We start from the raw sequence: 112993 nt of genomic DNA, 5'->3' as shown, positions 1-112993 counted from the left end.
GGTGAAGTTTTGGGCGACTACTTCGCCAGCGACTGAGAGCTTAGAGTATGGAGAACTGGTACCGATGCCAACGTTGCCGCTCGATATTACTCGCAGAGCTGTAGTAGTAGCTCCAGCACTTGGTACTGCCACCACATCAAAGAGTCCGAGGTTGGAAAGAGAAGATGTGGCGGAGACGGTGAGGATAAGGCCAGGAGAAGTGGTGCCAATACCGACAAGACCTTGGTTGGTGATGCGCATTTTTTCAGCAAGGGTGCCAGTGTTTCTTGTGAGGAATGCGAGCGCTCCAGAATCAGCAGCATTGGTATGGACGAGGTTCACTCCAGAGATCTGGGACATAGTAGTTTCAGCTCCGGTTGAGGTGATGTGTCTGAAGGCCAAAGTGGAAAAGTTGTTGACAGTGGTATTGGGGTTGGTAATGGAAAGAGTTGGGTCGGCAAAGGTTGTGAGTAAAGTCCCAGTATTGGATCCGTAAACCTCGACGAGAGATGAGGGGGTGCTCGTGCCAACTCCAAAAAGACCGGCGTTAGTCAATCGCATTTTCTCTGAAAGAGTTCCGGCGTTTCGGGTGAGGAAGGCAAGAGCTCCGGAGTCGATCGCGTTGGTGTGCACCAAGTTAACACCAGAGATTTGGGCCATGGTTTGTTGGGCACCGGTGGAGGTGATGTGGCGGAACAAGAGAGACTCAAAGTTATTGACGGTAGTGGCGGAGTTAGTGATGGAGAGAGATGGTTCGGTGAGAGTAGCGAGTGTGGTTCCGGTATTGGAAGCGTAGAGTTCAGTCAGGGTACCTGGGGTGGAAGTACCGATACCAAGTCTGCTGTTTGTTGAGTCAAAGAAAATGTTGGCGGTACCTCCGAAGACTCCCCCGTTGTTGTATTGCATGGTTCCGGTCACTCCCGCTGGACTTTGCCCCGCTCCTCCGCAGACTCCTCCAGTTCCGGAGACCACTCCACTGGCGTTGATTTGCAAACATTGAGCGCCGCCGTTTACAAAGCCGGTGACGGTGAGGTTTGGAGTTGAGATTGTTCCGGTGGCGGTCAAGTTGGCGAGGTTTAGGTCTCCACTAAAAAGAGCGGAGCCTTGGAGGGAGAGGCGTTGGGTTGGAGAGGTTGTGCCGATGCCAACATTTCCATTCGTCGCCAAAAACAAATGACTCGAATTGACACCGATACTACCCGTCATACCCAAAGTTGCTTGCGGACTCGTCGTCCCAATCCCGACTTTGCCGTTGGAGTTAACAACAAAAGCTGTGGAGGTTGCGGTGAGGGTTGAAGTGGAAATGCGGAAGAGGTCGACAGTGGCGTTCGAGAAGCCGGCAAGATACAGGCCGAGAGCGGTGGTGGAAGGTTGGTTGAGTGAAAGACGGGCGGCGGGAGTGGTGGTGCCGATGCCAAGGTTGCCGGTTTGAGTAAGGCGCATTTTCTCACTACCGGCGTTAAACCAAACTTGGGAACCGACGGTCGTTACGAATTCCATCTGATTGGCAGAAACGCCAATTCCATATTGAACTGCACCGTCCCAATACGCGCGAAGCTTGAGGTTGGAACCTGGGGTCGAGCTGTAAGTACCGCCGAGATCGATGGTATCTGGAGTGTCGGTGCCTGCATTAGTTATGGAACCAAGAGATAAGCCGAACCGCGGCGCCGCCGTCCCAATCCCAACTTTTCCATTTTGTAACACCGTAAGCCCCGTATCCCCCGCCACATTCATTCCTCCTGCAAACGTAGATGTCGCCGTACTTGAGGTCGCCGTAAAATAAGGGGCAATCGAAGCTCCGTACGTTGTGACACTTGAGGGTGCAATGAGATTGCCCAAGATCGTAACATCACCTGAAAAAGATCCGGTGGTAGCGGAAATTGAAGTTCCGACAATGGAACCTCCTGAGATCGTAGGATTACTAAATGAACCTCCTGAAACTGTAGGTGTAGTGAGAATCACATTTTCCAATTTATCAATCCTCGTTGCAAAAGGTAACGGAGGATTTTGAATAATTTGCGTAATGTTAACCGGTGCGGCTCCGATGCTCGAAGACGAGTTCGGAGTTCCAACAATGGAAAAGAATTTAGAAGAAAGTTTGTTTTCGAGTTGGTTGAGCGCTGCTGCAAGTTGTCCTTGGGTAACACCACCTGTGTTTGAAACTGTAGTTTCGTGAATTACTGGTTGAGTGATGTAGTTGTTTACAATCGTGGGAGTGGCTCCGATGCTCGCAGACGAGTTCGGAGTTCCAACTGGAGCAGTTGGAAGAGAAGGTGTAACAACGGTAGTAGTTTTAGTAGTTCCACAAGCACCAAACAAACTTCCGAGAGAGCAGAAGAACGAGTTAACCCCAGTGTAAACTTGTTGCGCTACGGTAGAGAGAACTGAGGGAGTAGTATCAGCTAATACAGCGTTAGCCGAAGGTGTATTCACCGAAGGTCCCGAGGCATTCGAGGGAGAAGGAAAGAAAAGGATTGAAAAGATTAACAGGGGTAGAATCGTACGTAAAAATCTCCTTTTTTCTGTATAGAAAAAGTCCATATTATTCAGTATTGTAGCACTTTTTTGAAGAGAAGAGAGGTGGGGATAACTTCCAGAATCACAGAACATGGATCATGCCCGCCCGAACGTAACGTTTCGGTACGGGCGGGGAACACAAGGAACGGGGAAACCCGAATAAATAATGGCCGCGACAGAGTCGCGGCCATTAGTTTTGTTTTTTCTACCCTCTACCTACTAACTTACCCGCCCAACTGAACGGTCTCAGTCGTTCAGGCGGGCTAACCTACTTCCTTACGCAGTTTCTTGCAACCGACGCAACGCCACACCAATCGCCACGGCAAATTCTGGCCCAGCGCCCTTGAGTACCGGATCAAGAAACGGCGGCGATTGCAGTCGCGAAAACGGATCAGCCATCACCACTGGAATTTGGAAATTGTCTCTAGCCATTTCAAAAAAACCTTTCAAGTTGGAACCTCCTCCCGTCAACACCACGCTATTTAACGTTTTGTTGTAGCGTTTTTCATACGTCACCAATACTCTGCTGGCTTCAGAAAGCACGAAGTTGAGGCTCGCAGAAATAACTTGTGTGATATCCACACCACCACCTTGATAACCCAAACCGGAAGTTCGTTTAATATTTTCTGCTTCCGGAACTGAGATGTTGAGCGCCCGCGACATGGCAAGCGTAATGTCTTGCGAACCGCGATTGATCGTGTGAGAAACTCTGACAATGCCGCGGTCGATAATGTAGAGCTTGGTTGATCCAGCGCCAAAATCAAAAATCATCGCCGTAGCATTTTCCTCACGCAATACTGATCTCATGGAACTGAAAATTTCAATCTCGAAAAAAGAAGAGTCCAACATGCTTTTTGAAACAATGTCCTGATATTTATTGATGGCCTCATTGTGAATAGCCACAACCAAAACATTTATTTTTTCCGTCGTGGGCTTCAATGCCGATGCGCCGAGTGGAGCGTCAGTCGGCTCTGAGGTAAACACCTTGCTTTCTTCTTTGGGAATCACCCACCAGTCGAGCGTAATTTCACTAACCGGCACCGGAATATATTTTCGAGCTTCGAGCGGAACCATTTGCGCGAGCTGGGCTGTTGGAATAGAAGGCATTTCAATAAGCGAAACCAAACTTGAAGAAAGAGGAATAGAAACGCCGCATCGTTTAGTGGTTGTGTTTGCTTCACGAAGCACATCCCCCATCGCTTCGATAATTTTATCCGTCGGCAAATGGGTAGCGCGACCAACTTCAAAACCAGCGTAGGGTCCAAGCGCCAATTCACCGTAGGTTTCAAGCACCGCTTGCCCAGCTTTCTTTCTCACTTGAACCACCTTGATCGAGGATGCGCCAATATCAATACCTAAAACGGAATCGCCGGACTTTTTAAACAAATTGAGAATAGTTTTTAAAGGATTGTCCATAGAAAATGAAAAAGAAGAGTTTGATCAACCGAAACATATCAGATTGCATACTCAGCCGTATATATTAGTATAACATGACATGAAAAAACTTTTCATCTATATTCTCGAGCTTCTCTTGCCGCAGTCAAAAATCTTAAAAGAGATCGACGCGCTCACTCCGGAGAATTTAAAAAAGCTAACGCTTAAAAATTCCGGAAATTTACCGAAAGATACCACTGCCATCTTTGACTACAAAAATCTTTTGATAAAACAAATGATTTGGGAACTAAAATATCGAGGAAATAAAAAAGTGGCGCACCTTTTCGCGGAATGTCTCTATGATGAACTGGCGGAGGAGTTGAGCGAGCGAGAAATATTTGAAGCCTTTGGTAAACCAATTTTAATTCCCATTCCCCTCTCAAAAACTCGCCGAGCTGAGCGCGGTTTTAATCAGTGCGAACTAGTCACTGATTTGGTGTACAGCAAAGATGGTGGAAATTTTTTTCAATATGAAAAAAATCTTTTAGTAAAAAATAAAGATACGGTCAGTCAAACCAAAAAGAATCGCTCAGAACGGCTGGAAAATCTTTCAGGTTGTTTCGAGGTGTCCGATCCTGAAAAAATTTCAGGAAAAAATATTATTCTTTTTGACGACGTCACTACAACCGGCGCAACGTTTGACGAAGCCGCCCGCGCGCTCCGGCGCGCGGGCGCTCGAAAAATTTTATCAATCGCCTTGGCGCACTAAAACTTTTCAGATTATTTTTGAAGCTCGAAAAAAGCGAGAGTAAATGGAAATCCCGGGATAATCCTCACGTGCACTTTTCCAAGAAAATGCTCAGGAGAAACCTCGACAATCTCATCTAAAATTGGTCGCAACCAAAGCGGATTTGCCGAAATGTTGTAATCAATTTTCAAAACTTCAAGACTTTTATCGTGCACGCCCTTGCCTTCACTTGTCACAAAAGGATACCGTTCTTTTTGACCACCATTGCCATCGTCAAAAAGATTGATCCCACTGCTTTCTGCCGCTGAAAATTTTTTTCCTTTCCACGAAACGCTGTAGCCCGGAACCGTGCCCTTGAAAAAACCTTCGGGCGCCACACTCGGAAATTTTCCCGCTGAAAATTTTGCTTGATTGTCCGAATGCTCGAGAAATAACGTCCGCGCCACTCCCAATAAAAGCATAGCGAGAATCAATCCGAGAAAACATTTACATAAAAATAAAAACATGGCGATTAAAATTGAACTTCTTTTTTAACAATAAATTTATTAACAGTCGCATTGGAATTAACCCCTTGATTAGAGGCTTCGTCTTTCATAAATTGTTCAAGTATCTTTTGATTGATCGCGTTATTTGATTTCAGACTACCCATAAGTTCCTTTTTTGATACAAGGTATCCTAACTGAACTTGGGCAACTCCTCCAGCAGATTTTGGAGAAACATAGCCATATTCTCGAGACTCATCAGCAAGAAATTCAATCGTAACAATGTTGGAGCCAACGTGGAGAGCTTGTGTAATCACCTTCATCGGAGCAGTGCCAATTTTCTCATCACCATACTGAAGATTCACCTGATAGGTTCCTGCCTGCGTTACAGAAATAGGAACAAGTATTTGCAATTTTTTGAACAAAGAGACTGTAATTAATTGGCCGTTGATACCTTGTTTTTCGGAAAATGGTTCTTGCGTTTCAAAACTAACATCGCCAATCGTTGCATAATTTTCATAGTGCGGTTCTGTCGAAGTAATTGCTCCGGCTTCCGTACTTGCCTCTTTAGTTGCGGAAAGAGTTGCCACGTAAATTGAAACTAATCTTGTGACAGAGAAAAAAGCCCCTCCTGCTAGACATAGAAGCGATAGCCAAAAAATTAACGCTGCCCGTTTTTTATTTTTCTCTACGTTTTCAGTATCAGACTCAATTCTCGTACCAATTTTTGATCCGATGTATGAAAAAATAATTACGCAGGTCAAAAAAATAATGAGAGGGCCGCCTATCATCGGTATAAGCGGAGCATTGCCTCCAAATAACATGAGTCCAAAAACAGCGAAAAAAAAATCGGCACTGTTACAACCAAAGAAACTAAACCTAAAGCCGCACCGATAAAAAGGCCTGAGAATTTATACATTTTTTCTATTCCCATAACAAATATGTTGGATTATTTATTAATGCCCTTCCGATTGCCAATTTTTAATAGATTCCTGCGGCGCCACCAGCATAATGACATTTAGCGTTAAATTATCCCTCACCCAAAACAAACAACCAACCTCCATGATAATAATAAGCAGAATGCTCACCCAAACTTTCACGCTTCGTGAAATCAAAAATCCTATGCCCGCCATAATAATATCGGAAACCGAATTGAGCACGCTGTCCCCGACATAGCCAAGCGAAATTGTAACTGCTCGATAGCGATCAACAATGATCGGAGAATTTTCCAAAAGCTCCCAGCCGGCTTCCATTAAAAGCGCAAGAACAAATCGATATCTCGCCGGAACCCGCCGCGCCACCAGCCACAAAAAAGCGTAAAACAACATGCCGTGAATAATGTGCGAGAACGAGTATGCATCCGCCACTCGTTGAGAACTTTCCGAACCCCAAACATTTCCATCCCACCAACCAAATTTTCCGTCTGGTCCCCAAGGCGAGCGCCCAGTCCACAACTCAATTCCCGCGGTCACCGCCAAAATTAAGAGCGAAAAAAGAAAAACGTACTGATATTTTCTGAGAAAATGCATAGCAAAAGTATACCATAGTCGCACCTCGCTGATTTAGTAATATTTTAGTTGTTGTATACTGACAACTTTTATATTACACTAAAATCATGCCTCTCCCCTCTTCAGAAAAAATTGAACGTGTCGCCCAAGAACTTCTGCGCGGAGAAAATCTTTCCATTATCAATCTATTCGCCGGCCTTCTCGAAGAAGCGCACGGCGCCCGAGTTTCCGATATCCACATTGATCCAAACGTTGAAAGTGTTCGAATCCGTTTTCGAATTGACGGCGTCTTACAGCACGCGCACGACTTTCCCAAAAAAATTCACTCCGAAATTATTTCGCGAATTAAAGTTTTGGCACGTCTGCGAACCGATGAACATCAGGCAACTCAAGACGGGCGTTTCAGACACATTTTTTCAGATACCAACGAAATCGTGGACATCCGTGTTTCGATTGTGCCGACCTACCACGGCGAAAATGCGGTGTTGCGTCTGCTCTCCGACCGCGCTGAAAATTTCAGTTTGGAAAACCTCGGCTTCAGTAAAAATGACATCGAGAAAATTTCGACCGCCATGAAAAAAACCAGCGGCATGATTCTCTCAACTGGTCCAACAGGTTCGGGTAAAACCACGACACTTTACACCTTGGTCAAAATGCTGAGCACACCGGAAGTTTCGGTCATTACTATTGAAGACCCAATTGAATACGCTGTTTCAGACATCGAACAAATTCAAGTCAATGCTCAAACAAAACTTTCCTTCGCCAACGGCCTACGATCCATCCTCCGCCAAGATCCAAATATTATTATGGTTGGTGAAATCAGAGATGCCGAAACCGCAACCGTCGCCGTCAACGCCGCCCTGACGGGGCATCTCGTGCTCTCAACTCTCCACACAAACGATGCCGCCACCACCCTTCCACGCCTTTTAGATATGGGCATCGAAGAATACTTAATTGCCTCAACGGTAACTTTAGCAATTGGACAAAGGCTCGTCCGGAAAATCTGCCAGCACTGCGCAAAAGAAGTTACATTGCCAACCGTGCTAGAGAAAAATCTTGCGGGCACAACGCTTGAAAAAATTTTGAGAGATAGCAAAAAAATACGCCGAGGCGCCGGCTGTATGTCCTGTGGCAACAGCGGTTACCGCGGCAGAATTTCCATCAACGAAGTACTTGTGGCAGATGACGCAATTAAAGAGGCCATCATCCGTCGAGCACCAGCAAGCAAAATTAAAAAAATTGCAACAGCAGAAGGCATGACCACCATGATGGAAGACGGCTGTAAAAAAGTGGCGGAGGGCATCACCACGCTCGAAGAAATTTTACGCGTCGTTCATGAATAAAATATGAAATTTATCAAAAAAATCTGGCTTTCTTACTTTCGGCCTCGTCTCTCAGTCAAGGAGCAAACTTTTTTGATCAAACGATTGTCATTCTTAATAAGCGCGGGTGTGCCACTGCACGAAAGTCTGTCGATGCTCCTTGAACAAACACGATCAAAGAAACAAAAAATAATTTTGAAAGCCATTTTAGACGACATTGGAAATGGACTCTTTCTCTCAACCTCACTTTCCATTCAAGAAAACGCCTTCGGGGAATTTGCCATCAATATTATACGCATCGGCGAATCCACGGGACTCTTGAGCGAAAACCTAAGTTACCTGGCGGACGAGCTTCGCAAAAAACAAATCTTGAAACGAAAAATTATCGGGGCTTTTATCTACCCCGCAATTGTCACCCTCGCCACGTTTGGTATTACGATTTTCTTAATCCTCTATTTGTTTCCCAAAATCATGCCGGTGTTTGCGAGCTTACACATCAAACTTCCCCTCTCGACGCGAATCGTGATTTTTATAAACAAAATGGTTACTCATGACGGATTTTTAATTTTAGGAATCCTCTTCGTATTATCAATTGTATTTTTTATCGCTCTCAAGAAAATTCCACGACTTCATTTTTATTTTGATCTCTGCATTCTAAAAATCCCAATCATTGGCAAAGTGATCGAGCACTATAATTTGGCCAGCGCCACCAGAACTCTCGGAATTCTTTTAAAGAGTGGCATTACGATTTCCGAAGCCCTGCCTATTTTAGTAAACACCACGAAAAATCTTGTTTACCGGAAAGAATTTCTAACCTTGGCGCTCGTCGTTGATCGCGGAGAAAAAATGTCTGAGCATCTGAAAACCAAACGAAACATTTTTCCTGATGTTGTCTCGCAAATTATTTCAGTCGGAGAACGCAGTGGTAATTTATCAAATTCTTTAACCTATGTTTCCGAATTATACGACGGAGAAATTGATGATTTCACTAAAAATATATCGAGCATTATCGAACCGGTGCTTATGATTTGCATGGGACTTGTGGTGGGTTTTATTGCGATATCAATCATTACACCGATATACAGTATCACCCAGAACTTACACCCTTAGAGCTCATATGTTTGGCGAATTTCTTTTTACGATGAAATACAAACGAGGAATCACTCTCATAGAAATTATTATCGTCACTGCGCTTCTTGGTGTCGTAGCTTCACTCGGTTTATTTGTCAGTACGCGGGATTACCAAAATTCTTCTTTCCGTAACCAACGAGACATGCTGGTCTTGGCCCTTCAGCACTCTCGAGCACAATCCATGCACAACGTCTGTCTTGGCAATTGTACCGACGGCGCGGCTCACGGCGTCCATTTGGAAATAAGTTCCGGAAAACTTTTGAAATTAATTATGTTTCAAGGAAAAATCTACAACACGACTGACTCACTCAACGTTCCAATTGACGTTGGTAAAAATATTTCTCAAGCAATCGACGCCACCGGACCGGTCGATATTTATTTTGAACAACTCTCAGCAGATGCAAATCCGGCAAGCATTATTCTCTCAGATGAAACTAGCGCATCATCAACAATAACCATCGGCAGTGAAGGACAAATTTCATGGACCAACTAACCCCCAACCAAAGAGGTTTTAGCACTTTGGAAATCATGATCGCGCTGGCGATCATGAGCACCGTAATTTCTTCAGTCATTATGGTTTCTTTCGGTAATCAAAATTTTTTAATCGGCGCACAAACAAACTCCGAGGCTTTAGGAGAGGCGCAAAAAATTTTGGAAGAAGCGGCGGCCACTGCTCGAAAAGATTTTCGAATGGTTAATCCATCTTCCGCCACCACAACCCCAGACGGCTATTACAAAATTTGGACGGACATCAACTCGCCCACCACAAACAATTTTCTGACAAAGGAGGTAACCGCGCATGTCAGCTGGACTGATGACAGCAAAATTTCAAGACATGTCGAAATGTCGACCCTCGTCAGTAATTTTGAAAATGTTTCAAGTGGTGATACCTGCAATTCGTTTCTCTCAGGCAATTGGAAAAATCCCACGGTCACCAATTTTTCTCTCGGAAATTTAATTGGCGATATTTCAAATGCCTACCCAATCACTGATCTCGATGCGAGCAACGGAAAATTGCACGTAACGGTAAATCAATCGAGCCAAAATCTCGGACCAAAAAATGCCGGAACAGGAAACGACGATTCAAGTGTCGGGAGCCTACCGTGGAACAACCCAGAAAAAATTGTGGCAAGCGATAATGCTTCCGCAACCGCATCTATAAATGGCGCGATTTCCACTCACTATCTTTTAGCTCAAAATTTCGGCTTCACCATTCCACCCGGTGCCACCATTCTCGGCATCAAGGTGGAAATCGAACGCAGTCGAGGCAGCGCAGGAGCGGGTAGCGTTTTAGATAAAGAAATCAAAATTGTAAAATCAGATGGCACAATCGGCACCACAAACAAAGCCACCTTAAATCCGTGGCCGAGCGCCGACACCTACGCCGTCTACGGCAACAGTGGAGATTTGTGGGGAGAAACCTGGAGCCCATCGGAAATAAATAATTCGAACTTCGGCGTTGCTCTTTCGGCCATCGGATCCTCTGCTTCAACGCGCACAGCTTCAGTCGACCATGTCAGAATCACGGTCACCTACATAAAACAATTGTATATTTTTAATCTGGCAGATCCGAAAAATCCAACTTTTTATTCTGGTCTCGGTAGCAACTCTACAATCACAAGTGGTTTTAATACTCTCGCCACAGATGGACACTTCGCCTACGTCGCAACCGACTCTGGTCCCGCCAGCGGCCAACTGCAAATTATTGATGTCAGTGTCGATCCGGCAGAAGTTTTGAGCACCTACACAATTCCAACGGTTACCGGAAACGGCGGGCAGGCTTTGGGTAACAGTATTTTTTATAAAAACGGTTACGTCTATCTCGGATTAACAAAGACAAATAGTGGGCCGGAATTTAATATTATCGACGTGCGCGATCCAGGAAATCCAACGCTTGTCGGCGGCTACTCAATCGGAAGCGCGATCAACAAAATGTATGTTCGTGGAAACACGGCGTATCTGACCACCAGCGACCAAGCCAAAGAAATTGTGGTGTTAGATGTTAGCAATCCGAGCTCGCCAAATTTAAAATTTTTCTACAACGCCCTGCCCGAACAAAGCGGTTTCGGTTTTGGCAGAAGTCTCTACGTCGTCGGTGACCGCTGGTTTTTGGGCCGAACCTACATTAGCACCGCGCCGGAATTTATATCTTTGGATGCATCATCAACAATTCCGAAAATTTTACAAACGAAAGATGTCGGGCCAAATAGTAGTAACCCGTTTAGCCTCAACGGATTACTTGTGCGAGATTCGCTGGCCTTTTTGTTACTCGGAAGCGCAACCAAAGGTGGACAATTGCAAATCCTGAACGCCACTTCAACTGCCAGTTTCGCTCCCGCGATACCTTGGCCAAACAACACAACTGGCGTCGGAGGCGTGGCTCTTGATTGCGAAGGGAATTATTTGTACGTTGGTTCAGTCGATGCTAGCAACACAGGATATATTACAACGGTAACTAGTTCTTAAAAATTAAAATGACTCGAAAAAACTCTGGCTTCACATTAATAGAAACCCTTATCTACCTCGCGTTGTACGGAATAATTATCGGCGGCACGCTGGTTTCAGTTTTTAATATTTTTGAATCTCACAACCGAAACCAAGCAAAAGCCATGCTCGAGGAAGAAGGCGCGTATCTTATTGGGAAAATAGACTGGGCGCTTTCCGGAGCAAACTCAGTAGACACGCCCACGACCAACAAACTGGCAATCGAACGCGCGGAACTTCCAACCAACCAAAACCCTCTAACTTTTGAAATAACTTCGGGGAATTTAACGCTGACGCGCGGAACAAATTCCGGAGAAATTTTAAATAATAGCAATGTGAAACTACAAAATCTGACATTTACACATGTCACCCCTTCTGAAGAAAGCGTCCTTCCGGAAAGTCTAACCGCCACATTTATGCTCATCGCCAAAACTTCAGAAGGTTTTGAAATTTCCCGAATTTTTTCGTCCACAAAATATTTAAGAAAATGATTCTAACTTCCCCGCAGAAAAACAAAGGCTTCATAGCACTCATGTCGACCATTATTATTTCAACTATTTTGATGGCGATTGTATTCACCACAAACATGTCGAGTTTCTACGCTCGCTTCGACGCGCTTGACGGAGAATTTAAACGTAAGGCTTTTGCCTTAGCAGAATCCTGCGCCAACGAAACATTGCTGAGATTGGCTAAAAACTATTCTTATGATCCGACAACTGATCCGGATTTTGTGACTGGAAAAGGCTTGCCCATTAGTATCGAAGATGGTGAATGTTTGATTGTTTCAGTGCTCCCGCCCGCCCCGCGGGCGGGAGCACTGAGCGAAATTACCATCATCACCCAAGGAATCTACAGAAATACTTTTAGTAACTTGAAAGTTGAAATCACCACCTACAATCCGGGAATAGCAAGCATGATTGTTCCTACGCCTCCGAACATCGACGTGAAGTTGTGGACTGAAATCTCCGGTATTGAATGAGAGATTTACTACTTTTGTTGTCAACAGGTAACAACTTGAATTAAATAGTGGTGGGTGTAGAGTATTCTTATTATTAGTAAAAATATTGTGTATGAAAAAACTTTTTTCAAAATTCAATATAAAAAGTGCGCCCACAAAAAATTCGGGTTTCACGCTTATTGAAATTTTGGTAGTCATCGGCATCATCGCAGTCCTAGCCACCATCGTCATGATCGCGATTAATCCCGCGAGGCAATTTGCTCAAGCGAGAAACACGCAAAGAACAAGCCACGTCGAAACGCTTCTTAATGCAATCGGACAACACATTGCGGACAACAAAGGAGTTTTTCTTGGCGGCACTCCCGCCTGCCCCGCTCTTACCGCCTCGACAACAAGAGAGCATATCGATTCTGGATCAACAGGAACTGGAATTGATCTTTCATGTTTGACGCCGACGTACATTCCCGCATTACCAACCGATCCTGATACAACATATTCTGTTGCGCCGTACACAGGTTATGACATCAGTGTCGATGCCAACGGAAGAATTACGGTGTACGCAAGTAAGGGGGTCGAGCCGGCGATTGCTGGAAGTGCGGAGATTTCGATTACAAGATAAGTTTACACTTTAGAAAAATCACCAGCCTAACCGACTGGTGATTTTTAGTTGCTGATAGTCAGGCCGCCTCCTTTTCTTTACAAGTTTTTATAAAAATTACCATAATTGAATTGGTAACGATCATTGATATTGAATGAAGCATGGTCGCTACGTTGTAAGAACCCAAAGTTGCCAATATTAAAAAATGTCTTAACACATTACTTCCATACAACAGTGGAGTTTCACTTTTTGGAAAGCAGTAGGTTTTACGAAGGGTTGGAATAAAAGCAATAAGATCTATCGAAACAACCGTTATGACAGAAATAGTAGGATCTTTAGTGATAAACCACGGGATTAAACCCAAAAGAGCGAAAACTAGGAAATAGTTGTCTACCTTTGGAGGATTTTTAAATCCATACTTTAAAGATAGTAAAAATATAATTATTGTAAAAATTTCTGAAACTCCTGTGGCAATTACCGCTATTCCACCGCCTTTTGCAAGCTGTCCAAAAAAGACAACACAGGAAACTATCGTCCAGACAAACCAAGTATAGGGATGAGGTTTCACCCTGCCCTTAACAACATCTAGTACGTAAGGAATATTTCCTAGTAATGCTAGCAGACAAGCAATTACGACTAAAGATATTTTTATCACTAATGAAGTATAACAGAATTAAAATCAGTTAGCGGGGAGTGAGATTCGCCCGCGGGTAAATTTTCGTTGCGGAGAGAGCGAGTTCGACCCTTACAGGGTCAGTACCCCGATTGGTTTTTCTGGTACGCTTCGCTTCCAGAAAAAGCTCAATCGGGCTTCGAATCTCGCGCGAAAGCATTCCCATGCTTTCTTCTCTCCGCATAAGAAAATCACGCCCCAAAAGGGCGGATTTTCAAATGCGGAGAGAGCGAGATTCGAACTCGCGGACCTAATTAAAGGTCGACGGTTTAGTAAACCGTTGATTTAAACCACTCATCCATCTCTCCATTCAAATAGCCTGTCAGGGCTATTGAAAAATCACCGAACCGCTATCAAACTTGAGGTCAAGAATCAGTTGTCCTCGCGACGTAAAGTGATAACTACTCGTATTCTCAAGAAGTTTTAAAAATTCCGCTTCCTGTGATCCTTCACAATACATCTTCGTGGCAAAAATATTACTAAAGGTGATCGTACCATCTTTCGCAACATACTGCCCTCCTGCGCTGTTACAATCAGTCTTCGCTGTAAATTTACCGTCGCCTCCAAAGGTTAGAACAAAAACATCTGCGCGATTTGGTTTGATCTCTCGGGCGTCGTTATACAACACGGAAACCCAACTCCAAGGCTTCATAGTAAGTGTCATGTGTGCAGGGTCAGCTTCACCTTCAAAATTCTGTTCGACTATGCCAAATCTCAAGCTTTCAAGATCAAGTTTAAGCCAGATACTTTTAGCAACCGAAGGTGATGCAGTCATCGGCTCGTTCGGCTGTCGAACTGCAAAATTTACCACCAATATTCCGTCACTACGAATTTCTGTTGACTGTGGAGCAACCCTATCTCCAAGCAAAACTCCGTCCGTGCCATTGTAAGTATTGTTTGGAGTTTGAATCGCTCCGACAACATAAAAGAAAGTGCCGCTTCCACCTGTTTCTTGAGTAAGAATAAACGCAAGATCAGGAATGCCATCCTTGTTCAAATCCCCTTTCGCCTGATTGCCAAAATACTTGGTGACTATTTTTGAAGACGAACCTTCTTGTGCCACTTCAGATACGCCGTCAACAAGTGTGACAGACTTGTTCTCTATTAGAAACGTGGCGTCTTTGTAGTCTGTGGGACCCTGCTTCTCTTGATAGATATAATTATTCAAGTAAAAAAACCCAGCAACAAGAATGATAGCCACTACCACGACAATTGAAATAATTTTACGCATCTGTTTTAGTTAAAAATTTAATTTTGTTAAAGTGTGAAATAAGTATACTACAGCAATTGGGCAGAAAGTTAAAGGGGAAATAATCTAAACGTTGAAATAGAAAACCGGAGCACAGGCCGCAACCACCGCGACAACCTGAATTACTAAAACTACAAAAGTCTCTTTCAGTTTTTTCGGTAACCAATTAATGGCAAAAATAGTTATCATCACGACCTCTAAAACTAACCACAATTGAAAAAGGTGTGCGCCAGTTCCCTCATCCGCTTGCCGAACTAGAGGTCCAGAAAGCATCGGCACAATAAAAAATGACGCCAACATCGTCAACGAAAAAGCTATAGGCATCCAAGCGCTGGGTTTTTTAATTAGAGAATTCATGTACTCTTGTAACATAATGAACAGCTCGAATGTTTCAAGCTATGTAAAAATAACGATAAATATATATTGACAAACAATAAGTGATAAATTAAGATGTGATTTAGCGAAATCATGTCGGCGCAACGTCCATTGAGCGCCGGCTCTTATAATTTAATATAAATCTTTCATGAAAAAAAGTTCAACAATATTGCTTCAGGTGGTTATTGTGCTCATCGGCCTCGGCGCTCTTGCCTTTATGCTTTGGGAACCTCACATCGAGGGCAGAAATGTAAACGCTACCCTCTTTCAAATATATTTCAACGACCCATTCTTAGCGTGTGCGTATACAGCGTCCATCGCGTTTTTTGTAGCACTCTACCAAGCGTTCAAGTTGCTCGGATATATTGGAAAAAATAAAATCTTCTCAATAAATTCCGTGAGGGCTTTACAAATTATAAGATACTGCGCAATAACCCTCGTTGCTTTTGCGCTTGGAGCAGAGGCCTATCTATTTGTATTTCAGCGCGGTAAGGATGACATTGCGGGTGGTGTTTTCATGGGTCTTTTAATAATTGCTATCTCTGGCCTAGGCGCCAGTGTGGCCGCAATGTTTGAACGAATTTTGCAAAAAGCAGTGGACATAAAATCCGAAAACGACTTAACTGTTTAAAACCATGGCGATCATTATCAACATAGACGTTTATTTGGCCAAGCGAAAAATGAGCGTCACCGAACTCGCCGAGAAAGTTGGCATCACGATGGCCAACATTTCCGTTTTGAAAAATGGAAAAGCCAAAGCGATTCGGCTATCGACACTAGAGGCTGTTTGCAAAGCGCTTGATTGTCAACCGGGGGATATTTTGGAGTATAAAAGATAGGAGTTGATTGTCCGAAAAAGGATACAGAAATCAGAGCTTCTACAAAGTCCATCCAGACTGGTTCGAGGTGCCCAAGCCGAAGTCGGATAAGGGGCAAAACATCGTGGATTATCCAATAATTTAATCTCTGTGCTATAAATTATTCTTGATTTTATCGCTAATACTATTTGTCTTTCCAATAATTTTATTTCTCATCTCCTCAGTGATCTGAGCAATTTCTTTGTCTGCTTTCTCTGCGTTAGCAACAATTTCATCTAGTTTGTCTAGAGTTGAATTTCTAAAATCAGTTCCACTCATAATTAACTGCAAATTTATCTCGTAATTCTTGATTACGTTTATATTATCTGTTGCCATAGCACTCAACTTGTTTAACATTTCATTCCACTTCTCACATTCATCTCTAAAATATGTATCCGCATAAGCAGCAACTATCTGAAATCCATCGTCAATATCTCTCTTTGACAAGGTATCGTTAGAATCCATGAATACCTGTCTTTTCTTTATGGCATCCTGATGGCTTTTTAGAGTTTTGACGATAATGTCACTTTTTTGCTTAATTGCGATCAGTTTGCTTATTATTGCTAAGCCATTATTTCTTACCGATTCCCAAACATTTATGTTGTAGGTTAGCTTCCTATCTTTTGTATTCTGCCAAATACTGACCATCAAGGTAATGACTGTTAAGAATCCGAGTACAAAGTTCGCTTCAATTTTTTGCTCAAAAATATAATCCCTGAGTGTCGGACATACCAAATATAGAATAAAAAGTAAAACAACAATTATTATCAATATCTCTATTATTTTCCCCTTTAAGATATTTTTTAGATCCTTCATGACTTAAAAAGTAGCTGAATTATTTTGAGCTTTTATCCACTAGTTTTGCCAGAAGACTGACAAAGGCAATAAATTCCAACGCCATCTCTGGGTCATCCTTGATAATCTTATGAGCGCGCGGATTGCGCAATCCAGCTACAGCTCCAGCAAACATCATCATAAATCCCCTTTGCTCATCTATATCAGAAACATCAACGAGTTTGTTAAATTTCAGAAGTGGATTTTTTGGACTAAAAACCGTCTCCATCAGCGTACTACCATCTTTGTCTTCAATGCCGCTACGCATTCGTACCAAAGCGTTGAGCGCTTTGGTTGCATCCTCCACAGCATTTGCATAGTGACCATCTCTGTATAGATTACCGACCGCACGCTCAATTTCGGGATGTAGTTCAAGTCCTTCATATGCTTTTAGAGTTTTTCCCGCAGAATTAAGTCCCGCATCTCCAAGTTCTTCAAGAAATCCTTTTTTGATTACTTCCAAATGAGCTTTAGCGGTAGCAATACCGCGACGTAACCCTTCGTGAATTTCATGAATTGGGGTTCGATGCATCATGTTCATTGAAGCAATATCCAAACGTGTAACTTGCCAATGGTAACGATCGTATTCCACTGTTCCCGCCCCAAAAACGGAAACCAGTAGTGCATCTAATGATTTCTCGAGTGCATTAATTCTTGCATCGCTTCGGTCAGTAATGGAATTGACATCGAAATTTTCAAGATCGGCTATCCTCCTGTCAATTTTAGGAATAGCTGCCTCCATTTGTTGATATGACAGATTTGCTTCTATTGGTTCGGGTTGTTTTCTCTTTACCATAAATTTATTTTGTGAATTCGCATTTACCCGAAGATACTATTGCTCCAGTTCCGAGTGTTGCAATATCAATAAATTCTCCTTTGTTGTCCCAAATATCTCCGGTGGCGACCTTGAACATCATTGCTTGACCTTGCGATGGAGTAAATTGGGTAAATTCTCCAGAAGTGGTTACTTCAACTGGGTATGGATCGCATCCTTTGGCATCGCACCTAAAATAGGTTGCACTCTCTGTTCCATAATCTACGAAATAATAAGTTGCTGGAGCGGAAGCTGTACAACTCCCCCCACCACAATCAAACCGACTTGTCGGGAAACAAGAAAGTTCCGCGATATCTACCATAGCAGAATGCTGTAGAGATTCTGTGTAAGCCGCTCTTAGTTCCTGGCTTGGCAAAATTGAATTTGTTCCAGAATTTTCTAGTTGGGAAGCTTGATTTTTTTGAGAGGTAAAATAAACCGTCGCTCCGAGTGCGATTATCAACACGATAATTATGATATTTTTCTTGTCCATATTTATTCAACAGTTAGACGACATACATTGAAACCATCTTTGCTTTTGCAACTAACTCCACATTCATAATCACCTCGTTCTAGATTTGGGTCACCCTTTGCGGCAGCTGAATCTTCAACCCAATCACGGCAAGCTTGGACCGAACCCACATCTATCTGACTTTCCCATTCGGATAAGTTGTTTGCATCTGGATAGTAGAAGGCATCGACCTTCTCCCAAGGTGCATTACTTTCTGACCAGAAAACGCCAGCCAGAAACGAAGGGGCGGCAGAAAATATCCAGAGTATAAGTACTATTCCTACGATCCATTTAATAGCTTTTTTCATATGCACCATCAATAATCCACACAGCTACCCATAGCAATTGTTCCTACTGGGATACCCAAAAGTGACATTGATTTTTCATAAGTTCCAATTCCTACATTTTTGTATATTGTATGCACGGTCAAATAAGGATCACCATCACCCTCGACAAACATCAACTTTTCATTTGTATCTACAACTTTCATAATAGGAACCTCAGAGATTGTTTGAGTAGAATCGATAAATTGTACTTTTGGTGTCTCCGAATCAATCCCGCTAAAAGTCATTATGATCGGGTTTGTTTCGGGTTTAGGTAACTCGTGTGTTATTTCACCGCTCTGGTAACTTGCGTGTAAGACTCGAGGGTAGGTACAAGTGATATTGCCCGATGCAGAGAGCGCTGTATCGTAGTGGGGTTGATTAACCGAAGTTGCAGGAGAATTAGGCGAGAACACGAGCCAGGCCAAGACCAGGACGAGAACAATGAGTATTATGAGTGCGATATTTTTCTTCATAAATTTGTTTTTATTAAATTGGCCACAAAACCCTTATTCTACTTCGGTTCAAACTTGGTAATCTGGCGGAGAGGGAGGGAGTTTCTCCCGCGACTCAAAATTTTCCGTCGAAAATTTTGGTCTGGGCACCAGCTCGCGAAATTTTTTAGTAAAAATTTCGCTCCGCTGTTCGAATCGAGATTCGGTCACAAGTTACTAAGTCTTTTGTTGTCCGCCGCGGCGGACCAACAAAAGCCTAAGTACTCGCGACCCCGACTCATCCGCCGAAGGCGGATTCCGTCTTTCGAATCCCTCCCTCTCCACGCAATGATGAGCCGCGCGAAAGTCATTTAGACTTTCTTGCGGTTCATTGCGGAGAGGGAGGGATTCGAACCCTCGGAGCCTTTTAAGGGGCTCACAGCTTTAGCAAAGCTGCACATTAGACCGCTCTGACACCTCTCCAATATTATGTATTTAATTATTTTATGCCTCGTTTCAAAACTTCCGTTGCAGCTTTAAAAGCTGCACATTAGGTCACAAGTATTCGCCTACTGGCGAATCTCGCGACCCCGCCTCGTCCCGTCGGACTCCGGCCTTGAATTGCTCCAAGCCTTCGCAATTCAACACTCTGACACCTCTCCGTGAAAAGCTATCAGCTACTAGCTTACAGCTTGAAGCTTCAGATTACCACAACGTTTTGACTTTTTCTAATAGAAAAAGTTCTGGTATAATCAAAGTATTAACCAGTCATACTATTTAAATTATGGAACCAGAACAACAACCAACACAATCAACCGGCGGGTCAAAATATATTATCGGTCTTGTTATCGCGGCAGTCATCGTGGTTGGCGTTAGTCTCGCCAGTGTTAAAAAAAGTAATCAAGTGACTCCGACCGAGCAAACGCCTGTGGTAGCAACTTCGACCACAACTTCCACCGAAACTCCAAAAACATTTACGCTTGCAGAAGTGGCAACGCATAATAATGACAGCAGTTGCTATAGCGCCATTCGCGGCTCAGTCTACGATCTCACTTCGTGGATTTACAAACACCCAGGAGGTTCTGCCAGAATACTTTCAATTTGTGGCAAAGACGGCACAAGCGCTTTCACCACTCAACACGCAGGAGAACCTCGACCAGAAGCAATGTTAGCGTCATTTAAAATTGGAGAGTTAGCGAAATAGAGAAGAAGTAGGTTAGATAGTAAGTACGTTAGAAATTAATTATGGAAAAAATATCAACACAAGAAGGACGAGAAAAAATAGCATGGCTGGTTTTGAGAATCGGCGTGGCATTTTGTTTTTTGTACGCTGGCATTGGAGGATTTGTTAATCCGCAAGCGTGGATCGGCTGGTTTCCAAAATTTATGAAGGATATTATTCCAGGACTTCTCCTTCTCAAAATGTGGGGCGTCTACGAAATTATCACCGCGCTTTGGATTCTTTCCGGAAAATATATTTTCATTCCAAGTCTTTTTGCCACATTCTCTCTCGCAGGATTATTGGTGTTCAATCTCGGCTCTATGGATGTACTTTTCCGAGACGTCACTATTTTATTCGCTACCGCGACATTAGCCATTCAAAGTTTTCCTCCGAAGCTCTTGGAATATGTAACAAAAAATCCGGCGAATTAAATTCGGCCGGACGTAAATCGTTTTTTTCTCGCAGGTTTGAGTTTCCTAACACGAAGAGCCTTGCGACTCGACAAAATGTTCCGGCTCACCGGTCCCGGAGCTCGCGAATCATTTTTCAGTGCCAGAATATCGGCGACCAATTCCCTCTGCCAATCGGCAGGTGACCCGTGTGGTTTTGCCATAACTTTTTTCCTCCAAAAATCTAACTACTTTGGAGAATATATCAGCACTCCCATTGTATGTCTATAACCGCTTAAAAACTCAAGTACCTCACATACACTGATTGTACACGGCCGTGTACAATCAGTGTATGTGAGAATATTCGGATTCGGAAAAATGAACAAGAAAAAAGACAGTGAAATTTCACTGTCTCGAAATTACATTTGCTTTTGACGGCACGCTGGGAGCTTACCCCGCTCTACCAAAATGAGCTCGACGTGTAAAATTTTCTTGCCACCCTTTTTCTTTTCCTGGGCTAGTGCGAGATAGACCTCAGGATTAGTGACATCGATACCGTATTGAAAATACCGACCGAACACAGCGGCAATCCGGACAAATCCCGCATCAACAGGCTTAGGTTTCTGTGGAAACACTGGCCGACGCTTTCTAATGCCGACCGCGCGAACTATATCAGCGTCATATCTTGGTAGTTTGTCGATGTTCACTTTCGGCGCGCCGTTTGAAATCGCCGTGTGTCCTCCGTTGAGTTTCGCCTTATTCATTACTTAAAAATCAAACTTAACTCCAGCCATCCTACACAAAAACGCCACATAATCAAGAATTTTGCTATATTTCTGTCTCCCCTGCTCTGATAGAATAAAGCCATGTTGCAAACCGAAAGTATTGAAACTCAATTTCGACTGAGTAAATTTCAGAAAGAAGCGCTCAGGAAACTTGGCATTAAAACAGTGCTCGATCTGCTGTACCATTTCCCCACTCGCTATGGCGACACTTCGGAAATGAAAAATATTGCCAACCTCGTGGCTGGCGAGCAAGCGGTCGTTTTTGGAAAAATCTCAGGGCTGAAAACCGGCAAAGGTTTCAAAACTAAAATCAGTATGGCCGACGGCTGGGTTACAGACGACACAGGGAGGATTAAGGCAGTTTGGTTTAACCAACCATACCTCGCAAAAATGACCACGGAAGGATCGCTCGTACGCATCGAGGGTAAAATTTCGCAACGCAAGAAAACCCAAGAGCTCTATTTTAGCAATCCTAAAATTGAAACTGTCGACAAACTCCCAATTGGCGTCGGTGAAAATCTTTTCGGCGCAGAAGGAGAAAAACATGCGCTTTACCCGGTCTATCCTGAATCTCGTGGCGTCACGTCCAACTGGATTTTCCACGCGGTCGGGAAAATTTTCAAGTCTGGAATTTTAGAAAATTTTCCCGACCCGATTCCTACTGACATTCTCGAGAGATACAACTTACCGGGAATTAAAACTGCTCTAGTCTGGATTCACTCCCCTCTTAAAATTGCTGACGCGCAATCTGCCCGAAAACGTTTCGCCTTCGAAGAGGTATTTTTAATTCAACTGGGGAAACAGCGCGCTAAAAAGGCCTGGCAGAAAAATAAAAGTTTCGTGATTGAAAAATCGGCTGCAGAAATCGAATCCTTCACCTCTCGTTTTCCTTTCAAACAAACCGAGGCGCAACAAAAAGCCAACCAAGCCATTTTTGATGATTTTAAAAAAGGCCATGCCATGAGCCGCCTCCTTGAGGGTGATGTGGGTTCTGGAAAAACCGCAGTGGCAGCCACAACAGTGTATGCGGTAACAACCAGCAGACCAAAGGGGCAAAATTTTGGCGCATTGCAAACCGCGTACATGTGCCCGACCGAAATTCTCGCCACACAACATTTTGAATCATTTATAAAATATTTTTCTCATCTACCAATCCAAATTGCGCTTATCACCGGCTCGGGCTGTCGAAAATTTCCCTCGAAGGTCAATCCTGACGGCTGGACGGATATTTCCCGCACTCAACTTTTGAAATGGCTCGCGAACGGCGAAATTCCCATTCTTATCGGCACCCATGCGCTTATTCAAAAAGCCGTAAAATTTAAAAATCTGGCGTACGTTATTATTGACGAACAACACCGCTTCGGAACCGCTCAAAGACAAAAACTGGTTAGGAAAGATAACATCGCCCCTCATTTACTTTCCATGACAGCCACGCCAATCCCAAGAACCCTCGCGCTTACCATGTACGGGGATCTTGATTTAACCCTGCTCGACCAAATGCCAGTCGGAAGGAAACCGATCATTACTGAAATTGTTTTGCCGACCGCGCGAGAAGCAACGTACGAAAAAATTCGCCAAGAACTCCGCGCGGGCCGACAGGCCTACGTCATTTGCCCACGAATTAATTTACCTGATCCAAACAAAGAAAGTGCGATGATTGCCAAGTCGGTGATGGAAGAAGCAGAACGGTTGCAAGAAAAAATTTTCCCTGAATATGAAATCGATATTCTCCACAGCAAAATGACTCCTGACGCCAAAGATCGCGCCATGGAAAAATTTAAATCGGGCGAGACAAAAATTTTGGTAGCGACGTCCGTCGTGGAAGTTGGCGTAAACGTTCCTAACGCCACGGTTATTGTGATTGAAGGCGCTGAGCGCTTTGGTCTCGCACAGCTTCACCAACTCCGCGGGCGAGTCATCAGGAGCAACGACCAAGCCTATTGTTACGTTTTCGCGGAAGCTAAAACTTCTAAAACCGTTGACCGACTGAAAGCTGTCCAAACTGCCAAAAATGGATTTGAATTGGCAGAATATGATTTAAAATTTCGCGGAGCTGGAGAACTTTCTGGTGCCAAGCAGTGGGGCGTTTCTGATATCGCCATGGAAGCGTTACAAAATTTGAAAATGGTTGAAGCCGCGCGGCTGGAGGCTGCGCGGCTCATCGCTGATGACGAAACCCTCTCCCGCTACCCACTCTTGGCTGAAGCGGTTTCAAAGCGAGGTGAGGGAGTACATTTTGAATAATTGTGCGCGTGCTTGGACTCGGCCGCGACTCTAAACTCGCCGTCGCTCGTTTAGGTCTGGCCACCACCTCGTCTGTTTTTTCTGCTGAAAAAACATGACTCCGGTGTTCGAGCCCCTCCCGAAAGCTCCACAGGAGCTTCCTCGCGCGCACAAAATGACGCTCCGCTACGCGCGGAGGGACTCGAACCCCCGACCAGTCGAGTATAAGTCGACCGCTCTACCAACTGAGCTACGCGCGTATTTAAAACAATACTACCCCAAAAACAACCAAAAGAAAAACCCGCGCCAAAATTTGGAACGGGTTGTAGACTACATATAAAGAACTCACGAGCCATTCGCCCGAAGATGCCGGTCGAGCATGATGAGTGCCGCCAAAGCCTTAGGCTGAAGAACTTTCCCAGCCTTCGGATCGTGAACCAATTGGCGCGCATGCCGCAGTGGCAGAGCAAAAATGGCATCGACATCCTGCTCGGGATGATGATTCGATTCGACGACTTTTAGAAAGTCGCGCAAGGTACCAAAGAACTCGATGAGGGCAAGAATTTCAGGACTACCGGCGCGCGCGATTTCTCGCAAAAGTGCCAAGACAGTCACAGCGCAATCACTCCCGAGCAAACCCACCTCCTCATGCATCTCCCGATGAATTTCATCGACGACAAATCGAGCGAAGCCTAACCCTTCGATGTGTTCTCGGTCAAAAATGAAACCACCGGAAGTTGCGAGATTGATGCCCGTGTTAACTGACACACGCTGTCGGGCCCTGCGCCCAAACACCACGTAACCGTCAGAAGTGGTGATAATTGCGGCCATCCCAATCAAGTAACTCGCAACCGCATCGCCAAAACCGGGCAACCCGCCACAGTGTTTGTGAACCGCCTGCCTCACGGTGACAGTGCCGTAGCGTTTCTGTAGATCGAGAGCCAGGGACTCGAGTTCCTTGCGCCCCCTCTTACCGGCGATGAGTTCTGCCGCGTCTTTTTGTCGCTCCGACAATTCGAACCGCAAACCCTGCGAGTTCATAGTCGCGAACACTTCCTCGTAGGGCCCCGATCCCAGAATAAATGTGGGCTGACCGTCGACGAGATGTAAACCCCGCACGCAGGCGCAATGGTCCGACTTCGGAAAACGGAGGAGTTGCGCCAATTCTGCGAAACGTCGCACGTCTTGCATTGGTCGAACTAACCGCAGAGGTTCGTCGGAAATCGTAACCCGCGTGTGAGCAAACTCCCGCTGACCAGCGATCCCAACAAAATCTCCGTAGCGCTGATTTCCAACTTGCGGAAATACAAACGGCACAGAAACGTACCCGGGTCCGACAGCCTGACCAAATCCTGCAATTTCCTGCGGATACATTTGCAAGGGTTCCTGCGGATCGCCGAGAACAGCGGGAATGGGTGGATGTGAATCCCTAAACGCATGATTTAACGCATGCACTCGAAAAGAGTAGATTTCCCTACCGATTCGAAAATTTTTCTGAATAGTTTTCAAATTACCTTTCTTCCTCGTGGATCACCCAAGAGGTGGTTGATTTTTCTCGAGGCATACTATCACCTCGAGTCTGCATAGTGCAACAAAAACGTATGGAAAAAAATTACAAAAGAAAAACCGCTCTCGGGTGAGAACGGCTTGAGAAATCAGAATGCGAAAGATGCGGGGCGACCAAGAGTGTCGAAAAGAAATTCAGCGTCGCAATCCTCGGCTTCAACGAGCTCGCGCAAATTGCAACTCACGCGATTGATAATACCGAGATCGGTTCGGGAAACCCCAAGTTCGTCGGCGGCCGCAGTGGGAGCGTAGCGCAATTTAGAAGACCGAGGTTCGGCCTTAAAGTCACTTTCCAAATCTGTGCGCGGACGTCTTGTCCATTCCTGCCAAACGGCGGAGGTGGGATCCCAATGGTTTAGGCTACCGAGCTCAGGTCGAGGGCTACGGAAAACCACAAGTCCGTTGGTCCAAACCTCTGCTTTCCAGCCAAGGTCTACTAAATCGCCGCATGCGGCGAAAAATTGCTTTAGATTCATAAAAAACAAGGGGCAAATCTACCTTAGTTAACGCTCTACCTGTGTTGGATGTTACAACGCAAAAAGACTAAAGTCAACACAGAAAGGTCAACTTGTCTATAGCGCGATATTCAGCTGAAATTTGAGCACTTACCCAACAATAGTCTTCGCCTGAGGTACAATAACTTTTTTCTTTTTTAGAATAATTCCGAACGCCAAAATGATCGTTTCGTATTCGGCTTGTTCGATATTTTCCACTTCAATCAGTCGCTTAGAAATAGCATCGAGCGCTTTGCGATTGGTGTTCAAAATTTCTTCTGCCTTCACGCGAGCTTCAGTCATAATTCTTGAAACTTCAGCGTCAACTTCTGACCCAACTCGCTCTGAAAATTCTCGATCATCCATTCCCCTGCCAAACAATACTCGTCCGCCCGCGCCTTCGAGCGCCACTGGTCCCATCTTGTCCGACATTCCATACTTGGTAACCATATCTCGCGCCAGCGCAGTGGAAACTTGCAAATCATTCGATGGTCCCGTGGTCAAATCACCGAAAACCATTTTTTCCGCCACGTATCCACCGAGAGAAACCGCGATGTCATCGAGAAATTCTTTTCGTGACTGAAGTTTTCGATCCTCGAGTGGCAATTTCAATGTGTAACCCGCGGCCCGGCCTCGTGAAATAATTGAAATTTTGTGAACCGGATCAGCAAATGGCAAAACCGATGCCACGAGCGCGTGCCCCGCCTCGTGGTAGGCCGTAATTTCTTTTTCTTGTTCAGAAAGAATGTGACTCTTGCGTTCAGGACCCAACATTACTTTTTCAATCGAACGAATCAAATCAAACTGCGCTACTTTGGTACGATTTTCTCGCGCTGCCAAAATTGCGCCTTCGTTCATCAAAGAATACAAATCCGCGCCGGAAAATCCTGGGGTTCGCTCGGCTACCACCGACAAATTAACATCCTCTGCAAAAGGTTTTTTGGCCGAATGAATTTTCAAAATTTCTTCTCGATCAGAACGGTCGGGCAAATCAATGGTCACACGCCTATCAAATCTTCCTGGTCGTAAAAGCGCAGGATCTAGCACGTCAGGCCTGTTGGTTGCTGCCATGACAATTACTTTTTCATTTTGTTCAAATCCGTCCATCTCCACCAAAATCTGGTTGAGAGTTTGCTCTCGTTCGTCATTCCCTCCTCCAACACCTGTTCCACGCACCCGTCCCACTGCATCAATTTCATCTACGAAAATAATGGAAGGCGCGGCAGTTTTTGCCAATTTAAACAAATCACGAACTCGAGACGCCCCAACACCTACAAACATTTCCACAAATTCTGATCCAGAAATCGAGAAGAAGGCCACGCCGGCTTCACCTGCCACCGCTCTCGCAAGCAAGGTTTTTCCAGTTCCTGGCGCACCCATGAGAAGTACACCCTTCGGAATAACCGCTCCAATGTCGAGAAATTTTTTCGGGCTCTTCAGGAAATCTACAATTTCTTTCAACTCCTCTTTAGCTTCTTTAGCTCCCGCGACATCTTTAAAGGTTACTCGTTGTTTTTTATCTGAAGGAAATGTGATTCGAGCTTTCGATTGTCCGAAGGTAAAGGCTTGCATGCCAGAGCCTTTGACTTGGCGAGACAGATACCACACAAAAACCAAGATAAAAATAATTGGGAAAACAAACGGAGCGAGATTGAGTATCCAGTACCCGATTCCTGATTCCGATTTTACCTCAATCTGTAAGGTGTTTAATTTCGCGAGCGGTACACCATAGTTAACCAATGTGTCAGTAAGCGCTGTCCCCTCCTCTTTTTTTGATTCCTTAATTTCTGCATTTTTCAAATATTCAATTTCAAGCGCATCCCCTCGCACCGTAATTTTTGAAACTAATCCAGACGAGACATCACTGGCCATCTGCGAAATAGAAATTACGGGGGTCTTTGAAGCACCTTCAGTCAGAAAAGAATAGACGGTCATCAGTATCAGAAAAATAAAAAGGGTTGTAATCGCGTTATTCCAAAAACCTTTGGGCTTTGGCACGCCATTGTTCTTGGGATCTTTTTTGGAATTAAATTTAGGTAATTTCATATTTTTTAAAATTGAGATGTAAAGGCATTATACCTTCATTTAGATTTCTTTAAAAGAATCAGAGTACCACGAGAAATAATTTTGTAAAGAATCCGAATTTTGATATGATGACCGTACCATGTCATTGGTTTTGAATAAAAAAGTAGGCTTTGACTACGAAATATTGGAAAAATTTACCGCAGGCATCGAACTGCTTGGTTTTGAGGTGAAAGCTATTAGAAACAAACAGGGCTCACTTGAGGGTTCCTATGTTTCGATTCGTGGCGCCGAAGCCTTCCTCATCAACGCCAATATCCCTGCTTTTCAGCCGAACAACGCGCCGAAGGATTACGACCCCTTGCGAAATAGGAAGCTCCTGCTTACTAAAAAAGAAATTGCCGAGCTCGCTGGAAATGAAAAAAAGAAAGGATTGACAATCGTGCCTATTTCGATGTATAATACTGGCAGGAAAATCAAGCTAGATATTGCCATCGCGAGTGGTAAGAAAAAATTTGATAAACGCCAAGATCTCAAGAAACGCGAGGCAAAACGTGAGATTGAAAGAACTTTGAAATATCAATAATCGGCCGGCCTTTCGCCTAGAGAAATTTTCTCTAAAATTTTTCTAGGGGGATGACCGGCCTAGACATGTGACCAGCATCTTTATGCGCATTGTGGAACTCCAGTAATTCCTTAAACTGCTGGAAAAGTTAAGTGCAAAAAACTTACTTTCAAAAGCAAAACAACTTTCTCCGTATTTTGCGGGTAGAGACTTTGCTTTCGCTTACGCATTAGCCTAAGCGACGATTATTGTGCCAACGTCCGATAGGCACACATAAGCGTTCATACCTCGGAATCGAGTGTGTTCCCTTCTCGTAACACGCTTTAACCAAAGAGAATCGACACTGAAACATTTTGTTAATTTTAAAATTTCAGAGTTTAAAATCCGCAAGGATAAAAATTGACTAAACAATGTAGATCCAAAAAGAGCAATCATGTGCACGGGAGTTCAATTCTCCCCATCTCCACCATTAAACCACCGCCTGAGAAGGCGGTGGTTTTGTTTTGGTAATTCCAAAACTACCTTGAAAAGGTATTAGGTAGAGATGGGGAGAATTGAACCAAGAAAGGGTCGGGAAAACATTTGTTTTCCCGTGGCGGAGAGCAGTGAGTCTTCGAGCGTTGAGAACGGAGGAGTCCCCCGAAGATCTAGCTTCCACCCATATCATGCCTTGACAAAAATACTTATATATTCTATCGTATTGCCAGTTCGACAACAGTTCTCGCACGTGAAAAAATTAAAAGATTACTCCAAGCTCGTAAAGGGTCGAGTCTACAACATGGTGTATGTAGGAGAAAACAAGGCCTTCGGGAGGATAGACGGTAAAGAAACGTTCAGGGTCTTGGAAACGAGGCCGGAACTTAAAACGGTCACTTTGTTTGATATGTTTGGTGACCCTCATACTCCTGATCTGAGCGCTGGACCGGTTACCTACGGGAGCCCGGCAGTGTCATTCAAAGATTTCGAGCTCTTTGAACCAACCAACGAAACAGAGTGGTATAAAAAGTCGGCCAAATTCACATCCCTTGGCGCCGCGTTCGAACAAGGCCTCATTACCCAAGACGACATAGAGGACATGGGAAAACCCCGTAATCGCTGTCCTTTTATGCCATCATTCGGCCACGACAATAAAATGCTTGGGGTTGAGTGTGGTTTTTCTGTCGAGGACAAAACAAAATATCCTCTTCTACAAACCGTTTTCGTGGTTTGGCCGAACTGGGAAACGCTCTATGCGGACTTCAAGAAATTCGGCGTTGTAGTCGGAAAATAATCCCGCGAGTTACCTCGATTAGAAGACCTCGAATCTTCCAGTCGAGGTTTTTTATTTAAACCTACCCTCCAATCCTCACCCCCGAAACCTCGATCTCTCCTTTGAAACGACCACTGATCCTGTTCTCAAAACAAAATCAACGCTATTATGTAACCATGAACACAGGCTTATTGATTCTTTCTGTTCTTGAAGGCCTTACGGAATTTCTTCCGGTTTCTTCAACGGCGCACCTCATTATTGTTTCAAAAATTCTCCAAATAGATACCGCGGAGCCTTACATTAAATTTTTTCTACTTTTCATTCAGCTCGGCGCGTTACTGGCTGGCATTATCTTGTTTTCCAGAAAAGTTTTAACGGATAAAAAATTGCTGACGAATCTCTGTATTAGTTTTATTCCAAGCGCGGTAATCGGTTTTATTTTCTACAAATTATTTAAACTGCTACTTGAGGGCAACATGATATTGCTTGGAGCAATGCTTGCGCTGTGCGGTGCCATCTTTATCTATCTAGAAAAAGGATACATGAAAAATCACTGCGGCCCCGAAGGTTTTGGCACAACGGAAATTTCCAAAAAGGACGCGCTGATTATTGGTCTCGCTCAAGCAATCGCCATCATTCCCGGGGTTTCCCGTTCGGGTGCCACGATCGTAGCCGGCATTCTACGAGGTATACGAAAAGCCACCATTATCGAATATACCTTTCTCCTAGCTCTTCCGACCCTCGGCGCGGCAGTGGCGTACGACACTTTCAAATCTCGCGACCTGCTCATGCATTTGAATTCTTTTGGTAATTTAATTTCTGGTTTTTTACTTTCTTTCGTTACTGCCCTTGCCACACTGTACATACTTAAAAAGTATTTGCCAAAAATTTCCCTCACGGGTTTTGGATACTATCGCCTCGCCCTAGCTCTTATTGTGTTTTTGTTTGTACTCTAGTTTTTAATTAAATCAGCGGTATGTGAAATAAAAGGGAAACCTCGATTGTATTAACTATTACGAGAGCGAGATTAAGAGTTGGCCATCTAATCTTCCCTCTCACGTTACTAGCCAATCAAAAAATACTATGCAAATACAATGCCAATAAAAAGTACAATACAAAAATCTCTCTTCGCACTTGCCTCCCTCGTAGCACTCGGCGGCGGAGCGGGTCTGGTAGCTGTTGCTAACGCCCAAAGCACATCTAGCACCCCTCCTCCGCAAGCCCTACATTTCGGATCAAAGTTTGAAGGTTCTCTTCTCACAAAAGGTCCAGGCGTTTCGGGCACCGTCCTATCAGTTAGTGGCAATATCATTGCTGTCACAGGCAAAAATTCCACAACCACATACTCGGTGAATGCCGCCAACGCAAAGTTCTTTAAAATGACAGACGGAAAGAAACCGACAACTGCCACAATCGCTGACATCAAAGTTGGCGACACTGTAGGCGTTCGCGGTACCGTCACAGGCACTTCGGTTGTTGCAACTGAAGTGATCGATGGTCTCTTCAAGCCAAACCTTGGACATCACGGTGATCAAGGCGAAGGTAAGAGAGGTTTAGGCGGCACGGTTTCTGCAGTGAGCGGTAATACGCTCACCGTGAAGAGACCCGACGGTACTATCTACACGGTAAATGCCGGTGGCGCCAAAATTTTCAAAGTGGTCGAATTATCAGTCGCTGATATCAAGGTTGGTGATACAGTGGGAATCCAAGGTAGCGTTTCTGGCACCCAAGTGACAGCAACAAATATCTTAGACGGCGTATTGCCGAAATTCCCAAAGCCCCCAAAACCAACTTCTAACTAATTCAATTAAACTAACTATGGCAACAAACCCCCTCCTCAGGGGGTTTGTTGCAGTGAGAGCAAACCTTCCCCCAAAAGTGTACTATTAATGGAATCTTCATAATCGCCGCCCCTCGTCGTTACTTCACGATTTTCCTCCTGCAATGTATATGAATACATTTTAGTCGCAAAATCGTTCGCGCCTCGAGCTGCATCCGATTCCGAAGGTTCCAAATATTGAAGATGAGCGAAAACCTACACACAGACGAAGAAATAGCCCTACTTGTCAAAGCCGGCGACAAGGAAATTTTTGGCGTACTCGTCGAGCGCTTTGAACCAAAACTTTTGCGATACGGCAATAAATTTCTGGCACGGACTGAAGACGTCGAAGACATCGTGCAAGATGTTTTTATTAAGGTGTACCAAAATATTAAAAGTTTCAACCCGTCGCAAAAATTTTCTTCGTGGATTTATCGAATCGCTCACAATTGTTTCGTAAATGCTCTGAAGAAAAATTCTCTCAACCCGCTCACCTTGTTTGATTTTGATATTCTCGTTTCTCACACCGCCTACGACGACCCCGCGGGAGATGAACGTGAACAAAAAGAGATGCGAACAATGATAGACCGCGGACTCAACCAACTTTCTCCAAAATATCGCGAAATTCTGATACTCTATTATTTAGAAGAAATGCCTTATAAAGAAATCGCCGACATCTTGCAAGTTCCCGCGGGCACGGTCGGCATCCGGATCAAACGAGCGAAGGTCGAATTGAAAAAACTTTTAGAACCAATACACCATGAACAATAACCCCGAACAAAAAATATATACCATCAAGGAAACCATTCTCAATAAAATCAGAACTGAAGAATTGACTATGCGTCCGAAGGGATATTTTGTGGCGAAAGTGGCGGTTCTCGTGGGTATCTCAGTGGCCATACTATTAGTATCAGTACTCATTTTTAATTTTATATTTTTCACACTGCGCATTAACGGCCACGATTCCCTTCTCTTATTCGGTTGGCGCGGACTTTTCTTGTTTGTGGAAATTTTCCCCTGGTCACTGTTGTTTCTCGACGTTATTTTAATTTTGTTTTTGGAATGGATGGTACGGAAATTTCGTTTTGGATACCGAACTCCAGTGGTCTACCTCTTAATTGGCATTTTTTCAGCCACGATTGCGCTCGGACTTTTAATTGATCGTGGCACTGCGCTCAACGACGACTTTTTAGATCAGGCTGAAGCCCATCACCTCCCTTCGCCCTTCGGCGGATATTTTCAGGGAGCGCGAAATCATCTACCGGATGAGACCGGTATTTGTCGATGCGTCGTGACTGACATTTTAGGAAATAAATTAAGTGTCTATGATATTAATACGGGAACCTCAACTCGCCTCATCATCATTGTTCCGCCTGACGATCCGATGGCTACGACCTCCCTCTCTATCGGCGACATCATTTTCATCGCCGGCGACAGACACGGCAATACCATTGAAGCCTTCGGCATTAGTAAATTTCCACCTAGGGTGACAATACCAAACTACTAAGAAAACAGCCCCCGGCCGTAAGGCCGGGGGCTGTTTTCTACCTTAATTTTGGTTAAAAATACCTGTGTATAACAACTCTAGCCTCTGTTTTGACAGAGGTGTACTATTTATAATTAGAATTGTAATAGAAAGCCCGTAACTACGTCTCATCATGGGATCAGACAACAGGAAACAGCAATTTATAAAAGTATACGAAGAGTATTCGGACGCCCTATACCGATACTGCTTCTTTAAGATAAATGACCGGGAAATGGCCAAGGATCTTTTGCAGGAGGCATTTTTGAAAACCTGGACCCACATTGCCAAAGGTGAACAGATCCTGAACATGAAAGCTTTTATATACAAAGTTTTGGGCAATTTGGTCACCGACTACTATCGAAAAAAACGCGCCGTTTCGCTCGACGCGATGATTGAAACAGGATTTGATAAAGGGTTCAGCACAACCGAACAGCTGGAAAATCAGATTGATGGAGCCAAAGCCCTAGAAACATTGAAACAAATCCCCGAACTATATCGCGAAGTTATTTTCATGAAATATGTTCAAGAATTATCCTTGAAAGAAATAGCCGAGATCACCGAAGAATCTGAAAATGCGGTGGCTGTTAAAATTCACCGAGGTTTAAAAAAAGTAAAAACTATATTTGATCACACATCATGAACGAGGAATTTAAAAAAATAGTAACCAGAGCCCAAGAAGTTTCGATGTCAGGTCGGGAAAAAGAAATTATGTTTGGAAAAATTGTGGAGTTTGTGGAAAACCACCCTGCTGCCGCTCCGACAGAATCTCGTGCGAACGAAATTTCAAAATTCTGGAACCGATATGGAGTATTAAAGGTTTTTGACTCTTTTCAACGCTCCATTAAGCTAAAATTTTTTTTGCTCCTTTTGCATTTGGAAATTTTCCCAAGTAAGGACTAATTGATGCAGTTTCTTGAACCGGTAGTAGATTTTGGCGATACCCAAGGCGCGAGACAGCATCCGTGGCCAAAATTCACTACCGGGTTGACAAAAAAACTAATGCATGATAGGCTATTAGGACAAAAGAGTGTTGTAGCAATAACAAGTCGAACTATACTTATTTTTGTATTTTACTCGAAGAACCTCATAAAATAATATGACAGGAACAATCAAGAAGTTAACTGACAAAGGTTTCGGATTTATCTCAGGCGAAGGCTTGAGTAAGGACCTTTTCTTCCACAGCAATGCTTTGGTAGGAGTACAGTTCAACGAACTTCACGAAGGCGACACCGTTTCTTTCGAGACTGAAGAGTCTCCAAAAGGAATGAATGCCGTTAACGTACAGCGCGCGTAATCGCCGCTTCAAAAAGCCCCCGGCCTTACGGCCGGGGGCTTTTTGTTTGGCTGATTTTCTCTTAGCCAACCTTTTTAATTTCCTCTCTCTACCCTTCGACCTGCTGGTCTCAGGACCTAGTTCCATATTGATACTAAAATTTTAAACATTGTAGGTTAGATTTTTTTTACTAAAGTAACCTCACCGCGTTCGGCATCTATTTCTACCCGATCTCCTGTCGAAAGATACTTTGTAATTTCCTTAACTCCAACCAAACAAGGAACTCCAAACTCTCGCGCAACAATGACTTGGTGCGACGTTAGTCCACCAAACTCAGAAATAATGCCTCCGGCTTTTCTCAGAAACGGCACGAAGCCAGCACTCGTGGCAGTAACCACCAAAATCTCACCATCTTTTATAAGCGACGCCTCTTTTGGATCAAGCGCCACTCGCACAAGACCTCGCACGCTTCCACCATTTCCCACAACGCCCTTCCAGCTAGTCTGACTTGAATGCTTTTTAGTTTTTAACTGTTCATCCACAACAGCCTTGATTAAACCAGCATTCGAACCGGTAAAAAACTGCTCGTCATTTTCAAGAGTTACGTACGCACTCAACTTAAAACGGCTCTGTACTTCATCGGCAGAAATTTTTGTACCCTCGCGTAGTTGTTTTGAAATTTCTTTTGGGAAAAATTGCTTGAGTTCGGAATATGTCAGTCCTAGCCTTTTCGCAACTTCAGTATAAAGCGGCATAACCAAAAACGAAGACTTGCTCATCACCCAGTAATCCTCGGTCCGAAGAAAAGCCATAGCTCGTAACCCTAGGACAAGCAACTTCTCGCGGCGAGAAAGTCTGAGTTCCTTCAAATACCCGTGAGACTTTTCAATTGCCACCTCATCATGATTATCGCCAAGTCTTTTGGTTTTTATTTCAAGTGGTGCGTCAGGTATTACAAAATCAGTAATTTCTTTAAAGACTGTTTCGAGTGTATGCGGTGGATTGTTCACGAGAACTGGCATCCATTGATACTTTCGGAAATAGGCTTTAAACAACTTGGCAAACTGAGTGTCTGCACCCAAAGCTTCCGTATATGCAGCGCCAGATTTTATTAAAGCCAGTAAAGGTTCGTGCACCCGAATATATTTTATAATCGCAAACAATTGCTGTCGTTCTTTAAAAATCACCGATATTTTATGTGGAATAACCAAGGTTGAAATATATTCTGAAACAAGATTACCCTTCCCCATTTTTGTCAGACGTTCTGTCAAAATCTTTTCAAGAACCGGCGTAAACAATTTTTCAACATACCAGTCATAAATATCGATCATGCCATTGTATTCGAAATGTCTGCGGGCTTTTTCAAACAATTCCGCCAATTCCGAATTTGAAAGTTTGGCAAGATTTTTTATTTTTTTAATTTTCTGAAGTTCGCGGACATCACTGGCTACGCGCTTGCTATATCCTGTAGCGGAATTTTTTATAAAACCAGGGTCGTCCTCGAATTTTTTTAGAAGATCTTTATCGATAGCCTCGTAGCATTCAGCCGCTCGGTAGAAAGTGACAATACCATCTTGTGTCAAAATTATTTCAATAAGTCGTAATGATAGACCGCAAATTTTTACAGCCTCTTTTTCGTAAGCTTCCCCGCGCAAAACTAACGTATCCAGATGGGGCCAGTTCCCCGCCCAAGCATTTATCCAATGCAAACTTTTTATTTTTTCTAAAATAGTAGGATTCATAGAAATTTATTGTAATAAGATAGGTCAAGAATATCATATAAGGGTATAGGTGTAACTCAACTACAATCCTTGACGAAAGACTATAAATATGCTAGTGTCCTGATTAGCTTCGAAAACAAAATAAACATGAGCACACATATCTTATGCAACGTAATTGTTGCACGCCACTTTAAGGCGTTGCCTGGCGCGGTGGATCTCGACCGACCACTCAACCTGGAGGCATCCGGAAAGCAAGCGATGGCGTTTCGGGAAAATCTGGAAACCAGGATTCATGGCGATGCGGGCAAAGGGAGTATCGTCGTGCAAGGCTCTTCCCCCGCCTACCGCGCCCGACAGTCGCTCCTATTTGCGACGCTAGGTAACGAGTTTTGTAACTCACCCATCATTGTCCCCCAGCTCTACCCGGGTGACACACGAGACGGCCGGCTCATCCGCTGGGCTTGGTATGAGTACGGCAACGAGCTGGGAAAGTACCTGAGCAACAACGACGTGCGAAAGGCGCTTTCTCGACTCGGCAAAAGTGCCGCCGAAAAAATCGCCGACTCTGTTAGGGAGCTCGACAGGAATTCAAAAGCCCTGTTCTTCACGCACGGGCCACTCATCAACTTCGTGGCTCTCTACCTTGCGACTCTCGTTGGTGGTGGATCGAAAGCCGAAGAAATTTGTCTCGGCCGAGAAGTCGGAGAAGGTGGTAGCTTTTTCATCGGCCACAACGGGACTGCTCACCTGGCTCTCTATGATTAACTGATCACTGTCTCACAAAACGGAACTACTTGTTCCGTTTTTATTTTTTTAAAAATCTTGAGAATTACATAACTTTTCGTACAAGCCCCTTATCTTGCCCTTCGACCTGGTGGTCTCAGGACATAGTTCCATATTTACACTAAAGATTTTAAATACTATCTTTTTGCTTTTTCAACTACCCTAACCATACCACGATCTTGCCCTTCGATCTGCTGATCTCAGGACCTAGTTCCACAGTAATACTAAACTTAACATAACTATATATTTGCTCTTTTAACGACCGTAACCATACCACGATCGGCCAGTACCTCAATCATATCTCCATCCTTAAAATTGGTCGTAGCATTTTTAAGCGCGACGACGCACGGAATTTTAAATTCACGTGAGACTACAGCGGCGTGACAGGTTAATCCCCCAACTTCGGTAACAATCGCGGCTGCTTTTTTCATGGCGGGAAGATAGTCAACAGTCGTGGCATGCGTAATTAAAATGTCACCTTCTTGTACTTTGTTGTTTTCACTCGGAGAATGAACGATGCGCGCGATACCAACCGCAGTTCCTGTGCTAGCGCAGACACCTTTAAATTCATTGTTACCTTGGGCGTTCTTGGCATTTTTTTCCATGTGCTCGAAAAGAGCCCGTGCCTCAGCGGGAGAAAAATTGATACGGCGTTCAACACTTTCATCAGTGCCAACTGCCACAATATTTCCTTTCGAAACAAGAACTTCCACAGGCACAGCCTTTCCTAAAAGACAATTGACCACGTCGGTCTCGTAAAATTTTCTTAAATCATTAACTGGAATTTGTAGTCGCCCCCCTATCTCAGTGTAGACAGGCATCAAATAAAACCCAGCCAAACTAACGATGTATTCAGCTTCATTTCTGCCATCGAGCGCTAAACCAAAATCAACAAAGACCTGAAGATCTTCTTTTGAAAGATTGTACTGTTTTACGATTTTTTTAATCTCGGCATTTCGTGATTTTGAATAATTTTTAAGTTCGGCAAATTCTTGCTCCAGAACATCCTGTTCCTTTTTCAAAACGTCAGTAAGTTCCTTTTTATACCATGCTGAATCCCAAGCAGTTCCAAACGTAAAAACCGGCATCCAACCAAAATTTTGTGATAATTTTTCTGATGCACTCTCAACAGAAGTTTTGCCCTTCTTAATTTTCAAAGCCTCACCTAAAACTGCTCGTTTCTCTTCAAGTGTTGTGGAAATTTCTTCGGGCTTGGTCAAAGCAAAAATAACTCGATGGTATTCAACAGAATCTTTCGCAAGACCGAGCTTTTTGATTAGAATACTTTCCATGTGTGGCGTCCAATATTCCTCTCCGAGAAAACCAAACTGGTCGAATACTGTTAGCTCATGAACAATTGAACGGTTCTTTGTATATGCCTTAATAAGACCTTCGTTCGAAATTTCTGAAAGATTTCTTGGGTTAACTTTTGGCAAACTTTTCTTTGCCATCTTTTTTAAACCATAAACTACGCGAATCTTTTTTTCGAGACCTTTGTAATTTTTCTTTTTGATTGCGTCAATTGTTGAATACAGCAATCTGAAATAGGAGAGCGGTACATAGTCATGCAAATAACCATCTTCAAGTGTATTAATCCACAAAAAACCTTTTGGTATTCCAAAAATTTTTTTGAAATTGTCCGAGACTTCTTGGGAAAACCAAGTATCACAATCAAGCGGCAGAAGTGGCCACTTCCCGACTTTAACAAGTTCGGTGTGAAAATAATGATTGTCCATATAGCGGATACTAACGTATTTTGTGAGAGTTTGGAAATACGACGTCCCAGAGAGCCGACGAAGGGTCGAGGGGCTCCCCGTAGAGCGGCATATGGTGCAAATCGAGAAACGGCAAACTATTGCACTCGATTGCACCAACGAGCTTCTGTTCTGTCCACGGCTTTTCAATGTCTTGCATAATGAAATCCACTCCTACAAGGGAGTTGTCGAGCACCCGCGCCAGCTTTTCGAAAATTTTTACATTTTCCGGATGAACCTTGGGAAGCATCTCAGTATTGGATCCACCCTGACCTCTTCCTACTTTTTGATTCAACGTCACAAAACGTCCTTTCTCTGGAATTGCAGTCCAGGATAAATTTTGTCGAGTCAGTTCTTCCTCGGCCTCTTTGTCCAACGCAATTTCATGAAAAACCCAGTTGTGTCGTTTTGGATTAGCATTTTCCTTTTCAACTAGTGCGCGGACAGGGGTAACACCGTCTCCTATTACAAATGGTGGCTCACGCCTGAGTGCGCCTGCAAGTTTGCCGCCGATCAACGTAATGCGAAAGACAAAACCTTGTAATTCTTCTTCAATGACAACCCAGGGTGACAACTGTCGAGCTTTTCGGAAAGCCTTGAGAAGCTCTGTTTCTGTGGAAATGTGCGTCGTCGTATGACGACTGCGAGATCCGAGGTTTGGTTTAGTGATTACCGGATGATTGAGTGTATGAAAAAGTTTCAAAGCGCCGCGTTCGGTCATCGCTACTCCGCCATTGGCAACTGGAATGCCTCCGGCTCGAAATTTCTTTTTCATAGTGACCTTGTTATCCATCCACTCAAGCGCAGCCCGAGAATCTTTTTTTGGTCGAGGCAATCCTTCAAACAAAACTTTTTCTCCTTTAAATTCAGCAATAAAAAGAATGCTCGGGCGATTTAAAATTCTAAACTGGCGCATCTTGATTCCCCGAGCTTCGGCTGCCTTCCACAAACATTTTGTTCGATCGATATTGTCGTCTTCTAGTACATCAGTAATGCGAACCAAATGCACCCACGAAAGCACTCGGAAAATCGCCGGCATAATCATTTCCAATTTCGGAAAAACAATATCAACTACAATATCCTCAAGTTTTCCTAAAGGAGTAGTAATAACTTTTATTAAAAATCCCAAACCAATAGTGGTTCGTGAGGCAAAATGATTGAGTGGTGCAGTGCCACAATCGGGACAATAATTTTTGTTTTTTGTAATAGATGCTCCGCTCATGCGGATAAGTCTAGCAAAATATGCTAAAAATCTCTATAAGTGCTTTCATTGCGACGTTCGAGAGCAAGAATAAATATACCGCTCTCTGTTTTCTGATAGATAATCCGTACTGTACCTTTTCGAACTCGAAATATATCCGTCCGGCCTTTTAACTTTTTAATATCGAGACTAGTGGTATTTCCCTTTTGAATTTTCTGTAAAATTTCTTTGACGAACGCTCGTTCTTTTTCAGAAAGTTTCCGTAACTCCTTGTTAATTCTATCCATAGAATTAGAGACGTGAAATCATTTCGCCAATTTCTACCCCGCCTTTCTTTAATTTCGTAAAATCAATAACTTCTTCCCACAAATTTTCATCATCTACTGGAGAAACTTTAAACACTGGCGAGGAACGACGAACCACGGTGAACGATTCACCTTTATCAACCTTTTTAATATAGGTTTCAATATTATTTCGTAGCTCTTTAAGACCCACGATGTTGCTTTTAGACTTGATTACTTTCATGTGCAAAGTTTATCTTAAGATAAACTTATGTCAAGAAAGCATTTCAACCGAAAGTAAACGTATAGGCATCGAGCCCAGAAGACTCCATTTCAATTTTAAGCGTGTGCTCTTCTACCGTTTTATTTTTAATTAGTTTGTACAAGCGATCCTCTTTTATTTGCGCGGTGCTGTCAGCTGCAACATCTTCCCCTCTTGCATCTGTCACCAAAACTCCATCTTGGTAAATTTTAATCTGGGCTCCTTGTAGTGAACTCGCCACAAAATATACTTCCTGAGCTTTATATCGAAACTCAATAGTAGCTCCAGCCTTTTTATTTTCTGCAAATTCAGGTTGTACGTCCCAATCGCCTCCAAGATACAGAGCGTTTATAGTAGCTGTTTTTGGTAAAGAAAAACTTTGCACACCACTTTTTCCCGCAACTCCATTGCTCAAGTATTGATTACGATCAGAACCAAAATAGGTTTCTGGACTTTCTGGACGTGGTGAAACTAATTCATCGATTTTGGTAACCGAGGTTTTCACCTGACCTGAGAGACCAAACACCTTCATTCGCTCATTGAGCAATTCTACAATTTTATTTTCTTTTTCTTCATACCCCCCTTCCCCTATCGACTTGTGAACAATGAATCCGTCAATGTCGATCAAATATTCTTCCGGCCAATACTGCATGCCATAGGCGCGCGCTGTACTAGCGTTACTGTCGAGTACCACAGGATAGGTAATGCCAAATTTTTTCACGGCCGCGGAAACGTTGGCGTAATCTTTTTCAAATTCAAACTCCGGCACATGGAGTCCGATAATTTCCAAACCTTGATCTTTATATTTGTCATACCAACTTTTGAGATACGGCAACGTTCTCTGACAATTGATACAGCTGTATGTCCAGATATCGAGTAAAATTACTTTTTTACCGATTAAACTTTGAATAGTGAGCGCCAAGGGTTTACCGGTAGCATCAAGATCGGTGTTGATAAATCCGGTAGGACTTACAATTTCTTTTGCGAGAGGATATTTTTTAGATTTTTCAGCCTGACGAAGCGATGCGACTGTAGACAAATCAGGCAAGGTTTTTGAAACATCGCTCGTGCTCGTGGCAACAGAAACTCCAAAAGGAACAATGGCGACAGAATTTCCAGAAATGCGCGCGGGTAATTGATTTTGCAAATACAAAATCGCCCCGACAATACTACAGATTACGATCACGAGCAAAGTTGTATTTTTGGTTCCCATTTCCGGGTTTTTTACTTAAGCAAAAACTGATTTAATAATTCAAAGCTGGCAATCCGACTTAAATTTCCGGTAAAAATTAAAATACCGAGAATTACAAGTAGCGCTCCGAAGAAAATATTGACGTACTTGAGTGTTGTTGCGTATTTCTCAATGAGCGTGGAAGCTTGGCTGGTAAAAAATCCGATTACTAAAAATGGCAACCCTAAACCTAGGGCGTATGCCAAAAGCAACACAAAGGCTGAACCAGGCTGGCTTGCCGCCAAACCTAAAATCGCTCCGAGCGCCGCGCCAACGCAGGGCGTCCAACCAGCAGCAAAAGCCAAACCAAAAAGAAATGAGGTGACATATTTTGAATGAATGCCGGTTTTAACTTTAAATGTGTGAGGCTGATCAAGGAAGGAAATTTTTAAAAGACCAGTGAGATACAGACCAAAAAGAATTACCAAAAGGCCGCCGGCTCGAGACAACCAAATTTGAACGTCGTAGGCCACAGAAACAAGAGCGGTGTTAAGTAAGACCCCAAGAAGCGCGAACACAACAGAAAATCCCACGACAAAAAATAATGAGTTTAAAAAAATATCTTTCTTTTTAACATCTCCCCCATTAAGAGAGCTTCCAGCTAAATAGGAAAGAAATCCGGGAATGATTGGCAACACGCAGGGTGACGCAAAAGAAACTAAACCCCCGACAAAAGCTATATAGAGTGAAAAGGAATTCATGTGAGAATTATATCATGAGGCTTTATATAACTTGAATTAGAGTCTCCACTGTGCTTAAATATACTAACAACGTTACTCAACGTTTGAGCAACAAAAACTAATAATGAGAATAAATCATCAGATTCGGGTAGCCGAAGTACGAGTAGTTGGAGAAGACGGTCAAAACTTCGGTGTCATGACACTCCAAAATGCCATAACTCAAGCTCAATCCCAAGGGCTTGATCTTATTGAAATTTCTCCAAACGCCGTGCCACCGATTGCCAAAATCATGGACTATGGCAGATACCAGTACACAGAGAGCAAAAAACAAAAGGCTTCGAAAGCCAAGGTGCAAATTACTGAAGTGAAGAGTGTTCAGATCAAGGTTGGTACTGGAGATCACGATTTGGAACTTAAAGCCAAAAAAGCTTCTGAGTGGTTGAAGGATGGCAACCGCGTGAGAATCAATCTTTTCCTTACGGGCCGTTCAAAATTTATGGATATGAAATTCCTTGAGGAAAGGATCAACCGTGTTTTGCGATTGGTGACTGAACAATACAAAATATCTGACACCGCTAAAAAAGGACCAAAGGGTGTCTCTCTCATGATTGAGAAAGCCTAAGTAAAATAACGAGCAAAGCGAGTATATTTTACTTACCCTCCCACTATTTTCACCCAGCTTTACTTTCTACCAACGTTCTGGTAAAGTGTTCTTCACTGGCTAAATTAACACTATAGGGCAGTTTCTGAAAATGGTGGGAGGGTCATTATTTTCTAAACTCGCTAACCTGCTTAACAGCAGGCAGACTCATTAAGAAAATATATGAAAACCAACAAATCATACGCCAAACGGCTTAAAGTAAGCAAAAACGGCAAAATAACGGCTCGAAAAGCGGGTCAAAACCACTTTAATGCCAAGGAGTCGGGGCGTTCTCAAATGAAGAAGAATCGTTCAATGGCTATTCAGATGACAAACCAACTAAGAAGCCGATTTCTTAACGGTGTCAGTAAATAGTTCCCTCTTTTCTTTATCTTTTAACTTTAACCTTTCAACTTTAAACTTATTTTATGACCCGAGTAAAAAAAGCAGTCAACGCGCTCAAGACACGCCGCAATATGTTAAAGCAGGTAAAAGGTTACCGCTTTGGACGTGGCACCAAAGAAAAGATGGCACAGGAAGCGATCTTCCACGCTGGAACCTACGCCTTCGCTCATCGTCGCGATAAGAAAAATGATTTCCGAAAACTTTGGAATGTAAAAATTAACGCCGCCCTTGGTGAACTTTCCTACAGTAAATTTATTGGGATGTTGAAGAAAAAGAATATTGAGCTTGATCGAAAAATTTTGGCTGATCTCGCAGAACATTCTCCTGAGACTTTTAAAAAAGTTTTGGCACACGCAAAGTAGAATTAGGAATTTAGAATCATGAATCACGAAAAATCCCGCCGCGCAAAGCGCGGCGGGATTTTTATTATTCCAACTCAACAGTTTCCCCTTGCTCCGGATGTATGGCACTGATACCAGCATAATCACGTAAACGCTGAACTAGAAAATTAGCGGACTTTGGCTCCCCCATTACCACAAAAACTTTTTTCACGGTTTGAGCGGTATTCGCGGCAAATTCAATCAAATGGTCAGAGTCTTTGTGCGAAGAGTAGCCAGAGATATTTTCAACGTGGGCGCGCACCGCAATTTTTTGGCCATTAATATGAACCTCCCTTGCGCCGTCTTGAATGATCCGACCAAGACTGCCCGCAGCTTGATAGCCAACAAATAAAATAGTGTTTTCCGCACCAGGTAAATAATTAACTTCATGATGCAAAATTCGTCCACCGTGGGACATACCCGAACCAGCGAGGATAATTTTCGGAGCTGGGGCGTGAAGAATGGCTTTTGATTCTTCAGAGTGTGGCGTGTACTTTAGTCTGGGAAATTTAAAAATATCATGTTCTGCCATAGCGGCTACATTCCAATTCTCTTTCATTGATTGGTAGACTTTTGTTACTTCAATCGCCAACGGAGAATCTAAATACACAGGAACAATCGGGATTTCGTGCGCCTCTTCGAGTTCGTGAAATTCATATAAAAGAACTTGAGTTTTTTCAAGCGAAAAAATTGGAATAATGAGGGTTCCCTTTCGTTGCACTGACTCGGTAATAATATCTTTGAGGTGTCTGCGGCGAGAAGTTTGATCTTCGTGATTGCGATCTCCGTACACACTCTCCATCACCATATAGTCAGCATCAGTAATTGTTTCGGTGTCACGCAAAATGGGAGTTGGAGTATTACCCAAGTCCCCCGTGAAAACAATTTTTCTTTTTTCTCCAGCTTCATTCAAAAAAGAAATTTCGTACATAGAAGAACCCAAAATATGCCCGGCATCTTTTAAATACACACTAACGTTTTCCGAAAGTGAAAAATTTTGGTGGTACGGAATATTCCCCCAAAGTCTGAGAGCTGCTGAAACGTCTTTTTGCTCGTAAAGTGGAAGCGTACCCTTCCTCCTGCATTCCTCCTCAATCAGCTTTAAAGCATCGTTGAACATAAGTTCAGTAATGGCGTGGGTTTCGGGTGTACTGTAAATCTTCCCGCGAAAACCATCTCGCACAAGTTTGGGAATTCTACCAATGTGATCAATGTGAGCATGCGTTACCAACAAAAAATCAATCGAGCTAGGCTCATACGGAAAAGAACTCTGATTTTCCTCATCAGCAAAATTTGATCCTTGGACCATGCCACAATCTACCAAAATTTTTAGCCGATGCTTCTGATCGGCTCCCCGAACCGCCTCGGCATCGGGGCTACCCCCGACTTCTAAGAGAAAATTAGCGCCCGTTACACTTCCCACTCCCCCGAAAAAACTAAGTTGAGATTTTTGAGACATAGTAATTTATAATTTATGATCCGGACTTTTTAACGAATATCGATATGCAACATAACTGCCAATAACACCAAACGTGAGATCTTTAACAACATCGAGCGGATAACTGCCAATCGAGTTATCTGTGAAGCCATTACAATATTCAAAAATTTCCCACACCCCGCCAACAATGAGCACGCTAATAAGAGCAACGAGGAGGACAGTGTTGGGCTTTGGAGAAACGCGGCTTTTGCGATACAAGAAAAAAATCCCGAGAGAGGCGAATCCCAAACACAATCCCCCTAAAAAGTGAAGGATGTTGTCAAACCACCAGTAGTGCCAGTACAAGAAAAAAGTCACCGCGAGCGTGTGAAGCGCGGCCACGATGACCGCAACAAAAAATGACAGGCGAAGTAACGCGGATGATGACATGCAAGAAGTATACTAAAAGAACCGAGCTAAAGCGAAACACCTTCCCGATGTACATCGGGAAGGTGTTTTCGATTAGGGTTATCGTGAGATAGTCACCTAGCACAAGGCTAAGTGGGTGACCGCAATTGCATTCTTCAGAACGCTTCTCGTTGCTACGAATTTTTTCGTCTCAATGAGAAGCGCTCATCTGATTGCAACAATGTAGGTCTCCCTTAAAAATTGTTATAGAGTAACTATCTCAAATAACCCTACTTTCTATTATACTCCTCTTAAAATAAATGCAAGCTTGATAGAACTTCACGCTCGGCGCCCTTCGTCGTTGCTTCACGATTTTGCTCCTGCGGTGTATATGAATACACCTTAATCACAAAATCGCTTGCGCCTCGAATTGCATCCGAGCGCGAAATTCTATACCTTAAATTACTTGCAACTTTAAAATGCTTTGTTATTGTGGCACGTAGAAAACGTTCCAAAATATTATGCCTGCCAAAAAAGGCCATCGTTATCCCGTCCTGTGGAAATTTAGCGAGATTGTAGCCAAAAGAGAACTTCAACAGCTAGCAAAGGACGTTGGCTCACCAACAATAATCATGACGCCAAAATCCCTCGGCGCTAGCCAGAAGCGCAAATACCGTGAACTCCTTCGCTTCCACGAGCGTAATGTGCGGGAAAAATTTGGCATACCTCTTCGTGAAGCTTTGATGTCACTGACATTTGGGGAAAGGATTAGGTTGTATATCAAAATTCCGGATCGGCGGCCAATCGATCTTTCGTCCTATACGCCAAAACCCTAATTCGCCGAGCGAATTAGGGTTTTTATCTTAAATAAATACACGCGAGATCATTCCATAATTCCGTCCAAATTGACATCGTACAAAATTCCTTCTTGCACCAAACGGTATTTCAAAATTTCACTTTCTTTAAACCACAATCCAATTTCACGCTGAGCTTCTTCTACTGAATCTGAACAATGAATTAAGTTTCTGACAGCGCGATCGTCAACCGCTGAAATTCCATAGGAGTCAGTTGTGAGATCACCGCGGATGGTTCCAACATCAGAGGTTGAAGGTTCGGTACTACCAGTAATTTTTTTAACTACTGCTACGGCCTGATTACCTTCCCAGACAAGCATCACTACAGGACCAGAGGTCATAAATTTCACCAATTGGCCGATGATCGCTTTTCCATACTCAATCGGCTCTTTATCCACCGTTTGACCAGAACTTTTCTTGTCTTCGTAAATTTTTGTTCCCTTTTTCAAAAACCAGGCATCATCTTTGTTATAGTGTTTCCAAAAAACTTTTTCATCCCCCATGCCAAATTTCATTGCTACGAGTTTGAGCCCTGTGCGTTCATATCGTTCAATAATCTCGCCGAGTAAGGTTCTTTGGACTCCATCGGGCTTGATAATGACAAAGGTTCTTTCGGTTTTTGGGTGGTTCATTTTATTATGAGCTGTTAGTTAATAGCTGGTAGCTTATAGGGTTTTGGACAAAAAAGCAATTCTCATTAAAAATTATTCAAAATTCTTTCTCATCAAAATTTGGGTATGAACTTGACCGTCGCCTTTTTCTCCTTTTTTCCCATCAAACTCTTCGAATCCCATCTTTTTGTATAAGCCTATAGCCGGTAATGCATCTTCAATAACATCAAGCTCGATGTTTTTTGCGCCACGCATTTTTGCTTCATCAAAAACTTTAGTAATTAAAGTCTTGCTAAAACCTCGTCCTGCCATTTCTGGAATGGTATACACTCGTCTTAATAGAAACCGACCAACAGGTTTTTCTTGTAACCCTGCCATTGCCACAATCTCTCCATTTTGCTCAATACCAAACATTTTTATACTAGGATCACCTAATTTTTCTCGCCAGTAGGCTTCACCTTGCTCGGGTTCTTTGCGCACAGATGTTCCCCACGCCGCCGCATCAGTCTCGAAACCCCTCAAGCGAAGTTTTTTATACTTTTCCCATTTTTCAGGCGTCAACTCAACAACAGGTTTATCTATTTTTTCTAAAGCCTCTTCATTCCTTATTGCATCCGTAGTGGCCACTATCGAATCAGATGGGTTTTGGTTGGGATTTAAACTGCTTCTGACCTTCCTAATTTTTTCCTTATCACGCTCGCGAGCCAATAAACTATCCTGAGCTACGGAAGTATCTTTTTCTTTCTCTGCTTGTGGCCTAACTTGAATGATTTCTTGTTTTGATACCCCCTCTAGAGAATCAAGCGAATTTGGTTCTGGAAACATTTCAGACATATTCTTATACTTAACCCTTGATATATGATTAAAAATCTACATTCTTACCATCAAAATCTGGAGATGAACGAACAGGTTTTGATTCAGAGTTTGCTTCTTTAGTGGCCGGCTGATGACGTAGACCACTTTGCATATCTAAAAGTTCCCGCTCTCTCGGTGTGTAATCTGAATCAACAATCGGAATAGAGGTACCGTTTACCGTAGCGGCAGTTGGAACCAAACCTCCCACAATTTCTATTTTAAAATTTTTTGATACATCCACACTGATTCCTTTCTTCTGAGCCAATTCGAGCACCCTCATTTTCATCCCTTCCTGAAAAAGAGCGGCGTCGGCAGCATCCACATATCCCTTGTTTAGTAATTGATAATAACCTTGAAGAAAAACATTGCTGGAGAGTTCTGCTCCCTTAGCTACGGCTTGTTCATTATCCAAAATCATTTTATTGATATGCGCATTACGCTCACTGAGTTGTTTATGCTGTTCCGCCAATCGGCCACCAGCATTACGCGTTTCAACGCGAGTATGGCTTGGATTGTCTGAAGTCTTTGACGCATCATTCTTATCGTCTGGAGAACAGCCTTCCGCAGAAAGAACCGCCACAGCAACTGCGCCTAGCGCCACACCCTTCTTCAACGTATCTCTCAAACTATCAGATTGTTTTTGATTTGGTTCTGGGAATTTTTCGGACATGATTTTAACTTTAAACTTTTTAACTTCAAAACTTTTGAACTACTTTTGGTATTTTTTCATAATCTCCGCTTCTACCTCTTCTCGATCGCGGCCGAATTTCAAATAGGAAAGTTCTTTCAGTTTCTCGATGTTATCTCGATTGCCGACTGGCGGCGCCATGGTTTCAATATTGAAGGGCTTCACAGGACGTCCATTTACCAAAAGTTTCAAATACGCATTGCGGTTGTCCAAATTGACGATATCGTGCTCTGTAAAAACCGGTTCCAACTGTTTAGCCAAAAATTCCGCGTCCTCAGATCCAACCCGAAACACGGCCAAAGAACCGACGTTGCCAAACACTGCGTCTTTAATCTCATCCTCAAGTTGGGCGATGAACTGGTGAGCGACATGAAGCGAGAGTTTGTACTTGCGAGCCTCGGAAAGAATCGTGGCAATTGAATCAGTCGTAATATTTTGGAATTCGTCGATATAGAGATAAAACGGCGGCAAATCTTTTCCGTATGAATCAACCCGCGACAACGCCGCCATTAAAATCTTGCCGACTAAAATAAGACCAATGAGGTTGGCGTTGATATCTCCCAGTCTGCCTTTGGCCAAATTAACCAAAAGAATTTTTTTGTTATCCATAATTTCGCGGAAATTGAAACTGGATTTTTCTTGGGCGATAATCGGACGCATGATGTCGTTCGCCAAAAAGTTGTCGAATTTGGAAACGATGTAGGGCACGATGTTGGCCAGTGACGCTTCCCCACCCGCTTTATCCGCCACTTCGCGCCAAAACTGGGTAACGATTGGATTATTACACTTGGCCAATTTCATTTCACGAAAGGTTTTGTTGGCAAGCACGCGAGAAACATCGAGAAGGGTGTTGCCTGACTCTGGGTCTTCAATCGTTAAGAGAACGGCGTTGCGGAAATACTGTTCGAACATCGGACCTCCCGCCGTTTTCATATCAAACAGTTTATTGAAAATGCTTAACATTTCGTTGACCACGAAGGTTTTCTGTTCAGGAAATCTCAAATCGTACTCAAGCATGTTAAGCGCCATCGGACGCGCGGTGTTGCTCGGATCAAAGTAAATTAAATCTTCGTAGCGGTTCGGCGGAATAGAAGCCAAAATATCCTGAATATCGGCGCCGTGGGGATCAATCATACAAACCCCTTCCCCATTTTGAATATCCTGCACGATCATGTTTTTCAAAAGCGTGGTTTTACCAGTTCCGGTTTGCCCAATGACGTAAAAATGACGTAAACGATCTTCCTTGGTCATGAACACCTTAGTCTCAACCGAGCGGTCGCGGTTGACGCCCAGTATCACTCCTTCGTGTGGGAGGTCGAGCGGCGCGGCGGCTGAGCCTGCTTTCGCATGTTTTAACTGCGGACTCGACTGGATACGACTCGACGGGAAGTGCATCATGGTCGTCACCTCTTTGAGATTAAGTGGCACGGCATCATCGTCTCCAAAAATTCTAAAAGAAAAAGCGTGCAAAAATTCCGTGAGCTTCGATTTATTTTTAATCTGTCTGAAAGAAAGTTTATTACCGTGAGTGTTTTCAAATTGATTGAATGCCGCTTCAAGATCACTCAAAATAGCTTCGGCTCGAGCGTCATTTTCTGCCGAGGCGACAACCCGAATCGAAGTCAAAAGCATCGGACTGCTCACTTTATTCTTCACCTGTTCAATTGCCACATCATCGAGTTGCGGGTTAGTTGAGCGGTTTTCCTTTTTCTTCAGCTGTTTGGCGTCTCGATTGGTAATGATATCTTTAGCCTCCTTCATAATAGCGCCGAAGATAGTCATGCGAATGTCGGTGGCACGCGAAACCGATGAACCTTTCTGTAATTTCTGCAAAGCTTCTCGATATTTTTCGAGGTACATGTGTGGAGCTGGGCGAAAAACCATTTGCACTGCGGCGCCTTCACCATGCTTTTTGATTTTTGAAAAACCGTTGAGCAGTACGTTTAGAGGATCAACAGTAAATTCCTCATAAGTTTTAAGTGGAAACACCGGCTTTCTTCCAGAATATGCCTGTGAAGCAATCGAAACACCGGATTCATTAAATATATTATAATCATTTTTGGCTTCCTTGATTTTAGCGTTATGAAAAATCGACATAATCTGCTTTTCAAAAAGCGCGCGCTTACTATCGGGCACTGAAACATAAAAAATAAATTCTTCACTACCGTTGGCATTAGCAATTTCCACACTGAATGAGTCACTGTTCGATTTGCCGTCAGGCGAAACGCTCATCATGCCGGCGTAAAATTGCTCCATGCCAGCAATCAGGTCCTTTAATTCTTTTTCTCCATCTTCTTTTGAAAGTTCAGGCAAACTGATTTCATAGAGCGTGCTATGAAAAGCCTTTGCAAGCGGGGTTTTTTCCTGCAAACCTTTGATCACAAACCCTGCTTTAACATACTGAACTAAAAATCGATGAAAATCATCTTCCAGGTGAAAATCCCCGAGTTTTTGAATAATACTCAGAGTGTTTTTTATGCCTTTCTCTTCAAGCACAGCAATCAGTTCTTCAATTTTTTTATCATGCTCTTCCGGAGAAAGTTCGAGAACAATGGCTTCCTTGTGCACCTGCTCCAAAGCATAATTAGGTGCTAACACTTTTTCTACAGGTTTGGCGGCATATTCTTTAAGTACCCTACTCGCAGCCACATCAGGAGCTTGTTCTGTTCCAACTTTTTTGGCTTCAACTTGATGCCGAGAAACTTCCTCACGCAAAAATTTCAGTTCATCTTCAGGAGAACTAAACTGTTTGGTCTCAACGCCCAGAGATCGATTTTCCATATAGGAGAAATTATACCCTATTTTCTGAAGATAGTGATAGTGAAAACGCCCCAATCCGCGGCGGCAGATTGGGGCGTTTTCGGTATTAGCTCAAACTCACTCGTGCCTGCTTAAGCTTAATCATATCCGTAGTCTTACTTTCAGCTGACTTGAGCATTTGAAGTTTTGCTAAAACGTCTTTGAGGTACTCCTTATACTCATCATCAATAGCATTCATGACCTTCATGTGAATTAGGGCATACTCAGCATACGCCGCTCCTTTTTGCTCTTCAGAAATATTGTCGAAAAAGTTTTTCAAGAGCTCAGCCGCTTCCTTGCCTTTCTTTTGAGCTAAAAGCTCTTCCAATTTTTCTGTATCAATGTCGGCCATAAATTATTTTGTGAGATTAATAATGAGACGCTTAATTAAAAGTCTTTTCGGGCCTTTCTCTGCCTCAACACCGTCCTTGCCAGCCAATATACCCTCCAAAATATTCACAACAAAAGCTCGTGATTCGCCTTGATCTTTAGCGCCTACTTTTTCTGCAAATTTCTCGAGAGATTTAGCGAGCTTTTCCGAGGCTCCGTCACTAAAATTCAATTTCTTAACGGTTTCAACTATTTTACCAGTAATAACTCCCTCTACCGCCGTATCAATTCTTTGTCTGACCGTCTCTTCTGTCTCACCGTTAAGGTAATCTGCCCCAGAGCCCGATTCGGAATCTCTGCTGGCAATTAACTTTTCAAGATATTTTCTGCCTTGTTCAATTTTCTCTAGTCCAGCCTTCGGATCAATGAGACTCTTTAATTTTTCCTGAGCTTTTGCCTGAGCAATTCTAGTAATCTCTCCAGCGAGTGGAGTGTTTCGGAGAATTTCCTGACGCATTGACGCATAACGCTCCTTTGCCTCGGCAAGCGCTACTTTTGTAGCTCCAGCTTCTTTTTGGGCCTCTAGATTAGCCTGTATATCTTCGTCAATATCCTTAAGTTCATTTTCAAAAGATTTTTGTCGTTTGTCCAAAGATTTGCCTGCAAATTTTGCGAGAAATGGAAATTTTTCCTGTTTCTCTAAAATACCACGCCATGTATCACCCCTTGTTTCTATAGCGTCCGAAGCTTTTTCCTTCAAATCAGCCTGTCTTTTTAGCAATTCTCCGTGCTCATCTTGCAAATTTTTCAAGTCAACATTAGCCACATCGGCCACCTGCTTCTCAAGTGCCGCAATTTCAGCCGGGCCGTTTTTAATTCTGGTCAATTGTCCCTCAAACTCGCTGATCAATTCAGGGTTATTTTTTACCTGATCTTCAATAAATTTAGCAACTGATGCGAGCTCGGTAGGAGAAAGTTTATTCTCCGTTTCTAATTCGAATTGTTGTTTGAAAAACTCCTGCAATCCTCTTGAAACTGTATCTTTCTTTTGAAATGTTTCAAATCGTTGCTTAATAGCGTCAACATCATCGAGACTGTTCTCAATACCAGGAATCTCGTTTAAATACTGCACAAACTTAGCGTTCTTCATGGCAACGTCAATGTCGAAAGGTGGTGTTTCAATGACTGGAGGCTTCTTTTCCGGAGCTGGATTATCCATAGTTTTAAATTAGTTTATATCTGGAAATTGTACTCCCCCTCTCTCAAAAGAGCAATCAGCGAGAGAGAAGCTAATTAACAACACCTCGGTGCAACAATCTTTGGTAAGTAGCCAAAGAACTTTCTGCTTTTATTCGATCGACAGCTCCTTTCCTGTGGTTTGCAATTACATCCACAAAATCGTTCAAAAAAGCAAAACTGACAAGTCGCTCGTAGGAAAGTTTGTTACCGGATTTTTCTTCGTAGGCAGAAACGATGTATTGGAAATAATCCGGGAAATCCCTGATGTATCGAGAAAATTCTTTGGCCACCTCGCCAAATTCTGCGGCGCCAAAATCAATAATTCCGGAAATTTTTTTTTCTTTAATGAGAATATTTTCGTGGTGTGAATCATTATGAAGAAACTGAAAGAATTGTTTATCTTGAGTCCTGTCGAAAATCACTTTGGCCTCCTTCGCCAGAATTTTAAATTCCTCAGGGACATCGGGGTCGAGAATCAATCGACCAAAATCAGCAGAAACTTCAGGGTGAAGGTCGGAAGACATATTGATCTGGATATTCATTGGCTCCAGCATCTCCTTGGTAACTTTCTTGCCAAGTTCTGCGTGAAAAAATCCTAACGCGCGACAGGTGTTGATCTTTTCTTCCTCTGAAAAAAGTGACCATAAACCCAAAAGCATTTCGCCCTCGATGTATTCATAGGCAAACATTTTAGGATTCTCAGAAACAAAAATCACCCGTGGCGTAGGGATAGATAAGTCGAGATTTTGTAATAATCGCAATAGAGCAGCTTCAACAGAAAGATCGTTTTCTTGCTTGGAAGCCCCGGCGTCAGTTCTTTCTTTTTTGATACTATATTTGGCGCTCTTGCGAGTTCGAGCGTAATAGACATCGTTGCAGTAGCCTTTTCCTTTTAACGAGAAGTCTGCAATTTCTTCACCAAGAAGTTCTTGAATTTTTAATTTGAGCTGTTCTTCTTGATTCTCCATAAAACCTTTACTGAGTTAAAATTTCCGCCTCTCCATCTGTAATGACAATTGTTTTTTCAAAGTGGGCACTTCGTTTGCCATCCGCTGTTCTGTAGGTGTAACCGTCCGGTGCGAGAAGAACCTGCTTGCCTCCCTCATTGACCATGGGTTCAATGGCAAGCACCATACAGGGCTTTAAAACAGGCCCGGATGTCCGCTTACCGTAGTTTGGCACATAGGGATCTTCGTGCACTTTGTAGCCAACGCCGTGTCCTGCAAGCTCTTCCACAATGCCGTAATTGCCGGCCGATTTAATGTAACTTTCAATGGCAAAACTAATTTCTCCCACGCGACTACCGGCTCGCGCTTTTGCAATGCCTTCCGCCAACGCGCTTTCCGTCACTGACAAAAGTTTTTTGGCCGACGCATCAATTTTCCCCACGGCGACGGTCACCGCCATATCGGTGAATAATCCCTTGTGAACAAGACCCATATCAAGTGACACGATGTCACCTTCTTTCAAAATTTTAGACGATTCATTTGGAATACCGTGAACAATCTCATCGTTAATCGAAACACACAACGAAGCTGGGTAAGGACGGTTGGCGCCGTAGGGTTTGTAATTAAGAAATGCAGATTTGTCTCCGCCTTCCTTGACCAATTTTTCGGCAAGTGCGTTCAACGCGAGTGCAGTTTGTCCCGGATGAACTTCGGCGGCCAGTGCATGCAAAATCTCCGCGAGACGTTTCCCACCCTCGCGTAAAATCGCAATTTCTTCTGGAGTTTTAATTGTAATATTCATAAAAAGTTAAAATCCGAAATCCTAAGCACGAAATCCGAAACAATATCTAAATTCTAATTTAAAAAATTTTAAACATTTAAATTTTCGGGGTTCGTTTCGAATTTCGAAATTAGTGCTTCGAATTTATCTTATGGTCGTCCCAACAAAAGATTTTCCCTCAAAATAGTTTTTCAAATTATCCAAATTGGCACCGTTCATAATTACCACTTCAAGACCGAGTTTCTGAGCCTCTTTTGCGGCAACCGGATCAAACGGCCAATTGCCGCCCGGAGACCACTCAGCTTCTGGAAAAATTTTTCCGAAATCGCTCCACGAAATTTTTTCAAGTTTTTTAGCATCCGGAAATCTCTTAGGATCTTTGTCGTACAAATAATCAATATTGGATAAATTAATAATCGAGTACGCTTCAGACTCGCTCGCCAAAAGAACAGCGTCGTAATCACTGCTGTGTCCTGGCACTCTTCCCGCTCCAATAGCAATCGAAGTTTGTACGTTAGGTAATACACCATCATCAACAATAACTGAAGCGTGGGCAAGATCGGCAAAAACCACCCGAATGAGCTCGGCGTTAATTTTGGTAGCGGAAATACCAATCCAATCCAAGTCATCTTTACTCGGAGAAACGATTTTTACTGCGGCATCCTGATATCGGCGACAGGTCTTACCACCTCCCGCAATAATCACAAATTTTTTTCCGAGTGCAACCTGAGCCTTGATAAGCTCACTGAAAGACTTTAGGAAATTGACATCGAGCTCACCTGGCACGATCAGCGAGCCGCCGAGAGAAATAATAATGGGATTTTTCATATTTAAAAACGTAAAGCTTTAATGATGTCTGCATGCACACTTTCGATAGACTGCTCACCGTTAATCGTAAAGGTTTCGTAATTTTCTTTATTCTTAAAATAATTCATGGCTGGAATAACCTTGTTAACGTACTCATCAAACCTTTTTTCGATTCCCTCTTTGGTATCATCATGCCTGCCACGTAATAAATTTCGCTTCATGGCTTCCTCACGACTCAATTCAATGTAGATAAGTTTTACGTTTTTTCTTTTGTAAAATTTTACCACCTCATCGAGGCACTCTGATTGGGCGATCGTTCTCGGATACCCATCGGCAATAAGATCTTTTTCGTCTGTAAGATCGCGAATGAGCAAATTGGTAAAAATAGAATTGGTCAAAAAATCAGGTTGCAATCCGCCGGCGTTAAGCGTCGTAACAACCAAAGAGCCTGTCAACGTTTTTGACTCGATGATTTTTCGATACTCGTTACCCGGATATGCGTACACCACCTCCCGATTAAATCGAGCCTTCAAAAAATCCTGCAGGAGTTTAACCTGAGTTCCCTTACCTGAACCAGCGATACCAAAAAATACGAATGTATTGCCTTGCATGGCTTAAGAATAGCTAATTTACGGCTAAAAATCAAAATTTTCATTTGTATGAAAAATATGTTTTAATTGTCTGACATATGCTAAAAAAGAAGATCATATCGATAACCGGCACACTCGGTAGTGGTAAATCAAGCACTGCTGATCTAGTTGCAAAAAAACTTGGATTTAAACGTTTTTCTGCTGGAGACTTTACTCGAAAAATTGCGCTTGAGATGGGCATTTCATTGAATGAGCTTTCTAAAAAAGAGGAGGAAGATAAAAGTATAGATTTGAGAGTGGACGAAGAATTAACGAAGGCGGGAGAAACAGAAAAAAGTGTTATTGATGCTCGCATGGCCTTTCACTTTATTCCGAATTCTTTCAAAGTGTACCTTGAACTTCCGCCGGAGATAGCCAAGGGTAGAATCTTAAAAAATATTACAGAGAATCCGCTGCGCCAGCAAAGTGAAGATGCCAAAACCCCTGAAGAAGTTTACGAAAAAATAATCCAGAGATTAAATAGTGAGAAAAAAAGATATACAGAATACTATAACATTGACCACACCGACAAAACTAAATTCGACCTCGTGATAAACACCAATGAAAATAGTCTTGAAAAAGTTGCAGATACTATTGTCTCGAGCTATAAGGACTGGATTGCTGGCTAAAGCTGAAAATTTGCTATACATCGTTTGACATTCCACTATGAATGTGATAGTTTGATTTTTAGTCGTTCTTCTCAACTGGCTCTTCCCGTTCTCGGAATGAGGGCAGATTGAGAATCAACAAAACCAGACTAAAAACTGGGTCATTGGAACCTATGAGCGTCTACACCGCACAGATAAAAGATGAACACCCTATCGACAAATACCGTCCTAAAACAATTCCCCTGGCTCACCGGCTATATTGAAAAAGTCCACGAACGAAATGGCGGCTTGGAAATCAGGCCGACAATCGAGAACGTGAGGGTAGAGGGAATTACTCTGGAGCTCCTCGAAAAAGGGACCGACCGCAACTGGTCTCGATACCACTTCCTACTAGACAAGGATGGCAATGAACTCCTTGAGGTTGGCAGTAAAATCGTCAGGCATTGGATTTTTTGGCGGAAAAAAATCATCCTCGACAACGTGAGCGTAGGTGATAGTTTCACCGGTTCGGAAATGCTCGGAGAAGTTTGCTTCATCCTGGCGTTTGAGTGGAACTGGGCGACCTTGCACAAACTGCCTACATCGTTCACTTTACGCGACTGGCTTGGGCAACAGAAATTTCACGCACAGCATGAACTGAGAAAAAAGCTTGCGGAAATTGACGAGCCAAGAAATTGACCTTGCTTTCTCATCGCCCAGGCATAAATCTGGGCGATTTTTTTGTAAAAAACTGTACGATATATCGTACAGTTTTTTCTTATTCTTGATTCGTGAACCTGCCTGCCGGCAGGCAGGTCTTAAATCCTGATTCTTCCTTTTAATACTCCCGCATTGAGAGCTGAGCCTCCACCTTTTTAACGAGATCGAGAACCACTGAAACCACAATGAGAAGCGCTGTACCTCCGATAGCAAGCGAAGCAATACCAGTAAACGCCTTAACGGCGAGCGGCAAGACTGCAATGACACCGAGGAAGAGCGCACCAACAAGCGTAATGCGGGTCAAGACTTTTGAAATGTACTCTGAGGTAGCCTGACCTGGACGAACGCCGGGAATAAAGGCGCCGCTTTTCTGAAGGTTGGTTGAAATTGAATCCGGGTCAAACGTAACAGCCGTATAAAAATAGGTGAACAAGAAAACCAAAATAAAGTAAGCAGAGGCGTAAAACAACTGATTGGAAATCAATCCGAGCACAAAGGTAGAAATGCTTTTAACTGTTGGATTAGCAACGTTCGAGAGGAAGTTAAAAATAAGTTGAGGGAAAAGAAGAATTGAAAGAGCGAAAATGATTGGAATTACTCCAGCCTGATTAACGCGCAATGGGAGGTAGGTTGAAACACCGCCGTACACTTTGTTACCGCGAACTCGTTTTGCATAGGTAATAGGAATCGGTCGTTCAGCTTCAGTGACAATCACCACACCCAACACAATAAGTGCGGCGGCTACCACAAATCCTAAGTAGAGTGGAATCTGAGCCACATCAAAGTTGACCAAAGTTTGACTAATAACCGTTGGGAGACGAGCCACGATACCGGCAAAGATAATGAGTGAAAGTCCGTTACCAATACCAAATTCGGTCATCAGCTCTCCAAGCCACATAAGAAGCATAGCACCCCCGGTAACTACAATCACATTCACCAAGCGAGCGAAAAGGGTTAGGTCACCCAAAACACCTTGTCTCTCAAGCAAAATAAGAAAGCTGAAAGCTTGCAGGATAGCGAGTGGCACGGCAATCATTCTGGTGTACTGTGCAAATTTTAATTTACCCGCTTCCCCTTCCTCTTGATAGAGCGCCTTAAGTCGTGGAGACATCATGGTCATAAGTTGCATGATGATTGAACCGGTGATGTATGGACCAACGCCGAGCATGACGATTGAAAGATTGCCAAGTCCTCCACCAGAAAAGACATCGAGCAAACCTAGAAACTGGTTACCAGCCAAAAGCGCATGAAGCTTGAGCGAATCAATACCCGGAATTGGAATAGCGGCCAAGAGTCTGAAAACTATCAATAAAACTAAAATAAACAAAACCTTCTTTCGCAAAAGACGATCTTGAAAAACTAATTTGATTTTGTTGAAAAAATTGTTCATAAAATACTAAATACAAATCTTTACGAATATACGAATGTTTACAATTTGTACTTTTGTACTAATTTGTATTTCGTATTTACGCTATCGTCCCTCCCGCCTTCTCCACTTTCGTTCGAGCAGAAGCTGAGACGGCGCACCCTGAGATTGTAAATTTTTTTGTGATCTCCCCTGTTCCAAGAATTTTTACTTTTACAGTATCTCCTTTTCTCATTTCAATGAGACCTTTGGTGGCCAGCGTTTCAGGATTAATAGTCTCCCCTGCTCCAAAATGTTTCTCTAAAAGATCCAAGTTCACAGGAAGCGCTCGCGATTGGAAAGATTGGAAAATATTTTTTCCTCGTCCGCGAAGTTTCGGAACGCGCTTAATCATGTCTCGAAGTTCTGGTCGAACTTTGTGTCCGGCGCGCGCTGTCTGTCCCTTACCTCCACGTCCAGAAGTCTTTCCGCGTTTAGAACCGCGACCAACTTGAATGCTGCGTTTGTTAGGGTGAACTCTTTGTAATGTGTTGCTCTGCATAAATTTTAAATTATTTTAGCCAGTGTTTCTTCAGCGGCCAAAGTTTCAGGAACAATATCTTTAGTGACCACAACCACATCAGCAGTCTTCTTGATTGGAGTCGCAAATTCTCCCAACGCTTTGATAGTGGCACGAGCAATGTTCAATTTATTTTTACTACCAGAGAAAATTTTACCAGCAACATCTCGAACGCCAGCCAACTCCAAAACATCTCGGAGGGCGCTTCCCGCAATCAATCCTCGACGAGGAGCTGGCATGATGAGCACTCGAGCGCTTGAGTATTTGGTGCGAACTTCGTAGGGAATTGAGTTAGTTTTTGAAAGGGACAATTTTAACAAATGTTTCTTAGCGTTCTTAGTGGCTTTGTCGATAGCAAGAGAAGTATCTCCTGCTTTGCCAGTACCCACGCCAACTGAACCCTTTTTATTTCCAAGCACCAAAGCGACACTGAAACTAAAACGTCGGCCTCCAGAAGCCACACGAGTAACGCGTCTGATAGCAAGCATTTTAGAATCAAATTCTGAACGAACGCGCTCTTCTCGAGGGCCTTTTTTGCGATCCGGTCGAGCGCCACCTGAAAATCGTCCGCGATTCTGGGTCTGACCTCCTTTGTTATCGCGAGGAATAGCTGAAACTGGAGCGGCCATGGCGGCTACTGGAGTTGCTACTGGAGTTGTTATTGGTTGTGGTGTGTTATTTTCCATAAAAAATTAAAAATCTAAACCTCCTTCCCTTGCGCCGTCAGCCAAGGCCTTTATTCTTCCGGTGTAAATGAAACCACCTCGGTCAAAAACAACTTTCTTAATTTTTTTAGCCAAAGCCTCTTTCGCCAAAGTTTTTCCCGCTTCGAGTGACGCCGCTGTTTTATTTAAAGTAGATTTGCCTTTTTCAGCAACCATTGATGAAACTGAAGCCAAAGTTTTCTGATTTTCGTCATCGATAAGCTGAGCGTAGACGTATGAATTTGATCGGAACACTGAGAGTCGAGGAACAGCCGCCGTTCCAGAAACTCTAGAACGAATCTTTTTGTGTCGGCGAGTTCTCTTTTCAATTTTAATTTTATTTTTGTCCATTTGCTTTAGTTCATCAAGTTATAAAGTTCTTAAAGTTATAAAGTAATTTGCATTTTTGCTTGATGAACTTTATAAACTTGAAACTTTATAAACTTCTTTATGCTGTCTTCTTACCTTGCTTCCTGCGGATAACTTCATTGTCGTATCGAATTCCCTTTCCTTTATACGGTTCAGGTTTCTTCAAGTCTCGGATAGCGGCGGCAAACTGACCAACCTCTTCAGTATTAATTCCTGAAATTGAAACGACTCCTTTTTCTGATTTTACCGTAAGAGTTTTTGGAATTTTTACTTTAACTTGATGTGAAAAACCAAGGTTAAGGACAAGCTCTTCGCCCTTCACTTCTGCTTTAAAACCAATTCCTTCAATGATAAGTTTCTTTTGGAAAAGAGTATTGACGCCCTTGATCATGTTGGCCGCGTGAGAGGCATAGGTTCCCCAAAGTGCGAGTGTTCCACCATCTTTCTTTTTTGGTGTAAATTGCAATGTGCCATCAACAACCTCAACAGCGATAGTTGGTTTGAAATCTCTCGTGAGTGTACCGAGTGGTCCTTTCACGGTCAAAGAATTACCGGAAATAGTAGCGGTTGTTCCTGCAGTAATGGTTATTGGTTTTTTTCCGATTCTTGACATAAATTTAAAATATTTATCCGTTTACGACTACCATATTTGAAACAACGCTTCTCCTCCGACATTTTCTTTTCTCGCCTCCTTGTCTGTCAAAATACCTTTAGGGGTCGACATGATAAGACTGCCGTAACCACTTTTAATTGGAGAAACATTTTTAATTTTTTTGTAGACGCGCTTTGAAACATTAGAAATTCGGCGAGCGCCTTTAAATTTAGGTTTGCCGCCGACGTAGACTAAGTTGGCTTCAATCTGTCGGTGAGTCTTTTTACCCTTTTTTGAAATGAGATCCAAATACCCAACACGTTCAAGAGCCTGAGCAACAGCCAAAATATTTTTAGACAACGGGAAAACCACTTGGCTTTTGTTTGTAGCCGAAGCGTTTCTAATTCTAACAATCATGTCTCCTATTGAATCGGTTGATACCATAAACGGTGAAGCTAGATCAAATTACCACGATGACTTCTTAATGCCCGGAATCATACCTTCATTGGCATATTCTCTAAAACAAATGCGGCACAAACCAAAATCTCTCATGTACCCGTGCTTTCTTCCACAGCGAAAGCAGCGTCGGACAATACGAGTACTGAATTTAGGTTTCTTTTGTGACCTTGCGATTACTGATGTTTTTGCCATCGTTATGAAAGTAAAAAGCTCCGTACGAGCTTCCGAACCATGTTAACAAGAGAGCCCTATAAAGTCAACCGGATTTGACCCCTACCCTTATAGTAAAGTATTGTAACTAATGGAAATATTGGTACGGGGCGCAACACTGAATTTAGTATGGCAATTCAACCAAAATGTGACAAGTGTCAGAACGAGCTCATGGAACTCGGCGCCATTCTTTGGAGTCCGCCGGATAGACGTGGAAAATGTCGAAAGCTCCATCTCTGCGCTCGCTGTTACAAAATAGTCCTTAAGGGAATCTTTTCAAGATAGCAAAACCGCCCAGAGTACTGGACGGTTTTTAATTATTTTGCCTTTTCGTCTTTCTTAAATGGAAAGCCTAGCTTCTCAAAGAATACCGCTGCCTCCTTCTTATTTTTAGCAGTGGTAACGACAGTGACGCCAATACCGAACACATCTTTCAATTCTTCGTCAGTAGTTTCAGGAAAAATAGTGTGTTCTTTCAGACCAATACTGATGTTTCCCATTTCATCGATTGAAGATTTGGTGAGCCCACGAAAGTCTTTGGTTCGAGGAAGAGCGATGTTGAGAAGCTTGTCCAAGAAATCGTACATGCGAGCGCCGCGAAGGGTGGTCTGAGTTCCGACAGGATCATTTTGGCGAACTTTAAAAGATGCTATAGATTTTTTGGCACCCTTGACTGAAAGTTTCTGGCCGGAAATTTTTGCCAAACGATCCTTCACAATTTCAATTTTTTTCTTATCTTTAAAAGAACCGATGCCTGAGGAGAGCATGATTTTCACGAGTCGAGGAACTTGCATGATGTTTGTATAACCAAACTCTTGTTTGAGAGATCCGAATATTTCTTTTTCTTTTTCTCGTGTTGTTTTCATTTTATTTAAAGCTTACAGCTGTAAGCTACAAGCTTAAAGCTTCCTAAATCTCCTTCCCACTCTTTCTGTTAATTCTGACAAATCGTTCACCGACAAGCTTGCGGCCAGTCTTAACAGGCCTTGCGGTATCTGGATCAACAATCATGACGTTGGAAACATGAATCGGCATTGGTCGGTCAATAATCTGTCCTTTCTCACCAGATTTTCGAGCGCGCTGGTGTTTTTTCTTGAGATTAAATCCTGCAATCAAAACCATGTCTTTCTTTGGAAACACACGGGTAATCTTGCCGGTTTTACCCTTATCTTTGCCAGCAATTATGATTACGTTGTCTTTTTGTTTAATTTTCATTGAATTTAAAAGCTTAAAGCTATTAGCTGTCAGCTTACAGCTTCTTAGACTATTTCCGGCGCCCGTGAAGCGATAGTCTGGAAACCAGCATCGGCAATTTCACGTGGGATTGGACCGAACACGCGACCAGCAATCGGCTCTTTCTTTCCTTTTTCCAAAATCACCACGGCGTTTTCGTCAAAACGGATGTATGAACCGTCTTTACGTCGGTAGGCTTTTCTCTGTCTGACTACCACCGCGTGAAGCACATCTTTCTTCTTGACAGATTTTCGAGGTTCAGCTTTTTGCACTGAAAGCACGACGATCTCGCCGAGTTCTGCGTAGTGTTTCATTGAACCTCCAAGCACTTTAAAAATTCTTCCGACTTTTGCTCCGGAGTTATCAGCGATGGTGACAATTGATCGTGGCTGAATCATGGTTTTATGCTACTTTAAAATGTTTATCTTTCGACAAGGGCCTACATTCGACAATGTCGATAACCTCCCCGAGCGCTTTGGTATTACCGACATCATGAGCCTTGTATCTCTTGGTGATCTGAATGTATTTCTCGTATTTTGGGTGTTTTACAAAACTATCAACGGCAACAACAATGGTGTCTTTCATTTTCACTGAAACCACCTTGCCTCGGAGCATTTTTCCACCTGTTTTTTTCTGTTGTTCGTTGGCTTGTTTCATCGTAATGCTTGTTATTGAAAAGTGATACTAACCTAAAAAGATACTGTTGTCTATCGGGCTTGATTAATTAACTTTCTGAGAACGCATCTCGGTTAAAATCTGGGCAATACTGGTTCGCAATTCTCTTCCCGCTTTCACATTCTTATTTTTGCCACTTGCAGCCTCAAAACGAAAAACTCGAAGCGCCTCACGTTTCTCTGCCAAAATTTTTTCCAACTCATCAGCCGGTTTTCCTTTAAATTCTTTCATGGGATTATGCTTCTCGACTGATAATTTTGGTTTTGAGTGGCAATTTGGTACCAGCCTTGCGGAGCGCCTCTTTTGCGCCAACACTTTCTACTCCATCAAGTTCAAAAATCATTCTTCCTGGTTTAACTTGTACACAGTAACCTTGGGGATCTCCTTTCCCCTTACCCATTCCTACTTCAGCAGCCTTTTGTGTAAACGGTCGGTCAGGGAAAATGCGGATCCAAATCTTGCCGGCTTTGCCCGCAGAACGAGCCAAAACTTTTCGAGCGGCCTCAAGTTGTTTTGATTCAACACGGAATGAAGACATGGCTTTCAAACCGAAAGAACCGAAAGAGAGTTCGGTGCCACGAGTTTCAACCCACGGACGCTTATCGTTGCGTCGGCTGGTATGCCACTTTCTGTATTTAACTTTTTTTGGTAACAACATAAATGTAGGGTTTAGGGTGGAGGGTTTAGGGTTGAGTTTTCTGAAATTTTCAGATTATACCCTAACCCCTATACCCTTCTTACTATTTCTTCTCCTTATCAAAAACTTCCCCTTTGTAAATCCAAACTTTAATTCCGATGTCTCCGTATGTCATGTGGGCTTTCTCACGAGCGAAATCAATGTCGGCGCGGAAAGTCTGGAGTGGAATCTGACCTTTTTTCAATTCTTCTGAACGCGCCATATCAGCTCCTCCCAAACGGCCTCCGAGATAAATTTTGACTCCTTTGACGTCGCGGTTGGCCATCACTTTTTCAATGGTTTGCTTCATCACGCGGCGGAATGGCATACGCTTTTCCAAGCCTTCGGCAACCATCTGAGCGACAATAGCGGAATTGGATTCTGGAGAGCGAACTTCTTCAATATCAAGCTTCAATTCTTGGGTCGTCAAAACTTTGGCGCGATGCAACACTTTAAGAATTTCATTTCTCAGTTTGACCGAGCCTTCCCCACTCTTGCCGATGATCATACCTGGGCGTGAGGTTTTAATAACAACTCGAAAAGTTTTTTGACTTCGTTCAAGATCTACGCCACTGACATACATACCACGCAATCGTTTTTCCAAAAATTCTCGAACCGTAATGTCGCAACGGAGAAATTCTTTGTACTTACTATCAAGAGAAAACCAGCGGCTTTTCCAGTCGCGGATGATTCCAAGTCTATGTGAGTATGGGTGAACGGTGTGGGACATAAAATAATGTAAAAGTAAAAATGAAAAATTTAAAATTAATGATTGTGCTTCTCTTTCTTTGAATCCTCTGTGTGTTTTACACTTTTCGTTTTCAATTTTTCGCCTCCTTCTCGTTCCCCAAGAACAAGCTTAATATGGCTCGTTCGTTTCAAAATTGGAAACGCGCTTCCGCGAGCTCTTGGCATACTTCGTTTCAAAACCGCTCCGGCATCAACACGAAATTCTTTTACAAACAAATTTTTTTCTTCGATATTAAAAGAGTTCTTAGCGTTCTTCACCGCGCTGGTAATCAACTTGTGGAGTGGGCCAGCCGCCTCTTTTGTCGTGACAGACAAGAGTAGAAGTGCTTCAACAACACCTTTGCCTTTTACCAAATCAGAAACCAATCGAACTTTTCGAGGGGATTGTCTGTATGTGTTGAGTTGCGCGGTAATCATAAAAATTATTTCTTATCAGCAACGGCAGCTTTAGCGGCTTGAGCGGCAGCAACCTCACCTTCTTTGGCTTTGGTTTCAATATCTTTCTGCATCTTACCTCCGTGCTTAATAAACTTGCGAGTTAATGAAAATTCACCTAGTCGATGTCCTACCATGTCTTCTGTTACAAAAACTTCTGGGTGATCCTTACCGTTGTGCACTAAAAATTTAAAACCTACCATTTCAGGAGCGATCTGACTGTCTCGTGACCACGTTTTAATAGGCGCAGATTGTTCTGGTCTTTTTCCGGCAATCTTTTTGAGAAGACGCGGGTCAACGTATGGTCCTTTTGCAACTGATCGGGTCATTAAATGCTGGCTTAAAATTAAACAAGCCCCGTTAAGAGCGTGGCTACTATCCTAACAGAAGGAACAATAAAGTCAACCGAGGCTTGACTCTTAGGGCCCTAAACACTAAGGTGGGTCAAGAATAGTGAAAGATTCTACGATGAATAAACCTTTCGTCCTCCGAGGCTTGAGCACAATTTCTCTCGGAATGGGGCTTTTAAGCTTCTGTCTTCTAGCGGGCTTGTTTCTTTTCCGGTGGAAGTGCCAAGCCTATTTTCAGTTCTTCCAAACTCCCTTTGAGGAAATTTTTGGCCTCGGCCTCGTAATCTTATTCTTCCCTATCGCTTTTGCCTGCCGATATTTTTCAAAAACCTGATCTCGATTCGCCAACGGTTACACGTATGCGAATCGGGATTTTTCTTAAAACCAAATCCTTTTGATCTTGAAGTGCTTGTGCTATGGTTGTAGGTAGTTATAAAGCTCATGCCTCTATGAAAAAACGTACTGAGGAATTCTTAGACAGTTTTGCAATAGTAGCTGTGATCGCATTGGTGGGTTGCCTCATTTTTCTACTGCAAAAATTACCGATGTGGTGGAAAACTTATAAAGTGTTTGAACACTTAAAGCACCCCTTCAGTTAGCAAAACGCAATCCCCCGAATCGCTTCGCGATTCGGGGGATTTTATCTTTTCTAAAAACTACCAACTATTTTCTACAAACTACTCTTCTTTCCTTTTCCTACTTTTCTTCGAGAGACAATAAAGACGTTTGAATATTTCTTTGGAGTTCGTGATTTCTGACCCTTGCCGACGTGCTTACCCCAACGAGTCTTCGCAAATCGCAATCCTCGGCCCTGTCTACCTTCACCTCCTCCGTATGGGTGGTCAACTGGGTTTTGAGCTGAACCTCGAACGGTTGGTCGAATGCCGAGCCATCGTGAACGTCCTGCCTTGCCAATATTTACCAAGCGGTTTTCATCATTTGAAACTTCACCAACAGAAGCCCAAGCGGTTTCAACAATTTTTCGAACTTCGGTTGAAGGCATTTTGATGTGAGTGTAACCCGCATCTTGTGCAATTACCTCGGCGTAATTTCCTGCAGAACGGCCAACCTTAGCTCCACCAGCTGGCTTAAGCTCTAGGTTGTAGACAAAAGTACCAACGGGAATTTTCTTCAAAGGCAATCGATTACCAGGTTTAAGCGGTGCGTTCTCTGAAACGAGAAAGGTGTCGCCAACTTTTACAGATTTTGGAAGTAACACGTATCGGCGTTCACCATCTTTGTAACAAACGAGACTAATGAAGCCCGTGCGGTTTGGATCATATTCAACAGTTTCAACAACTGCTGGAATTTCTTTTTTATCAAAAATAAAATCAATTTCTCGGTACAATCGTTTGTGGCCACCTCCTTTGTGTCGAGTAGTCAAACGTCCGCGATTATTTCGTCCAACATGTCGCTTGAAACCTGAGGTCAAAGCCTTCCTTGGTTCTGAGGTAGTCAAAATGTCACCATACGAAATGGTTGTCATGTGACGGCGGGATTTTGATGTGGGTTTGTATGATTTCATAAAATCTAGGGTTTAGGGTGGAGGGTTTAGGTTTTAGTTTTCCGAATTTAGACTAAACCCTTACCCCTATACCCTTCTTATATAATTTCGATCTTTTCGCCTTTTTTCAAATAGACATAGGCTTTGCGGCCCGTCTTACCTTTCGAAACTCTTCCTCGTACAAAAGATTTTTTGGAAGGAACTCGGAGAACAGCCACTTTTTCTGGAACTACTTTGTACAATGCCTGAATTGCCGCTTTAATATTTTGCTTGTTAGCTGAAGCAGTTACTTCAAAAACGTAAACCATTCGATCGCCGTTTCCAGAAAGTTGACTAGCCTTCTCGGTAACTCGAGGCTTCACAATCACGCCCGTTGAGATCATCGTAGGCGCAGCAGAAACCACGGCCAAACTTTTTGTTGAAGTTTTGGCAACCGATTTTTTAGCAGCTTTAGGCTTTGCAGTGACGATATTCTTTTTTGAATTAAGGGTGGCCATTGGAATAGTAATTAGTTCTTAGATGTTAGAAAGGTCAAAGATTCTTTTGGATCGACAATCACCAAATGTTTAGCATTCATCAAATCCAAAACATTCAAGTTTCGAATTTCACCAAAGGACATGTTGTTAAAATTTGAAAAACCTCTTTCAAGTGCAATATCTTTTTTAGGAAGCGCCAAGAAAAGGGCGTTTTTGGTTTTCTTGGTCAAGTATTCAAAACCCTTGATGCCTGCGAGGTTTGCCAAAACTGCTTTCGCCTCCTTGGTTTTTGAAGCTTTCAAAGAAAGACTATCAACAAATAATACTTCATTTTCCTTAAATTTCTTGGAAAGCAAAACTTTGAGCGCCTTGGCCTTCATGACTTTATTTATCTTTCGGGCAAAAATCTTATCCTTCGTTGGTCCATGAGTAACACCTCCACCAACCCAGATTGGTGATCGGCTTGATCCGTGTCGGGCGCGTCCAGTACCTTTTTGTCTCCAAGGTTTCTTTCCTCCTCCGCGTACTTCCCCACGATCTTTGACGTGTGCAACTGGATTGCGGAGATTGGCTTGCATTGAAACATACACTTGGTGCACGAGGTCAGCATTCCAAGGCAAACCGAAAATGCTCTCAGGCAATTTCATTGAGCCATTTTCTTTTCCGTTTTGATTGTAAATTGTTGTTTCCATGTGATTTAGTTCATCAAGTTCTTAAAGTTTGTAAAGTTCATAAAGTTTTCTCTGACTTGATAAACTTGACGAACTTGATAACTTTTAACTTTCTCGTATCTCTACGATCGTCCCTCGATGTCCCGGAATTGGTCCGCCAACTAAAATAAAACTATTGGCTGGATCAACCTGAACAATCTTCAAACCCTTGATGGTAACTCGATCGCTACCCATGCGCCCGGCCATACGAATTCCTTTCGCCACGCGGCCTCCGGCTCGTCCTCCACCTCCGATGCCTCCTGGTTCTCGTTCAGAGTGTTTTTGACCGTGAGTTCGGCGGCCTCCGTGGAAACCGTGTCGCTTAACACCTCCTTGGAAACCTTTTCCTTTTGAAATTGCTGAAATGACTACGGCGTCTCCGGCTTTAAAAATCGTAGCTTCAATTTTATCTCCAACCTTTGCTTCTCCTACCGTATCAAGTCGAAATTCTTTGAGGGTTGAAAAATTTCCAAGTTCCTTAAGATGACCTTTTTCTGCCTTGTTGATATTTTTTGGATTTTTCTCGCCAATACCAACCTGCAACGCGACATAGCCATCCTTCTCCTTGGTCTTAACTGCGGTCACCACGTTTGAACCAACGGCAACAACGGTAACAGGATGTACCTGACCATTCTCGTCCCAAACCTGGGCCATATGTAATTTTGCTCCGAGTATAAATTTCATTTTATGAACACAGCTCAAGGCTGTTGGTTCCTGTGCCTGAATAACATCCGTAGGCATGTCCCGTAGCGAAATTCTGATTTCTGCTACTGGGATAACAGTTGAAGAAGAGTAGCAAACCCCGTGAAAAAAGTCAAAGAAAAAGTCTACCCGGGTGGATAGACTCTGAAAATCAACGCGTGGGAGAATCAGCTTATTCGTCCCAGTGAAGAATGAAGTATGATTCATCACCACTCGCAACTTCAAGAAAAGGGTCTGTGTAGAGCCAGTGAACCGTTGCGGTGACACCGGGTAACAGCTTGCTCACCCTCTCGTAGATTCGGCGTGCCTCCTGGGGAGCTCGGTAAAATTCCTCGAGAGGAGTTTCTTGCCACTCTATAAAACGGGCATCTCGCCGACGGCCTTTTTCAAAGCTCCGGCGTTGGCTGGGAGCTTGAATTAGTGCGAAGCCCGCCGAAAGAATGAGACCAATCGGAACTGCCCAGAATGGACTTGGCCGCAAAATCCACGAGTCAGCTCTAAACCAAAAACACCAAAGGACGGCGGCGAAACACAGGAAGGGTCCGAGAAAATCTTCGACTGCCTGTGAGCGGGTGTATCGGCAAAATTCAACGCAGACCTTCTTGCGATATTCGCGTTTGTGAGCGGCAACCTTTCGTCGGTCGATGATCTGAATTCCCGCCTCGTTCAAGGCCTGGGCAAGTGGTCGTGGCGCTTGGGCTGAGACAAGCTTGTATGACGGCAATCTTTGTCGATTCATAATAAGAACAGGTTTGGTTTCAGTGAACTGACGGAATCTTTTTCTGTAAGAAACTATATGCGCAATTACGATAAAGTCAAAAGACCATCTATCTTGTGTTGACAATGTAATGACATTGTATATACTAGACTTATGACTACACTACAAATTCGCATCGATGAGAAAACCAAAAGGAAAGCCAAGAAGACACTTGAGAATCTGGGGCTTGATATTTCTTCTGGAGTAAAACTATTTTTGGAACAAGTGATCACAACCCAATCTATTCCCTTTTCAGCGGTGACCCCCGTGGAACACAAGTTGCGGTATGGGCATATTTACAGAAAAGAGATAGATGACATGCTCAAAAATGGCAAGCGCTATAAAACTGTTGAGGAGGCATTCTCCGATATTCTAAAAGAAAAATAATTCATGTTTGAAATTTCTTTCTCGCGAAAAAGTCGAAAATCGCTAAAAAGATTAAGTAAATCTGGTCAGTTTGATGAACGCTCTGTATCTGACGTAATTCGAACTTTAGCCACGGGAAAATCATTGGAAGCAAGACATCAAAACCATACCCTTCACGGGGAGTATGCGGATTGTTTTGAGTGCCATATCAAGAATGACTTGTTACTTATTTACAAAATTCACGAAGAGAAAAGGCTTCTAAGTATTGTCGACATCGGCAGTCATTCCGATTTGTTTGAATGGGTAGGCAGGAATTAGCGTCTAACAAAAATGGCTCCCGTTCGGGAGCCATTTTTGTTAGATCATCTTCACATCAATATTTACGCCACTTGGCAGAGAAAGATTGGTGAGAGATTCAATAATTTTTGCGTTTGGGTTGACGATATCGATCAAGCGCTTGTGCACTCGCATCTCAAATTGTTCTCGTGCGTTTTTGTAGACGAAAGCGGAGCGATTGACCGTGTATTTTTTAATTTCGGTTGGAAGCGGAATCGGACCCAAGATTGAAGCATCGAATCGGAGCGCGGTGTCAATAATCTGCTTGACTGAAGCGTCAAGAATTTTATGTTCATAGGCTCGAACTCGAATGCGAAGTTTCTGCACAACATCCTTTTTTGGAGTGGTGGAAGAAGCCTTGGCGCGGGATTTCGAAACGGCCTTTGGCTTAGTTACGGTTTTTTCTGTTGTAGGTTTGGTTGGCATTTGAATAGGTTTTAGGGTTTAGGTTTTAGGGTTTAGTTTTCCGAATTCGGTCTAGACCCTCAACCCTATACCCTTCTCTTTTACGCGACAATCTTCGTGACCACTCCGGCTCCGACAGTCTTACCTCCTTCTCGGATGGCAAAACGTGTCTTCTCTTCTAGGGCAACTGGGGCTACCAATTTAACTTTGAAGGTAATGGTATCTCCTGGCATAACCATTTCTACTTTATCAGGAAGAGTCACATCTCCAGTAACGTCAGTAGTTCGAATGTAAAATTGTGGCTTGTATCCAGAGAAAAATGGTGTGTGTCGTCCACCTTCTTCTTTCTTCAAAACGTAAATTTCAGCTTCGAAATCGGTGTGAGGGGTTACTGAACCAGACTTGGCCAAAACCTGCCCTCGGTGCACATCTTCTTTCTTGGTTCCTCGAAGAAGAATTCCGGCGTTATCTCCGGCCATACCTTCTGAGAGAGATTTGTTGAACATTTCAATACCGGTAACAGTCGTCTTAGCTGTTGGTTTGATACCAACAATTTCAACTTCTTCACCGACTTTGATAATTCCTCGTTCGATTCTTCCGGTAACTACAGTTCCTCGGCCTTCGATTGAGAAAATGTCTTCGATTGGCATAAGGAATGGCTTGTCGGTATCGCGAACTGGAACTGGAATGTAGGTATCAAGAGCTGCGGTCAATTCAAGAATTTTCTTGACCCATTCGTTGTTAACATCAGTGGCCTCAAGAGCCTTCAAGGCTGATCCGCGAATAACAGGAGCTCCTTTTCCATCAAAACCTTGCTTGGTCAAAAGTTCTCGAACTTCTTCTTCAACCAAATCAACAAGATCCTTGTCTTCTACCATGTCTACCTTATTGAGGAAAATGATAATTTTTGGCACTCCGACTTGCTTTGCGAGCAACACGTGTTCGCGAGTCTGAGGCATAACTCCATCAGTTGCAGCAACCACGAGAATAGCACCGTCCATTTGAGCGGCACCGGTGATCATGTTCTTGATGTAGTCAGCGTGACCTGGAGCGTCGATGTGCGCGTAGTGTCTATTTGCTGTCTCGTATTCGTTGTGAGAAAGGGCAATAGTAATTCCGCGAGCCTTTTCTTCAGGAGCTGAGTCAATTTCGTCAACTTTTTTCAACTTGACGATGTTTCCGGCGAGATGAAGGGAGTTCAAAATCGCGGCTGTCAAAGTGGTCTTGCCGTGGTCAACGTGGCCAATAGTACCAACGTTTACGTGCGGCTTGCTTCGATTAAATTCTGCCATATGTGTGTGTGATACTTATCTAAAGTAAGCGCACGAGAAGTTTGCTTAATTTAAATAACTATCAATAAAATTAAACTAATAAATTATAATAATGGTAATCGCTCGTCAGAAATTGTGAGTTTGGATGAAATTCGAAGCGCGAGCTCGGCTTGCGACCAAAATGTATTCATATACATTGCGGGAGCAAACGAGCGAAGCAACAAAGAAGTTCGCCAAAATCGCAAGTTCTGAAAAGAAGCGCGTGACGCGAGATTCATATACTAGCATAAGAGAAAAAAAACGCAAACGCAAAGCTAGAGAAGCTGACAGCTTAGAGCTGATGGCTGTTAGCTTTAAGAAAACTCCCCGTCGGCCGCGGCCGACGGGGAGTTTTCAGGAAACACTTTGATAAAATTAATTGACTGTGAACGTCCCGACTACCCACGCGTTGAGCGTTCTTTGCTGTGTCGTAATTCCTCCGTCGCCATCATCAACACTAAAGGTAATAGTGTATGCTCCGGCTTGAGTGTAGGTATGACTCAAAGTAGCAAGGGCGTATTTGGGATCAGTTGAAGAAAAAAATGTATTAGCTGAAATGCTACCGTCTCCCCAATTTACTCCAAAAACAACATGATTGCCGCTTTCTGGATCAGTAGCTTTCACATTCCACGTACCGGCCTGGTTAACTCCAACCGCTGTTGGGCCCGTTATGCTATCGATAATCGGCGACTGATTGTTAAGGGTGGAAGTTGTCATGATAGTAAAATATGAATTACTCTCATCCTTAGTGACAATCGCTGCATTACTTCGATACATCACCACGATCTTATAATCAGTGGCTGGAGATATTGCTAGACCGTTGACACAGCTCGTCAATGAAAAATTTAGACTTCCAGTATTAGACACGTCCCCATTAGTGAGATGGCATTCGTATCCGGGTCGTACTAAATCAACCATGACACTTGAAACTCCTGATGAAGTCCAAGAAGCGGTATAGGTTTTACCCATCGTCAATGTCTCTCCACCGTTTGGGCTGGTTACAGTAATAGTAGGTTGTGATGAAACTACTGGATTAACCACCACCGCAACCGTCGCGGAATTTGATCCAGCGCTGTTGGTGCCTTTGTAAGTGATGTAGTAGGTATGTCCGGCTTGGCAACTTTGAATAGCATTTGGCATTGAATAAGAACCATTTGTGTCGTGAGCAACCCAAGGATAATTTGGCCCAGAGCTAACTGGATACCAACCACAAGGATCAGCCCCGCCTGAAACTGTGTAGCCTGATGTGGCAGAAGTACCGTTTGTATTCCATGTATATGAAACAACATCACCAACATTTACGGTCAGAACTCCCGTTGTACTGTTAGAACCTGATGAAGAAACTGTTTTATTCCCGCTCGAAGCAGAAAGGTAGGCTGTAGGAGTTGTAGAATTAGTGGGTGTAGTTATTGTAAAAGAATTGTCGCTTTGATCTTGGGCAATCAAAACTCCACCACCACAATCAACTCTAATTCTGTAACTTCCTGGGGGCACAAGGTTAGCTGGAATTGTTCCAGAATAAACCTGTTTATCTGTAGCTGACATGCTCAAAGTTGCGATAGTAGCATCAACGGGGCTACCATCTGACTTCCTACCAACAATGGCTGCCTCACAAAATGTACCGTAAGCTATATTTGATGTTGTAAACGAACCAGTCAACAGACTTCCTTGCGTAAATGTCTCTCCCCCATTTGGACTAAGAACAGTGATAGAAGGCTGTGCGACACCAGAAATAATTTTGAAATACGAATCACTTGAATCACAAACTGAGATGCCCGTTTGGCAAACTTGAATAGTGTACGCGCCGTCAGGAACAATAGTAGTAGGATTTGGTTGCGTTGCATACGCATAGGTAATACTCCCAACATTCCAATAATAGCTATTTGAGTAAACATTACTTGCAATTGTATAAGGAGCGTGTGGTATAGCCGTACAAGTTCCAATACAGTATGGGATAAGTTTTATATCATAGGATCTCGGAACAGGAGGCATACAGTAAAGACCGTTTTGATTACATCCAGCTGGAAGATTATTTGAAGTGTCGTTCCAACTGATTGTTTGGGTTGTTCCTTTGGTCCATGCTTCTCCGCCATTTGGACGCGAAACGGTAATAGAAGAAGCGGTTTTGACACCAACCACATTCACACTCAAGCCCGTACCCTGTGTTCCAACATTATTTCTTACAAAGAACTGCGGATAAAAGCTTCCTGCTTGTGTATAGGTGTGAGTAAATGTTGCAGTCTGCGTAAATGTACTCGCCGAAGGAAAACCATTCTCACCTGTTGCCATAGGCACAGATGTACTGTCCCCCCAAATAACTGAGTACGAAAGAGCTCCTCCACTTGGATCGGAAGCTTTTACAGTCCACGTACCTTGCTGATTTACTGTTAGTGACTGAGGGCCACTGACACCATTGATGACGGGAGACTGAGAATTCGTTGAACACTCGTGACGAACTACTCCGTCAGAGCCGTAGACGAGCGGACATTCTACAGGTGGAATAGTTTTTGAACATGGATACAGAGCATTGAGTTTCGCTCTCGTCGAAGGACCCACGTAGCCTGTGCCGCGCTTTAGGCCAGCGGGAGCGAGAACTTCAGAAGCATATTTTTCTTGAAATTCAGAAACAGCGGAAGCTAATCGTTCACTGAAATACAGAACCTGTCGGCCGTCTTGAAAGGCTTCGTCTTTGTCAAAAAGTCCTTCAGCGATGAGCGCACGGTAGAGATTTGTGACATCGGGATTTTGATCTCCAATTCTTAAGTTATTTACAAAAGCAAAACAAAATCCGTCAGAAGCGGAAGTTGAGGTTGTTGGAACAACCGGAAGAACAGTAGTTGAAACTCCTGCTTGAGCATTGAGCTGGAGCTGAAGTTTTTGAATTTGAGCCAGGATGGTGTTAATTTGCGCTTGAAGATTGGCCGCAACTGAAGTTGAAGTTTCGGCAAAAGCCACTGAGGCGAAGGCTAAAGAGACGACGAGAGAAAGGGTGAGTAATAGCTTCTTCATAATTGAAAAAATTATTGGTAAGCGATAGAGCTCACATAGTACCACGAAAGTGGATAAACTGAAAGCCCGGCGCGCTTCGTGCGCCGGGCTTTCAGTTTATTTCTATTGTCTATTTTTTACTTTCTTGCTTCAATAATTCCCGCCGCGACGTTCCCCGGTACTGCTTCATAGTGATCAAATTCCATCGTGTATCCCGCGCGGCCTTCGGTCATCGATCGAAGCGTAGTAATGTATCCGAACATTTCGGCGAGTGGTACTTTAGCGTCAATCACCTTGTTCATTCCTCGTTCGCCGACGTCTTGAATTTCAGCGCGTTTTGAAGAAAGGTGTCCCGTGACATCTCCCACAAATTTTTCTGGAGTCACCACTTCAACTTTCATAATTGGTTCCAAAATAACTGGCTTGGCTCGTTTGGCCGCATCTTGAAAAGCTTGCGAAGCCGCAATTTTGTAAGCAATTTCTGATGAGTCGACATCGTGGTACGAACCGTAAGTCAGTTCACAAGAAATATCCACCATTTTGTAACCGGCCACAATTCCGCGTTCCATCGCTTCCTTAACTCCCTTTTCAACGGCGGGAATAAATTCCTGTGGAATAACTCCTCCCTTGATTGAATCGACAAATTCAAATTCATCATAACGAGAAACATTTTTAGGTATTTTTTCAGGAGCTGGTTCGAGTGGTTTGATATTGAGTTTGACGTGACCATACTGACCCTTTCCTCCAGACTGTTTAATGTATTTGTACTCGGCTTCTGCGGCTCCCTGAATAGTTTCTTTGTAGGCCACTTGTGGCTTGCCGACGTTTGCCTCAACAGAAAATTCGCGCTTCATACGATCAACCATAATTTCAAGTTGGAGTTCTCCCATACCCTTGATTACCGTCTCTCCAGTTTCAGAATCTGAAAATACTTTAAAGGTTGGATCTTCGTCGGTAAGACGCTTGAGCGCAAAACCCATTTTCTCCTGGTCAGCCTTGGTTTTTGGTTCAATGCGCATCGAGATAACTGGCTCAGCAAATTTGATAGCGTCGAGCACAATTGGATTGGCTTCGTCACAAAGGGTATGCGAGGTACGTGCATCTTTGAGTCCAATGGCGGCGGCAATTTCTCCGGCATACACTTTTTTCACTTCTTCACGATCGTTGGCCTGAAGTCGAACGATACGTCCCAAACGTTCTTTCTTTCCTGTGGTTGAATTGTAAATATAACTTCCCGCTTCAACACTTCCCGAATAGACGCGGAAGAAGTTCAATTGACCCACGAATGGATCAGACTGCAATTTGAAAACAAGCGCTGAGAACGGTTCGCTATCGAGAGGCTTTCGTTCAACAACGTTTCCTGTGTTTGGATCAATTCCTTTAACTGCAGGCATGTCAACTGGTGATGGAAGATAATCTACCACGGCGTCGAGTACGAGCTGAACACCTTTATTTTTCAAAGCGGAACCACAGTACACAGGGAAAATTTTAGCATCGATAGTGGCTTTTCGAAGTGTGGTTTTCAAAACATCGATAGAAATTTCCTTGCCTTCAAGATATTGACTCATCAAAACATCATCATGCTCCACAATTCTTTCCACGAGTTCGGCGCGATATTTTTTGGCCTCATCGAGATTTTCTGGAGCAATTTCTGATTCCTTAACTTCAAATCCCATTTCACCTTCAAAGTGATAGGCTTTCATTTTCATGAGATCAATCACGCCTTCGTGATTTTCTTCAAGTCCGATTGGAATTTGCATTCGAACGGCGTTCTTACTCAAACGTTCGAGGATAGATTTGTAGGAAAATTCAAACGACGCTCCCATGCGGTCGAGCTTGTTGATGAAACAAATGCGAGGCACTTTTCCTTCTTCGGCATAGCGCCAGTTCGTCTCGCTTTGAGGCTCGACGCCAGCCACTCCGTCAAAAACTACGACGGCTCCGTCGAGCACGCGAAGCGAGCGTTTCACTTCAACGGTAAAGTCGATGTGCCCTGGAGTGTCGATAATATTGAAACGATGCTTTTTTGAAACATCGGTTTTTGCCATGTAGGTTGGATTCCAAAAACAGGTAATAGCGGCGGCGGTAATCGTAATACCACGCTCTCGTTCTTGCTCCATCCAGTCAGTGGTCGTGTTACCATCGTGCACTTCACCGATTTTGTGGGACATTCCGGTGTAATACAAAATACGCTCGGAGGTGGTAGTTTTTCCGGCATCGATGTGCGCGATAATTCCAAAATTTCTAACTTTCTCTAACGGATAATCACGGTTCATATATATATAAAAGGGTTAAGGGTATAGGGGTTAGGGTGTAGTAATAAAAAATACGCCGAAGCGTAGCCAATAGCATACAGGAAAGAAGGGAAATTGCAAAATTATGCTTTTCCCTGTTTTTGAGCTCTTTCTTTTTCTTCTCGTTCTGCTTCTTCCTTGGCCAATTCCATCGGAGATTTATATTTTGGACCCCTTCTAATTCTAATTTCGATTTCTGTCCCATCACCATTTAGACGTTGTCCCTTAACAACAACTTCATCATCACTAGAATCAGAACCATTGTGTCTGAAACCTAGAGAATTCATAGTTTGCTGAAACTCAAGAATCTTGGCGCTACCGAACTCGATTCCAAATGACTCAGCTGGTTCCGGCTTCCATTCTTCTTTTATTTTAGGAATTTCTGGACTCATTTTAAAATTTTATCAAGGACGGAAATAATAATCAAATTTCTAAAGTCCTTAAACCTAGAAACAAGGAGAGTATAAAAAAACCGCTGTCATGAAAGCGGTTAGACATAAATAGTCTTCTTGAATGTGACATCGACCCTATCCGTTTCCGCCGGGCGCGGACGAACAAATTGGACATTGGCCATACCTTTGCGCAGATCGCACTCCCAATTGATACGTTCTCCAATTCCACATGGATCACCTTTATGGCTGGCCCACGAATGATCTTTGAGTTTGTAAGAAGCCGGCAAGGACTGAGTGATTTCTGTGTGCAAATCAAACCTGTAAAACTGACCTAGGTCAATTTGGATGGGAGGAATATCATCTCTCATTTCAAATATATCCTGACCCAACCTGATCTCTTCACCGCGACGACGATGGACTGAGTAGTTGAAAATTTCAACATCAACAAAAATCGGTGATGACCAGCTTTGCCAGTGGGAAAAACCAACGAGATCAAATGTATTGCCGTCAGCTGTACTTAAGCGTTTGACTGTGTGCACTTGCACCAACCATTGATTACGATTGTTCCCAAACACCAGTCTGGGTCTACGACTAACATCAAACATCGCCCGCCTGAGTTCATCTCTTCCCGGGCCCCTAGTAATTTCGTCATCTCTTCTTTTGGCCATACAGCCTCCTTTGTTTTTTCAAAGCGACATATCAATCGGTGGATATGCCTAACACCTTTTCGTTTGCATACACAAACGTTCTAGCCAACAGGCTAGAAAATGGACTGCTCCTTTGTGATTTAATCAGGTTAAAAATAAATGTCAATTATTTTCTTGACTCCTCCACATTGAACTTGATACATTGCCTCTTAGACTTAGAGAATAAGGAAGTTATGCCAATATCTACAAAGCGGCCGCGCAGCGCTCAAAGAAGAGTTAAGAGTAAGCACCCGAAAGCTTACATCTATCAAGAATGTGGCAATTTCAGGGTCGGGTTTCAGGTTGAAATTGAAACTAAATGTCCACGTTGCAAGAGCACTGTTATGCGTCACGTAAACGCAGCGACGTACTTGGGGGAGGGCAAAACCGCTCGCGACGCATGGAGAAATGCGGCAATAAATCTTGGTATCTGGTTTTGAAAAACCGCTATGCGGTTTTTTTATTTGGTCTACTTGTTGTTATGTACCCCGTACCCATGCCCCGTCTCCATCGCACTACTTAATTGCTGAATCAGTTCTGTTGTTTTACCCACGTGAGAATCTAAGTAAATAACCTTAGTATTATTAGACATGCCGATATTTTTTAGAGTGTCGAGATATTGCGTAAGTGTAAGCATGGCCATAACATCCTGGGTTTTCTGACCTGTCGCCTTACCGACGACCTCAATCGCCTGTTTTAATCCTTCAGCAATGGCTGATCGTTCGAGGGCAATTCCTTCTCCCTGCAATCGCTTGCGTTCTTTTTCCGCCTCGGCTTCTTTGATGGCTTGAATTTTTGTCGCCTCTCCTTTATTTTCTGCCGCTTTTCGCAACTGTTGTGACGCGACGACTTCAGACATGGCGTCCGTGATAGCAAGCGGGAATGTGACATTGGTAATTTGAAAACTCATAATGACCATACCCCACTCTTCAAATTGTTTAGCGAGATCAGCTTTGATGTGAAGTGCTAATTCTTCTTTTTTTTCTAAAATTCCTTCGTGAGTTTCTTTAGCGATGTAGGTTCGGAGAGAATTTTCCACACTCGCGGCGATTGATTGCTGGCGGCTCTGCAAAACATAGGCAAAGTGTTGAATACCCTGATCGGTGTTGTTAACCGTGTAAATGAGGTTGGTCGAAACCGTCACGATCACCTTGTCATTCGAAGGATATTTGCCATCGATAGAAAAGTTTTGCTGTCGCAAGGTGATGCGTTCGGCAATTTTTTCCAAAATGGGAATTTTTAGATTAAACCCCGCGGTCATCGTTCGGCGATACTTTCCCAAAAATTCCACAACCGCGACGGTGTTCTGCTCAATGATGCGAATACTGCCGAAGAAAATGATCGCAAGCACGATGAGAATTAAAATGATAAGGGGCATGGGGTTTTATAATTAGTTTGTAAAATGTAAATTTATCCTAACACAGATGCCTATTCGTACAACTCGCTATGCGTGCCGATGGCTACAAAAACTGAAACTCCCTTACTCTCCTCTCTGTATATAGCGCGAATATCGCCCCCGATATTTATGCTCAAGCAACCAGAATATTTACCTGACAAATAGTGTTTGCGTAACATTGAATTTGACGGGTCAGCCATAAACAAGACTAACCTGTGATCAAAAAGTGACCTCTTACTCGGTTGCAATTTTCCGTACATCTTTTGAAACTTGCGAGAGAAAATTACACGCATTTATTTTGAGTTAAGCCAACGAACTGCATCCTTAGCATTTGAAAATGCGGGAGACATATTTTTTCCATTCTTAATATCTTGTTCTGCTTCATCAAGAATATCTCGCAAGTACTTATTTGGGTGTAATGAAGTAGAAAAGGTAACCTCCTTATCCCGTCCAAATTGTCGCAAAAAAGCGTTGACAATAGTGCCAAGCGGCATGCCAATTTCATCCGCCGCTTTTTTCGCCGCTAATTTAACTGCTTTATCAGTTTTTATATTTAAAATAGTTTTCATATACCAAAGTATATACTTTGGTATAAAAACGGTCAACACTTTTACTTAAGAAAAAACCGCGACCACTATTTCAGATCGCGGCAACGAGCTTTGTTTTGTAAGTGACAAGTTGTTGCTGCCACCCCTGCAGAACCTTGACCTGATCTGCGCCAGTCGCATTAACAAAAAAATCTTTCGCTGGCGTTGGGTCGAATTCAGAGCGAATATTTTGGAAAGCAAGGTTCCCGCCGGTAAACTCGGTAAAAAGCGAACTGAGTGAACGCAGATCATGTCCCATAGCTTTAAACGATAGACGTAAAACACCTTCTCCAATCCGATCCAGAAAAGATGGTTTCTTTTCTCCTACGAACTGTCCGTGTTGGATGAGAATTGGAAACAAAGGATCAAGGTCAGTGACTCTTCTTCCTTGCTCTGCTGAATGGTCACCTAGATTATGATGAATCCAACGCACCTGCGGAGAAAATATAACTCCAGTTTGATCTCGGGACAATTCACAAATAATCGCGACATCCAAAACCTGTAGCCCCCCATCAATGGCAACCCAGCAATGCCGATGTGGACTTTTTTCTTGATATACAGGGATCCCAACTCCTCCACTTCGCCCGAACGCAAATTTATGTTTTGGTAATTCATCGAAAAATGCACCTCTTACAGAAAAACGCCAAGAAGAAGCGCTCACCAACCTAGACATTCCTGTTAATTCTCGCCATTGCCCATTTTCGTAACACGCATCGTTCACGAAAGTTAACCCTGTATATTCCAAAAGCCATATTCGAAGTAACTTGCTATTGAGTTCAATAATTTTCATATTTCAAAATCCCAGACGTACGGTTCTATGGCCATTAGAACATCAAAATTTTCAAGATGCAAGAAAAAAAACAGGCTCTCTTGCCCGCTTTTTACATTACTACCAATAACATGCTGTCCGACAAAAATTTTTTTGAAATTTCTAGCGTAAAAATTTTTGCTGGATGCTCCATTTTGCACTGGTAACACGCTCGCCGAGGCGGCTCAGTTTTACCAAGCGAAATGGGCGAAGGCTTTGTTAGCCTCAGCCATCTTATGAGTATTTTCGCGTTTCTTAACCGCTTCACCTTCGTTTTTTGAGGCGGCGATGAGCTCTTCCGCTAGTTTAATGTGAATTGGTTTGCCTTTTTTGCTGTTGGCGGCTTCGATAATCCAACGCATGGAAAGCGCGAGTCGGCGTTCTGGTCGAACCTCAACAGGTACTTGGTAGTTGGCGCCTCCAACACGGCGTGAGCGAACTTCCATCACTGGGCCGGTGTTTTTAAGAGCAGTATCAAAAACTTCAACTGGATTTTCAGTCTTTTCTTTTTCTTTAATGAATTCAAAAGCGCCGTAGACAATTTTTCGGGCGACGTTTTTCTTGCCAGCATCCATGACATAGTTAATGAGCTTCGCAACTTTCTCTGAGTTGTGAACTGCATCTGGCTTTACGATATTTTTATTTTTATGTTTTCGGCGCATTTTCGGTGAAGGGTTTAGGGTAGAGGGTTAAGGGTTTAGTTTTCTGAATTTTTCCTAGACCCTAACCCCTATACCCTAATTTGTAATTTAAGCTTTCTTAGGCCGTTTGGCTCCGTACTGGCTTCGTCCTTTCATTCTCTTATCTACTCCCGTAGCATCGAGGACTCCACGAACGATCGTGTATCTGAGGTTGACGTCTTTTACGCGACCACCTCGGAGCAAAACTACGGAGTGTTCTTGAAGCGCGTGTCCAATACCTGGAATGTACGCGGTAACTTCCATACCGTTCGTGAGACGTACGCGAGCAATTTTTCGAATAGCTGAGTTTGGCTTTCGGGGAGTCTTGGTCGTAACTTTAGTACAGACACCTCGTTTAAATGGCGCGAAGAATTCGATTGGGCGATTTTTCAAAACGTTGAATGATCGCGTCAAAGCTGGCGTTTTTGATTTTCGCTTTGGAATAACTCGTCTTCGTTTTACTAATTGGTTGATTGTCGGCATTATAATTAGTTCATCAAGTCCTTAAAGTTTGTAAAGTTCATAAAGTCAGAGGCTTTTTCCCCACTTGATAAACTTGACGAACTTGGAACTTTATAAACTTGCGGTGGGAGTAATGTAATATAAACCGGCAAAAAAAGCAACCTTGCATAGCTGCCACAAGCAATCTTTACGACTCCATAGAATTGTCTACATCAGTAACCCGAGACGGCTTGAGAAATAGGGTGCCAAGGAAATAACTCAATGACACCAAAATCGAATTAATTATTATTATGACACTCGAAGAAGATTCAATACCAGGAAGTCTCCCTATAAATATAGGGAGCGTATATAATAAAAATAAAATCAATGTCCCGAAAATTAAGACAAACTGGGAATCTTTTTTATCAAAATGCATCAGCTTTCTCACAATTTGTGCTGAAAAAAATGCAGCCAAAAATAGAGAACCGGTAGCTAAAGCGTTTCCAAGATAATACCTAAAAATATTGTGGGAATCTGTCCATAAAAAAGAGAGTGTGATAACCCCAAGAACGAAGGAAAACAGCCAACTCAGGAGTCCATGAAAAAGTAATAAATAAATTTTTTTCATAAAATTTTATAAGCCCGTAATCAGCCTGAAAAGAAAGGTAATGAGCGGATCGACAAACTGCCATAGAAACAGAATAAAGAAAATTAAAATAATAAGAGAGTGACTTTCGATCCAATTTCTAATATGGAAAAGTCGTGCTGGGAAAAATCCGAACAAAATTTTTGAGCCATCAAGCGGCGCGATGGGTACAAGATTAAAAACTGCCAGCAAGAGATTGATATATACCAAGGTTACGACAGGACTGGCAAAAGTAACAGGAAGAAATTGATAGATGACGTCAAAGCGAATGAGCAACCCGAAAATAATAGCGATGGCTAAATTCGATGCTGGTCCGGCGGCAGAAACCAAAACCTCTCCCCATCTTTGGTTTTTTAAATTGTAGGGATTGACCGGCACCGGTTTGGCCCAGCCAAACACCATGTGCGGAGGAACAAGAGCAGTGATAATCGGCACAATAATTGAACCCACGAGCTCAAGGTGAGCAATCGGGTTTAGGGTGAGTCGTCCTGCGTAACGAGCAGTCGGATCGCCCAAGGCTTCTGCGGCGTACCCGTGACTTACTTCGTGTATGACGATCGACATAATCAGAAGTAAAATTGGGAAGACAATATCTATTTGCATAAATGTAAGAATATGATAGCATAGCGAAACTAATTATAAGAAGGGTGTAGGGGTTAGGGTCTAGACCGAATTCGGAAAACTAAACCCTTCACCCTGTACCCTAAACCCTGTATTTCAATGGCCAACATTTGCCCCATAACTAAAAAAGGAACCCGAATGGGTGGAGGGTACAGCAACCGCACTCGTGCTACGCAGTTTAATCCTACCGGCATGACTCGCAAATACCCAAATCTTCAAAAAAAGAAGATCTATATTCCTGAACTTAAAAAGAGCATTCGATTGACTATCTCAACTGAAGCAATCAAAACTATCAACAAGAACGGAGCGTATCAAACTCTCAAAAAAGCCGGCCTTATTTAAACAGAATCAGGATTCACGATTAAAGATTCAAGAATGAAAAAATCCCCCGCCGCGCTTTGCGCGGCGGGGGATTTTTTATTTTCTATCTCCTATTCCCTTCTAATCGTCTCCCCATCCGATTTTAAAATAATCGTCCCAACCTGATCAGTGCGAAAAACTTTCACGCCAAATTTTTCGAGCGTATCCAAAGTTTCCTGATGCGGGTGTCCATATTTATTATCCTTCCCATCTGAAATGATCGCCATCGTTGGATCAACAACCCCGACAAATTCTTCCGAGGTAGAAGTTCGCGAACCGTGATGGCCGACCTTTAAAACATCGCTTTTTAATTTTTCTCCGTCGAGCGCGACCAAGTAATGCTCGATATTTGAAGGTGAGTCCCCTGTAAACATCACCGACGTGTTTCCGTAGACAAGCCGCCCGACAATCGAACCGTCATTAGTCGCTAATCCTAAAATGTCTCGGTCGGGGAAAAGTACGTAGAATCCAACGCCAGCTTTTTTATCGAGCCAAATTATTTCACCACGCCGCGCCACAACTTGCGGCACTTTTTTCTCTTTAATTGTTCTTTCGAGTTCAGCATAGGTCGCCGAAGGTGAATTTGTTCCCGGCTCAATCACTTCCCCCACTTTAAAACTTTTTAGCACATCGATAAATCCGGCCATGTGATCCGCGTCAGGATTGGTCACCATGAGCATATCAATCGAGCGATCATAAAACGGCATCACCTTTCGAAGCGCCGAGAGAACAGTTTTCGGCGGCCCACCATCAATAAGCATTTGATTGCCATTCGGCGCTTCAATAAAAATCGCGTCACCTTGACCGATATCCAACATTGCGATTTTTAAAATATTCCCGCGGCTTTCGTGAAAGACCGCAAACCAGATACAACAAGTTGCAACAAAAAGCGCCACTAACAAATACACGCGCGCATTTTCACGAACCCTTTGCATCAGAAAATTGTAGCATTAAAAAGAAAATGGTCCGTTACATTTAAAACTTGCCTTTGAAGGCCTAATTTAATAAGCTGTGGCAAGAAAACCTCCCTCTGCACATAATGAATACACCCCAGAAACTTATCACGCTCCCCTTTGCCTTGTTTCAAAAACTCCGCAATCGAAAATGCCCAGTCAAACGGCGCGAGAATGACGTCCTTCTGACGCTGGCGGCGCCGATCGGAGATAAAACTAAAGATCTCTGGTTGATTTTTAGGCAATCGGAATATAGGCAAATGCTCCATCTTGCGCCAGAAAGCCACTTCGACACCCCCGAAGAATCACCCGTCGGTGTAACCCTGAAAATCACAACGTACTGGAATCAGACGAACAACCTCATGGAGGAAAGGGTGAAGTTCGAAGTGATGCCAATTGTCATGCCGAGCAATTCCTCCTACGTTTCAAATGTGACAATCGCTGGGGTTTTTTCGGCAGCTGTGGCATACTCCACCCTGTGCGTATACAGAACCTTTGTGGAAAGCAGGTGCCCGCCGATGCCGATAATTCCGTCGTCCTTCGTTGATTGAGAACAGGCCACATTCGCAAAATCGCAGAAACTTTCTGCGATTTTTTTATATATTAAAAACCCCCGATAAACGAGGGTAGTTAGAAAATCTTTCTTTGACAGAGGTATCTTTGTCGCGGATATCGCCACGCAAGCAGGCGAAGAATTCCTATGGTGATGGAAAACACTCCGAAAATCAACAAAGAACACAGCAAGATTGCACAGCCATTCCAAGCCACCTCTTGCAAATCAACTCCATTCCATACATTCCAAATCGCCAAAATAAGCCCGCCTGAAATGAGATAGAGATTGGTTGCTGCTCTCAAATGGTACGCCACCCTGATGAGCAAATTGTTTGTGGCTTCTGGTAAAGTATGGACGTAGTACGCAAACCGAGCCTGAAGCAACAAAACGAAAACCCACAGCGCCAGAGCGAGCGAATCGAATGCTCGAGGCAAACCGGAAGCATTGAGCTCACGGCCACCCGTATAACGAAAGTGCCAGCGCCAAAAGAAAAAAACCATAAAGGCCGAAATCGCAGTGTACCAAAACACGCGCCGGTATACATCGAGCCATTGAGCGCCACTGGGAAATATTTTCATTTTCATCGAGTCGAAGGACGAATTTTCAACGCAACTACTACATTAAGAGTAGTCTCTTCACACAATAAGTCAACGGACAGGGCAAGCGTGCTATAATCAAATTATTATAAAATTACTTACAACCATGAAAAAATTTGAAGAACAAAAATTTACCATTCCAGAACTAAAAGGCATTTCTAAAAAAACCATTGAGGAACATTTGAAACTCTACGCAGGCTACGTCAAACACGCCAATTTGGTCTTGGAAAAAGTAGAGGAATTGAAAAAAGACGCAGACCCCTCGACCCCGCTCGGGGCAAGAAACGCTTACGCCTTGGGCGAAGTGATGCGCCGATTTGGATTTGAATTTAACGGCATGAGAAACCACGAAGTTTATTTTAAAAGTCTTGAAGGTAGTTCGAGTCCGCTCGGCTCCAGTTCATTGAAAAAAGCCATTGAGGAAAAGTGGGGTTCATTTGAGCTTTGGCTTGCAGAATTTAAAGCTATTGCCATGACTCGCGGTATTGGCTGGGCAATGCTGTACTACGACAGATCAAGCGGCGAACTTTTGAATGCCTGGATTGATGAACAACACTTGGGACAACTCCAAAACTGCGCGCTCATTCTAGGACTTGATATGTGGGAACATTCGTTTGTGGCGGACTACCAGCCAAGCGGAAAAAAAGCATACATAGAAGATTTTTTTTCAAATCTAAATTGGTCTGTGATTGAAGAGAATTACACAAAAGCTAAATAGTAGTGAAAAATAAAAACTAACCATCGCTCACGCAGCTCTGGTTAGTCGTGTAGTAAAACTCCTCGGGCTGACAATAAACACAATTCGTGGCTTGAGCCACAGGCAGGCGCGCAAGATGCGCCTCCGTAATTGTGGACATCGAGCCCGAGCGCAGGGGAAACCCATTTCAGCGTAGCGAATCTCCAGAAAGTCCGGCTGGGACATCCGAAAATGATTCGTGAGATGAAGCTGAAATAGAGCAGCTTGACTCAGAGGCTTCTTACCCGTGCGTTGAAAATATATCGCCCCAAGAGGGAAAAATAATTCCCCAGTAGAAATTCTCTTGAGGTAAACACATTTCCCAACTATTGAAACACTCCACTCGCTATGAGGGAGAGTTCGAATTGCATTGAGGTATCCCTCGATAGTAAGAGGATTTTTCATAGATCAAAAAAGGAGTACTGTCTAAGCTCTTATGATAGCAAATCCCTTGGCTTTTTGCCAGTAGTTTTTTTAGACAAAAATACAATCCCCCACAAGTATACAAGGTAGGCAAATACGGCCAGCCAGAGGGGAAATCCAGCGATAGCAACGGAGGAAAATGGTAGATGAGCAAAAAATTCGACGACTCTGAGCTCATATTCGAGTAGTCCGTAAGCAACAGTAGCAAACGGAAACGCCAAGACGCTTGAAATAAATCCGATGACACCGGCAAGAAACCCGAACAACATGGTAGCTGGAATGGCAGATAAAATTAAAATGTTAACCGGCAAGGCAACCAAGCTAAGTTGCCCCATTTTGTACAACAACATCGGCAGAACAAAAATTTGAGTCGAGAGCGTCGAAACTAAAATCGCGCGCAAGCCAAATTTTTCGGTCACAAATAAAAATCGCTTTTCAAAAATAGGAGAAACATAGATCAGGGCAAGGGTTGAGGCGAAACTTAATTGGAACGATGAATCAAAAACTAAAATTTTGGGATTTTGAAACACCATGAAAAGTCCCGCAAATAAAAGCGCGCGGGTAATGTTGTATTGTCGACCAGTGGTTCGAGCAACAATGACGAGAAGTGCCATAAGCGAAGACCGTACGACCGTCGCTGATCCGCCAGTCATAATCGCGAAAAGGATAATGCCAAGCGCCCCGAAACTTTGACCTAAATATTTTGGCAGAAAACTGAAAAATCCGATAATCGACTCTGCCACAATCGTAATGTTGTACCCAGAAAGCACAACGATATGAATGACGCCCGCGCGGCGAAAATCATCGAGCAAATTTTGACCGAGCGCATGTTTAGCCCCAACAACTAAGCCTCCTAAAAGCGAAGCGTCTGGCTCAGGAATGAGCTTGCTAATCTGGTTCAAAAAAGCATGTTTTAAATCGAAAAGTTTTGAAACAACAAAATTTCCCTGATCGGATTTTATGAGGGTAATTTTTGGCCGATTCACTTGGTAGTAAATTCCTTCTTTCGCCAAATAATTTTGGTAATCAAAAATTTTCCCCGATGGATCGGCGAAATTTTTCGGTTTCTCCAACTGACCAGAAAATTCTACTGCGTCACCATATTGAAATTGAGGATATAAATCAGCAACCAAAAGTGCTTTAGAAAAAATTGGAGTTGCAACATCTCCAGTCAAAAAGTTTTCGAGTTTTACGGTCAGCCGATTAGAATCGGCTCTCTCGTCCGGCTCATCGACGATCGTGCCTGTCAGTGTCACCCGTTCACTCAGGTGGTTTTCAAGAATAGGATTGGTAGTTTTAAATTCGGACACGTCAAAGCGAAGCATGCCGAGACCAGTGGCCAAAATAAACAAGCCCAGTGAAAATCGCCTGAAACCGGATTGCCCATTTTCAAATTTTGCCTGAAGAAAAAGTGCTAAACCAATAACCAAAAAGAAACAAGAAAAATAAATACTAAAATCAACGAACGATCGCACCAAAACTCCAGTAATAAATCCTCCGATACAGATGGCTAGAATTTTATCTCTCACTTCCATACATTTTTCTTGAGCTACTTTTCCATTGATTTCAAAACTTCAAGATACAGATCCTCAACAATCTTCTCCTGAACTTTTCCAGATTTGGCGTAATGATCAAGGCCCGGCGCCGCGTTGATTTCTAAAACAAAGTACCGAGCGGGTGCTTGTGTAATATCTCCTTCGATCATGAGGTCAACGCCACACAACCGAAGACCCATGTCTTTCGTTAATTGTATCGCGATCTTTCTAAATTCTGGATGAACATTTGCAGTCACATCAACTGAATCACCTCCGGTAGAAAGATTGGCGTTATCCAAAAGAAAAATCCTTTCACCTTGAGCGAGTACAGACTGGAAACGTAGCCCTTGGCGTTTCAATTTTTCTAAAATTCGCGGATCATCAATTTTAATTTTGGTATCGCGACTCGAAGCGGCAAATTTTTTTTGTTTAAAAAGTAAAAGTTTTTTAATTGAAGATTTGCCATCACCGAGGACACTCAACGGAATTCTTTCGTAGGCTGAAATCACTCGATCATCGAGCACCACGAGTCGGTAATCTTTTCCAGAAACCGGCCGCTGAACGATGGCTACTCGATCTTTCTTAAAAATAATTTTCATGGCTCGGAAAAATTCTGACTTCCGATACACAAGCGCAACTCCCATGCCCTGACTACCGCTATTCGGTTTAACGATAACCGGCAAACCTAATTTTTGGGCGTATACCCAACCAGCTTTCGTATCACGCCCAGAAACAGCCAACTCTTCCGCAAATTGATCAGAAAAAAAAGTTTTACTGCCAGGCACAATTGGGTAGCCCATTTTTTTCAAAAAAAAGTTGGCGTAATCTTTATCTTTAGCAATTTCAGAGGCGCCGAGTGAATTGAGATCAAGGCTTGAATATCTGAAATATCTTTTCCGGCCACTTTTAAAAATAATTTGCCCGACAATATTCCAGCGTGGCTCCATGAAAACCTTTGCGCCGATTCGTGGGGCGATTTTTTGTAAAACTTTTCCGAGGAGTGGTGTCAGATTTTTGTTCTTCATATTTTAGTTTTACTTTTGCTCCATCTTGAATTCGTGTGAGAATGTTTTAAAGCTATCAGCTTATAGCTTTCAGCTGAAAGCTTCTCTAATTTTTTCTCCACAAATCAACCAAATCTTTTTCTTCTTCCGAACTCAAAACCTTTTTATATTTGGCCTTTTTGCCTTTCACCCGAGCTTCGCACTCCGCCCAGGTTTTGTGAACTAAAACCGTACCGTCTACCAAACTAACATAGGAGTACGCTGTAGCTTTTTGGTGAGATCTCGAGATTTTTTTTGTTTCGAGCTTTTTGTACGATATATCGTACAGATTCAGCACACCTTTAATTGGATATTCTGCAAGCGAACCTTGGTATAATGTTGGGTTTTTACCATCAGCAAATTCAGTTGCGATAACATCACACCTTTCATTTCCGGCCACACCAACATGTCCCGCAACCTGCTTCCACTCAATCTTATTCCGCGTTTGTCCCGCGTAGTTCCGCGTCAGTTCCGCGAGCCTCTCCCACAAATCTCGATTCTCCACTTCTTTTTTAGTTGCAGTGATCCAACCATTTTTCTGCCAACCGAAAACCCATTTCGTAATGCCGTTGATGACGTAGGAAGAGTCGGAGTACACCAGAAGGGTATAGGGTTTAGGGGTTAGGGTAGAAACAAAAGAAAGCGCGGCAATTGCGGCTTGTAATTCCATTCGGTTGTTAGTGGTGTGTGCTTCCCTGCCTCCAACCTCTTGAATCATGAATCTTGAATCATGAATCTCGCGATTGTCGTTTGGAAAAACGACAATCGCGCCGAACCCTCCCGGCCCTGGATTGCCTCGCGAAGAACCGTCGGTGAAGATAGTGATTTTAGATTCAAGATTCATGATTCAAGATTTAAGTAGGATAATTAAGAGATTATAACAGAAAAGAAAAAACCCAGTAAAAGCCCGGGCATGGAGAGGAAGTATTAAAGAGGGTCAACCCCCCAAAGAACTCGCTGTTTAGTAATGACACGACCTCGCCCTCGTAAAATGCCCTCGACCAAGCCTTCGACATAGCCGCGTTCCTTAGCAAATTCGTACGTGTTGGGATCACTGTTGTGCATTTGAACTTCAACAGTGAAGCTTCCATTTGAAGAAGAGAGCGAGTACTGGTACTTGAGTTCTTCCAAATGATTGCCCAAAGTGGTCTGATCGAATGGCACAAAAACGGCCATCTCTAGCGTGATAATGATCTTCATAAACAAAACCCTAAACTAGCGACACTCTATGCATTGCACCGGATAAAGTCAACAAATTGAAGCGAGCAAGAAAAAAGCCCGGAGAAGTTCCGGACTAACGAAAGACGATCAGACAATCTCCTCGACAGAACGACCAAAAACCTGGACACCGGTGCCGAACAAAAATCCAGCAATGGCACCAGCTACGTGGCCCTTCTCGGTAAAAAACACCGAACCGTCGCCGGGCTCATACTGAGATTGTACAGTCACAACAATCTCGCCCTCATTTCCGACTTCGATGGAGGGAGGAATGTTATCAGAGTAGCCTAGCAACATATCCGCCATTCTGGAAAAGGTATCAATTCTTGTCGGACCAACCTGAACCTTGATTCTTAATTTCATATAATCCCTTCTGCGTGCTGAAGTGAAATCTAGTGTAGATTTCAAACAATGTCAACAATCCTCAACCGAAGCTCGGGGAAATTTTTGAACATGGATTTTTCAAAAGTTGCGACAAGGCTTACTAGCTTGCCGGCAACAACTTCTCTTCCCCAGTCGCTCGATGTTTTGAAAAAAGTGATAGCTGAAATTTTTTTGCCAACTTGATTGTGGAAAACCAGTTCGAGATGATTTTTTTCTTTACCAAAATGTTTAACTTCGGACGGTGTGACGTCGCGGAAAATAAAAAGTGGTTTGGGATTTCCCGTGCCAAAGGGCGCTAATTTTTCGATGGTTCGATAGGTATCCCAATTGACGTCTTCGAGTGCAAACTGCCAGTCGACAGGAGTTGTCGCGGCCAGGTCGGCCGCCGACGAAGCCGCGACATACGCTCGATTGAGTTCCTCTTCTAACGTATGAATTTTATCGTTGGCCACACTAAATCCGCCAGAAAAAGCGTGTCCACCAAATTGCAAAAATGTTCCAGCGCTCGCCCCCGTCATGAGCTCAACAAGATTAGCTTTTTCCGCTGAGCGACACGAACCCTTGATCACATCATCGCCGTCACGCCCCCAAAGAAAAACCGGACACTGATATTCGTTGGCGCAGGTGTTGGCGGCTAAACCCAGAAGTGCCGGCTTCCATAATGGATTTCCTATGACCATCACCTGATTAGATTTTTCAGTAGCTTGCCCTGAGGAATTCGAAGGGTACCGTTCACGCACAATTTTTTTAATTTCCTTCGCCAGCGCGGCCACTGTGCCTTTTCGTTCATCATTTATTTCATTCAAGTGGTCAGCCAAAGCGTCAGCTTCACTCTCATCAGTAGTTGAAAGCAATTTAAAAGCATCCATGGGAACACCCATTCGAGAAGCGGCGTTAATTCGCGGACCAATCGTAAACCCAACATCTTCTTCGGTGAGATGTTTTTGATTTACTTTAAGTTTAGAGAGTAATTTCACCAAACCCGCTCGAGGGGATTTTTTCAAAACCATCATGCCGTAGTAGGCAAACAAACGATTCTCTCCCACAAGCGGTACCATATCGGAAAGTGTGGCGATGGCGACCATATCCAACAGCCATTTCTCCCAACCGCGCGTAAGCGCGGTTGCCCCGAGCGAAGTCGAGGGGCTTCCTGTCATTTTCGTTATAAGAGCCTGAATGAGCTTGAAAGTTACTCCCGCCCCGCACAAATTTTTATCAGGATATTCACAGCCTTGTTGCTTAGGATTTAAAATGGCAAAAGCCTCGGGCAATTTCCCAACAGGCAAATGGTGATCAACAATGATGACATCGATCCCGAGTTCATTGGCTCGTGCCACTTGATCAAAATCTCCGGTACCGCAATCAAGGGTAATCAAAATTTTTGCCTCATCTTTCGCAAACCCTTCAATCGCCTCTATGTTTAAACCAAACCCTTCATTGTGCCGATGCGGAATATAGTTACTGAAATTAGCAAAGCCGATTTTTTTAAAAAAATCGTGCAAAATGACACCCGCCGGAATACCATCAGTATCATAATCACTATAAATAATTATTTTTTCTTTTTTTTCTACCGCTTCTAAAATTCGCCCAACTGCTACGTCTATTCCCTTCATCAAAAACGGATCGTGAATGTGTTTTGAGTAATCGGGATTTAAAAAAGCCTGAGTAGAATCCGGAGAAACGACGCCACGATGAAAAAGCAGATGATCAAGAAGTGTCGTGCCTTTGTTTTCTCTGACCAAATATTTTTTCATGTAGCAAATTGTATCATGATCTTTTTCCCGATTCCTTGACAAAACAATTTAAAAAGCGTAAAAAATCAACAGAAAGAATCTTTTTGAAACATGACGACACTTGATCTGCCGTGCATTGAAAGAATCGAGGACACCCATGGAGCTGTGGCCCCGCTCTACATTAAGAGGCACCACCCCTATCCAAACAACCCGTGGCCACATGTCCGAGTGCGATGCGGCTGTGGTTGCAGAATGGTGCTACGGATTTTTTGTGAGCCGTTTGGAACGGAGGATCCTTCCAAGCGCCTGAGTATCCGCGGCGTCACCGGCACTGTCGGACAATGGCGAGACATCCTCCTCCCGAAGTTAGGGATTGAAGAATTGCCCTACTCGGAGCTTGTTTCCTCCCTGCTCAGGGTAAGCCACGAACAGCATGCCCGAAGCCGGGAAAACGAAATCAACCCCTGGATAACGATCACTTCGTCATTCCACAACGAACGCCGCAACTTCGTCAGTGTTGCCTTTGAGCAAAACCCGAAGGGAGATGCAGACATCGACCGGCTGAAAATTGCCGGAGTGGATGGAACAGTACACCAATGGTGCCGTGTATTTCTGCCAATTTTTGGCATGAGCCACCTCTAAGATCTTACGCTTCCTCTGCGTTTGGTCTTTTTTTATTCACTATTTACCATTCTTTACTATTTCCTATTTTCAATTTACTATTCTTCTTATGGATTGTATTTTCTGCAAAATTATTTCCGGTGAACTTCCCTCTTCAAAAATTTACGAGGATACGGATGTTTTAGCTTTTTTAGATATTAAACCAATAAACCCAGGGCACGCGCTGGTTATTCCGAAACGTCACTACGAAAGTATTCACGACACACCGGATGAAGTCGTTTCCAAAATGATGATCGTGGCAAAAAAAATCGCTGGCTCAATTCAAAAAAATCTCGGCGCGGAAGGCGTCAACATCGGTATGAACAACGGCAAGGCCGCCGGCCAAATTGTTTTTCACGCCCATATCCACGTCATGCCGCGCCTGAGCACTGACTCATTTAAACTCTGGAACGGCAAAGAATACAAAACGGGAGAGCGAGAGAGCGTGGCGGAAAAAATTAAAAAAACTCTTTAATTTTTAGCTAAATTTTAACTAAACGTATAACCGGCAAGCCTCATTCACACATTCGTGCGAATGGGTGAATGAGGTTTCATATTGTAAATAGTAAAAAAAGCGTGTTCCTAAGAACACGCCTGCAGCTGAGCTTTTTTGGTCAGTCTAAGAAAATCTTTTATCATCGCCGATGCTGTAGGTTCTGCGCCGGCACCCTCTCCAAACGCCATGACCTCATCCCCGTGATGGTCAGTGCAAACAAGAACGTTGTCAGCGCCAGACGGCAGTTGAAAATCTACAGAGCGAGCCGGAACAAACCCTCCCCAAATATGCCATCGGCCTTTTCGTCCGCGAATCTCGAGCGACTGCCGCTGGATCTCGTATTGGGAAATCTTAACCACAAACCGGTATCGATCTGGGTGACGAAGCAGACGAAGTATTTCAGCTTCGCTATAGATCGGGTAATTCAGATCATCCGGCGTGAGGCACTCTTCGGATACTCCCGAAAAGTTGAATAGGTTACAGAGTTTGAGCATGACATCATGGCGTTCCCCGTTAACCGTTTCCACCAAACCACCTTTTCCCCGCTCACACAAATGCATCCTCTGGGCCGCTTCCAAAGCCCTCTGCGGATCCAAACCCTCCTGTACCCTTGAAAAAAGGAAATTTAAAGTACCGTTTACTACGCCGGTCATGTGCACAAAAGGCGCGTGTGGACGTCGAAAAAGTTCAAGCATTTCGCTCCCGCCACCAACTGTTGCAGTACAGCCGACAAGATCAAGACCGACGTACAGCCGGATAGCTTCAAAATGATAGGCTGAAGAGCGTTTTTCGGACGTGACGACCGGAAGCCCTGCCTCAACTGCCTCGAGCAGATAGGAAAGCGCGGCCTCTCCTCTGTCATTTGCGTTGATAGTAATACCAACAGCATCGACCCCCATAAGCCGAGACTGGAACGTGCCGCGATCATCGCTGGAATTGAAAGATTCCGTCTGATGTCCGAGCAACTGTAACTGCCTGGCGAATTCTTTGCCGATAACTCCCTGGCCACCAACGATCAATACTTTCTGAGCTTTCATGGATTTAGAATAAAGAACCGAAAATTAAAACGTATCTGTTTTGAGATTACTACCGGAAAGCCTATCTGTCAAAAGAAAAACAGCCCATTCTAAGGGACTGTTTGCATCTGAAATTTTGCTCCGCTGATTTAAGACTTGAGGTAATCTAAACCACATACCGTAAACTTGAAGCCGTACTTCGAAGCTGCCTCGAGGCCAGCTAGGTAAATTCGTACTGCTTCCACCCCAACGAGGTTGACTCTCAAAATTTTGTGATCCTTCCCAACCATTCCGTGTACCAGCACATAGAAAGGGTTTTCCGTAAAACCGAAGCCTGGCGAAAATGGGCTATCAGACGGAAGCACATTGGCCCAAGCAAAACCTCCAACCTCCGCATGGATGTGAAAAGGCTCGGCTTGAGGCTTTTTCTCATCGAGAAGCCGACGGCGGATTTCCTCTTTCAACGCGTCGAGCGCCCACTCGCCAATTGAGTCAGCGTCGGCTTGACGCTTTATGAAATCCAAAAGTCCGTCCACTTTCGCCAAAAAGGTTGGCGCGTCCATTTCCTGCAAACTTTGCTGTGACATAGTTGCCTTTCGTTTGTGTTCTATCCCCCATTTTGCATATTTATGGCGGACGGTCAAATCGAGAAGTGCCGATCAGTTATGAGCCGCGCTCGCTTCGAGCGCGGCAATGCCGGGCAGAGTTTCGCTAGCCAAAAAATCAAGCATCGCTCCACCACCCGTTGAAACAAAAGAAAATTTATCGTTCAACGCCAATTTGTCGATAGCCGCAAGCGTGTCTCCTCCACCAACAATCGCCTCAACTCCGCTTTCTGCAATCGCCTTCGCTAAAGCTTCCGTACCTTCGACGAAACCTTGTTCATAAGCACCGATCGTGCCATTCCAAAGAACAAATTGAGCTGATTTTAATTTTTCAGTGAGCATCGTCAAGGTTTCTTGCCCAGCATCAAAGACAATTTCTTCAGGAAGAATTTGGTTTGGTTTTTTTGAAATTTTGTTTTGAGGGTCTCCCACAACAACATCGAGCGGTAATAGTAGTTTTGGATTGTGCAACATCGCCTCGAAACCGAAATCAGACTCAGAATGTTTCGAGTGTCCGATTTCAAAACCTTCAGCCTTGAAAAGGTCGTTGGCAAGCGCTCCGCCGACAAACACAGAGTCGGCCGATTTTAAAAACTTGGTCACAAGAGGAAATTTTGTTTCAGAGACCAAAGATGTGCTGGTTAATTTTTTATTTGCACCAGCCAAGATAAACAAGAAGGGTCTCGGCGGATTAAACGCTCGAGACACATGGACCACTTCCTCACAAAACAAAAATCCAGCGTAACTCGGCAAAAAATTTGGAATGCCAACAATCGAAGCGTGAGCACGATGAGAAACTGAAAACGCGTCATTAACGTAGATATCCGCAAGCGAAGCGAGCGTCTGCGCAAAATGAAGATCATTTTTAATTTCTCCAGGATTGTTGCGAATATTTTCCAAAAATAAAATTCCTCCGTCCCCGAGCGCCCCAAGGCGCTCGGGGAGTTCTTCTAAAGAGGGAACAAAATCAACTTTGATAATCGTATTGAGATACTCAGCCACCACTTTCAGAGAGTCAGTTTCTTTGCTGTCGGTGTGAGCGATGATAATCGTTTTCGCTCCGCGATTTTTTAAAAACTCTAAAGTTTTCAAACTTTTTTTAATCCTAAAATCATCGCGAACTTGTCCATCCACAATTGGCACGTTGAGATCAAGGCGAAGTAAAACCTTCGTACCGGAAGAAATAGGAGCGTCCTCAATTTTTTTAAATTTATATTGCATTGACCACAGTGAGGAGCTTTTTAAAATTTTCTGGATCCACACTTTCTCTGCCAATTATAAAACCGTCAACTTGACCCTCAGTGACGATACTTTTTGCGTTTTCGAAATTAACCGAACCGCCGTACAAAATCTGTAGCGCGTGCGCTACATCGGCACCAAACAAATCAGCAAAAACTTTTTTGATAAAAATCGTCATCTCGTAGAGCTCTGCTGGCTTCATGGCATCCTTAAAACTTTTCCCAATCGCCCACACGGGTTCATAGGCAATTAAAATATTTTTCACGGAATTACCCTTAACACCAAAGAGAGAGGTTCGAATTTGATTTTTCAAAAACTCATAGTAGGCGCCGCTAGCATCTCTCTCTTTCTCGCCAATACACAAAATTACAGTAATTTTAGAACGAAGAGCGGCTAAAACTTTTTTAGAAACCATCGCATCGGTTTCACCAAACGCTCTTCTTTCTGAATGACCGATAATAGCGAACGATGCTCCGATATCCGAAACCATCTCGGCACTCACTTCTCCGGTGTATGAACCACCTTGTTCCCAAAAAATATTTTGCGCTCCAAGAAAAAGATTTTTACTGTCGGTTTTTTTAAAAAAAGGCGCATACAAGACTGGAGGACAAACAACCACATCGATTTTTTTACAAATTTTCGCACTTCGCTTGGTCGCGGCAAAAAGAGTACGGGCCTCGAGGTCCGTTTTTGGATTCATTTTCCAATTGGCTACAATTATTTTCCGATTTTTCATACGAGGAATTATAACACCCGTCATGCACAAAAAACAGAAGCGCTGGATTTCAAAATACTCTATAATTCATCCGGAAATCATGGTAAAATACTGCCAATAGTACCACCATGCTCTCCTCTAAAATTGGAACGCAAAACCAAAAAGCTCACGCTGAGAAAAGTCGGGGGTTTACGCTGGTTGAAAGTCTTGTCAGTCTTGCAGTATTTTCATTATTACTTATTGCAGTCACCACGACAGCGCTGGCGTTGGTTCGACAATCCCGAAATTTTCGCGAAAATACGACACTCTCCGGGCTCGCTGATCAGTACTTAGAAATCGCTCGAAATCTTCCGTACTCTCAAATCGGTACAGAAAACGGTAACCCACATGGAAACCTTCCAGACTTTGCAAGTCCTACTAACGCAACCATAAACGGCACCAGCTACCAAATTTATTATGTCGTTACCTACATCGATGATCCCGCTGATGGTACGATTCTCGCTGGCACTGACATCTCACCAAACGACTACAAGCAACTCAAGCTATATATTAAAAATACTCTGACAAATGTCACGACGAGTTTCTTAAGCACACTCTCCCCAAAAGGCCTTGAGGGTTTAACTGGAGGCGGAGCGCTTTCGATAAAAGTTTTTGATGCGGTTGGCCAGCCGGTACCAAATGCCACCATCACCATCACCAACACAAGCCTTGTTCCCGATATCAATCTGACAAGAACCAGTGACGCCCAAGGTAACTGGGCTGAAGTTGGTTTACCTGCCAGCGCCAATAGTTATCATGTTGTAGTCACAAAAAATGGTTACTCCACCGACCAAACCTACCCAATTAGTGTTGGCAATCCGAGCCCGACCAAGCCCGACGGCACCATCCTCGCGGGCCAAGCTACTCAGATAAGTTTTTCAATCGATCTTTTGAGTGATTTAGTTTTCAACACCCTAAACCAAACCTGCACCGCCATTCCAAATGTCGGACTTGGGGTACGCGGGGCAAAGTTGATTGGAACCCCAAGTGTTTATAAATTTAATAACTCCTACACCTCAAATGGTAGCGGACAAATTTCTCTTCCAAACTTGGAATGGGACAGTTATACTCCGGCGCTGATTGGGAATACCTACATGATTTATGGTTCATCTCCAATTCAACAAATAAATATTTTGCCGGACACCAGCCAGACATACACGCTTGTGCTTGGACCAAAAACCGACAACAGCCTCTTGGTAATCGTAAAAGATTCATCGACCGGGAACCCCCTTCAAGGCGCAAGTGTAAACCTGACTGATCCAAGCGTATTTGATGTCACCGAGATGACAAGCGGCAGTGTCTGGAGCCAGGAAGAGTGGTCAGATGGATCGGGCCAAGTTAATTTCGTTAACCCAAGCAAATATTTTCAAGATGATGGCAATGTAAATACGCTTGGTATTCCGTCTGGATTAAGGCTCGCCGATTATGGCGGTGTCTCATACGCTATGGCGGGATCTCTTGAATCTTCAACATTTGATACCGGCACAACAGAAACCCAATACACCAACCTCCTTTGGCAGCCAACCTCGCAAGATCCTGCAACGACCGTTAAATTTCAAATCGCCACCAACAGTGACAATGCAACATGGAACTATGTCGGACCTGACGGTACAAACGGTACATACTTCACTGTCCCCGGAACAACAATACACTCGAGTAATAACAATATGCGCTACCTCAGATACAAAACTTTTCTTTCAACGACTGACAATTCTAAAACTCCTGTGCTGACGAGCATCAGCGTCAATTACGTTTCAGGATGTTTTACTCCGGGACAGGCCATGTTCCCAGACCTTGAAAACACGAATTATCAAGTCAGAGTGAGTCTGAGTGACTATCAAACTCAAATAATTAACCCTGTAAACGTCTCTGGATATGGGACCCTCGAAATCTTACTCTCACATTAACTCCACACGCATCATGAAACTTTTTAAGACTGCCGTAGTGCAAAAAAATTCCATGCGCAACCAGCGCGGATTTACAGTACTTGAAATGCTCATGGCTATATTTATTTTTTCGATGCTGATCGGTGGAATCGCGGCGCTCTTTCAAACCACCTTCAACACAGCCAGGCAACAAAATCTTGCAGTCAGTAGTACTAACCAAGCCAGAAAAGTAATTTTTGATTTTACCAATGAAGTCAGGACCGCAACCGTGGGCAACGGCGGTTCGTACCCCATCAGCGAAGCCAGCAGTACCCAACTTATTTTGTATTCAGGGTATGGTGCGCCAAACTCAATCATTTATAGGCTTCGCTATTACCTCTCAAATAATAAATTATACAAGGGGGTAATCACTCCGACGGGCACTCCTCCAACCTACAACACCTCTTCTGAAGTAGTGAAAATCGTCCAAACAGGACTCTCTCAAGGAGCCACACCGGTGTTTTACTATTACGACAGTAACTACGCCGGCACAAGCACGCCACTTTCTCAACCAGTCAATTTAACTATGGTAAAATTTATTAAAATAAACATGATTTTAATCAATCAGGATATTAAAAATTCCACGAGCACTTTTATCGTTACCGGTGGAGCAACAATCAGAAATTTGAAAACTAACCTCGGCAATTAAGAAACATATAACATGGAGCATAGAACACGTAACAGAAAACCAGAAGAAGCCCGCGCGCTTTGCGCGCGGGCTTCTTCTCCCCGCTCACTTCCCCCTGTTCCATGTTCTGTGTTGCGTGTTCCATCTCCTCGTGGCTTCACCTTGATCTACCTCCTCGTCATCATTTTTGTTTTCTCTTTAATGATGCTTCCCGTTATTAATTTTGTCGCCGGAGCTGTGAGAGTACTGGTAGCAACTATCGATCGTGAACAAAGCCTTCAAATCGCCGAAACAGGAATAAATTATTATCAGTGGCATCTCGCGCATTTTCCAAGCGACTATAAAGACGGAACAAATGCGACCGGACCCTACACCCACAACTATGTCGACTTCGATACCCAAGAAACCATTGGTCAATTTACCCTCACCATTACCCCACCGCTAGCCGGCTCAACAATCGTCACAATCAGATCCGAAGGAGCGACCACGCGCAACCCCAACATCACGCGCAGCATTACAGCACGCTACGGCATTCCATCACTCGCAAAATTTTCTTTTCTGAGCAACGATGTGATTTGGATTGGCGACATGGAAACGGTCAGTGGAGAATTACAATCAAACAACGGCGTACGTTTTGATGGTGTTGGCAATGCGCCGATAGGTTCTGCAAAATCCACCTACACCTGCCCCACATCTCAAGGTAACCCGTGTCCTACTACCAAAAACGGAGTTTGGGGTAACGCGGATCAATCGGTAAAAAATTTCTGGCAATTTCCTGTACCCGCCGTTGACTTCTCTTCCTTAACATCAGATCTAGCAAGCATCAAAAGCAACGCTCAAAGTGGAGGAATGTATCTTCCTCCTTCAAATGCTCAAGGGTACTCGTTGGTATTTAATGCCGCTGGTACTGTCAGTGTTTACAAAGTGACAAATTTAAAAGGAAATCTGCCAGGCTGGGATGTAAACGGCGTCGCTCACAACGAGTTTACTGATTACAACAACAGAAGTCTACAATTTACCCAAGCAATCCCTGCCAACGGCATCATTTATGTTGAGGATAAAGTGTGGGTAGAGGGTACGGTCAATGGACGCGCAACAGTTGCCGCGGCACTCCTGCCATATAATCCTGCGACCGCTCCAACTATTTACATTCCAGACAACATCATCTATGCGGCCAAAGACGGAACAAATGTTTTAGGATTAATTGCACAAAAAGATGTGGTCGTAACAAGTCACTCCTCCAACGACATTGAAATTGATGCCGCCATGATCTCCCAAAATGGTAGTGTTGAAATTTTCCACCACACAGGAAACGTCAAAAACAGCATTACCATTTTCGGATCAATCATGTCGTTTGGTCAGTGGACGTGGTCATATGTCACTCCACTTGGCCTCATCGCCTCGGGATATCAAACGACAAATGACGTCTACGACAGCAATCTTCTCTATGCTCCTCCGCCAAGTTTTCCTCTTTCGTCTTCTGGCTATCAAATCATAAGCTGGTTAAGCGATTAACACATGAAAATGAACACAAAAAAAATATTTTTTGTTATCGTAACCACTCTTTTTTTACTACTGACACAAAACGCTGAGGCTATTGTCTACGCTACGTTTCCCGACAGCAAAACCCTCCAACCGATGCCAGACTCGACCATCAAGCCAAATATTTCTGGAAATATAAATTCCACAGGAAGTTCAGGATTTAGCTACGATCAAAAACTCTCAGCCGAAACTTCTGAAAATGAGACGACGGAAAATCCTGATGAAAATACAAAAGTACCTGACGCCCCGACTGCCAAAAGTGGCGCTTCAAAACTTTGGATGCTACCGGCATTTCTTGGCATTGCCGCTCTCGGCGCTATTGTTTTCATCAAGAAACTCAAAAATAATAACAACGCCTAAACATTATTGAGAACCGTGTACATCGGAGTGATCATTGAGTAAGCAAAAAATCCGACAGCGGCGCCTATAAAAACCATGAGAAATGGCTCAATAACTGTAGCCATATTTTTAGTTTTTTGAGAAACTTCGTCCTCAAAAAAGGTGGCCACACCAGAGAGCATTTCAGAAATTTTTCCAGTTTCCTCGCCTACCGCCAACATTTCTGAAAGAAATGGCGGGTACAAGTCTTCACGTTCAACAAACACAACAGACATCGGCGAACCCTTTTCAATATTTTTTTCCGCAACCAACAAAACCTCTTTGTAATATGAATTTTGCAAAACATCGCTCGTAATGCTAACTGCACTCGTTACAGAAACTCCCGCTGAAAGTAGAGATGATAATGTGCGCGCGGTACGAGCGGTATTGGTTTCTTTTACCAAAGTGGAAATGAGCGGTATCCGGAGAATCGCAAAATCAAAAACTCTTCGGCCAATAGTTGTTTTCAAAAAATAATAGAGAGAAACAAAAAATAATATAAGGCCCCCGAAAGCGAGGAGGGTGTGATCTCTAAGAAAATCACTGATAGTGATAATAATCTGTGTGGAAAAAGGTAATTCTGCCTTTAGTTCCTTGAATGTTTTTGTTAACGTAGGAACAACAAACGTAAGCATCAATCCTCCGATAATCAACATAACCGTCAAAATAATTGCTGGATAAATCATGGCCCCACGAATTTTTTTCTCCAAATCGTACATATTTCCCATTTGCAAGGCCACGGCCTTCAATGAGCTGGCCAAACTACCGCTCTCCTCTCCGGCTTTAACCATTGAAATAAACAGTTTCGAAAACACATTGGGGAATTCGGCCATTCCTTGACTTAAGGTTTTACCTTTTTTGATATTATCATTTAACGATAGCATCAAGTCTTGCAAACTTTTCTTTTTGCTCTGTCTCTCAATCACCGTCAGCGCGCGGGAAAGTGGCAACCCCACTTCGAGCATTGATCCCAAATTGTGAGCGAAAGTGATTTTGTCATGGGTCTTAACTTTGCCGAGAAATTTCAAATAATTCATTACGTCGAACTTTTGAGCGGGTGTAATTTCAGTAGCAGAAATCACAACATCACCAGCCTTTTTGATATTCCGATACAGGGTAAATTTATCGACGGCTTCTTGCACATCGTCGTACATTTCCCCGTTGGCTTTTTGTGCCTTAAATTTAAATTTCATAACTTCAAAACTACTCTGACACCACGCGGAACACTTCCTCAATTGTTGTCAGCCCCATCACCGCCTTGAAAATGCCGTCTTCGAGCATAGTGAGCATTCCTTCCTTGCGAGCCTGCGCCTCAATCACGTCTGATGGCGAGCCCCGCAAAATAAGCTCCTTGATACTGCTCGTCACTTTCAAAGTTTCGTGAATGCCGACGCGACTACTGTAACCGTCTTTTGATTCGGCGGAAGGTTTTGGTTTATAAAATTGAATTTTTTCCCAGATCGCATCCTTATCTACTATTTTTTCATCTTTCAATTCTTTTAAAACTCGGTTTAAATCAACTGACTTAGCGAGCGTAGCAAGCGCAGCCTTGTCCAAAAAATATTTATCCTTCACGGCGCACAATTTTCGCACCAATCGTTGCGCAATAACCACGTTCACTGTCGAAACAATCAAAAAGGGTTCGACTTTCATATCGACAAGTCGAGGAATAGCCCCTGCGGCCGAGTTGGTATGCAGTGTCGAAAGCACTAAGTGTCCAGTGAGTGACGCGTTGACTGCCAACGACGCCGTTTCATTGTCGCGAATTTCTCCCACCATCACAATATCTGGGTCCTGTCGCACAAGAGAACGCAATCCCGATCCAAAGGTAAAACCAATTTCAGGCTTTACTTGCGTTTGATTGACCCGAGCCATTTGATATTCGACAGGATCTTCAATGGTGGAAATGTTAACCTCTGGGGTATTTAAAATATCGAGAATGGTGTAGAGCGTCGTGGTTTTTCCTGAACCTGTAGGGCCGGTGGTCAAAATCATACCGGTTTTTAATTTCATGCCTGCGTGAATTTTTTCCAATGATTCGCCGTGAAATCCTAGACCTTCGAGCGTAAACCCGCCAGCACTTTCTCGCAACAAACGCATAACAGTTTTTTCTCCATAATATGTCGGTAAAATAGAAACGCGGAAAGAAACTTTTTCATTTCCTAGATCAACTTTGAACCGACCGTCTTGTGGCAATCTTTTCTCATCGAGTTTCAAATTCGAAAGCACTTTGAGGCGCGCCGTGATACTGTCCCCAGCGTTTTTCGGCAGGGTCATCGTGTCGTGCAAAATTCCGTCGATTCGATACCGAACGAGCACCTGATTTTCCATCGGCTCAATGTGAATGTCCGAAGCATTTTGCAACACCGCATGTTTGAGCAAAGTATCGATAATTCGAATAACCGGCAAATCCTCCGCCATCTTTTTCAACTCATTGGCGCTCATGTTTGAGCCACCTTCTGAATCTGCGCTAATTTTTATTGAGGCTGATTCTTTCTGAATAATATCACCGAACTCCGCCTTAAGACTTTTTTGATACTGCAAAAGAACGCTTTTAATAGAAGCCGTGTCAGTCAATCGCGATAGAATCTTCAAATGAACTTTCTTTTTGATAAAGTCGATAGCCGCCAAATCATCGGTATCGAGCATGGCCACTTCCAAACTATCAGCGGTCTTTTTAAACGCCACAATGTTGTGACTGCGCGCAATCGGTTCGGGAATCATGGAGAGTACCTCGAAATCAATCTTCTGATCTTTCAAATCCACAAATGTAATCCCTAAAATATACGCTTGGATTTTCCTCAACTCGTCTTCAGTAATTTTGCCCTTACTCACCAAAATAGAACCGACGCTTTCGTCTTTTTTGTCCGCTTCTTTTTCAGTTTCTTCAAGATCAGCTTTAGTTACTAAACCGGAATCCTGAATAAAATTCCTAAATTGTTTCTCTTCGATGAACATTTGCTACTTATTATAGCAGAAAACAACCGAGCCCTTCTCCACACATAAAACCCTATTTCTTTACACAGAGCTCTCTGACAAAGTGCTCAACATTTGTAAGCACTTTTTTTGAGTCTGATTTGTGTATAAGATCGATTATGGCACTCCCAACGACCACAACGTCGGCATAAGCGGCGATTACATCAACTTGTTCTCGACGGGAAATGCCAAAACCGACCGCGACTGGAATTTTAAAGAAACGCCGAACGGTTTTTAAATACTTGGTTAAATTTGGATCCAAACTTTTTTTCGCCCCTGTAATTCCCTGCCGGGCGGAACAATAGACAAAACCTCTCGCAACGAGAGCATTTTTTTGTAACCGATCTTTTGTAGACACGGGCGCAACAACGGACAAAAGATACAATCCATTTTTTTTAGCATACCCCTCCAAATGTTCACGACTTTCTTCCTCAAGGGGCATATCGGGCACAATGAGACCTGAAATTCCTGCGACTTTTGCTTCTGTGCAGAATTTTTCCACACCATAAACAAAAACCGTATTAAAATACGCCATAAACAAAAGCGGGACACTAACTTCGCGCGATAATTTTTTAGCAACGATGAAAGCATCAGAAACTTTGGTACCTTGTTCCAGAGATTTCTCACACGCCTTCATGATTGTTGGCCCATCCGCCAACGGATCAGAAAATGGTATTTGAAGTTCAACAAAATCAGCTCCGGCTTTTGCCATAGTTTTTACGATCTCAACTGTCATTTTAAGATTGGGGTACCCGACCACTACGTGGGTCATAAGACCAACAGTTCCTCTTTTTTTTATTTCCTCTAACTTTTTATCAATAGGATTCATATATTTATTGTACTTTTGTTCGTAAAAAATCTTTGAACCCCTGGTCATTGAGAGCTTCCGTCAGAATAAAAAGATCCTTATCACCTCGACCTGAAACATTCACTACAATAATTTTTTCCTTAGAAAGTTTTGGGGCAAGTTTTATAGCGTAGGCTACAGCATGAAGCGACTCAAGCGCCGCAATAATTCCCTCTGTTCGCGCCAAGTGCTTGAAAGCTCCGAGCACTTCAATGTCAGTCGCAGAATGAAATTCAACCCTGCGTTCCTCTTTTAGATATGCCAATTGGGGCCCGATTCCTGCATAATCAAGTCCGGCCGAAATACTATGAGTTTTTTGAATTTGTCCGTCGTCATCCTGTAAGAAAAATGACTTGAAACCCTCGACAACTCCGACCGACCCGCCATTAAAACGAGAGGCGTGTTCGCCAACTTTTCTTCCTCGTCCGCCAGCTTCAACACCAAAAAGTGTAACCGACGCGTCAGCTAGAAATTCATTAAAAATTCCCATTGCGTTACTTCCACCACCAACACACGCAATAATATAATCAGGTAATTTTCCTTCAGCTTCTACAATCTGTTTTCGAACTTCCCTCCCAACCACCGCTTGAAAATCTCTGGTCATCGAAGGATATGGGTGTGGTCCCACCACTGAACCTAAAAGATAGTGACTGGTTGTAACATTCTCAATCCAGTCCTTAAGCGCAGCGTTCACCGCATCTTTCAAGGTCTTCGAACCAAACTCAACAGGAATAACAGTGGCGCCTAGTTGCTCCATCAAAAAAACATTCGGTCGTTGGCGAGCCATATCCGTTGCGCCCATAAAAACTTTGCATGAAAATCCAAATTTAGCCGCTACAGTTGCCGTAGCAACACCATGCTGTCCCGCTCCAGTTTCTGCAATCAGAGTAGTTTTACCCATGCGTTTAGCGAGAAGCGCTTGGCCGATGCAGTGAGTAATTTTGTGCGCCCCGGTAATATTAAGACCTTCATTTTTAAAATAAATTTTCGCGCCACCAAGTTTTTCGGTTAAATTTTTAGCGAAAGTTAATGGCGTTGGTCTACCAGAAAACGTTTCAAGGTGATACTCAAATTCTTTTTTAAATTCTGGATCTTTTTTGGCTTTTTCATACTCAGCCTCAAGCTCTTCGAGTGCGGGAATAAGCATTTCGGGAACGTAGCGTCCACCAAATTTTCCAAAATGTCCGTCAAATTTTTCTTTTGTTTTTTTCATTTTGTTAATTAACCTATAGTGGTTTAATTTAAAAATAAGCCCTCCCCAATTTTGCAGCGAGGTGCAAAATTGGGGAAAGACTTTGTACATATCTGTCACGCATACTTCGGTTTACCGCAGCCGAAACATACCCAAGTGTGACCGCTACCAAACTCAATGGAAAAATTTTCTTCTCCTCGTTGGTCAGCAGTGAAAGTGCTGCAATGCTTGCAAAACACAAGGATATGATAACATTTCGGACACCTCACGTGTCCCGTGTCGAGTATTTCAAACTCAAATGTCCTGGGCTCGCTGTCGCAAGAACAAAGAACTGCGTGGATTGAGAAACCAGAATGTGGTATCTCGTGTAATGTGAGTGCGCTCATATTAAAGAACTTTTTGAGAACGATTTTTGTTTACCATCTACCAACCCGTCGATCGTGATCTTTTTCTGGCAGAACTTTTGGAGGTCACTGTTTTGCACCTAAGACATTGCAACAGTGGTTCCGAAGTTGGCCTAGTCAACCAAGTGCCGCCCGATGGATCAGTCTGACCAACCCTTACAAATTCTGTTTCCATCTGACAGGATACACAGAACTTGCGGAAGGGCTCATTTTTTTCATTCATAGAGAACTGCCTTTCGTTGTTGTTGAGAAAACAAAAATCCCGTCCTCAATACCGCAACAATGTTGCGATGCTAAGGACGAGATTTACTTCCTTCGATTTCTCTCAGGATAAATTACCCGTGGTGCCACCCTGCTTTGTCATGGAACATGAACCATAGAACATGGAGCATGACCAAAACCTTATTGACTCAGACTCCCTCGCTTGCGCTCGGAACGACATCAATTTTCCCTTGGTTACGGAGGACACCGGACCTGCACTTGCGCACAGGCCATCCGCCAAGCTTCCGCCCAGCAACCTAGCCCCAACCCCCTGATTCAGCGTCTTTCCGCGTTTGTTCCGCGCAAATCCGCATTCCTTCAGAGGAACTAGATATGGATATTGTGATTTTCAACCTAAATCAATCGTACCAGCTTCTCAAAAACTGTCAACTTCACAGTTCTAGCTTAGCTTTAGCTTTTAATTGTTGATCAACCAATTAGTATCCTCTGTCAAAAGGGTATATGCCTTACCGTTTACATATTTTGGATGCAACGCGGCCAATTCTTTGAGGAAAAGTTTACCGAGAATTTTATCGAGCGCGGGTACGTTGTTCCCTAACTTTTTTACGATAATGGTTGAAGCTTTAACTTGAAGTATCAAACTGTCTCTAGTTGATTTGTTAGTAATCCAACCAAGTGTGTAGGCGCGTTCGATATCGGAAATGAGACTGGCGGGTGTGGCGATAATTCTAAATTGAGTTGACGATGCAATAGCGTTGCCGGCGAAATCGGTTGAGCTTGCAAAGAACGAGTGATCACCGAGTTTTTCATAAAACAAATCAACAGCATCAGTATTTTTAACTTTTCTGGTGTCAAAAGCTAAACCAAACATAGAAACTCCGGAAAAATTATCACTCGAAGTGGCGTTTACAACAATTGAGTCCGAACGAAGATAGTCCTTCTGCACCGGCGAAATAATTTTAATTGTTGGCGCAGTTTTATCTATTTTAAAAGTAACAATTTGCTCCTGCTCATTATTGCCCGCTTTATCAGTAGAGAAAAATTTGAGTGTATGCAAACCTTCAGTGGAAATTAAAATTGACATGGACGCACTGTACATTTGAAACCCAGCACCATCGAGATTGTATTTAGTCTCCAAAACGCCAGAGGTGTTACTTTCCTGACCTGAAACAACCGGATCGCTCGCTGAAAGCCTGACCGTAACATCACTTCGATAAAAACCAGCGCTTCCCACAACACCCGAAATTGTAGAAGTGGAAATTGGTAACGTGACATCTTGTGATTGTTCAGAATTTAAAATAGCTGACGTGGGAATAATTTCTGGATTTCCATCGTGGTTGGTGTCGAAAGACAAAACAGTTTCCCCTACGGCTTCTCCCACCGCAATACCCCCACTCGCGCCTTGTGTTACGGGAATATTTACAAACGCTTGCGTCTCTCCGGGCTGGCCACCATCTATCTTTTGGTCTTTGAACGTGAATGTTCCATCTCCAGTGCCCGTAAGACCAATTGTGTAGGTTTGCCCCGCATCATCGGGAAGAAAAATAAATTTATGCTCGCCCATTATCTGATAATCAGCTCCTGGAATATCATTTTGGATACTGCCGTCAGAGGCAAGCCCTGCGTGATTACCCACTTCGTCAGTAATTGCAATCGAAACCGGGCTAAAAATTCCAAACCAATGTCCGTGAAGTTCGCATTGTGTTGGATCATCTTCAAGCTCTGGCTTCGAAATCACTTTGCCACCAACAGGGAGTGCGCCGCCGGTTATAATATTTACAATTTTCTGCCGAACACCATCAGCGCTCAGCATTTTCCCATGTTCAACCTTGGGCGCATAAAAAAGATGATCGTCATAAACTGGCAAGCTTTCGGCACTGGTCATTGGCACCGTCCCGTCCCCTGTCGTATCATCAGTTTGATACAAAACAGTTTGCCCATCATTTTTTCTGAACTCTTTTATTGTAGAAAGAGTTCCACTTTTACACCCGACAATAGAATACGCATCGACTCCTGCGTTGCGTGGGTCCGAATAATCAAAAATACTTGAATGCAACGCAACTGCATTAGTTACCGCCAAAGAATTGAGGCCGTGATCTGACACCAAAAAGTCTTTTACCTCGCTGAAACTTAAATCTTTTTCTGAATTATGTGGAAAATTGTAGGTAAAAATTTTAATGTAACTGCCGTTGTTAGTAACATAGCTTTCACTCGGCGCAAGTTCATACGCCACAGGCAAATTTGCTGAAATTTTCTTCATCTCTTCATCGGCTAAAAATGGGATTCCGAAATTGTCACCTTGAAGCAGAGTTTTGACGGCTTTTGGTGCGCCAAGATTTGGTACACCAACAAAAACCGCTTTGTCGATGGAATGGCCGCTGAGATTATTTTCAATATATTTTTTGACGATCAATCCGCCTGTGCTGTGAGCAATAATATCTACCTTATCACTACCCGTAAGTGTTTTAATGTCTTCAATTTTCTGTTGGAGTAAATCAACATTGGTTTTCCCATCGGGATAATTTCCCGTTACCCCATAGCGCCAATCGTATGGGAAAGTGAATAAGGTCGAAGTTGCCGATTCCCCTTCGGTGTAGCCTTGGGATTGGAGGTCTTTAATAAGGCCATCGGTATAATTATAAAAAGTGCTTGGCTTGCCAACCACGTCACCCACAATCAAATTTGTATCTATTGGCGTTAAGTTGTTTTTAAATTGAAGTGGGTCCATAAATTGATCCCCAACGTCAATTAAATTGTGATTTAAATCTAACCACAACCTTCCCCCATCTTTTTCAAGATTAGTCCCCAATATCCCCGGCACAATCAAAACTGGAGTTTTTTCAACTTGTTTTGTGTTTGTAAAAGTACATTCAATAGAACTGTATTGACGCGCAATAATGGCAAGTCTTCCATTAACAAAAGAAGTTGTAACATTCGGGTTGTTACTGCTACAAGTCACATCTGTATTTTTCCACCCTTCCAAGGAGTTCTCCGTAAGATAATAATGGTCACCATCTCCAGTTACATGAGAATACAAACTTGAACCAGTTCCACTTTCGGTTTGAACACTAAACTGATCATTAAGATATGGAAGGGCATTACCAGCTGGAGTGGCTAGTATGTGAAAATTAAAATTGTCATCTCCGCCAACAGCAACCTTATTGATTGTGATATTAAAAAATGGAAATGCAATAAAAGCATGAGCAGATGAATATAAAAATAAAGAGAAAAGAATTGCGAAAACAAAAAGAAGCTTTTTATTCATTAAATTTTAATAACTAATAAACTTGAACACTAGCTTAAGTTTAAAAGATATTAAATTGTTGTCAACTGTTGATAACAATAAATATCTTTTCATACTTAAGTTGAAAAAAAACCTCTTTCTGGGGGGGGTAGACTTTGGGCAACAAATCGTCAGCTAAAAATCTAAGCGATATTAAAAACTAATTCCATGACGCAACGAGTATCCGAAAAAAAAGAGACAGGTGGTAATTATCAAGGTTACCGATAACACAAAAATTATAAAAAATCTTAAAGGAGTGGGCAATTTTGATTTAAACACCGGAATTAAGCTAGATATTAGGCCTATTGATTGAAAGGCTAATATAGATAGTAAGGAACCTATGTTGTCTGAATTCGTTAAAAAATTTGGTCTTAAAATTTTTATATTATTACTATTTTGTAAAAAATCAAAAACTAAATTTACAACCGGGCTCCACAACACCTCCGGCACCACAAACATCGCAACCGATACCCAAAGCCAAATTTTTTGAAGTTTAGTCATAAAATTATTGTTAAACATTATCAACTTATTTTGTACCCTAAGTTTACGCCAATGAAACTCAAAGTAAAATGTGGATAACTTCTACCTTTCGCCTAACCTGACCTTTCTTTTGGAGTTTCATAAATCTTTGTTGTTCGTGTATAATATCAAACATGGTAGTCGAAAAACTTCAAAAATTGGGTCTTTCGGGCAAAGAGGCGCTTATCTACAAAGCCCTTTTCGAACTCGGCAGTTCGGTAGTAACTGACGTGGCAGAACGAGCTCAAATCAATCGCAGTACCGCCTATGTGTTAATCGAATCTCTTTCAAAAAGGGGTCTTGTAAGTGTTTCTGAACGTCGCGGTATTAAGATCTTCTCCCCTGTCGCACCAGAGCGGTTAACAAAAATCGCCGAAGCTCGATTTAAGGAAGCCAGTGAAGTTTTAAAAATCGGCAAGGAAATTTCCGCTGATCTTCAAAAATTATCTCGCCCAGAAAAAACCTCCAGCAAAACAGCGATGAATGTTTTTGAGGGCGTTGAGGGTATTAAAACTGTCTACAAACAAATACTTTCAGCAAAAGGTCACGCCAATACAGTGATTGCAATCACAAACGAAAAAACTTCCGGTGGAAAACCATTCGATTTACAAACTTACTTTGAAAAGGGTCCTGCCTCACGAATCGTGTTGCGGGACAGTGCACTGACCAGAGAAAAACTACAACAAATGAAAATTTCGAAAAACCAGGAAGTTTTACTGGTTCCAGAAATTGATGGAGACTATCTGCTTTCAGTGTATGGAAATACTGTGGCTTTTATTTCTCCTGCTGATAAAACCTCTTTTGTGGCCGAAGATTCTGGTTTCGCCAGAGCAATCAATCAACTTTTCTCACTGACCGCTCAAAAAGCTTACATTTGGGACGCGAAAAAGGGTTCGAGTACTTCACAAAGTAACGCTGAAAAAAATAACAAGGCTTTGGTGCACGCGGAAAAAAGATTTTGGAATGGGAAATAGCTC

130 protein-coding genes, 3 tRNA genes and 1 other RNA gene (1 of these 134 cut by a window edge) are annotated in these 112993 nt (G+C 43.2%); 44 read left to right on the top strand and 90 right to left on the bottom strand.

Annotated features, from left to right (window positions below; genetic code table 11):
- On the bottom strand, positions 1 to 2520 hold the beginning of the coding sequence (locus V4467_02490) for an immunoglobulin-like domain-containing protein (protein ID MES2087839.1). 6264 nt of this gene lie to the left of the window's left edge; 2520 of the gene's 8784 nt are visible here — the first part of the coding sequence; its start codon is at positions 2518 to 2520; the stop codon falls past the left edge of the window.
- A gap of 252 nt (positions 2521 to 2772) precedes the next feature.
- Complete coding sequence (gene pilM / locus V4467_02485) at positions 2773 to 3912, bottom strand: type IV pilus assembly protein PilM (protein MES2087838.1); 1140 nt, start codon at positions 3910 to 3912, stop codon at positions 2773 to 2775.
- Positions 3913 to 3991: 79 nt separating this feature from the next.
- Between pilM and V4467_02480 the strand changes: the two genes are divergently transcribed.
- The gene (locus V4467_02480) at positions 3992 to 4639 is read left to right on the top strand and encodes a phosphoribosyltransferase family protein (GenBank protein ID MES2087837.1); all 648 of its coding nucleotides are present in this window, start codon (positions 3992 to 3994) and stop codon (positions 4637 to 4639) included.
- Positions 4640 to 4650: 11 nt separating this feature from the next.
- Here the strand turns inward: V4467_02480 and V4467_02475 are convergent, their stop codons facing one another.
- The 3 genes from V4467_02475 to V4467_02465 form a co-directional block, all read right to left on the bottom strand.
- Positions 4651 to 5124: a hypothetical protein gene (locus V4467_02475; GenBank protein MES2087836.1), complete on the bottom strand. Its 474-nt coding sequence runs from the start codon at positions 5122 to 5124 to the stop codon at positions 4651 to 4653.
- A gap of 5 nt (positions 5125 to 5129) precedes the next feature.
- Entirely contained in the window at positions 5130 to 5924 is a 795-nt protein-coding gene (locus tag V4467_02470; GenBank protein MES2087835.1) for a hypothetical protein, read from the bottom strand.
- Between the two features lie 132 nt (positions 5925 to 6056).
- The gene (locus V4467_02465) at positions 6057 to 6629 is read right to left on the bottom strand and encodes a DUF2585 family protein (protein MES2087834.1); all 573 of its coding nucleotides are present in this window, start codon (positions 6627 to 6629) and stop codon (positions 6057 to 6059) included.
- An 86-nt stretch (positions 6630 to 6715) separates the two neighbouring features.
- On the opposite strand from V4467_02465, the gene V4467_02460 reads away from it, so the two are divergent.
- From V4467_02460 to V4467_02430, 7 genes are all read left to right on the top strand, one after another.
- A complete protein-coding gene (locus V4467_02460) occupies positions 6716 to 7951 on the top strand; it encodes a GspE/PulE family protein (protein MES2087833.1) in 1236 nt (411 codons plus the stop codon).
- 3 nt (positions 7952 to 7954) lie between these two features.
- Complete coding sequence (locus V4467_02455) at positions 7955 to 9040, top strand: type II secretion system F family protein (GenBank protein ID MES2087832.1); 1086 nt, start codon at positions 7955 to 7957, stop codon at positions 9038 to 9040.
- A gap of 7 nt (positions 9041 to 9047) precedes the next feature.
- Complete coding sequence (locus V4467_02450) at positions 9048 to 9554, top strand: type II secretion system protein (GenBank protein ID MES2087831.1); 507 nt, start codon at positions 9048 to 9050, stop codon at positions 9552 to 9554.
- Positions 9542 to 11527 (top strand): hypothetical protein, encoded by a 1986-nt coding sequence (locus V4467_02445; protein MES2087830.1) that lies wholly within the window; start codon positions 9542 to 9544, stop codon positions 11525 to 11527. The genes V4467_02450 and V4467_02445 overlap by 13 nt, the downstream gene beginning before the upstream one ends.
- A gap of 8 nt (positions 11528 to 11535) precedes the next feature.
- Entirely contained in the window at positions 11536 to 12036 is a 501-nt protein-coding gene (locus V4467_02440) for a type II secretion system protein (GenBank protein ID MES2087829.1), read from the top strand.
- A complete protein-coding gene (locus V4467_02435) occupies positions 12033 to 12524 on the top strand; it encodes a hypothetical protein (protein ID MES2087828.1) in 492 nt (163 codons plus the stop codon). Before V4467_02440 ends, V4467_02435 begins: the two co-directional genes overlap by 4 nt.
- A 91-nt stretch (positions 12525 to 12615) precedes the next feature.
- The gene (locus V4467_02430) at positions 12616 to 13122 is read left to right on the top strand and encodes a type II secretion system protein (protein MES2087827.1); all 507 of its coding nucleotides are present in this window, start codon (positions 12616 to 12618) and stop codon (positions 13120 to 13122) included.
- A gap of 58 nt (positions 13123 to 13180) precedes the next feature.
- On the opposite strand, the gene V4467_02425 is transcribed toward V4467_02430, so the two are convergent.
- From V4467_02425 to V4467_02410, 4 genes are all read right to left on the bottom strand, one after another.
- Positions 13181 to 13756 carry a hypothetical protein gene (locus tag V4467_02425; protein ID MES2087826.1) on the bottom strand — a complete coding sequence of 192 codons (576 nt, stop codon included), beginning with the start codon at positions 13754 to 13756 and terminating at the stop codon, positions 13181 to 13183.
- 239 nt (positions 13757 to 13995) lie between these two features.
- Positions 13996 to 14082, bottom strand: a tRNA-Ser gene (locus V4467_02420).
- A 20-nt stretch (positions 14083 to 14102) separates the two neighbouring features.
- Positions 14103 to 15005, bottom strand: coding sequence for an META domain-containing protein (locus tag V4467_02415; protein ID MES2087825.1), 903 nt, complete (start codon positions 15003 to 15005; stop codon positions 14103 to 14105).
- A gap of 84 nt (positions 15006 to 15089) precedes the next feature.
- A complete protein-coding gene (locus V4467_02410) occupies positions 15090 to 15380 on the bottom strand; it encodes a hypothetical protein (GenBank protein ID MES2087824.1) in 291 nt (96 codons plus the stop codon).
- 166 nt (positions 15381 to 15546) lie between these two features.
- Here V4467_02410 and V4467_02405 point away from each other — a divergent pair, with 166 nt between their 5' ends.
- Both V4467_02405 and V4467_02400 read left to right on the top strand, forming a co-directional pair.
- Positions 15547 to 16029 carry a DUF2975 domain-containing protein gene (locus tag V4467_02405; protein ID MES2087823.1) on the top strand — a complete coding sequence of 161 codons (483 nt, stop codon included), beginning with the start codon at positions 15547 to 15549 and terminating at the stop codon, positions 16027 to 16029.
- A gap of 4 nt (positions 16030 to 16033) precedes the next feature.
- Positions 16034 to 16237 carry a helix-turn-helix transcriptional regulator gene (locus tag V4467_02400; protein ID MES2087822.1) on the top strand — a complete coding sequence of 68 codons (204 nt, stop codon included), beginning with the start codon at positions 16034 to 16036 and terminating at the stop codon, positions 16235 to 16237.
- 132 nt (positions 16238 to 16369) lie between these two features.
- On the opposite strand, the gene V4467_02395 is transcribed toward V4467_02400, so the two are convergent.
- The 6 genes from V4467_02395 to V4467_02370 all read right to left on the bottom strand — a co-directional run bounded on the left by V4467_02395 (position 16370) and on the right by V4467_02370 (position 19654).
- Positions 16370 to 17071: a hypothetical protein gene (locus V4467_02395; protein ID MES2087821.1), complete on the bottom strand. Its 702-nt coding sequence runs from the start codon at positions 17069 to 17071 to the stop codon at positions 16370 to 16372.
- A gap of 19 nt (positions 17072 to 17090) precedes the next feature.
- Positions 17091 to 17885, bottom strand: a complete 795-nt coding sequence (locus V4467_02390) for a TIGR02391 family protein (protein MES2087820.1) — start codon at positions 17883 to 17885, stop codon at positions 17091 to 17093.
- A gap of 4 nt (positions 17886 to 17889) precedes the next feature.
- Positions 17890 to 18396 (bottom strand): hypothetical protein, encoded by a 507-nt coding sequence (locus tag V4467_02385; protein MES2087819.1) that lies wholly within the window; start codon positions 18394 to 18396, stop codon positions 17890 to 17892.
- A gap of 2 nt (positions 18397 to 18398) precedes the next feature.
- The gene (locus V4467_02380) at positions 18399 to 18722 is read right to left on the bottom strand and encodes a hypothetical protein (GenBank protein MES2087818.1); all 324 of its coding nucleotides are present in this window, start codon (positions 18720 to 18722) and stop codon (positions 18399 to 18401) included.
- A gap of 8 nt (positions 18723 to 18730) precedes the next feature.
- The gene (locus tag V4467_02375; GenBank protein ID MES2087817.1) at positions 18731 to 19213 is read right to left on the bottom strand and encodes a hypothetical protein; all 483 of its coding nucleotides are present in this window, start codon (positions 19211 to 19213) and stop codon (positions 18731 to 18733) included.
- Between the two features lie 352 nt (positions 19214 to 19565).
- Positions 19566 to 19654, bottom strand: a tRNA-Ser gene (locus V4467_02370).
- A 301-nt stretch (positions 19655 to 19955) separates the two neighbouring features.
- On the opposite strand from V4467_02370, the gene V4467_02365 reads away from it, so the two are divergent.
- On the top strand, positions 19956 to 20375 hold the full coding sequence (locus tag V4467_02365) for a cytochrome b5-like heme/steroid binding domain-containing protein (GenBank protein ID MES2087816.1): 420 nt from the start codon (positions 19956 to 19958) through the stop codon (positions 20373 to 20375).
- A gap of 41 nt (positions 20376 to 20416) precedes the next feature.
- Entirely contained in the window at positions 20417 to 20824 is a 408-nt protein-coding gene (locus tag V4467_02360; protein ID MES2087815.1) for a hypothetical protein, read from the top strand.
- On the opposite strand, the gene V4467_02355 is transcribed toward V4467_02360, so the two are convergent.
- Entirely contained in the window at positions 20821 to 21006 is a 186-nt protein-coding gene (locus tag V4467_02355) for a hypothetical protein (protein ID MES2087814.1), read from the bottom strand. The genes V4467_02360 and V4467_02355 overlap by 4 nt on opposite strands.
- Positions 21007 to 21201: 195 nt before the next feature.
- Positions 21202 to 21546, bottom strand: coding sequence for a hypothetical protein (locus V4467_02350; protein ID MES2087813.1), 345 nt, complete (start codon positions 21544 to 21546; stop codon positions 21202 to 21204).
- 102 nt (positions 21547 to 21648) lie between these two features.
- Here V4467_02350 and V4467_02345 point away from each other — a divergent pair, with 102 nt between their 5' ends.
- Positions 21649 to 23811 (top strand): ATP-dependent DNA helicase RecG, encoded by a 2163-nt coding sequence (locus tag V4467_02345; GenBank protein ID MES2087812.1) that lies wholly within the window; start codon positions 21649 to 21651, stop codon positions 23809 to 23811.
- A 166-nt stretch (positions 23812 to 23977) separates the two neighbouring features.
- On the opposite strand, the gene V4467_02340 is transcribed toward V4467_02345, so the two are convergent.
- From V4467_02340 to ftsH, 4 genes are all read right to left on the bottom strand, one after another.
- A tRNA-Ile gene (locus V4467_02340) sits at positions 23978 to 24050 on the bottom strand.
- An 85-nt stretch (positions 24051 to 24135) separates the two neighbouring features.
- Complete coding sequence (locus V4467_02335) at positions 24136 to 25299, bottom strand: hypothetical protein (GenBank protein ID MES2087811.1); 1164 nt, start codon at positions 25297 to 25299, stop codon at positions 24136 to 24138.
- A 146-nt stretch (positions 25300 to 25445) separates the two neighbouring features.
- On the bottom strand, positions 25446 to 25832 hold the full coding sequence (locus tag V4467_02330) for a hypothetical protein (protein MES2087810.1): 387 nt from the start codon (positions 25830 to 25832) through the stop codon (positions 25446 to 25448).
- Positions 25833 to 25961: 129 nt separating this feature from the next.
- A complete protein-coding gene (ftsH, locus tag V4467_02325; protein MES2087809.1) occupies positions 25962 to 27896 on the bottom strand; it encodes an ATP-dependent zinc metalloprotease FtsH in 1935 nt (644 codons plus the stop codon).
- Positions 27897 to 28014: 118 nt separating this feature from the next.
- On the opposite strand from ftsH, the gene smpB reads away from it, so the two are divergent.
- The 10 genes from smpB (at position 28015) to V4467_02275 (ending at position 34324) form a co-directional block, all read left to right on the top strand.
- The gene (smpB, locus tag V4467_02320) at positions 28015 to 28458 is read left to right on the top strand and encodes an SsrA-binding protein SmpB (GenBank protein ID MES2087808.1); all 444 of its coding nucleotides are present in this window, start codon (positions 28015 to 28017) and stop codon (positions 28456 to 28458) included.
- Between the two features lie 46 nt (positions 28459 to 28504).
- Positions 28505 to 28906: a transfer-messenger RNA gene (gene ssrA / locus V4467_02315) on the top strand.
- 258 nt (positions 28907 to 29164) lie between these two features.
- Positions 29165 to 29707, top strand: coding sequence for a hypothetical protein (locus V4467_02310; GenBank protein ID MES2087807.1), 543 nt, complete (start codon positions 29165 to 29167; stop codon positions 29705 to 29707).
- A gap of 155 nt (positions 29708 to 29862) precedes the next feature.
- Entirely contained in the window at positions 29863 to 30642 is a 780-nt protein-coding gene (locus tag V4467_02305; protein ID MES2087806.1) for an undecaprenyl-diphosphate phosphatase, read from the top strand.
- 138 nt (positions 30643 to 30780) lie between these two features.
- Positions 30781 to 31488 (top strand): hypothetical protein, encoded by a 708-nt coding sequence (locus tag V4467_02300; protein ID MES2087805.1) that lies wholly within the window; start codon positions 30781 to 30783, stop codon positions 31486 to 31488.
- Between the two features lie 221 nt (positions 31489 to 31709).
- Positions 31710 to 32276: an RNA polymerase sigma factor gene (locus tag V4467_02295; protein MES2087804.1), complete on the top strand. Its 567-nt coding sequence runs from the start codon at positions 31710 to 31712 to the stop codon at positions 32274 to 32276.
- Positions 32266 to 33012: a hypothetical protein gene (locus V4467_02290; protein MES2087803.1), complete on the top strand. Its 747-nt coding sequence runs from the start codon at positions 32266 to 32268 to the stop codon at positions 33010 to 33012. Before V4467_02295 ends, V4467_02290 begins: the two co-directional genes overlap by 11 nt.
- Positions 33013 to 33163: 151 nt before the next feature.
- Positions 33164 to 33670 carry an RNA polymerase sigma factor gene (locus V4467_02285; protein MES2087802.1) on the top strand — a complete coding sequence of 169 codons (507 nt, stop codon included), beginning with the start codon at positions 33164 to 33166 and terminating at the stop codon, positions 33668 to 33670.
- The gene (locus tag V4467_02280; GenBank protein MES2087801.1) at positions 33667 to 33930 is read left to right on the top strand and encodes a hypothetical protein; all 264 of its coding nucleotides are present in this window, start codon (positions 33667 to 33669) and stop codon (positions 33928 to 33930) included. Before V4467_02285 ends, V4467_02280 begins: the two co-directional genes overlap by 4 nt.
- A 196-nt stretch (positions 33931 to 34126) precedes the next feature.
- On the top strand, positions 34127 to 34324 hold the full coding sequence (locus V4467_02275; protein ID MES2087800.1) for a cold shock domain-containing protein: 198 nt from the start codon (positions 34127 to 34129) through the stop codon (positions 34322 to 34324).
- 155 nt (positions 34325 to 34479) lie between these two features.
- On the opposite strand, the gene V4467_02270 is transcribed toward V4467_02275, so the two are convergent.
- Entirely contained in the window at positions 34480 to 36045 is a 1566-nt protein-coding gene (locus tag V4467_02270; GenBank protein MES2087799.1) for a PEP-utilizing enzyme, read from the bottom strand.
- Between the two features lie 126 nt (positions 36046 to 36171).
- Here V4467_02270 and V4467_02265 point away from each other — a divergent pair, with 126 nt between their 5' ends.
- On the top strand, positions 36172 to 36789 hold the full coding sequence (locus V4467_02265) for a hypothetical protein (GenBank protein MES2087798.1): 618 nt from the start codon (positions 36172 to 36174) through the stop codon (positions 36787 to 36789).
- A 257-nt stretch (positions 36790 to 37046) separates the two neighbouring features.
- Here the strand turns inward: V4467_02265 and V4467_02260 are convergent, their stop codons facing one another.
- Genes V4467_02260 through V4467_02235 form a run of 6 tightly spaced genes read right to left on the bottom strand, consistent with a single transcriptional unit; the run spans position 37047 to position 42237 of the window.
- The gene (locus V4467_02260; protein MES2087797.1) at positions 37047 to 38543 is read right to left on the bottom strand and encodes a PEP-utilizing enzyme; all 1497 of its coding nucleotides are present in this window, start codon (positions 38541 to 38543) and stop codon (positions 37047 to 37049) included.
- A gap of 10 nt (positions 38544 to 38553) precedes the next feature.
- Positions 38554 to 39783, bottom strand: a complete 1230-nt coding sequence (locus tag V4467_02255) for a hypothetical protein (GenBank protein ID MES2087796.1) — start codon at positions 39781 to 39783, stop codon at positions 38554 to 38556.
- Positions 39784 to 39806: 23 nt separating this feature from the next.
- A complete protein-coding gene (locus tag V4467_02250; GenBank protein MES2087795.1) occupies positions 39807 to 40049 on the bottom strand; it encodes a hypothetical protein in 243 nt (80 codons plus the stop codon).
- A 4-nt stretch (positions 40050 to 40053) separates the two neighbouring features.
- Positions 40054 to 40287 carry a type II toxin-antitoxin system prevent-host-death family antitoxin gene (locus V4467_02245; protein MES2087794.1) on the bottom strand — a complete coding sequence of 78 codons (234 nt, stop codon included), beginning with the start codon at positions 40285 to 40287 and terminating at the stop codon, positions 40054 to 40056.
- Between the two features lie 43 nt (positions 40288 to 40330).
- Positions 40331 to 41518 (bottom strand): redoxin family protein, encoded by a 1188-nt coding sequence (locus tag V4467_02240; protein ID MES2087793.1) that lies wholly within the window; start codon positions 41516 to 41518, stop codon positions 40331 to 40333.
- 11 nt (positions 41519 to 41529) lie between these two features.
- Positions 41530 to 42237: a cytochrome c biogenesis protein CcdA gene (locus tag V4467_02235; GenBank protein ID MES2087792.1), complete on the bottom strand. Its 708-nt coding sequence runs from the start codon at positions 42235 to 42237 to the stop codon at positions 41530 to 41532.
- Between the two features lie 103 nt (positions 42238 to 42340).
- Here V4467_02235 and infC point away from each other — a divergent pair, with 103 nt between their 5' ends.
- From infC to rplT, 3 genes are all read left to right on the top strand, one after another.
- Positions 42341 to 42838, top strand: a complete 498-nt coding sequence (gene infC, locus V4467_02230) for a translation initiation factor IF-3 (protein ID MES2087791.1) — start codon at positions 42341 to 42343, stop codon at positions 42836 to 42838.
- 201 nt (positions 42839 to 43039) lie between these two features.
- On the top strand, positions 43040 to 43231 hold the full coding sequence (locus V4467_02225) for a 50S ribosomal protein L35 (GenBank protein ID MES2087790.1): 192 nt from the start codon (positions 43040 to 43042) through the stop codon (positions 43229 to 43231).
- Between the two features lie 53 nt (positions 43232 to 43284).
- Positions 43285 to 43623, top strand: a complete 339-nt coding sequence (gene rplT / locus V4467_02220) for a 50S ribosomal protein L20 (protein MES2087789.1) — start codon at positions 43285 to 43287, stop codon at positions 43621 to 43623.
- Positions 43624 to 43687: 64 nt separating this feature from the next.
- Here rplT and V4467_02215 read toward each other — a convergent pair whose 3' ends face one another.
- The gene (locus tag V4467_02215) at positions 43688 to 45100 is read right to left on the bottom strand and encodes an MBL fold metallo-hydrolase (GenBank protein MES2087788.1); all 1413 of its coding nucleotides are present in this window, start codon (positions 45098 to 45100) and stop codon (positions 43688 to 43690) included.
- 6 nt (positions 45101 to 45106) lie between these two features.
- Positions 45107 to 45508, bottom strand: a complete 402-nt coding sequence (locus V4467_02210; protein ID MES2087787.1) for a hypothetical protein — start codon at positions 45506 to 45508, stop codon at positions 45107 to 45109.
- A gap of 479 nt (positions 45509 to 45987) precedes the next feature.
- On the opposite strand from V4467_02210, the gene V4467_02205 reads away from it, so the two are divergent.
- On the top strand, positions 45988 to 46302 hold the full coding sequence (locus V4467_02205; GenBank protein MES2087786.1) for a hypothetical protein: 315 nt from the start codon (positions 45988 to 45990) through the stop codon (positions 46300 to 46302).
- Positions 46303 to 46349: 47 nt separating this feature from the next.
- Here the strand turns inward: V4467_02205 and V4467_02200 are convergent, their stop codons facing one another.
- The 10 genes from V4467_02200 to V4467_02155 form a co-directional block, all read right to left on the bottom strand.
- The gene (locus V4467_02200; protein MES2087785.1) at positions 46350 to 46952 is read right to left on the bottom strand and encodes a nucleoside-diphosphate kinase; all 603 of its coding nucleotides are present in this window, start codon (positions 46950 to 46952) and stop codon (positions 46350 to 46352) included.
- A gap of 72 nt (positions 46953 to 47024) precedes the next feature.
- Positions 47025 to 47765 (bottom strand): GNAT family N-acetyltransferase, encoded by a 741-nt coding sequence (locus V4467_02195; protein ID MES2087784.1) that lies wholly within the window; start codon positions 47763 to 47765, stop codon positions 47025 to 47027.
- A 28-nt stretch (positions 47766 to 47793) separates the two neighbouring features.
- A complete protein-coding gene (locus V4467_02190; GenBank protein ID MES2087783.1) occupies positions 47794 to 48456 on the bottom strand; it encodes a hypothetical protein in 663 nt (220 codons plus the stop codon).
- Between the two features lie 39 nt (positions 48457 to 48495).
- Positions 48496 to 51255: a DUF87 domain-containing protein gene (locus tag V4467_02185; GenBank protein ID MES2087782.1), complete on the bottom strand. Its 2760-nt coding sequence runs from the start codon at positions 51253 to 51255 to the stop codon at positions 48496 to 48498.
- Positions 51256 to 51340: 85 nt separating this feature from the next.
- Positions 51341 to 51625, bottom strand: a complete 285-nt coding sequence (locus V4467_02180) for a hypothetical protein (GenBank protein MES2087781.1) — start codon at positions 51623 to 51625, stop codon at positions 51341 to 51343.
- A 3-nt stretch (positions 51626 to 51628) separates the two neighbouring features.
- Positions 51629 to 52822: a hypothetical protein gene (locus tag V4467_02175; protein MES2087780.1), complete on the bottom strand. Its 1194-nt coding sequence runs from the start codon at positions 52820 to 52822 to the stop codon at positions 51629 to 51631.
- Positions 52823 to 52892: 70 nt separating this feature from the next.
- The gene (locus V4467_02170; protein ID MES2087779.1) at positions 52893 to 53810 is read right to left on the bottom strand and encodes a phosphotransferase; all 918 of its coding nucleotides are present in this window, start codon (positions 53808 to 53810) and stop codon (positions 52893 to 52895) included.
- 7 nt (positions 53811 to 53817) lie between these two features.
- On the bottom strand, positions 53818 to 54591 hold the full coding sequence (map, locus tag V4467_02165; protein ID MES2087778.1) for a type I methionyl aminopeptidase: 774 nt from the start codon (positions 54589 to 54591) through the stop codon (positions 53818 to 53820).
- Between the two features lie 123 nt (positions 54592 to 54714).
- Entirely contained in the window at positions 54715 to 55398 is a 684-nt protein-coding gene (gene pyrH, locus V4467_02160; protein MES2087777.1) for a UMP kinase, read from the bottom strand.
- Positions 55399 to 55400: 2 nt separating this feature from the next.
- A complete protein-coding gene (locus V4467_02155) occupies positions 55401 to 55988 on the bottom strand; it encodes a nucleoside monophosphate kinase (GenBank protein ID MES2087776.1) in 588 nt (195 codons plus the stop codon).
- 77 nt (positions 55989 to 56065) lie between these two features.
- Here V4467_02155 and V4467_02150 point away from each other — a divergent pair, with 77 nt between their 5' ends.
- On the top strand, positions 56066 to 56635 hold the full coding sequence (locus V4467_02150; GenBank protein ID MES2087775.1) for an AAA family ATPase: 570 nt from the start codon (positions 56066 to 56068) through the stop codon (positions 56633 to 56635).
- Positions 56636 to 56815: 180 nt separating this feature from the next.
- On the top strand, positions 56816 to 57292 hold the full coding sequence (locus V4467_02145; GenBank protein MES2087774.1) for a hypothetical protein: 477 nt from the start codon (positions 56816 to 56818) through the stop codon (positions 57290 to 57292).
- Positions 57293 to 57431: 139 nt separating this feature from the next.
- On the opposite strand, the gene secY is transcribed toward V4467_02145, so the two are convergent.
- From secY to V4467_02040, 21 genes are all read right to left on the bottom strand, one after another.
- Positions 57432 to 58703, bottom strand: coding sequence for a preprotein translocase subunit SecY (gene secY / locus V4467_02140; GenBank protein ID MES2087773.1), 1272 nt, complete (start codon positions 58701 to 58703; stop codon positions 57432 to 57434).
- A gap of 76 nt (positions 58704 to 58779) precedes the next feature.
- Positions 58780 to 59220 (bottom strand): 50S ribosomal protein L15, encoded by a 441-nt coding sequence (gene rplO, locus V4467_02135; GenBank protein ID MES2087772.1) that lies wholly within the window; start codon positions 59218 to 59220, stop codon positions 58780 to 58782.
- 5 nt (positions 59221 to 59225) lie between these two features.
- Positions 59226 to 59924 carry a 30S ribosomal protein S5 gene (locus V4467_02130; GenBank protein MES2087771.1) on the bottom strand — a complete coding sequence of 233 codons (699 nt, stop codon included), beginning with the start codon at positions 59922 to 59924 and terminating at the stop codon, positions 59226 to 59228.
- A gap of 6 nt (positions 59925 to 59930) precedes the next feature.
- Complete coding sequence (rplR, locus tag V4467_02125; GenBank protein ID MES2087770.1) at positions 59931 to 60293, bottom strand: 50S ribosomal protein L18; 363 nt, start codon at positions 60291 to 60293, stop codon at positions 59931 to 59933.
- A 97-nt stretch (positions 60294 to 60390) separates the two neighbouring features.
- On the bottom strand, positions 60391 to 60924 hold the full coding sequence (rplF, locus tag V4467_02120) for a 50S ribosomal protein L6 (protein MES2087769.1): 534 nt from the start codon (positions 60922 to 60924) through the stop codon (positions 60391 to 60393).
- Positions 60925 to 60951: 27 nt separating this feature from the next.
- Entirely contained in the window at positions 60952 to 61347 is a 396-nt protein-coding gene (gene rpsH / locus V4467_02115; GenBank protein ID MES2087768.1) for a 30S ribosomal protein S8, read from the bottom strand.
- 21 nt (positions 61348 to 61368) lie between these two features.
- Positions 61369 to 61554 carry a type Z 30S ribosomal protein S14 gene (locus V4467_02110; GenBank protein MES2087767.1) on the bottom strand — a complete coding sequence of 62 codons (186 nt, stop codon included), beginning with the start codon at positions 61552 to 61554 and terminating at the stop codon, positions 61369 to 61371.
- A 335-nt stretch (positions 61555 to 61889) separates the two neighbouring features.
- The gene (gene rplE, locus V4467_02105) at positions 61890 to 62438 is read right to left on the bottom strand and encodes a 50S ribosomal protein L5 (GenBank protein MES2087766.1); all 549 of its coding nucleotides are present in this window, start codon (positions 62436 to 62438) and stop codon (positions 61890 to 61892) included.
- Positions 62439 to 62481: 43 nt separating this feature from the next.
- Positions 62482 to 62787, bottom strand: a complete 306-nt coding sequence (gene rplX / locus V4467_02100) for a 50S ribosomal protein L24 (GenBank protein ID MES2087765.1) — start codon at positions 62785 to 62787, stop codon at positions 62482 to 62484.
- A 44-nt stretch (positions 62788 to 62831) separates the two neighbouring features.
- Entirely contained in the window at positions 62832 to 63203 is a 372-nt protein-coding gene (rplN, locus tag V4467_02095; GenBank protein ID MES2087764.1) for a 50S ribosomal protein L14, read from the bottom strand.
- Between the two features lie 4 nt (positions 63204 to 63207).
- Positions 63208 to 63462, bottom strand: a complete 255-nt coding sequence (gene rpsQ, locus V4467_02090; protein MES2087763.1) for a 30S ribosomal protein S17 — start codon at positions 63460 to 63462, stop codon at positions 63208 to 63210.
- A 63-nt stretch (positions 63463 to 63525) separates the two neighbouring features.
- Positions 63526 to 63711, bottom strand: a complete 186-nt coding sequence (gene rpmC, locus V4467_02085; protein MES2087762.1) for a 50S ribosomal protein L29 — start codon at positions 63709 to 63711, stop codon at positions 63526 to 63528.
- Positions 63712 to 63715: 4 nt separating this feature from the next.
- Positions 63716 to 64138, bottom strand: coding sequence for a 50S ribosomal protein L16 (gene rplP / locus V4467_02080; protein MES2087761.1), 423 nt, complete (start codon positions 64136 to 64138; stop codon positions 63716 to 63718).
- A gap of 82 nt (positions 64139 to 64220) precedes the next feature.
- The gene (rpsC, locus tag V4467_02075; GenBank protein MES2087760.1) at positions 64221 to 64886 is read right to left on the bottom strand and encodes a 30S ribosomal protein S3; all 666 of its coding nucleotides are present in this window, start codon (positions 64884 to 64886) and stop codon (positions 64221 to 64223) included.
- A 35-nt stretch (positions 64887 to 64921) separates the two neighbouring features.
- A complete protein-coding gene (gene rplV, locus V4467_02070) occupies positions 64922 to 65323 on the bottom strand; it encodes a 50S ribosomal protein L22 (GenBank protein MES2087759.1) in 402 nt (133 codons plus the stop codon).
- Positions 65324 to 65328: 5 nt separating this feature from the next.
- The gene (rpsS, locus tag V4467_02065) at positions 65329 to 65670 is read right to left on the bottom strand and encodes a 30S ribosomal protein S19 (GenBank protein MES2087758.1); all 342 of its coding nucleotides are present in this window, start codon (positions 65668 to 65670) and stop codon (positions 65329 to 65331) included.
- 691 nt (positions 65671 to 66361) lie between these two features.
- Entirely contained in the window at positions 66362 to 67216 is an 855-nt protein-coding gene (gene rplB / locus V4467_02060) for a 50S ribosomal protein L2 (GenBank protein MES2087757.1), read from the bottom strand.
- A 77-nt stretch (positions 67217 to 67293) separates the two neighbouring features.
- A complete protein-coding gene (locus V4467_02055; GenBank protein MES2087756.1) occupies positions 67294 to 67692 on the bottom strand; it encodes a 50S ribosomal protein L23 in 399 nt (132 codons plus the stop codon).
- 11 nt (positions 67693 to 67703) lie between these two features.
- Positions 67704 to 68363, bottom strand: a complete 660-nt coding sequence (rplD, locus tag V4467_02050) for a 50S ribosomal protein L4 (protein ID MES2087755.1) — start codon at positions 68361 to 68363, stop codon at positions 67704 to 67706.
- An 84-nt stretch (positions 68364 to 68447) separates the two neighbouring features.
- Complete coding sequence (gene rplC / locus V4467_02045; GenBank protein MES2087754.1) at positions 68448 to 69122, bottom strand: 50S ribosomal protein L3; 675 nt, start codon at positions 69120 to 69122, stop codon at positions 68448 to 68450.
- A gap of 133 nt (positions 69123 to 69255) precedes the next feature.
- Complete coding sequence (locus V4467_02040; GenBank protein MES2087753.1) at positions 69256 to 69822, bottom strand: hypothetical protein; 567 nt, start codon at positions 69820 to 69822, stop codon at positions 69256 to 69258.
- A gap of 132 nt (positions 69823 to 69954) precedes the next feature.
- Between V4467_02040 and V4467_02035 the strand changes: the two genes are divergently transcribed.
- Positions 69955 to 70227, top strand: a complete 273-nt coding sequence (locus tag V4467_02035) for a type II toxin-antitoxin system RelB/DinJ family antitoxin (GenBank protein MES2087752.1) — start codon at positions 69955 to 69957, stop codon at positions 70225 to 70227.
- A gap of 3 nt (positions 70228 to 70230) precedes the next feature.
- Entirely contained in the window at positions 70231 to 70524 is a 294-nt protein-coding gene (locus tag V4467_02030; GenBank protein ID MES2087751.1) for a type II toxin-antitoxin system mRNA interferase toxin, RelE/StbE family, read from the top strand.
- 39 nt (positions 70525 to 70563) lie between these two features.
- Here the strand turns inward: V4467_02030 and rpsJ are convergent, their stop codons facing one another.
- The 6 genes from rpsJ to V4467_02000 form a co-directional block, all read right to left on the bottom strand.
- Positions 70564 to 70869, bottom strand: coding sequence for a 30S ribosomal protein S10 (gene rpsJ / locus V4467_02025; GenBank protein ID MES2087750.1), 306 nt, complete (start codon positions 70867 to 70869; stop codon positions 70564 to 70566).
- 179 nt (positions 70870 to 71048) lie between these two features.
- Positions 71049 to 72239: an elongation factor Tu gene (tuf, locus tag V4467_02020; GenBank protein ID MES2087749.1), complete on the bottom strand. Its 1191-nt coding sequence runs from the start codon at positions 72237 to 72239 to the stop codon at positions 71049 to 71051.
- Between the two features lie 393 nt (positions 72240 to 72632).
- Positions 72633 to 75266, bottom strand: coding sequence for a PKD domain-containing protein (locus V4467_02015; GenBank protein ID MES2087748.1), 2634 nt, complete (start codon positions 75264 to 75266; stop codon positions 72633 to 72635).
- 116 nt (positions 75267 to 75382) lie between these two features.
- A complete protein-coding gene (gene fusA / locus V4467_02010; protein ID MES2087747.1) occupies positions 75383 to 77521 on the bottom strand; it encodes an elongation factor G in 2139 nt (712 codons plus the stop codon).
- A 101-nt stretch (positions 77522 to 77622) separates the two neighbouring features.
- Complete coding sequence (locus V4467_02005) at positions 77623 to 77931, bottom strand: hypothetical protein (GenBank protein ID MES2087746.1); 309 nt, start codon at positions 77929 to 77931, stop codon at positions 77623 to 77625.
- Positions 77932 to 78029: 98 nt separating this feature from the next.
- Complete coding sequence (locus V4467_02000; protein MES2087745.1) at positions 78030 to 78599, bottom strand: hypothetical protein; 570 nt, start codon at positions 78597 to 78599, stop codon at positions 78030 to 78032.
- A 212-nt stretch (positions 78600 to 78811) separates the two neighbouring features.
- Here V4467_02000 and V4467_01995 point away from each other — a divergent pair, with 212 nt between their 5' ends.
- Positions 78812 to 79057, top strand: a complete 246-nt coding sequence (locus tag V4467_01995) for a hypothetical protein (GenBank protein MES2087744.1) — start codon at positions 78812 to 78814, stop codon at positions 79055 to 79057.
- Positions 79058 to 79086: 29 nt separating this feature from the next.
- Here the strand turns inward: V4467_01995 and V4467_01990 are convergent, their stop codons facing one another.
- From V4467_01990 to rpsL, 5 genes are all read right to left on the bottom strand, one after another.
- Positions 79087 to 79995 carry an SPFH domain-containing protein gene (locus V4467_01990; GenBank protein ID MES2087743.1) on the bottom strand — a complete coding sequence of 303 codons (909 nt, stop codon included), beginning with the start codon at positions 79993 to 79995 and terminating at the stop codon, positions 79087 to 79089.
- 311 nt (positions 79996 to 80306) lie between these two features.
- Positions 80307 to 80582 (bottom strand): hypothetical protein, encoded by a 276-nt coding sequence (locus V4467_01985; protein MES2087742.1) that lies wholly within the window; start codon positions 80580 to 80582, stop codon positions 80307 to 80309.
- 70 nt (positions 80583 to 80652) lie between these two features.
- On the bottom strand, positions 80653 to 81390 hold the full coding sequence (locus tag V4467_01980; protein MES2087741.1) for a hypothetical protein: 738 nt from the start codon (positions 81388 to 81390) through the stop codon (positions 80653 to 80655).
- Between the two features lie 209 nt (positions 81391 to 81599).
- Entirely contained in the window at positions 81600 to 82070 is a 471-nt protein-coding gene (gene rpsG, locus V4467_01975; protein MES2087740.1) for a 30S ribosomal protein S7, read from the bottom strand.
- Positions 82071 to 82157: 87 nt separating this feature from the next.
- Positions 82158 to 82571 carry a 30S ribosomal protein S12 gene (gene rpsL, locus V4467_01970; protein MES2087739.1) on the bottom strand — a complete coding sequence of 138 codons (414 nt, stop codon included), beginning with the start codon at positions 82569 to 82571 and terminating at the stop codon, positions 82158 to 82160.
- A 269-nt stretch (positions 82572 to 82840) separates the two neighbouring features.
- Between rpsL and V4467_01965 the strand changes: the two genes are divergently transcribed.
- The gene (locus V4467_01965; protein MES2087738.1) at positions 82841 to 83041 is read left to right on the top strand and encodes a hypothetical protein; all 201 of its coding nucleotides are present in this window, start codon (positions 82841 to 82843) and stop codon (positions 83039 to 83041) included.
- A gap of 122 nt (positions 83042 to 83163) precedes the next feature.
- Here the strand turns inward: V4467_01965 and V4467_01960 are convergent, their stop codons facing one another.
- Positions 83164 to 83778, bottom strand: coding sequence for a site-2 protease family protein (locus V4467_01960; protein ID MES2087737.1), 615 nt, complete (start codon positions 83776 to 83778; stop codon positions 83164 to 83166).
- Positions 83779 to 83895: 117 nt separating this feature from the next.
- Between V4467_01960 and V4467_01955 the strand changes: the two genes are divergently transcribed.
- A complete protein-coding gene (locus V4467_01955) occupies positions 83896 to 84138 on the top strand; it encodes a bL28 family ribosomal protein (protein ID MES2087736.1) in 243 nt (80 codons plus the stop codon).
- 89 nt (positions 84139 to 84227) lie between these two features.
- Here V4467_01955 and V4467_01950 read toward each other — a convergent pair whose 3' ends face one another.
- On the bottom strand, positions 84228 to 84974 hold the full coding sequence (locus V4467_01950; GenBank protein MES2087735.1) for a ComEC/Rec2 family competence protein: 747 nt from the start codon (positions 84972 to 84974) through the stop codon (positions 84228 to 84230).
- 221 nt (positions 84975 to 85195) lie between these two features.
- Between V4467_01950 and V4467_01945 the strand changes: the two genes are divergently transcribed.
- Positions 85196 to 85660 (top strand): hypothetical protein, encoded by a 465-nt coding sequence (locus tag V4467_01945; protein ID MES2087734.1) that lies wholly within the window; start codon positions 85196 to 85198, stop codon positions 85658 to 85660.
- 79 nt (positions 85661 to 85739) lie between these two features.
- Here the strand turns inward: V4467_01945 and V4467_01940 are convergent, their stop codons facing one another.
- Positions 85740 to 86246, bottom strand: a complete 507-nt coding sequence (locus V4467_01940) for a hypothetical protein (protein ID MES2087733.1) — start codon at positions 86244 to 86246, stop codon at positions 85740 to 85742.
- A gap of 118 nt (positions 86247 to 86364) precedes the next feature.
- On the opposite strand from V4467_01940, the gene V4467_01935 reads away from it, so the two are divergent.
- Complete coding sequence (locus V4467_01935; GenBank protein MES2087732.1) at positions 86365 to 86976, top strand: Fe-Mn family superoxide dismutase; 612 nt, start codon at positions 86365 to 86367, stop codon at positions 86974 to 86976.
- A gap of 452 nt (positions 86977 to 87428) precedes the next feature.
- On the opposite strand, the gene V4467_01930 is transcribed toward V4467_01935, so the two are convergent.
- From V4467_01930 to recJ, 6 genes are all read right to left on the bottom strand, one after another.
- On the bottom strand, positions 87429 to 88952 hold the full coding sequence (locus V4467_01930) for a ComEC/Rec2 family competence protein (protein MES2087731.1): 1524 nt from the start codon (positions 88950 to 88952) through the stop codon (positions 87429 to 87431).
- A 14-nt stretch (positions 88953 to 88966) separates the two neighbouring features.
- Entirely contained in the window at positions 88967 to 89977 is a 1011-nt protein-coding gene (locus tag V4467_01925) for a cyanophycin synthetase (GenBank protein ID MES2087730.1), read from the bottom strand.
- 85 nt (positions 89978 to 90062) lie between these two features.
- The gene (locus V4467_01920) at positions 90063 to 90839 is read right to left on the bottom strand and encodes a ribonuclease H (protein ID MES2087729.1); all 777 of its coding nucleotides are present in this window, start codon (positions 90837 to 90839) and stop codon (positions 90063 to 90065) included.
- Between the two features lie 83 nt (positions 90840 to 90922).
- Complete coding sequence (locus V4467_01915) at positions 90923 to 91195, bottom strand: hypothetical protein (protein MES2087728.1); 273 nt, start codon at positions 91193 to 91195, stop codon at positions 90923 to 90925.
- Between the two features lie 108 nt (positions 91196 to 91303).
- Positions 91304 to 91576 carry a hypothetical protein gene (locus V4467_01910; protein ID MES2087727.1) on the bottom strand — a complete coding sequence of 91 codons (273 nt, stop codon included), beginning with the start codon at positions 91574 to 91576 and terminating at the stop codon, positions 91304 to 91306.
- A 41-nt stretch (positions 91577 to 91617) separates the two neighbouring features.
- Positions 91618 to 93351, bottom strand: a complete 1734-nt coding sequence (gene recJ, locus V4467_01905) for a single-stranded-DNA-specific exonuclease RecJ (GenBank protein ID MES2087726.1) — start codon at positions 93349 to 93351, stop codon at positions 91618 to 91620.
- Positions 93352 to 93582: 231 nt separating this feature from the next.
- Between recJ and V4467_01900 the strand changes: the two genes are divergently transcribed.
- Positions 93583 to 93972 (top strand): hypothetical protein, encoded by a 390-nt coding sequence (locus V4467_01900; GenBank protein ID MES2087725.1) that lies wholly within the window; start codon positions 93583 to 93585, stop codon positions 93970 to 93972.
- An 88-nt stretch (positions 93973 to 94060) separates the two neighbouring features.
- Positions 94061 to 94465, top strand: coding sequence for an HIT family protein (locus V4467_01895; protein ID MES2087724.1), 405 nt, complete (start codon positions 94061 to 94063; stop codon positions 94463 to 94465).
- Positions 94466 to 94572: 107 nt separating this feature from the next.
- On the opposite strand, the gene V4467_01890 is transcribed toward V4467_01895, so the two are convergent.
- The 4 genes from V4467_01890 to tpiA form a co-directional block, all read right to left on the bottom strand.
- Positions 94573 to 95523, bottom strand: coding sequence for a hypothetical protein (locus V4467_01890; protein MES2087723.1), 951 nt, complete (start codon positions 95521 to 95523; stop codon positions 94573 to 94575).
- Between the two features lie 128 nt (positions 95524 to 95651).
- Positions 95652 to 96089, bottom strand: coding sequence for a hypothetical protein (locus V4467_01885; GenBank protein MES2087722.1), 438 nt, complete (start codon positions 96087 to 96089; stop codon positions 95652 to 95654).
- Between the two features lie 72 nt (positions 96090 to 96161).
- Complete coding sequence (pgk, locus tag V4467_01880) at positions 96162 to 97328, bottom strand: phosphoglycerate kinase (GenBank protein ID MES2087721.1); 1167 nt, start codon at positions 97326 to 97328, stop codon at positions 96162 to 96164.
- Positions 97318 to 98082: a triose-phosphate isomerase gene (tpiA, locus tag V4467_01875; protein ID MES2087720.1), complete on the bottom strand. Its 765-nt coding sequence runs from the start codon at positions 98080 to 98082 to the stop codon at positions 97318 to 97320. The genes pgk and tpiA overlap by 11 nt, the downstream gene beginning before the upstream one ends.
- A gap of 107 nt (positions 98083 to 98189) precedes the next feature.
- On the opposite strand from tpiA, the gene V4467_01870 reads away from it, so the two are divergent.
- The 4 genes from V4467_01870 to V4467_01855 are packed head-to-tail and all read left to right on the top strand — an operon-like array spanning position 98190 to position 102555.
- Positions 98190 to 100007, top strand: a complete 1818-nt coding sequence (locus tag V4467_01870) for a carboxypeptidase regulatory-like domain-containing protein (protein ID MES2087719.1) — start codon at positions 98190 to 98192, stop codon at positions 100005 to 100007.
- A 13-nt stretch (positions 100008 to 100020) separates the two neighbouring features.
- Entirely contained in the window at positions 100021 to 100674 is a 654-nt protein-coding gene (locus V4467_01865) for a prepilin-type N-terminal cleavage/methylation domain-containing protein (protein ID MES2087718.1), read from the top strand.
- Between the two features lie 12 nt (positions 100675 to 100686).
- Positions 100687 to 102168: a pilus assembly PilX N-terminal domain-containing protein gene (locus V4467_01860; GenBank protein ID MES2087717.1), complete on the top strand. Its 1482-nt coding sequence runs from the start codon at positions 100687 to 100689 to the stop codon at positions 102166 to 102168.
- Positions 102169 to 102171: 3 nt separating this feature from the next.
- Complete coding sequence (locus V4467_01855) at positions 102172 to 102555, top strand: hypothetical protein (GenBank protein ID MES2087716.1); 384 nt, start codon at positions 102172 to 102174, stop codon at positions 102553 to 102555.
- On the opposite strand, the gene V4467_01850 is transcribed toward V4467_01855, so the two are convergent.
- The 5 genes from V4467_01850 to V4467_01830 form a co-directional block, all read right to left on the bottom strand.
- Positions 102552 to 103766, bottom strand: coding sequence for a type II secretion system F family protein (locus V4467_01850; protein MES2087715.1), 1215 nt, complete (start codon positions 103764 to 103766; stop codon positions 102552 to 102554). The genes V4467_01855 and V4467_01850 overlap by 4 nt on opposite strands.
- Positions 103767 to 103776: 10 nt before the next feature.
- Positions 103777 to 105531, bottom strand: a complete 1755-nt coding sequence (locus tag V4467_01845) for a GspE/PulE family protein (GenBank protein MES2087714.1) — start codon at positions 105529 to 105531, stop codon at positions 103777 to 103779.
- 52 nt (positions 105532 to 105583) lie between these two features.
- On the bottom strand, positions 105584 to 106378 hold the full coding sequence (trpA, locus tag V4467_01840) for a tryptophan synthase subunit alpha (GenBank protein MES2087713.1): 795 nt from the start codon (positions 106376 to 106378) through the stop codon (positions 105584 to 105586).
- Between the two features lie 4 nt (positions 106379 to 106382).
- Positions 106383 to 107609 carry a tryptophan synthase subunit beta gene (gene trpB, locus V4467_01835; GenBank protein ID MES2087712.1) on the bottom strand — a complete coding sequence of 409 codons (1227 nt, stop codon included), beginning with the start codon at positions 107607 to 107609 and terminating at the stop codon, positions 106383 to 106385.
- A 1062-nt stretch (positions 107610 to 108671) separates the two neighbouring features.
- Complete coding sequence (locus V4467_01830; GenBank protein MES2087711.1) at positions 108672 to 111479, bottom strand: hypothetical protein; 2808 nt, start codon at positions 111477 to 111479, stop codon at positions 108672 to 108674.
- 671 nt (positions 111480 to 112150) lie between these two features.
- Here V4467_01830 and V4467_01825 point away from each other — a divergent pair.
- Entirely contained in the window at positions 112151 to 112990 is an 840-nt protein-coding gene (locus tag V4467_01825) for a helix-turn-helix domain-containing protein (GenBank protein MES2087710.1), read from the top strand.
- Positions 112991 to 112993: the final 3 nt, after the last annotated feature.

The organism is Patescibacteria group bacterium, assembly GCA_040390045.1.
Lineage (GTDB): Bacteria > Patescibacteriota > Minisyncoccia > Phycocordibacterales > SIBU01 > SIBU01.
Note: the sequence above shows the minus strand (reverse complement) of the source record. Positions and strands in the feature narration are given on the sequence as shown.

Bases quoted from the DNA above. Each gene is read 5' to 3' on its own strand.
- pilM (MES2087838.1), bottom strand. From the start codon at position 3,912: ATGGACAATCCTTTAAAAACTATTCTCAATTTGTTTAAAAAGTCCGGC.
- V4467_02480 (MES2087837.1), top strand. From the start codon at position 3,992: ATGAAAAAACTTTTCATCTATATTCTCGAGCTTCTCTTGCCGCAGTCA.
- V4467_02475 (MES2087836.1), bottom strand. From the start codon at position 5,124: ATGTTTTTATTTTTATGTAAATGTTTTCTCGGATTGATTCTCGCTATG.
- V4467_02470 (MES2087835.1), bottom strand. From the start codon at position 5,924: ATGTTATTTGGAGGCAATGCTCCGCTTATACCGATGATAGGCGGCCCT.
- V4467_02465 (MES2087834.1), bottom strand. From the start codon at position 6,629: ATGCATTTTCTCAGAAAATATCAGTACGTTTTTCTTTTTTCGCTCTTA.
- V4467_02460 (MES2087833.1), top strand. From the start codon at position 6,716: ATGCCTCTCCCCTCTTCAGAAAAAATTGAACGTGTCGCCCAAGAACTT.
- V4467_02455 (MES2087832.1), top strand. From the start codon at position 7,955: ATGAAATTTATCAAAAAAATCTGGCTTTCTTACTTTCGGCCTCGTCTC.
- V4467_02450 (MES2087831.1), top strand. From the start codon at position 9,048: ATGTTTGGCGAATTTCTTTTTACGATGAAATACAAACGAGGAATCACT.
- V4467_02445 (MES2087830.1), top strand. From the start codon at position 9,542: ATGGACCAACTAACCCCCAACCAAAGAGGTTTTAGCACTTTGGAAATC.
- V4467_02440 (MES2087829.1), top strand. From the start codon at position 11,536: ATGACTCGAAAAAACTCTGGCTTCACATTAATAGAAACCCTTATCTAC.
- V4467_02435 (MES2087828.1), top strand. From the start codon at position 12,033: ATGATTCTAACTTCCCCGCAGAAAAACAAAGGCTTCATAGCACTCATG.
- V4467_02430 (MES2087827.1), top strand. From the start codon at position 12,616: ATGAAAAAACTTTTTTCAAAATTCAATATAAAAAGTGCGCCCACAAAA.
- V4467_02415 (MES2087825.1), bottom strand. From the start codon at position 15,005: ATGCGTAAAATTATTTCAATTGTCGTGGTAGTGGCTATCATTCTTGTT.
- V4467_02410 (MES2087824.1), bottom strand. From the start codon at position 15,380: ATGAATTCTCTAATTAAAAAACCCAGCGCTTGGATGCCTATAGCTTTT.
- V4467_02405 (MES2087823.1), top strand. From the start codon at position 15,547: ATGAAAAAAAGTTCAACAATATTGCTTCAGGTGGTTATTGTGCTCATC.
- V4467_02400 (MES2087822.1), top strand. From the start codon at position 16,034: ATGGCGATCATTATCAACATAGACGTTTATTTGGCCAAGCGAAAAATG.
- V4467_02395 (MES2087821.1), bottom strand. From the start codon at position 17,071: ATGAAGGATCTAAAAAATATCTTAAAGGGGAAAATAATAGAGATATTG.
- V4467_02390 (MES2087820.1), bottom strand. From the start codon at position 17,885: ATGGTAAAGAGAAAACAACCCGAACCAATAGAAGCAAATCTGTCATAT.
- V4467_02385 (MES2087819.1), bottom strand. From the start codon at position 18,396: ATGGACAAGAAAAATATCATAATTATCGTGTTGATAATCGCACTCGGA.
- V4467_02380 (MES2087818.1), bottom strand. From the start codon at position 18,722: ATGAAAAAAGCTATTAAATGGATCGTAGGAATAGTACTTATACTCTGG.
- V4467_02375 (MES2087817.1), bottom strand. From the start codon at position 19,213: ATGAAGAAAAATATCGCACTCATAATACTCATTGTTCTCGTCCTGGTC.
- V4467_02365 (MES2087816.1), top strand. From the start codon at position 19,956: ATGGAACCAGAACAACAACCAACACAATCAACCGGCGGGTCAAAATAT.
- V4467_02360 (MES2087815.1), top strand. From the start codon at position 20,417: ATGGAAAAAATATCAACACAAGAAGGACGAGAAAAAATAGCATGGCTG.
- V4467_02355 (MES2087814.1), bottom strand. From the start codon at position 21,006: ATGGCAAAACCACACGGGTCACCTGCCGATTGGCAGAGGGAATTGGTC.
- V4467_02350 (MES2087813.1), bottom strand. From the start codon at position 21,546: ATGAATAAGGCGAAACTCAACGGAGGACACACGGCGATTTCAAACGGC.
- V4467_02345 (MES2087812.1), top strand. From the start codon at position 21,649: ATGTTGCAAACCGAAAGTATTGAAACTCAATTTCGACTGAGTAAATTT.
- V4467_02330 (MES2087810.1), bottom strand. From the start codon at position 25,832: ATGAATCTAAAGCAATTTTTCGCCGCATGCGGCGATTTAGTAGACCTT.
- ftsH (MES2087809.1), bottom strand. From the start codon at position 27,896: ATGAAATTACCTAAATTTAATTCCAAAAAAGATCCCAAGAACAATGGC.
- smpB (MES2087808.1), top strand. From the start codon at position 28,015: ATGTCATTGGTTTTGAATAAAAAAGTAGGCTTTGACTACGAAATATTG.
- V4467_02305 (MES2087806.1), top strand. From the start codon at position 29,863: ATGAACACAGGCTTATTGATTCTTTCTGTTCTTGAAGGCCTTACGGAA.
- V4467_02300 (MES2087805.1), top strand. From the start codon at position 30,781: ATGCCAATAAAAAGTACAATACAAAAATCTCTCTTCGCACTTGCCTCC.
- V4467_02295 (MES2087804.1), top strand. From the start codon at position 31,710: ATGAGCGAAAACCTACACACAGACGAAGAAATAGCCCTACTTGTCAAA.
- V4467_02290 (MES2087803.1), top strand. From the start codon at position 32,266: ATGAACAATAACCCCGAACAAAAAATATATACCATCAAGGAAACCATT.
- V4467_02285 (MES2087802.1), top strand. From the start codon at position 33,164: ATGGGATCAGACAACAGGAAACAGCAATTTATAAAAGTATACGAAGAG.
- V4467_02280 (MES2087801.1), top strand. From the start codon at position 33,667: ATGAACGAGGAATTTAAAAAAATAGTAACCAGAGCCCAAGAAGTTTCG.
- V4467_02275 (MES2087800.1), top strand. From the start codon at position 34,127: ATGACAGGAACAATCAAGAAGTTAACTGACAAAGGTTTCGGATTTATC.
- V4467_02270 (MES2087799.1), bottom strand. From the start codon at position 36,045: ATGAATCCTACTATTTTAGAAAAAATAAAAAGTTTGCATTGGATAAAT.
- V4467_02265 (MES2087798.1), top strand. From the start codon at position 36,172: ATGAGCACACATATCTTATGCAACGTAATTGTTGCACGCCACTTTAAG.
- V4467_02260 (MES2087797.1), bottom strand. From the start codon at position 38,543: ATGGACAATCATTATTTTCACACCGAACTTGTTAAAGTCGGGAAGTGG.
- V4467_02255 (MES2087796.1), bottom strand. From the start codon at position 39,783: ATGAGCGGAGCATCTATTACAAAAAACAAAAATTATTGTCCCGATTGT.
- V4467_02250 (MES2087795.1), bottom strand. From the start codon at position 40,049: ATGGATAGAATTAACAAGGAGTTACGGAAACTTTCTGAAAAAGAACGA.
- V4467_02245 (MES2087794.1), bottom strand. From the start codon at position 40,287: ATGAAAGTAATCAAGTCTAAAAGCAACATCGTGGGTCTTAAAGAGCTA.
- V4467_02240 (MES2087793.1), bottom strand. From the start codon at position 41,518: ATGGGAACCAAAAATACAACTTTGCTCGTGATCGTAATCTGTAGTATT.
- V4467_02235 (MES2087792.1), bottom strand. From the start codon at position 42,237: ATGAATTCCTTTTCACTCTATATAGCTTTTGTCGGGGGTTTAGTTTCT.
- infC (MES2087791.1), top strand. From the start codon at position 42,341: ATGAGAATAAATCATCAGATTCGGGTAGCCGAAGTACGAGTAGTTGGA.
- V4467_02225 (MES2087790.1), top strand. From the start codon at position 43,040: ATGAAAACCAACAAATCATACGCCAAACGGCTTAAAGTAAGCAAAAAC.
- rplT (MES2087789.1), top strand. From the start codon at position 43,285: ATGACCCGAGTAAAAAAAGCAGTCAACGCGCTCAAGACACGCCGCAAT.
- V4467_02215 (MES2087788.1), bottom strand. From the start codon at position 45,100: ATGTCTCAAAAATCTCAACTTAGTTTTTTCGGGGGAGTGGGAAGTGTA.
- V4467_02210 (MES2087787.1), bottom strand. From the start codon at position 45,508: ATGTCATCATCCGCGTTACTTCGCCTGTCATTTTTTGTTGCGGTCATC.
- V4467_02205 (MES2087786.1), top strand. From the start codon at position 45,988: ATGCCTGCCAAAAAAGGCCATCGTTATCCCGTCCTGTGGAAATTTAGC.
- V4467_02200 (MES2087785.1), bottom strand. From the start codon at position 46,952: ATGAACCACCCAAAAACCGAAAGAACCTTTGTCATTATCAAGCCCGAT.
- V4467_02195 (MES2087784.1), bottom strand. From the start codon at position 47,765: ATGTCTGAAATGTTTCCAGAACCAAATTCGCTTGATTCTCTAGAGGGG.
- V4467_02190 (MES2087783.1), bottom strand. From the start codon at position 48,456: ATGTCCGAAAAATTCCCAGAACCAAATCAAAAACAATCTGATAGTTTG.
- V4467_02185 (MES2087782.1), bottom strand. From the start codon at position 51,255: ATGGAAAATCGATCTCTGGGCGTTGAGACCAAACAGTTTAGTTCTCCT.
- V4467_02180 (MES2087781.1), bottom strand. From the start codon at position 51,625: ATGGCCGACATTGATACAGAAAAATTGGAAGAGCTTTTAGCTCAAAAG.
- V4467_02175 (MES2087780.1), bottom strand. From the start codon at position 52,822: ATGGATAATCCAGCTCCGGAAAAGAAGCCTCCAGTCATTGAAACACCA.
- V4467_02170 (MES2087779.1), bottom strand. From the start codon at position 53,810: ATGGAGAATCAAGAAGAACAGCTCAAATTAAAAATTCAAGAACTTCTT.
- map (MES2087778.1), bottom strand. From the start codon at position 54,591: ATGAATATTACAATTAAAACTCCAGAAGAAATTGCGATTTTACGCGAG.
- pyrH (MES2087777.1), bottom strand. From the start codon at position 55,398: ATGAAAAATCCCATTATTATTTCTCTCGGCGGCTCGCTGATCGTGCCA.
- V4467_02155 (MES2087776.1), bottom strand. From the start codon at position 55,988: ATGCAAGGCAATACATTCGTATTTTTTGGTATCGCTGGTTCAGGTAAG.
- V4467_02150 (MES2087775.1), top strand. From the start codon at position 56,066: ATGCTAAAAAAGAAGATCATATCGATAACCGGCACACTCGGTAGTGGT.
- V4467_02145 (MES2087774.1), top strand. From the start codon at position 56,816: ATGAACACCCTATCGACAAATACCGTCCTAAAACAATTCCCCTGGCTC.
- secY (MES2087773.1), bottom strand. From the start codon at position 58,703: ATGAACAATTTTTTCAACAAAATCAAATTAGTTTTTCAAGATCGTCTT.
- rplO (MES2087772.1), bottom strand. From the start codon at position 59,220: ATGCAGAGCAACACATTACAAAGAGTTCACCCTAACAAACGCAGCATT.
- V4467_02130 (MES2087771.1), bottom strand. From the start codon at position 59,924: ATGGAAAATAACACACCACAACCAATAACAACTCCAGTAGCAACTCCA.
- rplR (MES2087770.1), bottom strand. From the start codon at position 60,293: ATGGACAAAAATAAAATTAAAATTGAAAAGAGAACTCGCCGACACAAA.
- rplF (MES2087769.1), bottom strand. From the start codon at position 60,924: ATGTCAAGAATCGGAAAAAAACCAATAACCATTACTGCAGGAACAACC.
- rpsH (MES2087768.1), bottom strand. From the start codon at position 61,347: ATGGTATCAACCGATTCAATAGGAGACATGATTGTTAGAATTAGAAAC.
- V4467_02110 (MES2087767.1), bottom strand. From the start codon at position 61,554: ATGGCAAAAACATCAGTAATCGCAAGGTCACAAAAGAAACCTAAATTC.
- rplE (MES2087766.1), bottom strand. From the start codon at position 62,438: ATGAAAACAACACGAGAAAAAGAAAAAGAAATATTCGGATCTCTCAAA.
- rplX (MES2087765.1), bottom strand. From the start codon at position 62,787: ATGAAAATTAAACAAAAAGACAACGTAATCATAATTGCTGGCAAAGAT.
- rplN (MES2087764.1), bottom strand. From the start codon at position 63,203: ATGATTCAGCCACGATCAATTGTCACCATCGCTGATAACTCCGGAGCA.
- rpsQ (MES2087763.1), bottom strand. From the start codon at position 63,462: ATGAAACAAGCCAACGAACAACAGAAAAAAACAGGTGGAAAAATGCTC.
- rpmC (MES2087762.1), bottom strand. From the start codon at position 63,711: ATGAAAGAATTTAAAGGAAAACCGGCTGATGAGTTGGAAAAAATTTTG.
- rplP (MES2087761.1), bottom strand. From the start codon at position 64,138: ATGTTGTTACCAAAAAAAGTTAAATACAGAAAGTGGCATACCAGCCGA.
- rpsC (MES2087760.1), bottom strand. From the start codon at position 64,886: ATGTCCCACACCGTTCACCCATACTCACATAGACTTGGAATCATCCGC.
- rplV (MES2087759.1), bottom strand. From the start codon at position 65,323: ATGATTACCGCGCAACTCAACACATACAGACAATCCCCTCGAAAAGTT.
- rpsS (MES2087758.1), bottom strand. From the start codon at position 65,670: ATGACCCGATCAGTTGCAAAAGGACCATACGTTGACCCGCGTCTTCTC.
- rplB (MES2087757.1), bottom strand. From the start codon at position 67,216: ATGAAATCATACAAACCCACATCAAAATCCCGCCGTCACATGACAACC.
- V4467_02055 (MES2087756.1), bottom strand. From the start codon at position 67,692: ATGGCCACCCTTAATTCAAAAAAGAATATCGTCACTGCAAAGCCTAAA.
- rplD (MES2087755.1), bottom strand. From the start codon at position 68,363: ATGGAAACAACAATTTACAATCAAAACGGAAAAGAAAATGGCTCAATG.
- rplC (MES2087754.1), bottom strand. From the start codon at position 69,122: ATGCCTACGGATGTTATTCAGGCACAGGAACCAACAGCCTTGAGCTGT.
- V4467_02040 (MES2087753.1), bottom strand. From the start codon at position 69,822: ATGAATCGACAAAGATTGCCGTCATACAAGCTTGTCTCAGCCCAAGCG.
- V4467_02035 (MES2087752.1), top strand. From the start codon at position 69,955: ATGACTACACTACAAATTCGCATCGATGAGAAAACCAAAAGGAAAGCC.
- V4467_02030 (MES2087751.1), top strand. From the start codon at position 70,231: ATGTTTGAAATTTCTTTCTCGCGAAAAAGTCGAAAATCGCTAAAAAGA.
- tuf (MES2087749.1), bottom strand. From the start codon at position 72,239: ATGGCAGAATTTAATCGAAGCAAGCCGCACGTAAACGTTGGTACTATT.
- V4467_02015 (MES2087748.1), bottom strand. From the start codon at position 75,266: ATGAAGAAGCTATTACTCACCCTTTCTCTCGTCGTCTCTTTAGCCTTC.
- fusA (MES2087747.1), bottom strand. From the start codon at position 77,521: ATGAACCGTGATTATCCGTTAGAGAAAGTTAGAAATTTTGGAATTATC.
- V4467_02005 (MES2087746.1), bottom strand. From the start codon at position 77,931: ATGAGTCCAGAAATTCCTAAAATAAAAGAAGAATGGAAGCCGGAACCA.
- V4467_02000 (MES2087745.1), bottom strand. From the start codon at position 78,599: ATGGCCAAAAGAAGAGATGACGAAATTACTAGGGGCCCGGGAAGAGAT.
- V4467_01995 (MES2087744.1), top strand. From the start codon at position 78,812: ATGCCAATATCTACAAAGCGGCCGCGCAGCGCTCAAAGAAGAGTTAAG.
- V4467_01990 (MES2087743.1), bottom strand. From the start codon at position 79,995: ATGCCCCTTATCATTTTAATTCTCATCGTGCTTGCGATCATTTTCTTC.
- V4467_01985 (MES2087742.1), bottom strand. From the start codon at position 80,582: ATGAAAACTATTTTAAATATAAAAACTGATAAAGCAGTTAAATTAGCG.
- V4467_01980 (MES2087741.1), bottom strand. From the start codon at position 81,390: ATGAAAATTATTGAACTCAATAGCAAGTTACTTCGAATATGGCTTTTG.
- rpsG (MES2087740.1), bottom strand. From the start codon at position 82,070: ATGCGCCGAAAACATAAAAATAAAAATATCGTAAAGCCAGATGCAGTT.
- rpsL (MES2087739.1), bottom strand. From the start codon at position 82,571: ATGCCGACAATCAACCAATTAGTAAAACGAAGACGAGTTATTCCAAAG.
- V4467_01965 (MES2087738.1), top strand. From the start codon at position 82,841: ATGACACTCGAAGAAGATTCAATACCAGGAAGTCTCCCTATAAATATA.
- V4467_01960 (MES2087737.1), bottom strand. From the start codon at position 83,778: ATGCAAATAGATATTGTCTTCCCAATTTTACTTCTGATTATGTCGATC.
- V4467_01955 (MES2087736.1), top strand. From the start codon at position 83,896: ATGGCCAACATTTGCCCCATAACTAAAAAAGGAACCCGAATGGGTGGA.
- V4467_01950 (MES2087735.1), bottom strand. From the start codon at position 84,974: ATGTTGGATATCGGTCAAGGTGACGCGATTTTTATTGAAGCGCCGAAT.
- V4467_01945 (MES2087734.1), top strand. From the start codon at position 85,196: ATGAATACACCCCAGAAACTTATCACGCTCCCCTTTGCCTTGTTTCAA.
- V4467_01940 (MES2087733.1), bottom strand. From the start codon at position 86,246: ATGAAAATGAAAATATTTCCCAGTGGCGCTCAATGGCTCGATGTATAC.
- V4467_01935 (MES2087732.1), top strand. From the start codon at position 86,365: ATGAAAAAATTTGAAGAACAAAAATTTACCATTCCAGAACTAAAAGGC.
- V4467_01930 (MES2087731.1), bottom strand. From the start codon at position 88,952: ATGGAAGTGAGAGATAAAATTCTAGCCATCTGTATCGGAGGATTTATT.
- V4467_01925 (MES2087730.1), bottom strand. From the start codon at position 89,977: ATGAAGAACAAAAATCTGACACCACTCCTCGGAAAAGTTTTACAAAAA.
- V4467_01920 (MES2087729.1), bottom strand. From the start codon at position 90,839: ATGAATCTTGAATCTAAAATCACTATCTTCACCGACGGTTCTTCGCGA.
- V4467_01915 (MES2087728.1), bottom strand. From the start codon at position 91,195: ATGAAGATCATTATCACGCTAGAGATGGCCGTTTTTGTGCCATTCGAT.
- V4467_01910 (MES2087727.1), bottom strand. From the start codon at position 91,576: ATGAAATTAAGAATCAAGGTTCAGGTTGGTCCGACAAGAATTGATACC.
- recJ (MES2087726.1), bottom strand. From the start codon at position 93,351: ATGAAAAAATATTTGGTCAGAGAAAACAAAGGCACGACACTTCTTGAT.
- V4467_01900 (MES2087725.1), top strand. From the start codon at position 93,583: ATGGTGCTACGGATTTTTTGTGAGCCGTTTGGAACGGAGGATCCTTCC.
- V4467_01895 (MES2087724.1), top strand. From the start codon at position 94,061: ATGGATTGTATTTTCTGCAAAATTATTTCCGGTGAACTTCCCTCTTCA.
- V4467_01890 (MES2087723.1), bottom strand. From the start codon at position 95,523: ATGAAAGCTCAGAAAGTATTGATCGTTGGTGGCCAGGGAGTTATCGGC.
- V4467_01885 (MES2087722.1), bottom strand. From the start codon at position 96,089: ATGTCACAGCAAAGTTTGCAGGAAATGGACGCGCCAACCTTTTTGGCG.
- pgk (MES2087721.1), bottom strand. From the start codon at position 97,328: ATGCAATATAAATTTAAAAAAATTGAGGACGCTCCTATTTCTTCCGGT.
- tpiA (MES2087720.1), bottom strand. From the start codon at position 98,082: ATGAAAAATCGGAAAATAATTGTAGCCAATTGGAAAATGAATCCAAAA.
- V4467_01870 (MES2087719.1), top strand. From the start codon at position 98,190: ATGCTCTCCTCTAAAATTGGAACGCAAAACCAAAAAGCTCACGCTGAG.
- V4467_01865 (MES2087718.1), top strand. From the start codon at position 100,021: ATGAAACTTTTTAAGACTGCCGTAGTGCAAAAAAATTCCATGCGCAAC.
- V4467_01860 (MES2087717.1), top strand. From the start codon at position 100,687: ATGGAGCATAGAACACGTAACAGAAAACCAGAAGAAGCCCGCGCGCTT.
- V4467_01855 (MES2087716.1), top strand. From the start codon at position 102,172: ATGAAAATGAACACAAAAAAAATATTTTTTGTTATCGTAACCACTCTT.
- V4467_01850 (MES2087715.1), bottom strand. From the start codon at position 103,766: ATGAAATTTAAATTTAAGGCACAAAAAGCCAACGGGGAAATGTACGAC.
- V4467_01845 (MES2087714.1), bottom strand. From the start codon at position 105,531: ATGTTCATCGAAGAGAAACAATTTAGGAATTTTATTCAGGATTCCGGT.
- trpA (MES2087713.1), bottom strand. From the start codon at position 106,378: ATGAATCCTATTGATAAAAAGTTAGAGGAAATAAAAAAAAGAGGAACT.
- trpB (MES2087712.1), bottom strand. From the start codon at position 107,609: ATGAAAAAAACAAAAGAAAAATTTGACGGACATTTTGGAAAATTTGGT.
- V4467_01830 (MES2087711.1), bottom strand. From the start codon at position 111,479: ATGAATAAAAAGCTTCTTTTTGTTTTCGCAATTCTTTTCTCTTTATTT.
- V4467_01825 (MES2087710.1), top strand. From the start codon at position 112,151: ATGGTAGTCGAAAAACTTCAAAAATTGGGTCTTTCGGGCAAAGAGGCG.